At 60.8% G+C, this 111,239-nt stretch carries 111 protein-coding genes (1 of these 111 running past the window's edge); 61 read left to right on the forward strand and 50 right to left on the reverse strand.

The genetic code is table 11. From position 1 onward, the window contains the following. From GTF44_RS13135 to GTF44_RS13155, 5 genes are all read left to right on the forward strand, one after another. A protein-coding gene (locus tag GTF44_RS13135) for a carbohydrate ABC transporter permease (protein ID WP_171561746.1) crosses the window boundary here: on the forward strand, positions 1-484 show its 3' end. It extends 731 nt beyond the left edge of the window; 484 of the gene's 1,215 nt are visible here — the last part of the coding sequence; its start codon lies off the left edge, out of view; its stop codon occupies positions 482-484. A 6-nt stretch (positions 485-490) separates the two neighbouring features. Further along, positions 491-1,786, forward strand: a complete 1,296-nt coding sequence (locus GTF44_RS13140; protein ID WP_171561749.1) for a hypothetical protein — start codon at positions 491-493, stop codon at positions 1,784-1,786. Positions 1,787-1,789: 3 nt separating this feature from the next. Then, positions 1,790-2,839: an ABC transporter ATP-binding protein gene (locus tag GTF44_RS13145; RefSeq protein WP_171561752.1), complete on the forward strand. Its 1,050-nt coding sequence runs from the start codon at positions 1,790-1,792 to the stop codon at positions 2,837-2,839. A 248-nt stretch (positions 2,840-3,087) separates the two neighbouring features. After that, positions 3,088-3,495: a RidA family protein gene (locus tag GTF44_RS13150; RefSeq protein WP_171561755.1), complete on the forward strand. Its 408-nt coding sequence runs from the start codon at positions 3,088-3,090 to the stop codon at positions 3,493-3,495. A gap of 124 nt (positions 3,496-3,619) precedes the next feature. After that, entirely contained in the window at positions 3,620-4,315 is a 696-nt protein-coding gene (locus GTF44_RS13155; RefSeq protein ID WP_171561758.1) for an alpha/beta fold hydrolase, read from the forward strand. On the opposite strand, the gene GTF44_RS13160 is transcribed toward GTF44_RS13155, so the two are convergent. Together GTF44_RS13160 and phaZ are read right to left on the reverse strand one after the other, a co-directional pair. After that, positions 4,312-4,875, reverse strand: a complete 564-nt coding sequence (locus tag GTF44_RS13160) for a DUF6151 family protein (protein WP_171561761.1) — start codon at positions 4,873-4,875, stop codon at positions 4,312-4,314. The two genes, GTF44_RS13155 and GTF44_RS13160, sit on opposite strands and share 4 nt — an antisense overlap. 12 nt (positions 4,876-4,887) lie before the next feature. Beyond that, positions 4,888-6,171, reverse strand: a complete 1,284-nt coding sequence (phaZ, locus tag GTF44_RS13165; RefSeq protein WP_145216307.1) for a polyhydroxyalkanoate depolymerase — start codon at positions 6,169-6,171, stop codon at positions 4,888-4,890. A gap of 120 nt (positions 6,172-6,291) precedes the next feature. Here phaZ and phaC point away from each other — a divergent pair, with 120 nt between their 5' ends. The 3 genes from phaC to phaR all read left to right on the forward strand — a co-directional run bounded on the left by phaC (position 6,292) and on the right by phaR (position 9,398). Continuing rightward, positions 6,292-8,094, forward strand: a complete 1,803-nt coding sequence (gene phaC, locus GTF44_RS13170; RefSeq protein ID WP_171561764.1) for an alpha/beta hydrolase — start codon at positions 6,292-6,294, stop codon at positions 8,092-8,094. A 128-nt stretch (positions 8,095-8,222) separates the two neighbouring features. After that, entirely contained in the window at positions 8,223-8,666 is a 444-nt protein-coding gene (locus GTF44_RS13175; protein ID WP_145216313.1) for a phasin family protein, read from the forward strand. Between the two features lie 174 nt (positions 8,667-8,840). Continuing rightward, positions 8,841-9,398, forward strand: a complete 558-nt coding sequence (gene phaR / locus GTF44_RS13180; RefSeq protein ID WP_145216316.1) for a polyhydroxyalkanoate synthesis repressor PhaR — start codon at positions 8,841-8,843, stop codon at positions 9,396-9,398. 14 nt (positions 9,399-9,412) lie between these two features. Here phaR and GTF44_RS13185 read toward each other — a convergent pair whose 3' ends face one another. The 19 genes from GTF44_RS13185 to secG all read right to left on the reverse strand — a co-directional run bounded on the left by GTF44_RS13185 (position 9,413) and on the right by secG (position 27,322). Beyond that, positions 9,413-10,780, reverse strand: coding sequence for an aminotransferase (locus GTF44_RS13185; RefSeq protein WP_171561767.1), 1,368 nt, complete (start codon positions 10,778-10,780; stop codon positions 9,413-9,415). Between the two features lie 58 nt (positions 10,781-10,838). Beyond that, positions 10,839-11,222 carry a GFA family protein gene (locus GTF44_RS13190; RefSeq protein WP_171561770.1) on the reverse strand — a complete coding sequence of 128 codons (384 nt, stop codon included), beginning with the start codon at positions 11,220-11,222 and terminating at the stop codon, positions 10,839-10,841. 8 nt (positions 11,223-11,230) lie between these two features. Beyond that, positions 11,231-12,427: a DegT/DnrJ/EryC1/StrS aminotransferase family protein gene (locus tag GTF44_RS13195; RefSeq protein ID WP_171561900.1), complete on the reverse strand. Its 1,197-nt coding sequence runs from the start codon at positions 12,425-12,427 to the stop codon at positions 11,231-11,233. Between the two features lie 98 nt (positions 12,428-12,525). Then, positions 12,526-13,815: an FAD-binding oxidoreductase gene (locus GTF44_RS13200; RefSeq protein WP_171561773.1), complete on the reverse strand. Its 1,290-nt coding sequence runs from the start codon at positions 13,813-13,815 to the stop codon at positions 12,526-12,528. A gap of 5 nt (positions 13,816-13,820) precedes the next feature. Further along, a complete protein-coding gene (locus GTF44_RS13205; protein WP_171561776.1) occupies positions 13,821-15,176 on the reverse strand; it encodes a glutamine synthetase family protein in 1,356 nt (451 codons plus the stop codon). Next, on the reverse strand, positions 15,169-15,855 hold the full coding sequence (locus tag GTF44_RS13210) for a type 1 glutamine amidotransferase (protein WP_171561779.1): 687 nt from the start codon (positions 15,853-15,855) through the stop codon (positions 15,169-15,171). Before GTF44_RS13210 ends, GTF44_RS13205 begins: the two co-directional genes overlap by 8 nt. A 63-nt stretch (positions 15,856-15,918) precedes the next feature. Then, a complete protein-coding gene (locus tag GTF44_RS13215) occupies positions 15,919-17,244 on the reverse strand; it encodes a glutamine synthetase family protein (protein ID WP_171561781.1) in 1,326 nt (441 codons plus the stop codon). Continuing rightward, positions 17,241-18,080, reverse strand: a complete 840-nt coding sequence (locus GTF44_RS13220) for an ABC transporter permease (protein WP_171561784.1) — start codon at positions 18,078-18,080, stop codon at positions 17,241-17,243. The genes GTF44_RS13215 and GTF44_RS13220 overlap by 4 nt, the downstream gene beginning before the upstream one ends. Further along, entirely contained in the window at positions 18,077-18,958 is an 882-nt protein-coding gene (locus GTF44_RS13225; protein WP_171561787.1) for an ABC transporter permease, read from the reverse strand. The genes GTF44_RS13220 and GTF44_RS13225 overlap by 4 nt, the downstream gene beginning before the upstream one ends. 77 nt (positions 18,959-19,035) lie before the next feature. Then, positions 19,036-19,758, reverse strand: coding sequence for a transporter substrate-binding domain-containing protein (locus tag GTF44_RS13230; protein ID WP_171561790.1), 723 nt, complete (start codon positions 19,756-19,758; stop codon positions 19,036-19,038). Between the two features lie 26 nt (positions 19,759-19,784). Beyond that, entirely contained in the window at positions 19,785-20,564 is a 780-nt protein-coding gene (locus GTF44_RS13235) for an ABC transporter ATP-binding protein (RefSeq protein ID WP_290151241.1), read from the reverse strand. Positions 20,565-20,685: 121 nt separating this feature from the next. Next, positions 20,686-21,408 (reverse strand): phosphate/phosphite/phosphonate ABC transporter substrate-binding protein, encoded by a 723-nt coding sequence (locus GTF44_RS13240; protein ID WP_171561793.1) that lies wholly within the window; start codon positions 21,406-21,408, stop codon positions 20,686-20,688. Continuing rightward, entirely contained in the window at positions 21,405-21,848 is a 444-nt protein-coding gene (locus tag GTF44_RS13245; protein ID WP_171561796.1) for a TerB family tellurite resistance protein, read from the reverse strand. Before GTF44_RS13245 ends, GTF44_RS13240 begins: the two co-directional genes overlap by 4 nt. Positions 21,849-21,907: 59 nt before the next feature. After that, on the reverse strand, positions 21,908-22,792 hold the full coding sequence (locus GTF44_RS13250; protein ID WP_171561798.1) for a PhzF family phenazine biosynthesis protein: 885 nt from the start codon (positions 22,790-22,792) through the stop codon (positions 21,908-21,910). Between the two features lie 108 nt (positions 22,793-22,900). After that, positions 22,901-23,464, reverse strand: coding sequence for an outer membrane beta-barrel protein (locus GTF44_RS13255; protein ID WP_171561801.1), 564 nt, complete (start codon positions 23,462-23,464; stop codon positions 22,901-22,903). Between the two features lie 100 nt (positions 23,465-23,564). Further along, positions 23,565-24,143: a porin family protein gene (locus GTF44_RS13260; protein WP_171561806.1), complete on the reverse strand. Its 579-nt coding sequence runs from the start codon at positions 24,141-24,143 to the stop codon at positions 23,565-23,567. A 312-nt stretch (positions 24,144-24,455) separates the two neighbouring features. Then, positions 24,456-25,061, reverse strand: a complete 606-nt coding sequence (locus tag GTF44_RS13265) for a porin family protein (RefSeq protein ID WP_171561808.1) — start codon at positions 25,059-25,061, stop codon at positions 24,456-24,458. 76 nt (positions 25,062-25,137) lie between these two features. Then, the gene (locus GTF44_RS13270; protein ID WP_171561811.1) at positions 25,138-26,781 is read right to left on the reverse strand and encodes a CTP synthase; all 1,644 of its coding nucleotides are present in this window, start codon (positions 26,779-26,781) and stop codon (positions 25,138-25,140) included. A 154-nt stretch (positions 26,782-26,935) separates the two neighbouring features. Then, entirely contained in the window at positions 26,936-27,322 is a 387-nt protein-coding gene (gene secG / locus GTF44_RS13275; RefSeq protein ID WP_145216367.1) for a preprotein translocase subunit SecG, read from the reverse strand. Between the two features lie 243 nt (positions 27,323-27,565). Here secG and GTF44_RS13280 point away from each other — a divergent pair, with 243 nt between their 5' ends. Beyond that, the gene (locus GTF44_RS13280; RefSeq protein WP_171561814.1) at positions 27,566-28,858 is read left to right on the forward strand and encodes an adenylosuccinate synthase; all 1,293 of its coding nucleotides are present in this window, start codon (positions 27,566-27,568) and stop codon (positions 28,856-28,858) included. 11 nt (positions 28,859-28,869) lie between these two features. After that, positions 28,870-29,103: a DUF2842 domain-containing protein gene (locus GTF44_RS13285; RefSeq protein ID WP_145216373.1), complete on the forward strand. Its 234-nt coding sequence runs from the start codon at positions 28,870-28,872 to the stop codon at positions 29,101-29,103. A 71-nt stretch (positions 29,104-29,174) separates the two neighbouring features. Here GTF44_RS13285 and GTF44_RS13290 read toward each other — a convergent pair whose 3' ends face one another. After that, positions 29,175-31,841, reverse strand: a complete 2,667-nt coding sequence (locus GTF44_RS13290; RefSeq protein ID WP_171561816.1) for a hypothetical protein — start codon at positions 31,839-31,841, stop codon at positions 29,175-29,177. A 151-nt stretch (positions 31,842-31,992) separates the two neighbouring features. Here GTF44_RS13290 and GTF44_RS13295 point away from each other — a divergent pair, with 151 nt between their 5' ends. The 7 genes from GTF44_RS13295 (at position 31,993) to GTF44_RS13325 (ending at position 39,068) form a co-directional block, all read left to right on the forward strand. Continuing rightward, positions 31,993-32,643, forward strand: coding sequence for a thiamine diphosphokinase (locus tag GTF44_RS13295; protein WP_171561903.1), 651 nt, complete (start codon positions 31,993-31,995; stop codon positions 32,641-32,643). Positions 32,644-32,713: 70 nt separating this feature from the next. Continuing rightward, a complete protein-coding gene (rpiA, locus tag GTF44_RS13300; protein WP_171561820.1) occupies positions 32,714-33,502 on the forward strand; it encodes a ribose-5-phosphate isomerase RpiA in 789 nt (262 codons plus the stop codon). A 21-nt stretch (positions 33,503-33,523) separates the two neighbouring features. Continuing rightward, entirely contained in the window at positions 33,524-34,975 is a 1,452-nt protein-coding gene (locus tag GTF44_RS13305) for an FAD-dependent oxidoreductase (RefSeq protein WP_171561823.1), read from the forward strand. 96 nt (positions 34,976-35,071) lie between these two features. Beyond that, positions 35,072-36,250 carry an FtsH protease activity modulator HflK gene (gene hflK / locus GTF44_RS13310; protein ID WP_171561826.1) on the forward strand — a complete coding sequence of 393 codons (1,179 nt, stop codon included), beginning with the start codon at positions 35,072-35,074 and terminating at the stop codon, positions 36,248-36,250. Beyond that, on the forward strand, positions 36,250-37,143 hold the full coding sequence (gene hflC, locus GTF44_RS13315) for a protease modulator HflC (RefSeq protein ID WP_171561829.1): 894 nt from the start codon (positions 36,250-36,252) through the stop codon (positions 37,141-37,143). The genes hflK and hflC overlap by 1 nt, the downstream gene beginning before the upstream one ends. A gap of 10 nt (positions 37,144-37,153) precedes the next feature. Next, on the forward strand, positions 37,154-37,345 hold the full coding sequence (locus GTF44_RS13320; RefSeq protein WP_171561831.1) for a DUF2065 domain-containing protein: 192 nt from the start codon (positions 37,154-37,156) through the stop codon (positions 37,343-37,345). A 316-nt stretch (positions 37,346-37,661) separates the two neighbouring features. Then, complete coding sequence (locus tag GTF44_RS13325; protein WP_253261316.1) at positions 37,662-39,068, forward strand: Do family serine endopeptidase; 1,407 nt, start codon at positions 37,662-37,664, stop codon at positions 39,066-39,068. 63 nt (positions 39,069-39,131) lie between these two features. On the opposite strand, the gene GTF44_RS13330 is transcribed toward GTF44_RS13325, so the two are convergent. Further along, positions 39,132-39,686: a peptidoglycan-binding protein gene (locus GTF44_RS13330; protein ID WP_367383406.1), complete on the reverse strand. Its 555-nt coding sequence runs from the start codon at positions 39,684-39,686 to the stop codon at positions 39,132-39,134. A gap of 210 nt (positions 39,687-39,896) precedes the next feature. Here GTF44_RS13330 and GTF44_RS13335 point away from each other — a divergent pair, with 210 nt between their 5' ends. From GTF44_RS13335 to aspS, 3 genes are read left to right on the forward strand one after another with little or no spacing between them, the layout of a single operon-like run. Next, positions 39,897-40,220: a 2Fe-2S iron-sulfur cluster-binding protein gene (locus tag GTF44_RS13335; protein WP_171561834.1), complete on the forward strand. Its 324-nt coding sequence runs from the start codon at positions 39,897-39,899 to the stop codon at positions 40,218-40,220. Beyond that, positions 40,220-41,032, forward strand: coding sequence for a VCBS repeat-containing protein (locus tag GTF44_RS13340; RefSeq protein ID WP_253261307.1), 813 nt, complete (start codon positions 40,220-40,222; stop codon positions 41,030-41,032). The genes GTF44_RS13335 and GTF44_RS13340 overlap by 1 nt, the downstream gene beginning before the upstream one ends. A gap of 60 nt (positions 41,033-41,092) precedes the next feature. After that, entirely contained in the window at positions 41,093-42,871 is a 1,779-nt protein-coding gene (aspS, locus tag GTF44_RS13345; RefSeq protein WP_171561837.1) for an aspartate--tRNA ligase, read from the forward strand. Positions 42,872-42,941: 70 nt separating this feature from the next. Here aspS and bhcD read toward each other — a convergent pair whose 3' ends face one another. The 4 genes from bhcD to bhcA all read right to left on the reverse strand — a co-directional run bounded on the left by bhcD (position 42,942) and on the right by bhcA (position 47,390). Continuing rightward, entirely contained in the window at positions 42,942-43,931 is a 990-nt protein-coding gene (bhcD, locus tag GTF44_RS13350; RefSeq protein ID WP_253261315.1) for an iminosuccinate reductase BhcD, read from the reverse strand. A 110-nt stretch (positions 43,932-44,041) separates the two neighbouring features. After that, positions 44,042-45,205, reverse strand: a complete 1,164-nt coding sequence (bhcC, locus tag GTF44_RS13355) for a 3-hydroxy-D-aspartate aldolase BhcC (RefSeq protein WP_171561842.1) — start codon at positions 45,203-45,205, stop codon at positions 44,042-44,044. A 13-nt stretch (positions 45,206-45,218) separates the two neighbouring features. Next, positions 45,219-46,178, reverse strand: coding sequence for a beta-hydroxyaspartate dehydratase BhcB (gene bhcB / locus GTF44_RS13360; RefSeq protein WP_171561845.1), 960 nt, complete (start codon positions 46,176-46,178; stop codon positions 45,219-45,221). Between the two features lie 21 nt (positions 46,179-46,199). Then, a complete protein-coding gene (gene bhcA, locus GTF44_RS13365; protein ID WP_171561847.1) occupies positions 46,200-47,390 on the reverse strand; it encodes an L-aspartate--glyoxylate aminotransferase BhcA in 1,191 nt (396 codons plus the stop codon). 217 nt (positions 47,391-47,607) lie between these two features. Here bhcA and bhcR point away from each other — a divergent pair, with 217 nt between their 5' ends. Together bhcR and GTF44_RS13375 are read left to right on the forward strand one after the other, a co-directional pair. Next, entirely contained in the window at positions 47,608-48,429 is an 822-nt protein-coding gene (bhcR, locus tag GTF44_RS13370) for an HTH-type transcriptional regulator BhcR (RefSeq protein ID WP_171561850.1), read from the forward strand. 193 nt (positions 48,430-48,622) lie between these two features. Further along, positions 48,623-49,345 carry a GNAT family N-acetyltransferase gene (locus GTF44_RS13375; protein ID WP_171561853.1) on the forward strand — a complete coding sequence of 241 codons (723 nt, stop codon included), beginning with the start codon at positions 48,623-48,625 and terminating at the stop codon, positions 49,343-49,345. A gap of 26 nt (positions 49,346-49,371) precedes the next feature. Here the strand turns inward: GTF44_RS13375 and GTF44_RS13380 are convergent, their stop codons facing one another. Continuing rightward, positions 49,372-50,076, reverse strand: coding sequence for a response regulator (locus GTF44_RS13380; RefSeq protein ID WP_171561855.1), 705 nt, complete (start codon positions 50,074-50,076; stop codon positions 49,372-49,374). 154 nt (positions 50,077-50,230) lie between these two features. On the opposite strand from GTF44_RS13380, the gene mce reads away from it, so the two are divergent. Together mce and GTF44_RS13390 are read left to right on the forward strand one after the other, a co-directional pair. After that, a complete protein-coding gene (mce, locus tag GTF44_RS13385; RefSeq protein WP_145216423.1) occupies positions 50,231-50,635 on the forward strand; it encodes a methylmalonyl-CoA epimerase in 405 nt (134 codons plus the stop codon). Beyond that, positions 50,635-50,913 (forward strand): DUF1467 family protein, encoded by a 279-nt coding sequence (locus tag GTF44_RS13390; protein ID WP_171561859.1) that lies wholly within the window; start codon positions 50,635-50,637, stop codon positions 50,911-50,913. Before mce ends, GTF44_RS13390 begins: the two co-directional genes overlap by 1 nt. Here the strand turns inward: GTF44_RS13390 and GTF44_RS13395 are convergent. Both GTF44_RS13395 and topA read right to left on the reverse strand, forming a co-directional pair. Then, on the reverse strand, positions 50,885-51,589 hold the full coding sequence (locus tag GTF44_RS13395; protein ID WP_171561862.1) for an EI24 domain-containing protein: 705 nt from the start codon (positions 51,587-51,589) through the stop codon (positions 50,885-50,887). The two genes, GTF44_RS13390 and GTF44_RS13395, sit on opposite strands and share 29 nt — an antisense overlap. A 155-nt stretch (positions 51,590-51,744) precedes the next feature. Next, a complete protein-coding gene (gene topA, locus GTF44_RS13400) occupies positions 51,745-54,384 on the reverse strand; it encodes a type I DNA topoisomerase (RefSeq protein ID WP_171561864.1) in 2,640 nt (879 codons plus the stop codon). A 117-nt stretch (positions 54,385-54,501) separates the two neighbouring features. On the opposite strand from topA, the gene GTF44_RS13405 reads away from it, so the two are divergent. Further along, positions 54,502-54,924, forward strand: coding sequence for a hypothetical protein (locus tag GTF44_RS13405; protein WP_171561867.1), 423 nt, complete (start codon positions 54,502-54,504; stop codon positions 54,922-54,924). Positions 54,925-54,929: 5 nt separating this feature from the next. Here the strand turns inward: GTF44_RS13405 and dprA are convergent, their stop codons facing one another. Together dprA and tldD are read right to left on the reverse strand one after the other, a co-directional pair. After that, complete coding sequence (gene dprA / locus GTF44_RS13410; protein ID WP_367383407.1) at positions 54,930-56,096, reverse strand: DNA-processing protein DprA; 1,167 nt, start codon at positions 56,094-56,096, stop codon at positions 54,930-54,932. A gap of 199 nt (positions 56,097-56,295) precedes the next feature. Further along, on the reverse strand, positions 56,296-57,720 hold the full coding sequence (tldD, locus tag GTF44_RS13415; protein ID WP_171561870.1) for a metalloprotease TldD: 1,425 nt from the start codon (positions 57,718-57,720) through the stop codon (positions 56,296-56,298). A gap of 244 nt (positions 57,721-57,964) precedes the next feature. Between tldD and coxB the strand changes: the two genes are divergently transcribed. The 10 genes from coxB (at position 57,965) to GTF44_RS13465 (ending at position 66,775) form a co-directional block, all read left to right on the forward strand. Next, entirely contained in the window at positions 57,965-58,792 is an 828-nt protein-coding gene (gene coxB / locus GTF44_RS13420) for a cytochrome c oxidase subunit II (RefSeq protein WP_145217617.1), read from the forward strand. A gap of 8 nt (positions 58,793-58,800) precedes the next feature. Next, on the forward strand, positions 58,801-59,742 hold the full coding sequence (gene cyoE, locus GTF44_RS13425; RefSeq protein ID WP_171561873.1) for a heme o synthase: 942 nt from the start codon (positions 58,801-58,803) through the stop codon (positions 59,740-59,742). After that, positions 59,742-59,936 (forward strand): hypothetical protein, encoded by a 195-nt coding sequence (locus GTF44_RS13430; protein WP_145216446.1) that lies wholly within the window; start codon positions 59,742-59,744, stop codon positions 59,934-59,936. Before cyoE ends, GTF44_RS13430 begins: the two co-directional genes overlap by 1 nt. Continuing rightward, on the forward strand, positions 59,933-60,496 hold the full coding sequence (locus GTF44_RS13435; protein WP_145216449.1) for a cytochrome c oxidase assembly protein: 564 nt from the start codon (positions 59,933-59,935) through the stop codon (positions 60,494-60,496). Before GTF44_RS13430 ends, GTF44_RS13435 begins: the two co-directional genes overlap by 4 nt. 24 nt (positions 60,497-60,520) lie before the next feature. Further along, entirely contained in the window at positions 60,521-61,327 is an 807-nt protein-coding gene (locus GTF44_RS13440) for a cytochrome c oxidase subunit 3 (RefSeq protein ID WP_145216452.1), read from the forward strand. Positions 61,328-61,400: 73 nt separating this feature from the next. Beyond that, positions 61,401-62,072, forward strand: coding sequence for an SURF1 family protein (locus tag GTF44_RS13445; protein ID WP_171561871.1), 672 nt, complete (start codon positions 61,401-61,403; stop codon positions 62,070-62,072). Between the two features lie 10 nt (positions 62,073-62,082). Further along, entirely contained in the window at positions 62,083-63,471 is a 1,389-nt protein-coding gene (gene thrC / locus GTF44_RS13450) for a threonine synthase (RefSeq protein WP_171561868.1), read from the forward strand. Further along, positions 63,468-64,730, forward strand: a complete 1,263-nt coding sequence (locus tag GTF44_RS13455; RefSeq protein WP_171561866.1) for a pitrilysin family protein — start codon at positions 63,468-63,470, stop codon at positions 64,728-64,730. The genes thrC and GTF44_RS13455 overlap by 4 nt, the downstream gene beginning before the upstream one ends. Beyond that, positions 64,730-65,314 (forward strand): GNAT family N-acetyltransferase, encoded by a 585-nt coding sequence (locus GTF44_RS13460; protein WP_145216467.1) that lies wholly within the window; start codon positions 64,730-64,732, stop codon positions 65,312-65,314. Before GTF44_RS13455 ends, GTF44_RS13460 begins: the two co-directional genes overlap by 1 nt. Positions 65,315-65,380: 66 nt before the next feature. Continuing rightward, positions 65,381-66,775 (forward strand): FAD-binding oxidoreductase, encoded by a 1,395-nt coding sequence (locus GTF44_RS13465; RefSeq protein WP_253261306.1) that lies wholly within the window; start codon positions 65,381-65,383, stop codon positions 66,773-66,775. A 36-nt stretch (positions 66,776-66,811) separates the two neighbouring features. On the opposite strand, the gene metG is transcribed toward GTF44_RS13465, so the two are convergent. After that, the gene (metG, locus tag GTF44_RS13470; RefSeq protein WP_171561860.1) at positions 66,812-68,521 is read right to left on the reverse strand and encodes a methionine--tRNA ligase; all 1,710 of its coding nucleotides are present in this window, start codon (positions 68,519-68,521) and stop codon (positions 66,812-66,814) included. Positions 68,522-68,713: 192 nt separating this feature from the next. Here metG and GTF44_RS13475 point away from each other — a divergent pair, with 192 nt between their 5' ends. Both GTF44_RS13475 and GTF44_RS13480 read left to right on the forward strand, forming a co-directional pair. Further along, positions 68,714-69,388: a hypothetical protein gene (locus GTF44_RS13475; RefSeq protein WP_171561857.1), complete on the forward strand. Its 675-nt coding sequence runs from the start codon at positions 68,714-68,716 to the stop codon at positions 69,386-69,388. Between the two features lie 10 nt (positions 69,389-69,398). Continuing rightward, positions 69,399-69,656 carry a hypothetical protein gene (locus tag GTF44_RS13480; RefSeq protein ID WP_171561854.1) on the forward strand — a complete coding sequence of 86 codons (258 nt, stop codon included), beginning with the start codon at positions 69,399-69,401 and terminating at the stop codon, positions 69,654-69,656. 4 nt (positions 69,657-69,660) lie between these two features. Here GTF44_RS13480 and GTF44_RS13485 read toward each other — a convergent pair whose 3' ends face one another. After that, positions 69,661-70,230, reverse strand: coding sequence for a YceI family protein (locus GTF44_RS13485; RefSeq protein ID WP_171561851.1), 570 nt, complete (start codon positions 70,228-70,230; stop codon positions 69,661-69,663). Positions 70,231-70,296: 66 nt separating this feature from the next. After that, positions 70,297-71,511, reverse strand: a complete 1,215-nt coding sequence (locus GTF44_RS13490; protein ID WP_171561848.1) for an MFS transporter — start codon at positions 71,509-71,511, stop codon at positions 70,297-70,299. Positions 71,512-71,833: 322 nt separating this feature from the next. Between GTF44_RS13490 and GTF44_RS13495 the strand changes: the two genes are divergently transcribed. Together GTF44_RS13495 and GTF44_RS13500 are read left to right on the forward strand one after the other, a co-directional pair. Next, positions 71,834-72,880, forward strand: a complete 1,047-nt coding sequence (locus GTF44_RS13495) for an aldo/keto reductase (RefSeq protein ID WP_171561844.1) — start codon at positions 71,834-71,836, stop codon at positions 72,878-72,880. A 54-nt stretch (positions 72,881-72,934) separates the two neighbouring features. After that, entirely contained in the window at positions 72,935-74,071 is a 1,137-nt protein-coding gene (locus GTF44_RS13500; RefSeq protein ID WP_171561841.1) for a thioesterase family protein, read from the forward strand. Here GTF44_RS13500 and GTF44_RS13505 read toward each other — a convergent pair. After that, positions 74,068-74,934 carry a helix-turn-helix domain-containing protein gene (locus tag GTF44_RS13505; protein WP_171561838.1) on the reverse strand — a complete coding sequence of 289 codons (867 nt, stop codon included), beginning with the start codon at positions 74,932-74,934 and terminating at the stop codon, positions 74,068-74,070. The two genes, GTF44_RS13500 and GTF44_RS13505, sit on opposite strands and share 4 nt — an antisense overlap. Before the next feature lie 124 nt (positions 74,935-75,058). On the opposite strand from GTF44_RS13505, the gene GTF44_RS13510 reads away from it, so the two are divergent. From GTF44_RS13510 to GTF44_RS13520, 3 genes are read left to right on the forward strand one after another with little or no spacing between them, the layout of a single operon-like run. Further along, positions 75,059-75,940, forward strand: a complete 882-nt coding sequence (locus tag GTF44_RS13510) for a fatty acid desaturase (RefSeq protein ID WP_171561835.1) — start codon at positions 75,059-75,061, stop codon at positions 75,938-75,940. Positions 75,941-75,975: 35 nt separating this feature from the next. After that, on the forward strand, positions 75,976-76,887 hold the full coding sequence (locus GTF44_RS13515; RefSeq protein ID WP_171561833.1) for a DMT family transporter: 912 nt from the start codon (positions 75,976-75,978) through the stop codon (positions 76,885-76,887). Position 76,888: 1 nt separating this feature from the next. Next, complete coding sequence (locus GTF44_RS13520; RefSeq protein WP_171561830.1) at positions 76,889-77,818, forward strand: AEC family transporter; 930 nt, start codon at positions 76,889-76,891, stop codon at positions 77,816-77,818. 6 nt (positions 77,819-77,824) lie between these two features. On the opposite strand, the gene GTF44_RS13525 is transcribed toward GTF44_RS13520, so the two are convergent. Together GTF44_RS13525 and GTF44_RS13530 are read right to left on the reverse strand one after the other, a co-directional pair. After that, a complete protein-coding gene (locus GTF44_RS13525; protein ID WP_171561827.1) occupies positions 77,825-78,505 on the reverse strand; it encodes an NUDIX hydrolase in 681 nt (226 codons plus the stop codon). 31 nt (positions 78,506-78,536) lie between these two features. Next, the gene (locus tag GTF44_RS13530; protein WP_171561825.1) at positions 78,537-78,932 is read right to left on the reverse strand and encodes a DUF983 domain-containing protein; all 396 of its coding nucleotides are present in this window, start codon (positions 78,930-78,932) and stop codon (positions 78,537-78,539) included. A gap of 166 nt (positions 78,933-79,098) precedes the next feature. Between GTF44_RS13530 and GTF44_RS13535 the strand changes: the two genes are divergently transcribed. From GTF44_RS13535 to GTF44_RS13550, 4 genes are all read left to right on the forward strand, one after another. Further along, entirely contained in the window at positions 79,099-79,596 is a 498-nt protein-coding gene (locus GTF44_RS13535; RefSeq protein ID WP_171561822.1) for an EF-hand domain-containing protein, read from the forward strand. 65 nt (positions 79,597-79,661) lie between these two features. Further along, positions 79,662-80,252, forward strand: a complete 591-nt coding sequence (locus GTF44_RS13540; RefSeq protein ID WP_171561819.1) for an RNA polymerase sigma factor — start codon at positions 79,662-79,664, stop codon at positions 80,250-80,252. Further along, entirely contained in the window at positions 80,239-80,595 is a 357-nt protein-coding gene (locus GTF44_RS13545; RefSeq protein WP_145216518.1) for a hypothetical protein, read from the forward strand. Before GTF44_RS13540 ends, GTF44_RS13545 begins: the two co-directional genes overlap by 14 nt. A gap of 5 nt (positions 80,596-80,600) precedes the next feature. Beyond that, positions 80,601-81,119, forward strand: a complete 519-nt coding sequence (locus GTF44_RS13550) for a periplasmic heavy metal sensor (protein ID WP_171561817.1) — start codon at positions 80,601-80,603, stop codon at positions 81,117-81,119. Positions 81,120-81,179: 60 nt separating this feature from the next. On the opposite strand, the gene GTF44_RS13555 is transcribed toward GTF44_RS13550, so the two are convergent. Further along, on the reverse strand, positions 81,180-82,550 hold the full coding sequence (locus GTF44_RS13555) for a PleD family two-component system response regulator (RefSeq protein ID WP_171561815.1): 1,371 nt from the start codon (positions 82,548-82,550) through the stop codon (positions 81,180-81,182). A 93-nt stretch (positions 82,551-82,643) separates the two neighbouring features. Here GTF44_RS13555 and GTF44_RS13560 point away from each other — a divergent pair, with 93 nt between their 5' ends. Further along, positions 82,644-82,922 carry a DUF3572 domain-containing protein gene (locus tag GTF44_RS13560; protein ID WP_145216527.1) on the forward strand — a complete coding sequence of 93 codons (279 nt, stop codon included), beginning with the start codon at positions 82,644-82,646 and terminating at the stop codon, positions 82,920-82,922. Between the two features lie 15 nt (positions 82,923-82,937). Here the strand turns inward: GTF44_RS13560 and GTF44_RS13565 are convergent, their stop codons facing one another. Further along, positions 82,938-83,393 (reverse strand): MarR family winged helix-turn-helix transcriptional regulator, encoded by a 456-nt coding sequence (locus tag GTF44_RS13565; protein WP_171561812.1) that lies wholly within the window; start codon positions 83,391-83,393, stop codon positions 82,938-82,940. 86 nt (positions 83,394-83,479) lie between these two features. Here GTF44_RS13565 and GTF44_RS13570 point away from each other — a divergent pair, with 86 nt between their 5' ends. The 3 genes from GTF44_RS13570 (at position 83,480) to GTF44_RS13580 (ending at position 87,159) form a co-directional block, all read left to right on the forward strand. Continuing rightward, entirely contained in the window at positions 83,480-84,223 is a 744-nt protein-coding gene (locus tag GTF44_RS13570; protein WP_171561809.1) for an HAD family hydrolase, read from the forward strand. A gap of 62 nt (positions 84,224-84,285) precedes the next feature. Continuing rightward, positions 84,286-85,845 carry a trimethylamine methyltransferase family protein gene (locus GTF44_RS13575; RefSeq protein WP_171561807.1) on the forward strand — a complete coding sequence of 520 codons (1,560 nt, stop codon included), beginning with the start codon at positions 84,286-84,288 and terminating at the stop codon, positions 85,843-85,845. A gap of 75 nt (positions 85,846-85,920) precedes the next feature. Beyond that, a complete protein-coding gene (locus GTF44_RS13580; RefSeq protein WP_171561804.1) occupies positions 85,921-87,159 on the forward strand; it encodes an MFS transporter in 1,239 nt (412 codons plus the stop codon). A 115-nt stretch (positions 87,160-87,274) separates the two neighbouring features. Here the strand turns inward: GTF44_RS13580 and kynU are convergent, their stop codons facing one another. Genes kynU through GTF44_RS13605 form a run of 5 tightly spaced genes read right to left on the reverse strand, consistent with a single transcriptional unit; the run spans position 87,275 to position 93,279 of the window. Continuing rightward, complete coding sequence (kynU, locus tag GTF44_RS13585; protein WP_171561802.1) at positions 87,275-88,465, reverse strand: kynureninase; 1,191 nt, start codon at positions 88,463-88,465, stop codon at positions 87,275-87,277. Between the two features lie 3 nt (positions 88,466-88,468). Further along, complete coding sequence (locus GTF44_RS13590) at positions 88,469-89,302, reverse strand: tryptophan 2,3-dioxygenase (protein WP_171561800.1); 834 nt, start codon at positions 89,300-89,302, stop codon at positions 88,469-88,471. Positions 89,303-89,315: 13 nt separating this feature from the next. Further along, positions 89,316-90,116 carry an alpha/beta hydrolase gene (locus GTF44_RS13595; protein WP_171561797.1) on the reverse strand — a complete coding sequence of 267 codons (801 nt, stop codon included), beginning with the start codon at positions 90,114-90,116 and terminating at the stop codon, positions 89,316-89,318. Then, positions 90,113-92,071, reverse strand: a complete 1,959-nt coding sequence (locus GTF44_RS13600) for a 3-hydroxyacyl-CoA dehydrogenase NAD-binding domain-containing protein (protein ID WP_171561794.1) — start codon at positions 92,069-92,071, stop codon at positions 90,113-90,115. The genes GTF44_RS13595 and GTF44_RS13600 overlap by 4 nt, the downstream gene beginning before the upstream one ends. Beyond that, positions 92,068-93,279 (reverse strand): acyl-CoA dehydrogenase, encoded by a 1,212-nt coding sequence (locus GTF44_RS13605; RefSeq protein WP_171561913.1) that lies wholly within the window; start codon positions 93,277-93,279, stop codon positions 92,068-92,070. The genes GTF44_RS13600 and GTF44_RS13605 overlap by 4 nt, the downstream gene beginning before the upstream one ends. Positions 93,280-93,461: 182 nt before the next feature. Here GTF44_RS13605 and GTF44_RS13610 point away from each other — a divergent pair, with 182 nt between their 5' ends. From GTF44_RS13610 to GTF44_RS13660, 11 genes are all read left to right on the forward strand, one after another. Beyond that, on the forward strand, positions 93,462-95,756 hold the full coding sequence (locus tag GTF44_RS13610) for a bifunctional salicylyl-CoA 5-hydroxylase/oxidoreductase (protein WP_171561791.1): 2,295 nt from the start codon (positions 93,462-93,464) through the stop codon (positions 95,754-95,756). Beyond that, the gene (locus tag GTF44_RS13615) at positions 95,753-96,508 is read left to right on the forward strand and encodes an SDR family NAD(P)-dependent oxidoreductase (RefSeq protein WP_171561789.1); all 756 of its coding nucleotides are present in this window, start codon (positions 95,753-95,755) and stop codon (positions 96,506-96,508) included. Before GTF44_RS13610 ends, GTF44_RS13615 begins: the two co-directional genes overlap by 4 nt. Continuing rightward, entirely contained in the window at positions 96,505-96,972 is a 468-nt protein-coding gene (locus GTF44_RS13620; RefSeq protein ID WP_145216560.1) for a MarR family winged helix-turn-helix transcriptional regulator, read from the forward strand. The genes GTF44_RS13615 and GTF44_RS13620 overlap by 4 nt, the downstream gene beginning before the upstream one ends. Before the next feature lie 5 nt (positions 96,973-96,977). Then, entirely contained in the window at positions 96,978-97,781 is an 804-nt protein-coding gene (locus GTF44_RS13625) for an enoyl-CoA hydratase family protein (RefSeq protein WP_171561786.1), read from the forward strand. Beyond that, positions 97,781-98,944 (forward strand): acyl-CoA dehydrogenase family protein, encoded by a 1,164-nt coding sequence (locus GTF44_RS13630; RefSeq protein WP_171561783.1) that lies wholly within the window; start codon positions 97,781-97,783, stop codon positions 98,942-98,944. The genes GTF44_RS13625 and GTF44_RS13630 overlap by 1 nt, the downstream gene beginning before the upstream one ends. Positions 98,945-98,947: 3 nt before the next feature. Next, complete coding sequence (locus GTF44_RS13635) at positions 98,948-100,579, forward strand: AMP-binding protein (protein ID WP_171561780.1); 1,632 nt, start codon at positions 98,948-98,950, stop codon at positions 100,577-100,579. A gap of 2 nt (positions 100,580-100,581) precedes the next feature. Next, a complete protein-coding gene (locus GTF44_RS13640) occupies positions 100,582-100,983 on the forward strand; it encodes a thioesterase family protein (RefSeq protein WP_171561777.1) in 402 nt (133 codons plus the stop codon). 2 nt (positions 100,984-100,985) lie between these two features. After that, complete coding sequence (locus GTF44_RS13645; RefSeq protein WP_171561775.1) at positions 100,986-101,393, forward strand: RidA family protein; 408 nt, start codon at positions 100,986-100,988, stop codon at positions 101,391-101,393. Further along, positions 101,390-102,592 carry a 3-oxoadipyl-CoA thiolase gene (gene pcaF, locus GTF44_RS13650; protein ID WP_171561772.1) on the forward strand — a complete coding sequence of 401 codons (1,203 nt, stop codon included), beginning with the start codon at positions 101,390-101,392 and terminating at the stop codon, positions 102,590-102,592. Before GTF44_RS13645 ends, pcaF begins: the two co-directional genes overlap by 4 nt. Before the next feature lie 252 nt (positions 102,593-102,844). Beyond that, positions 102,845-104,377: a YjjI family glycine radical enzyme gene (locus tag GTF44_RS13655; RefSeq protein ID WP_171561769.1), complete on the forward strand. Its 1,533-nt coding sequence runs from the start codon at positions 102,845-102,847 to the stop codon at positions 104,375-104,377. After that, a complete protein-coding gene (locus tag GTF44_RS13660) occupies positions 104,352-105,212 on the forward strand; it encodes a YjjW family glycine radical enzyme activase (RefSeq protein ID WP_253261305.1) in 861 nt (286 codons plus the stop codon). Before GTF44_RS13655 ends, GTF44_RS13660 begins: the two co-directional genes overlap by 26 nt. 66 nt (positions 105,213-105,278) lie before the next feature. On the opposite strand, the gene GTF44_RS13665 is transcribed toward GTF44_RS13660, so the two are convergent. From GTF44_RS13665 to GTF44_RS13685, 5 genes are all read right to left on the reverse strand, one after another. Further along, positions 105,279-105,614: an Hpt domain-containing protein gene (locus tag GTF44_RS13665; protein WP_171561765.1), complete on the reverse strand. Its 336-nt coding sequence runs from the start codon at positions 105,612-105,614 to the stop codon at positions 105,279-105,281. Positions 105,615-105,645: 31 nt separating this feature from the next. Continuing rightward, positions 105,646-106,599: a PleD family two-component system response regulator gene (locus tag GTF44_RS13670; protein ID WP_145216588.1), complete on the reverse strand. Its 954-nt coding sequence runs from the start codon at positions 106,597-106,599 to the stop codon at positions 105,646-105,648. Between the two features lie 183 nt (positions 106,600-106,782). After that, a complete protein-coding gene (locus GTF44_RS13675; RefSeq protein ID WP_290151313.1) occupies positions 106,783-107,163 on the reverse strand; it encodes a response regulator in 381 nt (126 codons plus the stop codon). Positions 107,164-107,204: 41 nt separating this feature from the next. Further along, positions 107,205-108,890 (reverse strand): ATP-binding protein, encoded by a 1,686-nt coding sequence (locus tag GTF44_RS13680; RefSeq protein WP_171561763.1) that lies wholly within the window; start codon positions 108,888-108,890, stop codon positions 107,205-107,207. Between the two features lie 135 nt (positions 108,891-109,025). Further along, positions 109,026-111,059, reverse strand: a complete 2,034-nt coding sequence (locus GTF44_RS13685; RefSeq protein WP_171561760.1) for an ATP-binding protein — start codon at positions 111,057-111,059, stop codon at positions 109,026-109,028. Between the last annotated feature and the right edge of the window lie 180 nt (positions 111,060-111,239).

Consider the following 111,239-nt stretch of genomic DNA (forward strand, 5'->3'; position numbering starts at 1 on the left):
GGTGCCGATGATTGTTTTGGCGCTGCCGATCTATATCGCGTTTTCGATGACCGGCTTGCGCAACTCCATCACCGGGATCGTGATGATCTATCCGGTGACGACGATCCCGGTCGCGCTCTATATGTTGCAGGGCTATTTCCGGGGCTTGCCGGCGGAGATCGAAGAGGCCGGGCTGATGGATGGCTTGAGCCGGCTGCAGGTGATCTGGAAGATCACACTGCCGCTTTCGCTGCCTGCGCTGGCCTCGGTCTCGCTTTATGTCTTCATGATTGCGTGGAACGAGTTCCTGCTCGCCTTCATGCTCTTGGATGACCCATCGAAATTCACGCTCACACGGGGCATTGCCTCGCTCAACTCCTCCGAGATCCCCCGCCAGCATCTGATGGCTGGTGCCGTGATTGCCACGGTGCCGGTGATGGCGCTGTTCCTGGGGTTGGAGAAATTCATGACACGCGGCCTGACCGCAGGCTCAGTCAAAGGATAACCCACGATGATTGCAGAGCAAACTGCCGCGCCCACCGCCCCCTTGGACGACGAGGCCCGGCGCATTCTAAGGCTGAATGACAAAGGCGGCTATACGGTGCCAACCGCCGGGCTGTACCCCTATCAGTGGAATTGGGACAGCGCCTTTGCCGGGCTTGGCTTTTCGCGTTTCGACGTGCCGCGCGCCTGGGAAGAGCTGGAAACGCTGATGTCGGGGCAATGGGAAAACGGGATGGTGCCGCATATCCTGTTTCACCGGCCCGACCCGGGCTATTTCCCGGGCGCGGATGTTTGGGGCGCGGAGGGTGCGCCGGGCAAAGGGCCGGGTCGGGTCGCCTCGTCGGGGATCAGCCAGCCGCCGGTTGCGGCCAGTTTTGCCTGGCGGATTTATCAGCGAGATCCGGTGCTTGGAGAGGCGCGGCTTCGGGTGATGTTCCCGAAATTGATGGCGTTTCATCGGTGGTTCATCGCGGCGCGTGCCGAAAGCGGCGCAGTCGCAATCACCCATCCTTGGGAAGCGGGCCGAGACAATGCGCCGGATTGGGACGACGCGATGGCGCGGATCGATCCGCAAGGGGTGGCGCCTTACACGCGGCGCGACACCGGCCATGTGAACCCGCGTATGCGCCCGACGAAAGAGGATTACGATCGCTATATCTGGCTGGTGCAATTCGGTCGTGAGCGGGGCTGGGACGATGCGGCGATTGCTGCGGAGAGCCCGTTTCGTGTGGCGGACCCGACGCTGACCTTCACATTGATGCGGGCCTGTCGCGATCTGCGGGACGCAGCGGTGGTCTTGGGCGAAGACACTGGTGAGATTGAGGCGTGGATTGCTCATCTGGAGGCGGGGGCCGAGACGCTCTGGAATGCGCAGATCGGCGCTTATGATAGCCGCGATCTGCGCAGCGGGGCGCTCTCCGGCGTGGTCAGCAACGCGTCGTTCCTGTGTTGGTGGGGCGGGCTTGATGACCACCGCTCTATCGCCACATTGGCGCGCATTCTGGACGCGGCACCCTATAGCCTGCCCAGTTTTGACCCGGCCCATCCGAAATTCGACCCGTTGCGCTATTGGCGCGGGCCGGTTTGGGGCGTGATGAACATGATCGCCGGTCTGGGCATGGCCGAACAAGGGCTGGCCGAGCAGGCCGCGCGCGTGCGTGCCGATACGGCCCGGCTGATCTCGGAAAACGGATTTGCGGAGTATTTCAGCCCCGAGGACGGCACACCCGCCGGGGGCGCGACATTCACTTGGACGGCGGCGATCTGGCTGGCTTGGGCCTCGCCATCGGCAGCGGAGGGGTAAGATATGGGACAGATCGAACTGAAAGCGGTCGAGAAATGGTATGGCGAGGCGCAAGTTATCAAAGGCGTCGATCTGGACATTCATGACGGCGAGTTTGTCATCTTTGTCGGCCCGTCCGGCTGCGGAAAATCCACACTGCTTCGGATGATTGCCGGGTTGGAGGAGACGTCGCGCGGGCAGGTGATCATCGATGGGCGTGATGCGACGGCGGAGCCGCCCTCGAAACGCGGCCTCGCCATGGTGTTCCAGTCTTACGCGCTCTATCCGCATATGTCGGTGAAGGACAATATGGGTTTCTCGTTGAAAACGGCGGGCGCGTCCAAGGCCGAGCAGGACGAGAAAGTCGCTGAGGCCGCGCGGGCCTTGCGGTTGGAGGAGTATCTGGAGCGACGGCCCAAGGATTTGTCGGGTGGGCAGCGGCAGCGGGTGGCCATTGGCCGTTCCATCGTTCGCGACCCGACGGCGTTTTTGTTTGATGAGCCGCTCTCCAATCTCGACGCCTCGCTGCGCGTGGAGATGCGCTATGAGATCGCCAAACTGCACCAGTCGTTGGATGCCACGATGATCTATGTGACCCATGATCAGGTTGAGGCGATGACCCTGGCCGACCGGATCGTGGTGCTGAGCGCGGGGCAGATCGAGCAGGTGGGCAGCCCGAAAGAGCTCTACGACCACCCCGCGAACCTGTTTGTGGCGCAGTTCATCGGCTCACCGAAAATGAACATCCTGCCCTGCGAGGTGAAAGACGGCGCGTTTTCCCTGCCGGGCGGCGGCGGTGGTGTGGCCACCGGTGCCGAGGGCGGCACGCAACTGGGCATCCGGCCTGAGGCGATTTCCATTGGCGCGGCGGGCTCTGGCCATGTGGATGGGACGGTCGATGTCGTCGAATATCTCGGCGCTGACGCCTATCTGATCATCGATTGTGGGGCCTCGGGCAAACTGACTGTCCGCTCGGATGGAGAGACCACCTTGAAACCGGGCGATGTCGTGGGCCTAGCCTTCGAAGATCGCAAACTGCATTTCTTCACCGCCGACGGGATCGCGCTGCGCTAGGCATCACCGGCCCCGTTTGGGGCTGGTCCGGTGCGGAACGCCTGCGAGGTTTCGAACATGTAGGGCCTTGGTTGGTAGGGCTTGCGGTCACATGCGCAACGACCACCAAAGACGTGCCTGGACCCAGAACAAACTCAACCTATCATGGGCGCGGTTGTGTTCATCGTCTCCGACGTCTCGGCTATCGTGAGCGGTCGCAGAGGTTGTCGCGGGGCGACTGGGAGGCGTGCAAGAAGGAGATCAAGGATATGGCAGCGAAAGAGACCATTCACGCGATCACGCCGGACGGGTTTCAGAGCTATCTGCGAGACTGGAAGATGTCGCCGGGTCTGGTTGTGGGCGATTTGGTGTTCCTGACCGGCATGACCGGGGCGGGACCCGGCGGCAGTGTCGATCCGGACCCGAAGCGGCAGATCGAGCTTGCCTTTGAGCGGGTTCAGACCGTGCTGAACGCTGCAGGCGCGCGCATGATCGACCTGACCTCCTATCATGAGGGGTTGCAGGATCATCTCGACGTTTTTCGGGAAATCCGAAGCAGATATGTCACGGAGCCCTATCCGGCCTGGACCGCGATTGAGGTTCAGGGCTTTGTGACACCGGGGACGGTGGTCGAATTGCGGGTTGTCGGGCGGCTTTTCTCGGCTGAAGCCGAATAGGTGCGGACTGGCGGCGGTTGACGTCGAGACTGTCTATGCCAAATTGGCGCCGCCGGGTAAGAGTGCTGCGTTGCCGTCTGATGCCGCAGGCGAGAAAATTTAGGCCAGAAGAAGGGGATAGCCCGTGACCGAGCCGTTGGTCTTGTTGCCGGGAATGATGTGCGACGCGCGGCTATGGTGGCCGCAGATGGCCGCGCTGTCGAGCACGCATGCGCTGCATATGGCCCCAATCAGCGGCGGAGATTACATCGAAGAGATTGCCGCGCAGGTTTTGGCAGGCGCGCCGGAGCGGTTTGCGCTGGCGGGGCTGAGCATGGGCGGAATCGTGGCGATGGAGATCTATCGCCGCGCGCCGGATCGGGTCAGCCGGATCGCGCTTCTCGACACCAACCCATTGGCCGAGACGCCAACCGTGGCCGCCGCGCGGGAGCCGCAGATCGTGGCGGCCAAGGCCGGGCGATTGGTCGAGGTCATGCGCGATGAGATGAAGCCGAATTATCTGGCGCCAGGCCCTGGGCAAGACGAGATTTTGGGCCTGGTCCTGGAGATGGCAGAAGGCCTGGGCCCGAATGTGTTTGTGGCGCAGTCGCGTGCGTTGCAGCGGCGACAGGATCAGCAGGCGGTGCTGCGCCGCATTTCCGTGCCGGCGCTTGTTCTCTGTGGTGAATATGACGCGCTTTGCCCGGTTCGGCGGCACGAGTTCATGGCCGATCTGATCCCGCGCGCGACGCTGCAAATCATCGAAGGGGCCGGGCATTTGCCGACCCTGGAACAGCCAATCGCCACCACGCGCGCCTTGCGCACTTGGCTTGAGGGCTAGCCCGCGCGGCCCGCGTTTTTGGGCGCCAAGGTTGGGGCCGCGACCGGTTCCCGCGTCTCTGGGTCGAAGAACGGCGTGTCGCGCCAGCGACCAGAGATCAGCGCCGCCCCGGCTTTGATCATCAGGCTGATCACGGGTCGGGTGATGTTCTTATGCCGGGTTTTCCCGTCTGCGGTGGGCAAGAAGGTATGGCCGATCACGCGGCCCAGGGCCTCGGGCCTGTCGATATTGCGGGTCAGCACCGTGGCAAAGGCGAACCGGGGCGTATTGGGCGAGTTGAAAAGCGGCGTGTCGCAGCATTTCGCATACCAGCGATAGGCGCCCTTGGGCGAGAGCGTTAGGAGCGCCAGATGCTCCTTACCACTGTCGATTTTGATATGGTCCGGGGTGGTCTGAAACAGATCGACCCCGTCTTGCTGATTGGCCTCGATACCGAAATGGACCAGCGTCCGCACGCAATCGGCGCAATGGCAGACGATGTGATTGCCGCCGCGCGGGCTCGCATGTGTCACATGGCCGTTCAGCGTCCCGCAGCGGCAGGAAAAGCGGAGATCGGCCATGGCAAAGCTCCTCTATTCGGCGGCGATATCCTTGCTCTGCGCGTCTTTGACCGGCGCTTTTGGCACATCGCAATTGGCGTCGATGAAATCGAGCACCAAGGGACGGATTTTGTTGCGCCAGCTTTTGCCCGCGAAGATACCATAATGGCCCGCGTTCGGCTCGATATAATTGGCCTTTTTGCTGTCGGGCAGGCCGGTGCAGAGATCCAGCGCGGCGACACATTGGCCCGGCGCAGAAATGTCGTCTTTGCCGCCTTCGACGGTTTTCACGGCGACCGTGGTGATTTTGCCGATATCCACCTGCTTGCCCGCGACGGTGAAGCGGTTCTGCGCAATTTCAAGGCCTTTGAAGATCCGCTCGACGGTGGAGAGATAGAACTCCGCTGTCATGTCCATCACGGCGAGGTATTCGTCGTAGAACTTGTTGTGCTTGTCATGGTCCGAGGCCGCGCCTTTGGCGACCTTCATGATCTGATTGCTGAAGGCTTTGGTATGCTTTTCAGCGTTCATCGCCATGAAGCTGGCAAGCTGCTGCAGGCCGGGATAGACCATGCGCCCGGCGCCAGCATATTTGAAACCGACCCGTTGCAGAACATGGCGCTCAAGCTGCCCCATGGTGACGCGATTGCCGAAATCGGTGACATCGGTCGCCGCTGCATCGGGATCGACCGGGCCGCCGATCAAGGTCAGCGTGCGGGGCTGCGCCTTGGGGTCTTCTTCGGCCAGATAGGCCGTGGCCGCGAGCGCCAGAGGCGCGGGCTGACAAACCGCGATCACATGGGTGTCGGCGCCCATTTCGCGCAGGAAATCAACCAGGTAAAGCGTGTAGTCTTCGATGTCGAATTTGCCGACACTGACCGGAATGTCACGCGCATTGTGCCAATCCGTGATATAGACGTCACAATCGGGTAAGAGGCTGAGCACGGTAGAACGCAGAAGGGTCGCGTAATGGCCAGACATCGGTGCAACCAGCAAGACCTTGCGGCCCGTCGGCGCTCGGCCTTGCACATCGAAGCGGATCAGATCGCCGAACGGGCGTTCGACAACCGTCTCGATCGAGATCGAGTGGTCGCGCCCATCATCGCCGGGAATGGAATAGATGCCCCAGTCGGGCTTGGCGACCATCCGCGCGAAGCTGCGCTCCATGACTTCGCCCCAAGCGGCGGTCATCTGGATGGCGGGATTCGCGAGAATGCCAAGCTGCGGATAAGAGCACATCGCGCGCGCGGTCGAGCCCATCCACTGGTTCGTCACCCGCACGGATTCCATAAAATCATAGGTGAGAAGGTATCTCATACTGCTCTCCTGAGTCGCATATCCCGGCACCTTATAGCCCCGGGTCTATTCGTCGCTTTGCCCCCTCACCGCGGCAACGCTATGAATGCAAATGCAGCATTTGAGGGGTAAAAGCAAGCAATGTCCGAGACAGAAGGGGAGGAAGGGCAGTTGGGCGAGAACCTTGATCGGCTGAACGAGAACCTCAAAAAAATGGAAGAATTGAGCAAGCGCATGGTCGCCGCGATCAGTGCGCGCGAACCGGGCGATGCGGGTCTGCAAGGGCCGGGGCAAGACCTCTATTTGAAGGCTGGCGCCGCCTATATGCACGACATGCTGAACAATCCCGCCAAGCTGATGGAGCAGCAGGTGCAGTTCTGGGGTCAGACGCTGACCCATTTCATGGAAGCGCAGCAGGAACTCGCCAAAGGGCATTTGGCCGCGCCCGAAGATCACACGCCTGATGACCGCCGGTTTTCTAACCCGATGTGGAAGACCCACCCCTATTTCAACTTCATCAAACAGCAATATCTGATCTCGTCAGCCGCGATCGAAGAGGCGGTGCATGAGCTTGATGGGCTAGATGCGAAAGACAAGCAGCGGGTCGAGTTCTTCTCGAAACAGATCATCGATCTGTTCTCACCGACCAATTACTTGGCCACCAACCCCGATGCGTTGGAACGCGCGGTGGAAACCGAGGGGCAGAGCCTGGTGGATGGGCTGGAAAACCTGGTCCGCGATATCGAAAGCCACCATGGCGAGGTGCTGCCCACGCTGGCCGATCCCAATGCGTTCAAGGTTGGGGAGAATATCGGCACGGCCGAGGGATCGGTGGTGTTCCGCAATCGGATGATGGAACTGATCCAATATGCGCCGACCACCGAGAAGGTACATAAGACGCCGCTGGTGATTTTCCCGCCCTGGATCAACAAATTCTACATCATGGATTTGAAACAGCAGAACAGCCTGATCCGCTGGATCGTCGATCAGGGCTATACGCTTTTTGTGGTGAGTTGGAAGAACCCCGATGCGAGCTATGCCGATGTGGGCATGGAGACCTATGTCGAAGAGGGCTATCTCGAAGCGATCCGGGTGGCCAAAGAGATCACCGGTGAGAAGCAGGTCAACACCATCGGCTATTGCATCGCCGGGACGACCTTGAGCCTCACCCTGGCGCTGTTGAAGAAACGCGGCGATAAATCGATCAAATCCGCGACCTTCTTCACCATGCTGTCGGATTTCTCCGAGCAGGGGGAGTTCACGGTCTTCCTTGACGATGATTTTGTCGATGCGATCGAGCGGCAGGTTGCGGATGAAGGCATTTTGGACAGCTACTACATGTCCAAGACCTTCAGCTTTCTGCGCGCCAATGATCTGGTCTATGGCCCAGCTGTACGCAGCTATATGATGGGCGAGGCGCCCCCGGCGTTTGACCTGCTTTATTGGAATGGGGATTCGACCAATCTGCCAGGGCGTATGGCGGTGGAATATCTGCGCGGGCTGTGCCAGGGCAATGCGATGGCCCAAGGTGGCTATCAGATGCTGGGCGAAACCCTGGAGCTGTCGGATGTTACCGTGCCGATTTGCGCGATTGCCTGCGAGACCGATCACATTGCGGCCTGGAAAGACAGTTTCCGAGGCGTGACGCAGATGGGATCGAAGGACAAGACGTTCATCCTTTCGGAATCGGGCCATATCGCCGGGATCGTCAATCCGCCGTCGAAAAAGAAATACGGCCACTACACCAACCCCGAGGTCAAAGGCACAGCGGAGGCCTGGCAGGAGGCGGCAAGCTATAACGAAGGCTCGTGGTGGCCCCGGTGGGAGGCCTGGTTGAAGAAGCGGTCAGGCGCGCAGATTGCGGCCCGAATCCCAGGTGAGTCGGGCTATGACGTTTTGGCGGCCGCGCCCGGAACCTATGTGTTGGAACGCACAAGCGACTGATTTTCCTTACGTAACCCTCTCCGATGCTGCGGTGCAGAAAAAGCTTGCAATGCCGCGCTGCAGCATCTATATATTTTGCATCCGCAGCAAAGCGCCCCAGCCCCCGGGGATGATTAGGAGAGAGACCAATGGCCAAGACCAACGACTTCACCAAATACATGAGCGAAATGATGTCCGCATACCCGATGGACATGTCTGCCATGAACGACGCGTTCAAAACCTCTGCCGCAGTTGGCGAGAAAATGTCGAAAGTGGCTCTGGAAGCCGCTGAGAAATCCACCGAGATTTCGTCCAAATGGACCAAAGACACCATCGCCAAAATGGGCGACGTGGCCGCTGTCAAAGACGAGCCCACCGACTACACCAAATCGCTGACCGATTTCGCGTCGGCTCAGGCGGAAATGGCTGCTGAAAACATGGCCGCTTTCGCTGAAGTTGCGAAAAAAGTGCAGATGGAAACTGTCGAGCTGATGATGGCTGCTGGCAAAGAAGCTTCCGAAGAAGCAACTGCCGCTGTCAAAAAAGCCACCTCCGAGGTGACGACTGCCGCGAAAAAAGCGACCGCTAAGTAAGCGACTGCTTTAAACGCATCATGCCGATGTCCTCCCCATTGGCGTGACTTAGAAAGGGTGGGTCCGTCCGTGGCCCGCCCTTTCGCGTTTTCGTGCATGCGCCGAGAATGATTGCATTTTCGCTGCAAGCGCGTAGGCTTTCCTTTGCTGCACCGCAGGGAAGGAATTTTGGTCATGGCAAAAGACGCGGAACCGCTTTTGATCAAGCGCTATGCCAGTCGGCGCCTCTATAATACCGAGACATCGGACTATGTGACGCTGGAAGATATCGCCGGATTTATCCGTGATGGCCGCGAGGTAAAGATCGTGGATCTAAAGTCGGGCGATGAGTTGACCCGGCAGTATCTGCTTCAAATCATTGCCGAACATGAAAGCCGGGGCGAGAATGTCTTGCCGCTTGGTGTGTTGACCGATCTGGTCCGGAGCTATCAATCGCAAACCCAGAGTGTGGTGCCCGACTTTCTGGCGATGTCTTTTGAGATGTTGAAGGATGGTCAGTCGAAAATGGTCGAGAACATGGCCGCGATGAACCCAATGGCCAAGATGCCCGGGTTCGAGGCGATGCGCGCGCAGCAAGAGGCGTTTTTCAAAGCGATGACCGGCGGTTTGGGGAACCAGTGGAGCGGCCCGACCACAGATGACGACGAGGAAAGCGACGCGGCGCCCGAGGAAGAACTCGACGAGATCAAGAAGCAGTTGGCGGAACTGCAGGCGAAACTGTCTAAGCTTTGATTGCGCGCGTTGACCTAGCCCACCTCCGCAAAGACCTGGGTTAGCGCCGCATTTAGCTTCTCGAACATCTCATCCATTTGATCGTTCGTCAGGATAAACGGCGGGCAGAGCACCACCGATTGTCCAAGCGGTCGGCAGATCAGCCCATGATCGGTGCAGGTATTGGCGATGCGTTCGCTGACCGAGAGATGCCCCTCGAACGGTGTTTTGGTTGCGCGATCCCGGACGGCTTCCAGGGCCCACATATAACCGATGCCGCGCAGCTCACCGATATTGGGGTGTTTCGCGATTTCCGCCAGCCCGGCCTGCATCCGTGGCGCACCCGCGCGGACTTGCTCCATCAGGCCCTCATTCAGGATCACATCAATCGTTTTCAAGGCGACGGCACAGCCGACGGGGTGGCCCGAGGCGGTAAACCCGTGCGGGAATTCTTCGATCTCATCAATGGCCGCTTGCAGCCGGTCGGTCAGGTCTGGCCCCAAGATCACCGCGCCCATCGGGAAATACCCTGCGGTAAGGTTTTTGGAGCTGATGATCGCATCAGGCATGAAATCATAGGTCACCGAGCCCCAAGCCTCGCCCGTGCGCCCAAAGCCGCAGATCACCTCGTCGGCGATCAGCGGAATGCCATGGCGTTTCAGCACCGATTGGATCGCCTGGAAATACCCCGCTGAGGGCGGGATGACGCCGCCCGCGCCCATAACGGGTTCAGCGAAGAACCCGGCGATTGTGTCGGCCCCCTCGCGCTCAATGACCTCCTCCAACTCGGCGGCCATGCGGGCGGTGAACGCCGCCTCGCTCTCGCCCGGTTTCCCCTCCCGCCAATAATGCGGGCAGGTCAGGTGGAGGAACCCCTCAAGCGGCAGGCCAAAGACCTCGTTATAGGGTTTGCCGGTCATGGAAGACGCCGCGATTGTCACCCCGTGATAGCCATTCCAGCGGGTCAGGATCTTTCGCGCCTCTGGCCGCCCCTCGGCCCGGTTCAGAAACCACAGCATCTTGACCATGGTGTCATTCGCTTCGGACCCGGAATTGGTGTAGAACACTTTGCCCCGCGCGAAGGGCGACACGTTTACCAGGGTTTCCGACAGTTCTACGGTCTGGTCCGACATCCGGCCAAAAAACGCGTGATAGCCGGGGAAACGGTCATATTGCGCCTTGGCGGCCTCGGCCAATCCCTTGTGATCGAAGCCCGCGACCATATTCCAAAGGCCGGAATTGCTGTCGAGATAGCGTTTGCCATTGGTATCAAACACATACGGGCCTTGCCCATGGGTCAGCACCACCGTGCCGCGTTCGGCTACCGAGGGGAGATCGGTGAAGCCGTAAAGCGAGTATTGCGCGGCGCGCGCTTCCCAGGAATTCGGGGCGTGATCAGTCATCGCGAGGGGCCTTCGAGGAGTTGCAACGCTGCCACGCTATCCGGGGTGGCGCGGGCCTTCAATCCTTGCGTGGCAGATCGTCGGAAAGGGCAATCCAAGGCACGTGTTCCGACCAATGAAAATGCCAATCAGGCCGGAAATCTGAACTGTCTTCGAGCGTCGCGGCGTAGAAATGCATCTCGCCCGGGTGGCGTGTTGATCGATAGGCCATCGGGGTGCCGCATTTTGCGCAGAATAGCCGCTCCGAATGGCTGCTATGGGCGTAAGAAGACGGCGGATCGCCGGTCCAGCGCCAACCAGTATCCTCAACACCGAAGAAGGTGGTGAAAGGCGCCGCGCAGTTTCGGCGGCAACTCTCGCAATGACAATGGCCACGCCAGCGAACCTGCTCCGGGTCGATCTGAAACCGGACCGACCCGCAGAGGCAATGGCCCTGACGCATTGGGTGCCTCAGGTGCCGTAGGCGCGGCTCTCGCCCATCACATCTTCGGCGGCGCCAAGAAGCGCGTCGATGATCACATTGAGCTCCGCTTGTTTCAGCCGCGCGGGCAGCCGCACGTCGCAGGCCCGCATCAACATGGCGCGGGTCTGTGGCAGGTCGGGCGTCTCGCCGGGAATAAAGCGCCAGTTCCAGAACGCCCGCGCATTGTCGGTCGAGAGGCCGAAGACCTGAACCTTCACGCCACGCGCCGCCGCAGCCTCCGCAAAGGCCCGCGCGTCGGCATCGCTTGCGACACCCTCAAGATTGAATTGGATCGAATCTGGCGCGCGTTCTTCCTGGGGCAGGGCATCCGGCACCTGCAGCCAGGGCGAGCTGTTCAACGCGGCGGCAACATAATCGTGGTTTGATCGACCGTCCCGCACGCGCCGCGCCACTTCGGGCAATTGCGGGCGGATCACCGCGGCAGAGAGGTTCTGCATCCGCAGATTGTAGAGTGGCAGCTCGTTTTGCCAGCGCGCGAAGGCCTCTTGCAGAACGTCGTGTTTTTTCCAGTTATGCTCATAGGCGCCCGACATGATAACTGCGCGGGCGATCAGATCGGCGTCGTCGGTGATCATGATCCCACCTTCGCCAGCATTCACCAGCTTGTAGGATTGAAAGCTGAAACAGCCGACACGCCCGATCGTGCCGACCTTACGCCCATCCCAAACGGTGCCAAGCGAATGCGCGGCATCCTCGATCACCGGAATGCCTGCGGCATCGCAAAGCGCCATGATGGCGTCCATATCTGAGGTGTGGCCACGCATATGCGAGATGATGACGGCGCTGGCCTCGGGCAGTTTGGCCTCGAAATCCGCCATGTCGATGCGGTAATTCGCGCCGACTTCCACCAGAACCGGTTGGCAATTGGCATGCACGACCGAGGACGGGACAGCGGCAAAGGTGAAGGCCGGGATCAGCACTTTCGCATCGCGCGGGAGGTCCAGCGCGCAAAGCGACAGGAACAGCGCGGCAGAGCAAGAGGACACCGCCAGGGCGTATTTCGTGCCCATCAAGGCGGCAAATTCCTGCTCCAGCAGGGTCACCGGCGCATCGGAGGCGGCAGTGTAGCGGAACAGGTCACCAGATTGCAGCAATCGGTCGATCTCGGCACGGGCCGCCTCGGGGATCGGTTCGGCGTCATACACATTGGGGGCGAGGGCCATCATTTCACCTTTTTGAAAACTCTCATTTCAGAAAACTTTACATCGTAACGAGATTGAAGGCCAGAGTCCTGTGCAATCCGGAGTCAGGTTTTCGGCGATTAGATGCCCAGTTTGTCCCGCAAGGCGAACCAGCGCATCGCCGTGGCCAAAAGCGGCCATCTGAGGGCGGTGCCGCCGGGAAAGCGCGGCGATGGCACGCGCGCCATCAGGTCGAAACTGGCGCTCTCACCTTGGATCGCATCGGCAATCATTTTGCCCGCCAAGGTTGCCATGGCCACACCGTGGCCGGAATAGCCGGAAGCCGTCCAAAGGCCCGGCTCGGGCGCGGCAAAGACCGGCATGCGGTTCATCGTAATCGCCAGCGTACCGCCCCAGGCATGGGTGATTTTGACATCAGCCAGATGCGGGAAGGTCTGGGCCAGCGGCTTGCGGACCAGGGCGGCAATATCGCGCGGGAAGCGATAGCCATAGGTTTCGCCGCCGCCGAAGAGCAGGCGATTATCGGGCGTGGTGCGATAGTAATTCACCACGAATTTGCTGTCTGCGACACAGACCCGTTTGTGCAGCGCGGCCCCTTCGGGTAGCGGCTCGGTCGCGACAATGAAATTGTTGATCGGCATGACGCGGGCCGCGGTTTGCCCATGCAGCCGCCCGAGATAGCCGTTGCAGGCCAAGACCACCTGATCCGCGATCACCCGCCCTTTATCGGTGGTCACCAAGCCGGGGGCGGCGCGATGGACCCGGCTGGTTTCATGAATCGTGACACCTGTCGCTGCCGCTATCCGAGCCAGGCCCAAAGCATAGGCGAGCGGGTTCAAATGGGCCGAGCCATGGTCGAGCAGGCCGCCAGCATAGACATCTGTGTGAAGCACTTGCCCAAGCGCGTCGCGGTCGAGGGTTTCTAATTCAGTATAGCCATAGTGCTCTGCCAAATGCTCGGCATAGGCGCAGGTTTCGGCGGCCTCATCGTCCCACCAATCGGCATGCAGCGCACCCGGTTGCAGATCGCAATCGATCGCGCCTTCCGCCACTAGGTCGCGGACGATTTGAACGGATGCCAGCGCCAGCTGCCAGAGCTTCGCGGCGTCATCAGCACCGACCATCCGCTCCAGCGCGATCTGGTCCAGCCGCTGGCCGCCCAAGACTTGCCCGCCATTTCGCCCTGACGCACCAAACCCCACGCGATGGGCCTCCAACAGGACCACCTCCCGCCCGGCCCGCGCCAGATGCAGCGCGGTGGAGAGGCCGGTATAGCCACCGCCCACCACGCAGACATCCGCGCGCGTTTCGCCCTTGAGCGCCGGAAAAGGCGCAAGCGGCGGGGTCGTCGCGGCATACCAGCTTGGCGGATACTGCCCAGCGCGATCATTGGCGTAGAGCAGGTTCATGAGGCTCACACGTTCAAGAGCAGATGCTCCCGTTCCCACGGGCTGATCACTTGGAGAAACTCTTTATATTCCAGGGCTTTCACCGCGGCGTAGACGCGACAAAACTCAGGATGCAAGACGTCGGCCATCGCCGTGTTCGCCTCGAACAATTCCAGCGCCGCATGAAGGCCGCGAGGGATCGCATCATCTGCGTCATACGCATCGCCCTGACATTCCGGGCGGGGCGGTTGCCCCTCGACAAGGCCCAGATAGCCACAGGCCAGCGAGGCGGCGATGCCCAGATAGGGATTGCAATCCATGCCCGGCAGCCGGTTTTCAACCCGCCGCGCGCCTGGGTCAGACACAGGGATGCGGATGCCGGTGGTGCGGTTGTCATGGCCCCATTCCAGATTAATCGGGGCGGCGAAATCCGGCACATAGCGCCGATAGCTGTTCACATAGGGTGCAAGCAGAGCGATGACGGAGGGGAGGTGCCGCTGCATCCCGGCAATGAACTGTCCAAATGCGGGCGTTTCCGCGCCGTCACGGGCTGAGAAGATATTGGCGCCGCTCTCGGCATCCACAATCGAATGGTGGATATGCATCGCGCTGCCCGGCTCGCCCTCGATCGGTTTCGCCATGAAGGTGGCATAGCAATTGTGGCGCAGCGCGGCTTCACGGATCAGCCGTTTGAAAAAGAAAATCTCATCGGCCAGGCGGACCGGATCGCCATGGCGCAGGTTCAGCTCGATCTGCCCCGCGCCGCCCTCTTGCAGAATGCCATCGATCTCGAGTCCCTGCGCTTCGGCAAAGTCATAGATGTCGTCGATCACCGGCCCGTATTCATCGACCGCCGACATGGAATAAGCTTGCCGTGCGGCGGCGGGGCGGCCTGAGCGGCCCATGGGCGGCTTGATCGCTTGGCCCGGGTCGGTGTTGGGCGCGACCAGGAAAAACTCCATCTCGGGTGCCACAACCGGCTGCCAGCCCTTCGCGTTATAGAGCGCCACAACCCGTTTCAGCACATTGCGGGGCGCAAAGGGGACCGGCTGCCCCTCTTGGTCGTCGATGTTGTGGATGACCTGCAAAGTCCAATCGGCGGTCCACGGCGCAGGCGTGGCGGTGTCGAAGTCGGGCGTCAGCACCATGTCCGGTTCGGTATAGCCGCCCGGCACCGTATCGATCCAATCGCCTGTAATTGTTTGGAAAAAGATCGAATTGGGCAGGTAGAAATGACTTTGCTTGGCGAATTTCGCGCCAGGCATGGCCTTACCGCGCGCGACGCCGGCGAGGTCCGAGACGATGCATTCCACCTCGTCCAGCACCCGGCCTTCAAGATAGTGCTGCGCGGTCTCGGGCAGTTTTTCTAAGAAGTCACGCATCGACCCGCGCCTTGGTGAGCACCGAGACCAGCAACGCGGTGAAAGCTTGCGTATCGACCGGTTGGTCCAAGCCCGCCCGCGCGTCGTCAAGCAGTGGCTCAGGCACGATGCCTTTGCCACGGGTGGCGATCAGCCCTGCAATGGCGCCTGCGTCGAATTCCGGATGCGGCTGCACCGTCAAAATCTTATCGCCATAAGCTAAGACCGCATTGGCGCAGAAATCGGAACTGCCGCGAACTTCGGCGCCTTTTGGCAGATCGATGACCTGATCTTGATGCCAGGCGTTCAGATGCACGGTCGCGCCGTCCACCTCATAGGCCTGCCGCCCGACCGACCAGCCGCCCGCGAATTTCTCCACCGTACCGCCAAGCGCTTGCGCGATGATCTGATGGCCGAAACAGATGCCCACCATCGGTTGATCGGCGTCGCGAATGGTGCGGATCAGGTTTTCCAGCGGCGGGATGAAGGGGTGATCTTCGTAAGCGCCATGTTTCGAGCCGGTGACGAGCCAGGCATCGGCGGCTTCGGGTCCGTCGGGGAAATCCATGTCGACCACATCGAAGACCCGGAACTCGAATCCATGCCCGCTCAGAAGCCGTTGGAACATATGTTCAAAATCGCCGTGGCTGGGCTGGAGTTCGTCGGGGGCGTGGCCGGTTTGCAGAATGCCGATGATCATATGCGTGCTCTTTGCGATGGATGGCCAAAAGCTACGCGCGCGGGCGAGGCGCGGCAAGGGGCGTCACACCGTGTCGAGATAGAGCGCGGTCAGCGTTTCGGCGTCGAGATCGGCGGTTTTGTGGAGCTCTTGGCGTTTGGTGCGGGTGAAGGCGTCGATCAGTTCCGGAGCGAAGATCCGGGCGATCTCCGGGGCGCTGGCGAAACTGTCGATGGCGTCGGGCCAGTTTGTCGGCAGGTTGGGCGGCACCAGATCATAGGCGTTGCCGCTGATCGGGGCGGCAGGCGCGGCACCGTCTTCGATCCCATTGAGTGCGGCGCCGAGGATGGCCGCGAGGAATAGGTAGGGGTTGATGTCGCCACCCGCGACGCGATGTTCGATCCGCCGCGCAGCGGGGGCGCCGCCGGGGATGCGCAGCGCCGTCGTGCGGTTTTCATACCCCCAAGCGGCGGCAATCGGAGCATGGGCACCCGGTGTGAACCGGTCATAGCTCGAGTGATGCGGCGCAAAGATCAACATCGCGCCCGCCATTGCGGACAGGCATCCGGCAACGGCATGATGCAGCATGGGCGCGCCCTCGGCAGTGCCATCATCGAAGATGTTTCGCCCGGCGGCGTCGAGGATCGAAAAGTGACTATGCAGCCCATTGCCGGAGTAATCGGGATAGGGCTTGGCCATGAAACTGGCGGCGAAACCGTGTTTCCGCGCCAGGCCCTGCGCCAGAAGCTTGAAGAGCCAGGTGTCGTCGGCGGCTTTCAACGCGTCCGCCTGATGCATCAGATTGATCTCGAACTGTCCCGGCCCGGCCTCTGAGATCGCGGTGTCGGCGGGGATGCCCATCGCGGCGCATCCGGCATAAAGGTCGGTGAAAAACCCGTCGAACGCATCAAGCTCACGGACCGATAAGACATCGGCTTGATGCCGCCGTTTCCCCGACCGGGGACTCTCCGGCGCGCGGAGGGTCGGGCCGCTGTCATCGACCAAATAGAACTCCAATTCGGTGGCAACCACGGGGGTCAGGCCACGCGCGGCGTAGCGCTCCAGCACTTGCGCCAAGGCCTGGCGCGGATCGCCTAAATACGGCGCGCCGCTGTCGTCAAACATCCAAATCGGGATCAAGGCGGTCGGTGTGTCGAGCCAGGGCATCGGCACCGGGCCGCGCCCGGTTGGCAGGAGGAGCCCATCGGGATCGCCCGCCTCGAAGACCAAGGGGCTACCCTCGATATCTTCGCCCCAAATATCGAGATTGAGGATCGAGAAGGGAAAGCGCGTGCCCGTCTGATCTAGCTTCTCAGCCGCCGAAACCGGCATGCGTTTGCCGCGCGCCTGACCGTTTAGATCGGCGGCGGCCACGCGCAGGGACTGGGCTCCGTCGGGCAGGGCGCTCATCGGATCAAATTGGGGCGGAACCGTATCCGCGCGCGGTTTTCCACCGGCAGATGACGGTTCAGACGCCGGTTGATCGCCCCGAAGAGCAAGATGATGCACAGCGTCAGGATCACGAAATACCCCGCCACAATCGGGTAGGGGATGAAGGGGTTGAACGTCCGATCCGCAAAATACTGCGCGTAGTAAAGCGCGTCGCCCTTTTGCTGGAAGGCAGGGAAGCCGGAGAAATAGACCAGTGTCGTGGCGTGGAAGAGGAAGATCGCCTCATTGGTGTAAGACGGCCACGCCAGGCGCATCGTCGTCGGAAACACCACCCGGCGGAAGCGTTTCCAGCCGGTCAGGCCATATGCATCCGCGGCCTCCAGATCGCCCTTGGGCACCGAGCGGAGCGCGCCATAGAAAATCTCGGCGGCATAGGCGGAGGTGTTGAGAAAGAGGACGATCAGCGCGCCAAGCCACGCGCGGGCGAGCCAGCGGGTCTCGGCCTCGACCACCACGCCGAACAGCTCGAACTCGACGCCAACCCGCGGCAAGAGCACGAAGGTTTCATAGGCCAAGAAGAATTGAATGAAGAGCGGTGAGCCCCGGAAGACGAAGATGAACCATTCCGCCGGTTTGCGGATCAACCTTGGGCGGCTATTCTTGGCCACGGCGAGGGCGACGGCCAGAAAGAACCCCGAGGCCAGGGCCAAGGCGCCGAAATAGACATTCCAGATCATGCCAGAGGCGATCAGGGTGAATTGCTCGCAGAGCGTGATGTCACCCCGGGGCAGGAGTCGCTCGCCATAGCCGAGGCTGCGCAACCCGTAATCCTGAATGGTCTGCCAACAACTCATGCCGCGACCTTCCGCTGATCTTCGCCAGCCATCGTGGCCTGGCCGCGCGACAGGCGCGTCGTGAGACGCCCAAGTGCAATCTCGGAGACGCGGGTCATGGCGAGGTAGAACACCAAAAGCCCGAGGAAATACCACAGCCGCCAGTCGCCATGCGGGTATTGAAAGGCAGAGGTGCGAGACCCGCCCAATTCACGGGCCCAATAGACGATGTCTTCGACACCGAGCAGGAACAAGAGCGGCGTGGCCTTGATCAGGATCATCCAGAGATTGGAGAGGCCCGGCAGCGCGTAAATCCACATTTGCGGTACCAGAATGCGCCAGAAGGTCTGCCGCCGCGACATGCCATAGGCTTCGGCTGTCTCGAGTTGCGCTTTCGGGACGGCGCGCATGGCGCCAAAGAGCACATTCGCGGCGAAGGCCCCGAACACGATGGAAAATGTGAAGACCGCAATCGCGAAGTTATAGGCCTCATGAACCCATTGCGGCGAGGCGTTTTGCGGGATTTTTGCGGCATCGCAAACCAGGAAATTCGCACCCTGGCGGATCGGATCGGTCCAGTCGGGGCAGACCGCCTGATGCTTCAACCATTCCAAGCCTTGGTCGAGCGCGATCACGAAGAACAGGAAGAAGGCGATATCCGGCACGCCGCGCACCATGGCCGTGTAGATTTTGCCCAGCCATCTGAGCGGCGGGATATGAGACCGGGAGGCCATCGCACCCAGAAACCCGAAGGACAGGGCCACAGGCGCCGTCACGGCGAGCAGAAACAGAACCGTCAGAAAGCTTTGGTAGAACCGAAAATGCACCCCATTGGTGAGGTAGCAGGAAAACCAGCGGAAGGTCTCCAATGTGCTGGGGTCTTCGCAGAATTCGAACATTGCGCCTCGGCGTCAGGGCGAAACCCGCCCGGAGGATGCAAAACGGGCGTCCCCGAACAGGGACGCCCGATCTGTGATTAGAAGGTTTCGGCGTCTTCGCCGAACCATTCGATGATCAACGCGTTCAGCGAACCATCGTCTTTCATCGACTGAATCGCCACGTTGAGGGTCTCCCGCAATTCGGTGTCGGTTTCGCGTAGGCCCAGGCCAATGCCACCGCCCAATTGCACCGGATCGCCGATGATCATCAGGTCCGCATCTTCGGCAGCGATCGGCAGCAGGAAGTCACCATCGGCGAAAACCGCATCGGCCTCGCCATTGCGGACGGCGGCGACGGTTTCATCCGGGGTCGCGAATTCCAGCAAGGTCGCGCCGCTTTCCGCGATGTAGCCGGCTTGGATCGTGTTGGTCTGCGCCGCGACCACGACGGAGGTCAGATCGACATCTTCGTCCATCCCCATGAAGAGTGACGAGGCGGGCGGGAAGTAGTTCTGCGTGAAGTCGATCACTTCATCCCGCTCGGCCGTGATGCTCATCCCGGCGATGATGGTGTCGTAGTTGCCCGAGGTCAGGTTCGGGATGATCGAGTCCCATTCATTGGTGACCCATTCGCAGGTCAGTTCGGCGCGGGCGCAAAGCTCATCGCCAACAGCGCGCTCAAAGCCGTCGATCTCGCCATCATCATTGATGAAGTTATACGGAGGGTAAGCGCCCTCGGTACCCATGCGGACCACGTCTTGGGCCAGTGCGCCACCGGCGGTCACCGCCAGAATGGTTGCGGAAAGAACAAGTGTTTTCATTGGTTTACTCCCTGGTTGGTATCGCCTCAGGCGGCTTGGCCGTGGCTGAGGAATTGCTGAAGACGCGCGGATTTCGGCGCGCCGAAAAGCTGCTCGGGCGGGCCTTCTTCTTCGATTTGGCCCTCATGCAGAAAGATAACATGGTCTGAGACATCGCGGGCCAGCCGCATATCATGGGTGACCAATATCATTGTGCGACCCTCTGCGGCGAGGTCTTTGATGACTTTCACCACCTCCTGCTCAAGCTCGGGGTCGAGCGCCGAGGTCGGTTCGTCAAACAACAGCGCCCGGGGCTGCATGCAGAGGGCGCGGGCGATGGCGGCGCGTTGTTGCTGCCCGCCGGAAAGCTGCGCGGGCCAGGCGTCGCATTTTGCGCCGATCCCGACCTTGTCGAGCAACATTCGGGCGCGGGCCTCAACCTCGTCTTTGTCCTCGCCCAAAACGGTGACGGGGGCTTCCATCACGTTTTGCAAAATCGACATATGCGACCAGAGGTTGAACTGCTGAAACACCATGCTGAGATTGGTGCGGATCCGGGTGACTTGCGCGGTATCCGCCGGATGGCGATTGGGGCCAGTACCGCGCCAATGCACGGCCTCCCCCTCGAATTTGATCTCGCCCTCTTGGCTCTCTTCCAAAAGGTTCGCGCAGCGCAGAAGCGTCGATTTCCCGGATCCCGAAGAGCCGATCAGAGAGACCACATCGCCGGCATTTGCCCGCAAGTCCACGCCGCGCAAAACATGCAGCGATCCATAACTCTTATGCAGACCGGTGATTTCGATCACCGGTGGGGTGGCGGAGGTCACGTGTTGGCAGCTTCCCTGTTATTTTTTTGGATTTGTCCCCAGAATCGAGGCAATTGCAACGGATTAATGCCGGTTGACCCAAGGGTAAGGGGGGCGATTTGCCCGAAAAAGCAGCATTTGCCTAGGGCGCGGGCGGGATCGGTTGCGCCAGATACTCTGCCTTTGGAATGATCGTGAAGCCCTTGAGGTCGAGCGCGGTCCGGTCTTCTGGGCCGAGCGCGATCATGGCGTCCTCGAGGGCGGCACGGATTGGCACAGGGTCCTGATCACCTGCCGTGATCAGTGGCAGGGCGGGGGTGGGCGGCGTGCGCATGATCTCGATCAGATCGGCGGTCCAAGGCGCGGAACGGGTCAAGAGACGCCAGGTTTGCGCATCGATCGCCGCCAAATCCGCGCGACCCTCAGCCACGGCCTTGGCCGAGGCTTCATGGCCCCCGCTCATAACCGGTGTGCCCAAGGCCATGCCGGTCTCTGCGGCCCACGTGATCAAAGCGGCCCAACCCGATTGGCTCAAACCCTCATTGACCGCCGGTTTCGGGCCGGGCGTCTTGGAGCGGGCCACAATCACGCTGTTGTAATAGCCGGGGGGACAACCGGGCAGGCCAAAATCCGGGGTTGCCACCAACGTCACATGCGGCGCGAGCCGGGCGCGATAGGGCAGACCGCAGGTCTGCGCCAGGATCAGGTCTGGGCTTTGCCAAATCTCCCAAATCTCCTGATCACGGGTCAGTGCGTCAGGGGCATCCAGGCCACGCGCCCTAAGCGCATCGCGGATCGCCTCCCAAAGCCGATCCGTCGCGCCGCGGATCTCGGGCCGATCATACATCGGCAGGGCCGCGATCATCCGCGGCGGGCCTCGACCCGTTGCCGTGCCAGATTGCTGTCGCGGTCATTCACGCCCAGCATCGGCGCCACCATCCGCATCAGTGCGTTTTCGTGATCATCCCGCACGCCATCGGCCAAGACGATCTCCCACAGGCTTTCGACCACCTGCTCGCGATCCTCATAGGCCACGGCATCCTTGATCGCGCGGGTGAAGCGGACCGTGTCGGGGGCCTCGGATTCGAGGATTTCAGCGTCGCCACGCAGCTTGGCCGTCTCGAACGGCGTGAGGCCGTATCGCGTTGTCAAAAGCCGGTCGATCCGGTCGATCTCGGCTTCGGCATAATCGCCATCGGTTTTGGCCAGCCGGACCAAGAGCGCGGCCAAGGCCAGCCGGGCATCGGGGTCTGAGAGCGGCGCGGGGTCGGGCGCGGTGAGGCGTTTGAGGAAATCTCCGAACATGGGCGACAGATATAGGCCGCGGTATTGGCGACGAAAACCCCCCTTGCCGAGCGGGTCGCTTACGCCTGTCTGATTTGGCCGCTGGAGATCGGAACCGCACTGCCTGCGATGCGGATTGCTGTCATGGCATTCTCCACCACATCCACGCTTAACCCGATACTGCTGGGCCGTCCCATCTCTACCCCTTGGGCAAGGGGGATGGTGTTTGTGCCTTCGGTCAGCACGCCATTGGCCAAAAGCTGCCCCGCGAGGAGGGCACTGGCCGAGCCGGTGGCCGGGTCCTCACCGATGCCAGCGGTGGGTGAGAACATGCGCGCACGATAGCCGGGGCCTTCGGCGGTGTAGAGATAGGCGCTATCCACATGTGCCGCGTCCATCATCTCGGACCAATACGGCTCGATCGGTCGCGCGCGCGCCAAAGCCTCCAGATCGTGCAGTGGCGCATACAGAAACGCGGGGCCACCTTGCCAGATGCCAGGGGTATGGGGGCCAATCGCGGATTCTGGTAGATCAAGGGCGCGCGCCAGAAGCGCGGGATCGGCCTGACCAGGGTGGGGCACGGGCAGTTTCGGCGCGGTGAACTCCGCCGTGATCCGGTCGCCACTCCGGACAACGATAACCGGCACCAGGCCCGCGACTTCTTCCAACGTGATCTCGGTCTCGAAATCGCCGGATGGATACGCATCGGTGGCCAGGTGGATTGCACAGCCGATGGTCGGATGACCCGCAAAGGGAATTTCAGCCGTGGGGAAGAAAATCCGGACTTTGGCGGTATGGGCCGGGTCATCGGGCGTTTGCACGAAAATCGTCTCGCTGAGATTGAACTCCCGTGCGATGGTTTGCATCTGCGCCGTGCTCAACCCGTCCGCCGCTTCGACAATCGCCAGAGGATTCCCGGCGAAAGCGGTCTCGGTAAACACGTCATAGGTCGAAAACGGCAACATATCTGGCTCCAGCCTGTCTCATCGGCCAGAGAATTGGCTTTCGGCGCGGCAATGGCAAGCAAAAGGGCCCCGGTATCGGGCCGCTGGTTCAGATCGGCCTCTATCGACTCAAAAGTGGAAGGCCACGCCGATCGAAAACGTGTCAGTCTGGACATCGATATCCGTCCCAGGCCCCGTCAGATCGAGAGTGCCGCGCAGATATTCCACACGGGCGGAGACGGTTTCCGAGAGCATCGCTTCGACGCCCAGGCCAAAAACCGGGCCCTCGATGTCCAAGGTGGCCGCGGAGCCACTGGCCGTCGCATCGGCGCTTAGATAGCCGAGGCTGCCGTAAAGCAGCAGATCGTCCAATGCATATCCGACGCGGCCGCGTGCGGTGATCGCGTTCTCGATTGAGAAGGTGCCTGCCGGAATGCCGTGATCGGTGGTGCTGGCAAATCCAAGCTCGCCACCGATGACCCAGTTGCCGCCAAGCGCATGGTTATAGCCGCCGAAGACGCCAAAGCCGGTGCCGCTTGCGGGATCGACCGGTGTATCGGAATTTGGGTCGACCGTGCTGAACAGTAGGCCGCCATAAAAACCCTGCCAGGTGTCGGCGCTGTCTTGGGCAAGGGCCTGCCCGGTGAAACCGGTGATCAAGCTTGCCGCCACAATAAATGTCTTAAATGTCATTGTCTTAGTCCTTGCTGAATTGAAGATGCCAGGACGCGATATGCGGGCCCTGCGCAAAGAAGGGGTGCCATCTGGGCACCCCTCTTGCCGACCGCTCGCCTCAGAAGTGATAGGCGATGCCCATGGTCACGGCGTCAGCATTGACCTCAAGGCCGGGGGGCACACCGCCGCCCGAAAGGTCCATATTGGCGCGGTTATACTCAATGCGGGCCGAAAGGGTTTCGGTCAGCATCGCTTCGACACCCAGGCCAAAGATCGTGCCGCTCGCATCCAAGGTGAACGGCACGCCGGTGATCGAGGCGTCCGTGGTTGCATAGCCGACGGAGCCATAGAAGAGCGCGCTGCCGACCGCATAACCGCCGCGTGCCCGCACGGTCATCAGATTGTCGAGTGAGAGATCCGTCCCGGGGACAATCGTATGGCTGGAGCTGCCATTGAAGCTCAACTCACCGCCGACCACGAAATTGTCGGCAAGCGCGTGGTTATACCCGCCAAAGACGCCGATGCTTTGGCCGCTTCCGAAGCCGACTGGAGCACCTTCAAGATCAGGGCTGATCGAGTTCACCTGCGCACCGGCATAGAAGCCTTGCCATTGCAGCGCGTCTTGCGCCGATGCGGCCCCAGCCACGGCCAGGGAAATCGCGGCGGTTGCAACGAGGGTTTTCAAAGGTTTGGTCATAACAATTCTCTCCATTTCCAAGCCCGGCAGAATTGCCAGGTCTCAGATGTCGGTCGGGTGACAGGGAGAGGGGGTTCAAAGCCTCCGAAAGATCATCGTCCGGAGGGTCAAATGCGTGGTATTTTCGTCACACTCGCCGTGTGTGGTCTTTTGTCGTGCGGACGAAATCACGGAAGAGGGGGGGCGGCGCGAAGGGTTTGGCCGGGTCTGGTCGTGGGGCGGATCGCCAGCGGTTTGGGTTGAAAAATGTCAGGTCCAAAAGCAGGCGGGGCGCCCAATTGGACGCCCCGCCGTTTGGGATGATCCCCGGCCTTAGAAATGCATGGCCAGGCCCAGGGACAGCGTGTTGCCCTGGATCGAGACAGGCGAGCCTTCAAGATCCATATCCGAGCGGGTGAACTCGATCCGGGCCGAGACGCGATCTGTGATCATGGTTTCTGCGCCCAAGCCGAAGGTCATGCCGTCGCCGGAGATGTCCGGGCCGCCGCCGTTGAAATCGGCGGTCATGTAGCCCAGGCTGCCGTAAAGCAGCGTATTGCCAACGTTGTAGCCCGCGCGGCCGCGCAGGTGGACGGCGTTTTCGATGATCAGCTCGTTCGGGCCGGCTTCCATGCCGCTTTGGCGACCAAAGCTCAACTCCCCGCCGACGACCCAGTTTTGGTCGATCGCGTGGTTGTAGCCCACAAAGGCCGTGCCGCCGTGGCCGGTGCCAACCTGGGTGGGCGTGCCGTCCAGTTCGGGGCTGGTGATGTCGAATTGCAGACCGCCATAGAAGCCATTCCATTGCGTGGCGTCTTGAGCAGCGGCAGCGCCTGCCAGGCCGACAGCTAGGGTTGCGGCGGCGAGGGTGGTTTTCAGGATCGTGTTCATCTGTGTCTTCTCCAGTTCTGGCCCGGCACGATGCCAGGTCTCGGGCATCGGTCGGCTGGCCGGAGAAGATGGTTCAATCAGAGCCGCGGCGCCGGAGAGGCGCCGCAAATCCGTGGCATTTCCGTCACACCAGGCGTGAGTTATCTTTCGCCGCGCGGACGAAGTCACGGAACAAGGGGTGTGGTTCGAAAGGCTTCGATTTCAGCTCTGGATGGAACTGAACCCCAATAAACCAAGGGTGATCTTTCACCTCAACGATTTCGGGCAAGCGGCCATCAGGCGACATGCCTGAGAAGATCAGCCCCTGTGCTTCGAGCTGTTCGCGATATTTGATGTCGACCTCATAGCGATGCCGATGACGTTCTTCGATCGTCGTGCCGCCATAGGCTTCCGCGACTTTCGAGCCGTCTTTCAGCACCGCGTCATAGGCGCCGAGCCGCATGGTGCCGCCTTTGTCATCGGTGACTTTGCGTTCGACCTTGTGGTTCCCCTGAACCCATTCTTTCAGGTGATAGACCACGGGCGTGAAACGTTTCTTGCCCGCCTCATGGTCGAACTCCTCCGAACCCGCATCGTCCAGATCGGCCAGATTCCGGGCCGCTTCGATCACCGCCATCTGCATGCCCAGGCAAATGCCGAGATAGGGCACGCCGCGGGTGCGCGCGAACTCGGCAGCTTTGATTTTGCCTTCCGTCCCGCGCTCGCCAAACCCGCCGGGGACAAGAATGGCGTGGAAACCTTCGAGATAGGGGGCGGCGTCTTCGCGCTCGAAAATCTCGGCATCAATCCATTCGGCTTTCACCTTCACCCGATTGGCCATGCCGCCATGGGTGAGCGCCTCGGCGATGGATTTGTAAGCATCTTCAAGCTGGATGTATTTGCCGACAATCGCCACGCGAACTTCGCCTTCGGGATTGTGCACCCGGTCGGCGACATCTTCCCAGATGTTGAGATTGGGTTTCGGCGCCGGCGCGATACCAAATGCGTCCAACACGGCCTGATCCATACCCTCGCGATGATAGGCCAGCGGCGCTTCATAGATCGAATTGAGATCCTGCGCGGCGATCACGCTGTCGGGCCGCACATTGCAGAACAGCGCCAGCTTCTCGCGCTCTTTCTCCGGGATCGGCCCTTCGGAGCGGCAGACGAGAATGTCGGGCGCCAGACCGATGGAGCGCATCTCTTTCACGCTGTGCTGCGTCGGCTTGGTTTTCAACTCACCCGAGGCCTTGATGTAGGGCAGCAGCGTCAGATGCATGAAAATGCACTGGCCGCGCGGCTTGTCTTGGCCGAATTGCCGGATCGCTTCGAAAAACGGCAGACCTTCGATATCGCCGACCGTGCCGCCGATTTCGCAGAGCATGAAATCGACCTCATCCTCGCCAATCGAGATGAAGTCTTTGATCTCGTTGGTCACATGGGGAATCACCTGGATGGTTTTGCCCAGATAATCACCGCGGCGTTCCTTCTCGAGCACGTTGGAATAGATCCGGCCCGAGCTGACGGAATCGGTGTTGCGCGCGGCAACGCCGGTGAACCGCTCGTAATGGCCGAGGTCCAGATCGGTCTCGGCCCCGTCATCGGTGACGAAGACCTCGCCATGTTCAAACGGGCTCATCGTGCCGGGATCGACATTGAGATAGGGGTCCAGCTTGCGCAACCGCACGGTATAGCCGCGCGCTTGCAACAGCGCGCCCAAAGCCGCCGAGGCCAAGCCTTTGCCAAGCGAGGACACAACACCGCCGGTGATGAAAATAAATCGCGCCATTTGCCGCCAAAACTCCCCGTGAGGAACCTACCAACCGCCTAAATTAGGGTGGTTCCGAATCCGATTATCACGGGATTTAAGAGTAACAGGATTCGGGCGCCAAGAGCAAGGCGCACGCTAGATGATGTTGGATAACGGGCCGAACGCCCCAGATTTACTCGTCCGCACGAGGTGGCAAGGCAGGTGCATCACCTGTGCTGGGCGGCAGAAGCGCCTCACCCGCCGGCAAGTTCGAGGTCGATGCCGGAGGCAGCAGGCCGCCATCATCACCTTCACCCGCTTCAATGCCCAACCGGTCCAGAACTGAGTCAGACGCCGAATTCTGCGCTGCGATGATCGTAAGTGTGATCGAGGTGGCCAAAAACGCGATGGCAAAGGCCCAGGTCAGTTTCCCAAGCGCGGTTGCCGCCTGGCGCCCGGTCATCACACCGCCGCCGCCGCCGCCGATCCCCAAGCCGCCGCCTTCCGAGCGTTGCAGCAGCACCACCCCTATCAAGCAAATCGCAAGGATCAGGTGGATGACGAGGATGATGTTTTCCATGGGCGGGGTTCTGCCTGATTTTTGATCGATGCTTACTTATGAGATGCGACAGGCCGCCGCAAGGGCGGATCACACAACCTTAAGCTGAAAAGCCCCTGTTTGCGCAATCATTTTTTAGCGAGACTATTTCATTATCAAGATCATGCGCAGGTAGTGGCAACAAACCGGTTTCGCCCCCCGGCCAGCATCGCTATACGGGCACGGGTTTTCGCGAAACGCTTTACCGAAAAGGGGTCTGGGCACATGGCCAATGTGGTGGTTGTCGGCGCGCAATGGGGTGATGAGGGCAAAGGCAAGATTGTCGACTGGCTGAGCGAGCGGGCGGATGTGATCGCGCGCTTCCAGGGCGGTCACAACGCCGGTCATACATTGGTGATCGAGGGCGAGGTTTATAAGCTGCACGCGTTGCCCTCTGGCGTGGTGCGGGGCGGCAAGCTCTCCGTTATCGGCAATGGCGTCGTGTTGGATCCTTGGCATTTGATCAAGGAGATCGAGACGATCCGCGCCCAAGGCGTTGATATCACGCCCGAAACCTTGATGATCGCGGAAAACACGCCCCTGATCCTGCCGATCCATGGTGAGCTGGACCGCGCCCGCGAGAACCAGAACTCCGTCGCCAAAATCGGCACCACGGGGCGGGGCATTGGCCCGGCCTATGAAGATAAAGTCGGCCGTCGCTCCGTCCGGGTTGCCGATTTGGCCGACGAAGCGACATTGGAATTGCGGGTCGATCGCGCGCTGGTGCATCATGACGCCTTGCGCCGGGGGCTTGGTCTCGAACCCGTGGATCGCGAGGCCTTGTTGGCCGCACTCCGGGAAGTTGCGCCGCAGATTCTCCCCTATGCCGCCCCGGTGTGGAAAGTGCTGAACGAGGCGCGGCGGGCGGGAAAACGGATTCTCTTTGAAGGCGCGCAAGGCGCTCTGCTCGATATTGATTTCGGCACGTATCCGTTTGTCACCTCGTCCAATGTGATCGCGGGGCAGGCCGCGACTGGCGTGGGCATGGGGCCGGGCTCAATCGATTTCGTGCTCGGGATTGTCAAAGCTTATACCACTCGCGTTGGCGAAGGGCCGTTTCCAACCGAATTGGACGATGCCGATGGCCAACGTCTGGGTGAGCGCGGCCATGAGTTTGGCACGACGACGGGCCGCAAGCGCCGCTGCGGCTGGTTCGACGCGGTGCTTGTGCGCCAGACCTGCGCGACATCGGGGGTCAATGGGATCTCGCTGACCAAGTTGGATGTGCTGGACGGGTTTGACGAGTTGAAGATTTGCACCGGCTATGAATTGGACGGTGAGCGCCTCGACTACCTGCCCACCGCTGCCGAACAGCAGGCCCGCGTCACACCGATCTATGAAACGATGAAGGGGTGGTCGGACTCCACCGCCGGGGCGCGGTCCTGGGCCGATCTACCGGGAGAGGCGGTGAAATATGTCCGCCGGATCGAAGAGTTGATCCAATGCCCGGTGGCGCTACTCTCCACCTCGCCGGAACGTGACGACACGATCCTGGTGACAGACCCGTTTGCCGACTAAGGGGGCCTGAAATGGCGCTGAGCTACAAAACCCGGCGGCGGTTGTCGCTTCTGATCCTGTTGGTCGGTCTGCCGGTCTATATCGGACTGGCATGGTTCCTGGTCAGCCTTTTCGAGCGGCCATCGATCTTTCTGGAGTTGGCGATTTACGTGGTTTTGGGGATTCTTTGGGCCCTGCCGTTCAAGGCCGTGTTTAAAGGCGTGGGCCAGGCCGATCCGGATGCCTCTTCGGACGAGGATCGCTGAGCAACTGTCTCAAAACGAAAAAGGCCGCGCTCCAGGTTGGAAGCACGGCCTTTGACGTTGAGGGAGCGGGCTTAACCGCGGTAGTAGCGCGACCGGCGGGTCAGTTTAAACTCGCCGCGCGCAATCTTCTCAATGATCCCCTCGCGGAGCAGGATACCGAACGCTCTCAACCCGTCTTCACGGTCGAGATTGCCGCCATTGGCCGCTTCCAGATGGCGTAGAATATGCGGACGACTAAACACCGCGCGATCCTCTTCATGCATGGCGTAAGCCGCGGCCAGTTCCATCTGATCTTCCATCGTCTCATGGTCTTTCTGCGCCAAATAAGCGCCAAATCCGGTGGACGTGTCGATGCTGCCTTGTGCAGCGTCCGCCGCAGACGTGTCGATCTCATCCACGGCGGGTTCTGCGACCGCTTCGAGTTCAATCTCAGAACTCGCATTCAGTTCGAGTGCTTCCGCCTCGGCATCGACTGTCGGTAGGTCGGTGGCGACCGGCTGTGGCGTGTCGATCTCCGGCATCGGTTCGAACGCGGCGGATGCATCGGCCAAGGCGCTCAGTTCTTCGGTCAAATCAGCGGTCCGTTCGGTCGCGGTTTCAATCGCCCGGTCAGCGTCATCCGACTTGGCGGCATCATCGCGGCGCGATCCGGCCACACCCATCATTTGACCCGCCCGCGCGGCCAAATCGGCCAGGCCGCGCGCGACCTTGCGCGGGGCAGGGGGTGTTTCGGCCTCAATCTGATCCGCCGACCGAAAGGCTTCGGTCACAACATCGGCGCTTTCGGGCAAATCGGCACGCGCTATCGCAGGCGCATCTTGCGCGAATTCGGCGGTAGGCTCCGATACCGGGCGTTCGGTCGCGTCCAGTGGGCGTGGCGCGGCCATCTCCGTCTCAGCTTGTTCTGCCAGAGCCAAGCCACTTGACCGTACGCGGCGTGGCCGCACAGGCGCGATCGGTGCCTCATCGTTTTGAGCCGGCGTTTCGCCATCAACCCGCTGTTCGGAAACCAAAACTAATGGGGTTGGACGGGTTTCGGTGCGGTTCCTGCGGCTGACATCCACCCGCACACGACGTGGGCGCATAACGCGGGCCAGATCGTCGCGATAATCTGCCGTATCGTCGCCATCAGCATCGGCGGGGTTGCCGCCCAGTTCGTCCTCGGCGCTGCGCGCAGCAACGGCTGCCTTCAGGTGTTCGATATTGGCGCGACGGCGGCTGGTCTCGTTGGTTTCGAGACGGCTGTTTGTGGCTTCGAACAAGCGATCGATATCCGCCTCAGCTGTGTCTGCGTTGTTCGGATTGAGCAACTGATGGCTGCGAGTATCCCGTGTCGTTTGCTGCGCCTCACGCTCGGTTGCGATGGCAGCCAACTCCGCTTGCAGTTCGGCTTCCGCCTCCGCGCTCAGTTGGGCCTCTGCATCGCCAGCCGACATATCGTCATCGGCGCCATGCAAAACCATCACATCGGCGGTTGCCGGTTCGGGTTCCCCTTCGCTTTCCATCTCTGGCGTTGCAGCGTCTTCGATGTCAGCCTCAGCCTCAGCCTCAGCCTCAGCCTCAGCCTCAGCCTTGGCCTCGGCTGCTGCTTCGGCATCCGCATCGGTGTCCAACTCCGCGATTTCGGCCATTGCCGCGGCGATTGTGTCCTCGGCCGAGGCCTCTTCCACTGTCTCGACAATCGACGGCCCGTCGTCGAGCGAAGGGGCCTCTTCGAGGTGGTCTTCAGTGGCGTCCGAGTCGGGTTCGGCCAGGGTCTGCGAAAAATCCGATGTTGGATCTTCTTCGGTCTCGGCTTCGACTAGATCCGCAAGCCCCGCCTCTTCCAGAGGCATCTCGGCGTCTGCATCCATTTCTGGTTCTGCCGATGCATGTTGGTCTTCGGTGAAGGCCTCGGGCGCGTTAGCTTCGTCCTCGGCTTCTTCTTCGGCGACAACCTGACGAATGCGCGCCAGTTTCGCGGCAACGCTATCGGGGTCGAGCGCCGGCTCAGCGGCGAAGAAGTTGTCATCTTCGAGCGTGCTATGATTGTCGGCGTCGGTCTCTGCAAAGAAGGCAGCGATATCTGCACCGTCTTCGGGCTCTTCCGACAGCGTCTCGATAAGCGCTTCTTCGAAGTCTGCGTCTGTGGTCTCCGGCTCAGCCGAGACAGCCGCGATCAAGCTCTCGTCATCCTCTTCCGTCGGCTCGGTGGGAATGTCTTCGGCAGGGACGTCCTTAACCGCTTCGGCGACGGCAATGTCCTCAACGCCCTCGGCCTCGGCAGCCGGCATTTCCTGAACGCTAACATCCTGAGCAATAGCGGCTTCGGCCTGCTCAGCATCAGTTTCCGCCATGGCCTCTTCGGCGACGGCTTCAACTTCACCGTCTTTCGTGACCGCCTCGACCTCTTCAACCGCAGTCTCAGGCTCTGCGGCCACCGACGCGTCGTCTTCCTGCGCGGGCTCTTCCAGGTCAATAGAGCCGACTTCGGCGGCGTCTTCGATCTGCGGACGCATGATCATGCCGGCATCGGACACCCGCGCTTCGACGCGACGCTGGATCGCATCTTCGGTGATCCGTTGCAGCATCTCAGCATCTGGGGTGGGGGGCTCGGCACCAAAATACCGATCCTCTGCCGCCAAATCACGGAAATACTCTGCAATACCTTTCATGGCCGAGAACGGGTCTTCGAAGCCTTCGAGGGTGCAGGAGAATGTGCCGTAAGAAACGGTAAGAATCTTATTTGGATCAGCCATGGGTCATCTTCACTCTGCTCGTCCGGCGTGCCACCGGAATTTACCATCTTGCGGAAAGGTGTAACAAACTGATTCCAACGAAACGGGACGGCAATTGGGCCATTCGGTGATCTTTAGCTTCAAAGAAGGCAACAATTTGCCAAATCTCCCCATGATTGTCCGCGTTGACACATTGGTGACATTATTGGGCGGCGGGGAGCATGACCCCGCTGACCTAGCCGATGCGTTGCAACGCGCGCCGGTCTTGGTTGCGGCCGATGGCGGCGCAGATGTTGCGTTGGCGCTTGGTCACCGGCCCACCGCCGTGATCGGTGACTTGGATTCGCTCTCGCCTGAGACGCGTGACGCGTTGAACCCGAGCACTATTCACCAAATCGACGAACAAAGCAGCACCGATTTTGACAAAGCCTTGCGCAGCATCGCGGCACCGGCGGTTTTGGCTGTCGGGTTTACCGGTCGCCGGGTCGATCACGAATTGGCCGCCTATCACACTCTGATCACCCGGAGCGACAAACCCTGCATTGTCATCGGTTCTGAAGATATCGTGTTCCACGCGCCGCCGAAGATCAGCCTGGATTTGGGCGTTGGCATGCGGGTCTCGCTTTTCCCGCTGGCGAAGCTGCGCGGGACGTCTGTGGGTCTGAAATGGCCCATCGCGCCAATCGATTTTCATCCACTCGCGCAGATCGGCACATCGAACGAAGCGGTGACCAAACGGGTCGAGATGACATTCGATGGGCCGGGGATGTTGGTGATCCTGCCCCGGACCGCTCTTGATGCCGCGATTTCGGCGCTGATTTAGGTCCATTTCCTCTCGCGCCGACGCGCGGGCTTCTATAAACAGCTCCTGACACAACAAGACGGATATCTCCATGACGGCGGAGCTTTCGCCCATAGATCGCGCCAAATTCGTGGCGGCCAAGCGCGCGGTTGACTATGTTGAAGACGGGATGCGCGTGGGGCTGGGCACCGGATCGACGGCGGCCTGGATGGTGCGGTGCCTCGGTGAGGTGGTGCGCGAAGATGGCATCAAGGTCACCGGCGTTGCGACCTCGACCCGAACGGCCGAGTTGGCGCGTCAGGTCGGCGTGCCGATCAAGACTTTGGATGAGGTCAAATGGCTTGATCTGACGATTGATGGTGCGGATGAATATGACCCGAACCTGAACCTGATCAAAGGTGGTGGCGGGGCACTGTTGCAGGAAAAGATCGTGGCCACCGCGTCCGATCAGATGGTTGTGATCGCCGACCCGACGAAGCAGGTGGACGTGCTTGGCAATTTCCCTCTGCCGATCGAGGTGATCCCTTTTGGCTGGCAGACCACCAAGGCCCTGGTCGAAGAAATGCTTTCAAATGTTGATGTTTTGGGGCGCACATCCTCGTTGCGGTTGAACGTGAATGAGCCGTTCCGCACCGATGAGGGCAACTATATCCTCGACCTGCATCTGCGCCGGATCGCCAACCCGCAGCAGTTGAGCCTGATCTTGAACCAGATCCCGGGCGTGGTTGAAAACGGATTGTTCCTCGATATCTGCGACATCGTGGTGATCGGCAATACCGATGGAACGGTGGAAGTGCGCGACATCAACAATGGCACGGTGGAGCATGAGCGCATCGAAATCATCGACACGGACAACTTGTTTGTCGATACCGCCGATTAGGCGCTTAGGAAGGGTTTTTTGATGGCATTTGATTACGACCTCTTCGTCATTGGCGGCGGGTCCGGCGGGGTGCGGGCGGCACGCGTGGCCGCCGCCGAAGGCGCAAAAGTTGCGATTGCGGAGAGCAGCCGGATGGGCGGCACCTGCGTGATCCGGGGCTGCGTGCCGAAAAAGCTGATGGTCTTTGCGTCGAGCTATCGCGAGAGTTTCGAGGATGCGCGCAGCTATGGCTGGGACGTGGAGGATGGTGCGTTTGACTGGAACGCGTTCTCCGGCCATCTGAACACCGAATTAGATCGCCTTGAAGGCGTTTACCGCAGCCTTCTGGATGGCTCTAATGTCGAGATTTTCGACAGCCGCGCGCGCCTTGCCGATCCCCATACGCTTGAGCTTGCCGATGGGACGCAGAAGACGGCGAAGCATATCCTGGTGGCAACCGGCGGTCGGCCCGTGCGGCCCGATATGCCAAACGCGCATCTGGGCATCGTTTCTGACGACATTTTCCATCTGCCCGAACTGCCCAAACGTCTGCTGATCATCGGCGGTGGCTATATCGCCTGCGAATTCGCCTGCATCATGAATGGGCTTGGTGTTGAGGTGACGCAATTCTATCGCGGGGCGCAGATCCTGCGCGGCTTCGACGACGAGGCGCGTGGGTTGGTGGCCGAGATGATGCGCGAGAAGGGCATTAATCTGCACCTTGGCACCAATATCGTCGATATGGCCGAGGCGAGCGCAGATCACACCATTCCGAATACAAGCACCGGCACCGATGCAGCCATGGGCGCGCCCGTGGCGGAAACTGCGGTGCAAGATGCCAGCGGGTCTGGTGGGCCGGTCTGGGTCAAAGCAACGAACGGCACTGAGGCGGTTTATGATGCCGTCTTGTTCGCCACGGGGCGGAACCCGAATACGGCCGATATGGGTCTGGAAGAGATCGGGGTCGAGGTTGGGCGTCGCGGCGAGATCGTCGTTGATGAGTATAGTCAAACGGCGGTGCCTTCGATTTACGCAATTGGCGACGTGACGAACCGGGTGCAACTGACGCCGGTGGCGATCCGCGAAGGCATGGCCTTTGTCGAGACCGTGTTCAAAGGCAACCCGACGCCGATTGATCACGACTTGATCCCGTCCGCGATCTTTACGCAGCCGGAATTGGGCACCATCGGCCTGACCGAAGAAGAAGCGCGCGAGCAGGAACCGGTGGAGATCTACTGCACCTCATTCCGACCGATGCAATCGGCTTTTGCCGGGCGCACGGATCGGGTTTTGATGAAGCTGGTTGTCGCCAAGGAAAGCCGTAAGGTCTTGGGCTGTCATATCGTCGCGCCGGGCGCGGGGGAAATGATCCAACTGGCTGGCATTGCAGTTAAAATGGGCGCGACGAAGGAAGACTTCGACCGGACGGTTGCGGTCCACCCAACAATGTCCGAAGAGCTTGTGACGATGAAAACACCCATGCGGGTGGCTTGAAATCGATTGGAAAACGCACAGGTTGCCCGTGCATATCGGGGTAAGAGGCCCCATATAGACAGGCAACAGACGCGATGATGAGGGGAATAGGCATCAATGGCTGGCAATAATGGCGGTCCCTGGGGCGGCGGAGGCGGCTCTGGCGGCGGTGGTGGAAACCGCGGCGGTGACGATGGCAACCGAGGTGGCGGGCGTAGACCCGGCCAAGGCGGTGACGGCCAGCAGATCCCAGAAATCGACGAGATCGTCCGCAAAGGCCAAGAGCAATTGCGCGTCCTGATGGGCGGACGCGGTGGCAAAGGCCGCGGCAATGGGACCGGTGGCGGCGATGGGCCGCGCCTGACCCCCGGCTCGGCAGCGATTGGTGTTTTGGCTCTTATCGGTCTCTGGCTCTATGCCTCGTTCTACACGGTCCGGCCCGAAGAACAGTCGGTCGAGCTTTTCCTGGGCGAGTTCTCCTCCATTGGTGAATCCGGCCTGAACTTCGCGCCCTGGCCGCTGGTGACAGCCGAAGTGATCGCGGTCACGTCAGAACGCTCCGAGCCGATTGGCACCGCCCGGTCCGGCACGTCGGATGCGGGTTTGATGCTGACCACGGATGAAAACATCGTCGATATCGATTTCGAAGTGGTGTGGAACATCAATGATCCAGCCCTGTTCCTCTTTAACCTCCGCGATCCAGATGCAACCGTGCGCGCGGTGTCGGAATCGGCGATGCGCGAAGTGATCGCCGCGTCGCAACTGGCGCCCATTCTTAACCGGGATCGAGAAATCATTGCCGATACCGTGCGCGAACTGATCCAGAGTACGCTCGACAGCTATGAATCTGGCATCAATATTGTGCGTCTTAACCTCGACCGGGCTGACCCGCCCAACGAAGTGATCGACGCCTTCCGTGACGTTCAGGCCGCTGAACAAGAGCGGGACCAGTTGGAACGCCGCGCCGATGCTTACGCCAACCAAGTACTCGCCGGCGCCCGGGGTGAAGCCGCGCAGGTGCTGGAACAGGCCGAAGGCTATCGCGCGCAGGTCGTGAACGAAGCCGAAGGTGAAGCCAGCCGTTTCCTCGCGGTTCTCAACGAATACCGTGAGGCCCCGGACGTGACCCGCCGCAGGCTCTATCTTGAAACGATGGAGCGGGTTCTCGGCGACGTGGATCTGGTGATCCTCGACAGCCAAGGCGAGGGCGGTGGCAATGGCGTCGTGCCATATCTGCCTTTGAACGAACTCCGCCGCGCCCCTGGCACGGCCAGCACCACGGGGAGCAGCAACTGATGAACCGTATGATCTATATCCTGCCCGTCATCATCGTTGCTGTGGTGGGTCTGCTCAGCTCGATTTTCATCGTGGATGAACGTCAGCGGGCCCTGGTTCTGCAGTTCGGTCAAATCCGCCAGGTGATTGAAGAGCCGGGTCTGAACTTCAAGATCCCGTTCATTCAAGAGGTGGTCTATTACGATGACCGTATCCTCTCGATCGACACAGCGGAGATCGAGGTAACGCCGTCGGATGACCGGCGTCTGGTGGTTGATGCTTTCGCTCGGTACCGCATCACTGATGTGGTGCAGTTCCGCCAAGCGGCGGGGACCGGTGGTATGCGGACGGCCGAGGATCGGTTGGAAGCCATTCTTAACCCGCAAATTCGGGCGGTTCTGGGTTCGGATGGTGTGACCTCGAACACGATCCTGTCCGCGGATCGGGCCGAACTGATGGCGCGGATCACGACGCAAGCTCGCGCTCGGGCGATCCCGCTTGGTCTGGAAGTGCTCGACGTGCGTTTGAAGCAAACCGCGCTGCCGCAGCAGAACTTGCAAGCGACCTTCTCTCGGATGGAGGCCGAACGGCAGCGGGAAGCAACCGATGAACGCGCCCGCGGCGAAGAGGCCGCACAGCGGGTTCGGGCGCAAGCCGACCGGACAGTGGTTGAGCTGGTCTCCGACGCCAATCGGGAAGCGGAGATTATCCGCGGTGAGGCCGATGCCGAACGGAACCGGATCTTTGCCGAGGCCTTCGGGCAAGACGCTGAGTTCTTCGAATTCTATCGCTCAATGACCGCCTATGAGCGGGCGCTGCGGCAGCAGAACTCGACCATGGTGATCAGCCCCGATAGCGAATTCTTCGAATATCTGGGTGGCTCCGCCGGAACGATCGCACCGGCTGCGCAATAAAGAGGGTCCGATGCTGACAACGATCCTATTGGGGGTCGGCATGGTTCTCGTGATTGAGGGGCTGGTGTTCGCACTGGCCCCTTCGCGTCTGGAGGATCTGCTGCGCGTCTTGACGCAAATCCCGGTGGAAACGCGCCGGATGATCGGCTTTGCCGCCATCGTTTTTGGGGCCGTGTTGATCTCTTGGGCTGCGAGCCTCTGACCCCAATTGGAGCCCCAGGTCAGGAAAACCGCCGTTGCCCGGCCGCGCGACCGGTGGCAAGCTCCCGTCACGCCTATGTTACAGGTTGCTGACGGTTATCTGATCGCTTTGCGGCGCATGCGCGGTTGATAATGCGCCGAATCGGCCAAATATTATACGCCAAGATGCGGGTGACGCCCGCAACACGCTGACAGGAGGACGATCCGTGAACATCCCGCAGGCTCATCAACGCCCAAAGGCCCGTGCCCTGGCCCTTCGCGCCCACCAGGACCGGAGCCTGGTCTATCGCGTGTCGATGATGGCGATGATTTTGGCGATGGCCATTCTGGCAGTCATGGCCAGCATCGCGCCCGCCAATGCTCAGGCCAACCGCCCGGCCACCTTCGCCGATTTGGTGGATCAAGTTGGCGACGCGGTCGTGAATATCACAACCTCCTCCGTGGTTGCAGGCCGGACAGGGCCGCAGCCGATGGTGCCGGAAGGTTCGCCGCTGGAGGATTTCTTCAACGATTTCATGGATCGGAACAACCGGTCCGATGAAGCCCCGCGCCGGAGCCAAGCGCTTGGCTCCGGTTTCGTGATTTCCGAAGACGGTTATATCGTCACCAATAACCACGTGATCGAAGGCGCGGACGAGATTTTGATCGAGTTTCGTGGCGGGTTCGAACTGCCGGCAGAGGTCGTCGGGACAGACCCCAACACCGATATCGCGGTTTTGAAGGTGGACCCCGATGAGCCGCTTCTGTTCGTGCCCTTTGGGGATAGCGATGTCATGCGCGTCGGCGATTGGGTGATGGCGATGGGCAACCCGCTTGGTCAGGGTTTCTCAGTATCTGTCGGCATCGTGTCGGCGCGCGAACGCGCGTTGTCCGGCAGTTACGACGACTTCATTCAGACCGATGCTGCCATCAACCGCGGTAACTCAGGCGGCCCGTTGTTCAACCTCGACGGTGAAGTCATCGGCGTGAACACAGCGATCCTGTCGCCCAATGGTGGCTCAATCGGGATTGGGTTTGCCATGTCTTCGGCTGTGGTCACCCGCGTCGTGGATCAGTTGCAGGAGTTTGGCGAGACCCGTCGCGGTTGGCTGGGCGTGCGGATTCAGGACGTGTCCCCAGATATCGCAGAGGGCCTGGGCCTTGATGAGCCGCGCGGCGCGCTGGTCACCGATGTGCCGGATGGCCCGGCGATGGAAGCCGGTGTCGAAGTGGGCGATGTGATCCTCGCGTTTGATGGGGTCGATGTCCAAGATACCCGCGAGTTGGTGCGCAATGTGGGCAACGCGCCCGTGGGCGAGACCGTGCGTATGTTGGTGTTCCGCGATGGCGCAACGCAAACCTTGCGGGTGACGCTTGGCCGCCGGGAAACTGCGGAAGGGGCCAACCCGACGACCCCTGGGCAACCGCCGACAGCGCCGTCTGGTGGGGATGTTCTGGGCATGTCGCTGATGCCTCTGACCGATGAGCGCCGTGAGGAGCTAAATGCGCAGAATGTCCAAGGTGGCTTGGTGATTGAACGCGTCGATCCCGAAAGTGACGCGGCCACCAAAGGCTTGATGCCGGGCGATGTGATCACCGAAGTGGGCCAACAGCCGGTCAGCGAGGTGAGTGATTTCGAAACCCGGGTCAGCGAGGCCGAAGATGCCGGGCAGAAAAGCATCCTGCTGCTGATCCGTCGCGACGGGAACCCACGTTTCGTGGCGTTGAGCCTCGAAGACGGCTAGCCGTCTCGCACGAGCCTCGTATCCAGACACACCCCTTCGTGGAGCGATCCTTGAAGGGGTTTTCTATCCGCCGGTCGCGCCGCCAGCGGCAGCCACCGGATCCCAGACCACCAGACCTAATTGCCGGGCGGCGGCCATGGACAGGATTGGGCTGTTCAGCCCCTGCGGCTCTTGAAAGGCACGAATGGCGCGCCGGGTGCGTGCGTCCATGACGCCGTTTGCCGGACCCCGATAGAGATCGCGCGCCGCCAACGCCCGCTGCAAGCTGGCGATGAAATCCGGGTCGCCGATCTCGGCTTGGCAGGGGGTCTCAAACCATAACTCGCGCCGCTCCTGCACGATCTGCTGTCGGGTCTCGGTCATGAACACGGCGGGTTGCAAGACCTGACCGGCGCTGTTGATCTCTGGCGGTTGCAGCATCACCTGATCGGTGACCGTTTCGATCACGGCGGGGGTTGTTTCGCGGCCATAGCAGGCATTGGGGTCTGCGCCGGGTGGACCCATGCCGCGGCTGACCTCCACCGTATTGGGCGCGATCAACCCGGTGATATCGGGTGCCTCCACAGCGCCGCAGGCAGCCACAGCCAAAAGGCCCAGAAGGGAGAAACGGGGTGTCACGGCTCGATTTTTCCTGCCCGGTTGATCCGGTTTTGCGGCAATTTACTTGGTTTTGGCGTGCCGCGAAAGCACCTCGCGTTGCGGCGGCCTGCAACTGCGTCTGCTATGCCGCAGTTCCGCTAGTCCTGGCCCATGTGGATTGTGACTGGAAAGGCCGCTTGAACGTCGCTACCTAAGGCGAAACAAAGCTTCTAGCGACAAAGGCAAGACATGGCGAAGATCACCTATATCGAACATAACGGCACCGAGCACGTCGTGGAGGTGGCCAACGGGCTGACCGTGATGGAAGGCGCGCGCGACAACAACGTGCCGGGGATTGAGGCCGATTGCGGCGGTGCCTGCGCCTGTTCGACGTGCCACGTCTATGTGCATCCCGATTGGGTCGCGAAATTGCCGGCCGTCGACCCGATGGAAGAAGATATGCTGGAGTTTGCCTTTGAGCCGAACCCCGAGCGCTCGCGCCTGACCTGCCAGGTAAAGGTGACCGACGAGTTGGATGGGCTAGTCGTGCAAATGCCCGAGAAGCAAATCTGATGCTGCGGGGCGCACTCCTGGGCCTCGGGCTGGCGCTTGCGCCAGCCGTGTCGCTGGCCTGTACCGTCGCGCCCCATACGATGACCGAGATGCCCGAGAGTGTCGTCGAACATGACGGCACCGGGATTTACCGCGCGTGGTTTGACGGTCCGACAACACGCTATGCCCATGGGGTGCTCGGCGATGAGATCGAGGCAAGCGAGCTTTGGGTCTCATCCCCGACAGCCGCCAATAGCTGCGCGGTGCTCACCGTCCGGCTAGATGACGCCCATGTTTTTGAAGATCTTGCGCCCCGTCTGCGCGACCTGGATGGCGATGGGGCGGCCGAGGTGATCGTGGTGCGCAGCCACCGCGATCAGGGCGCACAATTGGCGATCTATGGCGATGCGGGCGACGGGGAGTCTTTGACGCTCATCGCATCGACGCCTTATATCGGGCGGCGCAATCGCTGGCTGGCCCCGATTGGCGTGGCGGATCTGAACGGCGACGGGCTGCAAGATATCGCCTATATCGACCGGCCGCATCTGGCGCGCACTTTGCGGATTTGGACCTATCGCCCGGACGGGCAGGGGGGCGGCGACCTAACTGAGATCGCGGCGGCCAGCGGCGTAACCAATCACCGTATCGGCGAAGATTTCATCACCGGCGGCATCCGCCATTGCGGCGACGGCCCCGAGATCGTCACCGCCAATGCCGATTGGACCCAAGTGATCATAACGGTGCTTGCCGCAGATGGCGATTTGAGTGCCCGGGCCGTCGCCCCGTTTTCCGCCGACGCCATTCGTAATGTGCTTGGCTGTCGCCGGGGTTGACTTCGCCGCCTGCGCAAGGTGTATCGGCGCGACGCTCAACGCACCCGAAGGACGCCCCAGATGCACGCCTATCGCAGCCATTCCTGCGCCGAATTGAACGCCGCCCATGTGGGTGAGACTGTCCGCCTCTCGGGTTGGGTCCATCGGCGGCGAGATCACGGCGGCGTGGTTTTTATCGACCTGCGCGACCATTACGGGATCACGCAGGTGCTCTGCGACCCGGACAGCCCGGTGTTCGCCGAGGTCGAGAAACTGCGCTCGGAATACTGCGTACGTATTGACGGCACGGTGAAGGCCCGTGACGCGAGCCTGATCAACACAAAGCTGCCAACCGGTGAGATCGAGGTTTTCATCCGCGATATGGAAGTCCTCGGCGGCATCGAGGGCGATCTGCCGCTGCAGGTGTTTGGCGATCAGGAGTACCCGGAGGAAACCCGCCTGCAATACCGCTATCTCGACCTGCGGCGCGAGAAGATGCAGGAGAGCATGAAGCTCCGCTCTGATGTGGTGGCCTCCATGCGCCGCCGGATGTGGGAGATCGACTTCCGCGAGTTCCAGACGCCGATCATCACCGCGTCCAGCCCCGAAGGCGCGCGCGACTTCCTGGTGCCCTCGCGCCTGCACCCCGGCAAATTCTACGCGCTGCCCCAGGCGCCGCAGCAGTTCAAACAGCTTCTGATGGTTTCGGGCTTCGACAAGTATTTCCAGATCGCGCCCTGCTTCCGCGACGAAGACCCGCGTGCCGACCGTGCGCCGACCGATTTCTATCAGCTCGACATGGAAATGAGCTTTGTTGAACAGCAGGATGTGTTCGACACGATCCAGCCCGTGATCGCAGGCGTTTTCGGAGAGTTCGGCAACGGGGCCAAGGTCGATCAGGAGTGGCCGCAGATTTCCTTCAAGGATGCGGCGCTTTGGTATGGCACTGACAAACCCGACTTGCGCAACCCGATCAAGATGCAGGTGGTCAGCGACCATTTCCGCGGCTCCGGTTTCGCGATTTTCGCTAAACTGTTGGAGCAAGAGGGCACCGAGGTCCGTGCAATCCCGGCGCCGACGGGCGGCAGCCGGAAATTCTGCGACCGGATGAACAAATTCGCCCAGGAGCAGGGCTTGCCGGGCATGGGCTATATCTTCTGGCGCGACCAGGGCGACGGCATGGAAGCCGCGGGCCCATTGGCCAAAAACATCGGCCCGGAACGCACCGAAGCGATCCGGCAGCAGCTTGGACTCGGTGTGGGCGATGCGGCCTTCTTCCTCGCCGGTAAACCGTCGCAATTCGAGGGTGTCGCCGGTCGAGCGCGCGTGGTGATCGGGGATGAGCTTGGCCTGACCGAGCAGAACCGTTTCGCCTTTGCCTGGATCGTCGATTTCCCGCTCTATGAGGCCGATGAGGAGACCGGCAAGGTCGATTTCTCGCATAACCCGTTCTCGATGCCGCAAGGCGGCGCGGCGGCGCTGGATGGCGACCCGCTGGAGGTGCTGGGGTATCAATATGACCTGGCCTGCAACGGCTATGAGCTGGTCTCGGGCGCGATCCGGAACCACAAGCCCGAGATCATGTTCAAGGCGTTTGAACTCGCCGGGTATGGCGAAGACGAGGTGCGCAACCGCTTTGGCGGCCTGGTCAACGCGTTCCAATATGGCGCGCCGCCGCATGGCGGTTGCGCCGCCGGGATCGACCGGATCGTGATGCTTCTGGCCGATACCGCGAATATCCGGGAGGTCATCCTCTTCCCGATGAACCAGCGTGCCGAAGACCTGATGATGCAGGCGCCGTCGGACCCGACCAGCGACCAGTTGATGGAGCTGGGCCTGCGCGTGCTGCCGCAGGACTAGGCCACCTGACTAGAAAGACAAAAGGCGCGCCGATCCTGGCGCGCCTTTTTCTTTGAAACGGGCGTCGTGCCTAGAGCGCCACGCGCGTCGCGGTTCCTGCCTTGGCTGCCAGATCGGCGGCGACGGAGGCAACCGCGAGGTCTTGCAACCCGACGCCTGTGCCATCGAAGAGCGTGATTTCATCGGCGCTGGACCGTCCCGGATGCGCACTGTTGATCACATTGCCAATGGGTGTGATGTCCGCTTCGGCGATCAGGCCTCGCGCGATGGCATGCTGCGCCTCGCCCAGGCTGATGGACTGCGCAACTTCGTCGGTGAAGACCGTGGCTGCCGCCAGAAGCGCCGGATCGACCTCTTGCTTGCCGACCGTATCGGTGCCCATGCAGGCGATATGCGTGCCGGGTTTGATTTGGGGCGCCATCATGAGCGGTTCGAAGGCCGAGGTGATGGTGATGATCACATCGGCTTCGGCCCCCAACTGATCCCGGTCGACGGCCTCGAACTCCAGACCGATCTGGGTCGCAACTTCGCCCAATCTCGGCAACATCTCAGGATGCGGGTTCCAGGCCACGACCTTCTCAAAATCACGCTGCTCGGCGGCGGCGCGGAGTTGGAAGGCCGACTGGTGACCGGCGCCGACCATGCCCAGAACTTTGGCGTCTTTTCGCGCAAGATGGGCAATCGAGACTGAGGATGCAGCCGCCGTTCTGAGCGCGGTCAGATAATTGCCGCCCACCAGCGCCTTTAGCTTGCCTGTATCGGGGTCGAACAGAAACACCGTCGATTGGTGGTTGGTCAGGCCTTTATCGGCATTGCCGGGCCAATAACCGCCGGATTTCAGCCCCAAGGCCAGCCCGGCGCGATCAAACCCGGATTTGAAGCCGTAAAGCGCATCCGCATGGCCAATCGCCTCGCGGATCACCGGGAAGTTATAGGCGTCGCCCTTGGCCATGGCGCCAAAGACGGCCTCCACTGCATCGAAGGCATCTTGGCGTCCGATGACCTGCTGACAGATCTCTTCGGATACGATGATCAGCCCATCGGTTTGGGCCTGGGTCATGTCGTTCATTGTCTTGCTCCTGTCACAGGCAGTGTGTGCGGCTGGCGCGGATCATGAACGCGCCAGCCGACAGAGGGGCGGGGAGAGAGCGTCGCCCCTCGAGGGTCGTCTCAATAGGCTTTGCCGCGCGCCGAGACCGGCCAGAGCGTTTCCACTTTGCCGCCACGCACGCCGACATACCAATCATGGACGTTGCAGGTCGGGTCGCAATGGCCAGGCACGAGGCGCAGTTTTTCATTGATGTCGAGGACGCCTTGCGGATCGGCAACAACGCCGTGTTCATCGGAACACTTCACGTATTCGACATCGGTGCGCCCAAAGACGAAGGGCAGTCCGCTATCGACCGATTGCGCCTTGAGACCGGCATCGACGATGGCTTTGTCGGCTTTGGCATGGCTCATCACCGAGGTCAGCAGGAACAGTGCGTTCTCCCACTCACCTTGGTCAATGCGCTTGCCCTCTTGGTCTAAGATACGCCCGTAATCGGCATCCATGAACGCGTAGCTGCCACATTGCAGTTCGTTGTAAACGCCCGAATTGCTTTCGAAATAGTAAGATCCGGTGCCGCCGCCGCCAACGATATCGCATTCGATGCCATCGGCTTTCAGCGTATCAACCGCGTCTTTCACCATCGCCACCGCGATATCGATCTTGGCTTTGCGGTCGTCATAGCTGTCCATGTGCTGCATGGCGCCCTGATAGGCTTGGATGCCCGCGAATTTCAGGCCGTCGGCCGCGTCGATCGCCTTGGCGATCTCGACCACCTCGGGCGTTGTCGTCACACCGCAGCGGCCCGCGCCGCAGTCGATCTCGACCAGGCATTCGATTTCGGTCCCGTGCTTGACGGCCGCCGCCGACAAATCCGCAACATTGGCCAGATCGTCAACGCAGCAGATCGTGCGGGCGCCGAGTTTGGGCAGCCGGGCCAGACGGTCGATCTTGGCGGGGTCGCGCACTTGGTTGGAGACCAGAACATCCTTGATGCCGCCCCGGGCGAAAACCTCCGCCTCCGACACTTTCTGACAGCAGACGCCGCAGGCACCACCCAGGTCGACCTGCAACTGCGCCACATCGACGGATTTGTGCATTTTGCCATGCACCCGGTGCCGCATTCCATGCGCCTTGGCGTAATCGCCCATCTTTTTGATGTTGCGCTCCAGCGCATCCAGATCGAGCACAAGGCTTGGCGTTTGAATATCCGCTTCGTCCATGCCGATTGCGGCAGGGATGTCGTAGCCGACTTCAAGTTCTTCGATTTTCACATTGGTATTCATGATCTTACCCTCCTCAGCCCAACATCCAGGGCAACTTGTCCATATCCACATTCCCGCCGGTGATGATCACACCGACACGCTTACCCCGGAACACCTCCGGGTTCTTCAGAATCGTCGCGAGCGGCACTGCGCAGCTCGGCTCCATGACGATCTTCATCCGCTGCCAAGTCAGCTTCATGGCGTCGATGATCTCTTGCTCGGAAGCTGTTAGAATGTCCGTCACGTGATTGCTGACAAAGTGCCAGGTGTTCTCTTTCAGCGGCACTTTCAGCCCATCGGCAATCGTGGCCGGGGCGTCATCGGCGATGATATGCCCGGCTTTGAAACTCCGATATGCGTCGTCGGCTTGCTCTGGCTCGGCTGCGTAAATCTCGATCGTCGGCGCGATATTCGAGAGTGTCAGGCAGCAGCCCGAAATCATCCCGCCACCGCCAATCGGCGCGATAACCGCGTCCAGATCAGTGACCTGCTCAACCAGTTCCCGCGAGCAGGTGCCTTGCCCGGCAATGACCCGCGGATCATTGTAAGGGTGCACGAAATCGGCGCCGGTTTCGGCGTGGACCTTGGCGAACACCTCTTCGCGGCTGCTGGTCGAGGGTTCGCATTCGGTGATGATGCCGCCATAGCCGCGCACGGCGGCCTTTTTCGCCTCAGGGGCGGTGCGTGGCATCACCACATGGCAGGGAATCCCGCGGCGACCGGCGGCATAGCTGAGCGACAGCGCATGATTGCCGGAACTATGCGTGGCGACGCCTTTCGCGGCTTGGTCCTCATCCAACCCAAACACGGCATTTGACGCGCCGCGTACCTTGAACGCTCCGGCCTTTTGGAAGTTCTCGCATTTGAAGAACAGTTCGGCACCAGTGAGTTCGTTGAAATAGCTTGAGGTGAGGACGGGCGTGCGATGGATATATGGCGCGATGCGTTTATGCGCGGCAACCACATCTTCGAAACGGGGCAGTTGATCAGTCATCTCTACGGTCTCCTCGTCCTCTCACGCGGCGGATTTCAGCGCGGTGTCCCACGATTGCCGGAAATACTCCTGTGCCGCCGACACCCCGTCGCCCAACTCGATGGGATAGTTCAGATCAGCCATCGCCATCTCGATCGTGGCCAGGCCGGACAAGACCATCACATCGGTCAGGGCGCCGAGATGCCCGATACGGAAGGCTTTGCCATTCATCTGCCCAAGGCCGACGCCGAAGCTGACCCCATAGGCGTTGAACGCATGATCGGTCAGGACGTTGCTGTCGAACCCGTCAGGCACATAGATCGCGCTGACCGTGTCGGAATAGAGCTCGGGCGATTGCGCGACCAGGTCCAACCCCCAGGCGCGGGCGGCTTGGCGCACGCCTTCGGCAAGGCGGTGGTGGCGGGCATAAACATTGCCCAGGCCCTCTTCGAACAGCATCGACAGGCTTTCGCGCATGCCATGGATCAGTTGCAGCGGAGGCGTATAGGGAAATCCGCCGGTACTGTTGGCCTGCAACATGTCGCGGAAATCAAAGAAGGTCCGTGGCAGCGTTGCGTCATCCATCGCCGCCAGGGCTTTCTGGCTGACCGCTAAGATCGCCATACCGGTGGCCAGCATGAAGCCCTTTTGGCTGCCAGCAACGGCGATATCGACCCGCCAGGCGTCCATCTCAAACGGCATCGAGGCAAGCGAGCTGACACAATCGACCAAGAGCAGCGCAGTGTGAGAGGCGCTGTCCATTGCGGCGCGGACGGCGGCGATGTCGGATTTCACGCCCGTGGCCGTCTCGTTATGGGTGACAAGCACGGCTTTGATCGCATGAATGCTATCGGCTTTGAGGGCCTCCTCGAACTTGTCGGCGGGTGCGCCTGATCCCCAGTCACATTCGATGATCCGCACATCCAACCCATGGCGTTGGCACATGTCGATCCAGCGATGGCTAAACATGCCATACCGCGCGATCAGGACCGTGTCGCCGGGGCTGAGCGTGTTGGTGATCGCGGCCTCCCAGCCACCTGTGCCCGATGCGGGGAAAGTGATCACGCGGCCCTCGGTGGTGCCGAAGACGGTCTTGCAGCCATCCAAGACCGGCATCAACGTCTCGACAAAATCTGGCGCGCGATGATCACGGGTCTGCACTTGCATCGCGTGGCGCAAACGGTCCGGCATGTTGGTCGGGCCGGGGATGAACAGTGGGTTTTGATCGGACATGGTGCGGGTCTCCTCCGTCGTCGTGAGGAGATTTGTAGCAGGTTGATGTGCATTTGCAATTTTTTCGGAAGTATTTTTCAGTTTTGAGTTTGGCGAGTATTTGATATTAATATCAGTGTGATGTATTTTTTCATATACATCGGTATACAAATGTTGAAAAATATTTTCACGATACTATTCTCCTGATGCAACAGGTCATAATTGGGAAAGTCGTGACATGGTCGAGATTCAACGCAAGCCGCGCGGGCGGCCCAAATCGCCCTTCACAGACAGCAGTGGCGGCACCATCCAGGCTCTGGATCGAGCGCTGGCGATCCTAAGTGCGCTGGCGCAACAAGATCATGCATCACTCACCGATCTGTCGGAGGATCTGGCAATTCCTACGGCGACGACGCACAGGATTCTCGCGACCTTGCAGCAGAATGGTTATGCCGAGCTGGACGAAGCCACCCAGACCTGGGCCGTTGGGGTCGAGGCCTATCGCACCGGGTCGGCTTATCTCAACCGGACCAATCTGGCGGATGTCAGCCGCCCGGCGATGCGTGCTTTGATGCAGGACACGGGCGAGACGGCGAACCTGGCGGTGCCCGACGGCGCGGCGGTTGTTTTTGTCGGGCAGATCGAGACGCAGAACCCGATCCGTGCGTTTTTTGCCGCGGGCACACGGACACCGATGCATGCCTCTGGCACCGGCAAAGCGATTTTGGCGCATCTGCCAGCCACGCGGCAGGCCCGTCTCTTATCGCAGATCGATTTGACGGTGTTTACCGACCAGACCCTCGCCACGCTTGCCGAATTGCAGGCCGATTTGGCTTCAACCCAAGCCCGCGGCTGGTCATTCGATCAAGAAGAACGCCATCTCGGCATGTCCTGCATCGGTGCGCCGATATATGATGCGAGAGGGGAGGTGGTGGCGGGCGTGTCGATCTCTGGGCCAAGCACGCGTTTTTCCGACCGACGGGTCGATGCCTTTGGCACCCGGGTGGCACAAGCCGCTGCCGAGATCACCGATGGTATCGGAGGGCGCCTGCCCGGATAGAGAAGAGTTTGGCCGTCTTTGTTCGGCCTGATATATCGAACGATGGTGCCGAGCGAACGGACGGCGCGGCGATGACCGCGGTGGTTGCGCCCACCGGCTGTTTGGTTGACGCGCGTCGTGATCGGTAACGGCTTGTCAACGCGGGCTATTTCGCCTTTCGTGTTGATATACGATCAGCAGGGCAGGATGGGCGATGTCGAATTCCGAGATATTGGGGCAAGAGGTGCGCGGGTTCCGTCCCCCACCCGTGCCAAAGGGGGCGGAGTTGTCCGGGCGGTATGCGCGCCTGTTGCGGCTTCGCGCGGATGCCCATGCCGCCAATCTGCACCGTGCAAACTCAGTCAGCGATGCGATTTGGGACTATTTGCCTTATGGCCCGTTTTCCTCGGCGGCCGCCTATCACAGATGGGTGCGCGAGGTCGAAGCGGGACCCGACCCGCTGTTTTATGCAATTGAAAACCGCGAAACCGGGCAACTCGGCGGTGTCGCAAGTTATCTTCGGATCACGCCGGAGATGGGCACTATCGAGGTTGGTCATATCAATTTCTCGCCAGCGCTTCAGCGTACCCGCGCCGCGACCGAGGCGATGTATCTGATGATGAAATGGGCCTTCGAGGCCGGGTATCGGCGCTATGAGTGGAAATGCAACGCGCTGAATCTCGGATCCCGCCGCGCGGCGGAGCGTCTGGGGTTCTCTTTTGAGGGGGTTTTTCGCCAAGCCGCCGTGATCAAGGGTCACAATCGCGACACGGCTTGGTTCGCGGCGATCGATGCGGAATGGCCAGCGTTAAAGGAGGCCTTCAACGCCTGGCTTGCGCCCAGTAACTTCGATGCAGAGGGTCAGCAGCGGGAGCGGCTGGCCGATTTGACCCGCCTTGTGCGGGTCAGTTCCGACCCTGCACTTGCGAAAGCCTAACCTGAACCCGGCATGGTTGGTCGCCGTCAGACAGCGGCCACATGTTGGATACGATCTGACAGCATCGTGCGGAGATTGGCACGCTCGGGTTGCGCCAACTGGCCGCTTGATCGCGCGATGACATCTTCCAGCCGCGCGTCATGGGCTGCGCGCGCGACACCCAACAAAAAAGGTCTCAGATAGGCCATTGGCGGGCTGTCGAGTTCCAGCAGCTCCATCGCATGGGTCAAATCCTCACGAAAGGCGAGGGTGTCGGGCTGAACCCGGTCCTCTGCGGCCGGACGCGGGCCTTTGGGGTGCAATGTCGCTGGCAGATGGCGCAGGATTTCCGCCTGAAAATAGGCCAGCGTTTCCATCGGCTTCGGGAGGAACCCATCTGCTCCAACCGCAGCCGCTGATTTCGCCGCGGCCTCACGCTCCGCACCGGAGGTCGCCAAGATCACAGGCACACGTGGTTGGACGCCATCCATTTCGGCGATCAGATCCAGGCCAGAGCCATCCGGTAAACCCAAATCGATGATCGCGACCGAGGGTCTGTAAACCGCCAAATGCCGCCGCGCGGAGGTCAGGCAATCCGCGCGGCGAATCCTGGCACCCGATCTTAGACAGAGCAATCGCAGCGCTTCGGATGCAAAGCGGCTATCCTCGACCACAAGGACGGTCAGGCCAAGCAGAGGCCGCGCCGCAGTTGGTTTCGGTCGAAAGTCGAGTTCTGAAACAAGATCATCCATGTCCATTTGCCCCCGGTTAACGCTGATTCCTTGGATGATTAGACCCAGGTAAGGTTGACAAGCTGTAAACACGACAGGCGCGGCGACGGGACGCTTGGCAAAGCCCGGTCGCACGCCATATCAACAGCCAGGATTTGTCGAAAAGGAATGCCCCATGATCGGACGCCTGAACCATGTCGCCATTGCCGTGCCCGATCTCGAGGCGGCCTCGGCGCAATATCGTGAGACGCTCGGCGCGCAAGTGGGCGCGCCGCAGGACGAACCGGAGCACGGCGTGACGGTTGTGTTCATCGAACTGCCGAATACCAAGATTGAATTGCTCTACCCGTTGGGGGAAGACAGCCCAATTGCCGGGTTCTTGGAGAAAAACCCATCCGGCGGCATCCACCATATCTGCTACGAAGTCGATGATATCCTGGCCGCGCGTGATCAACTACAGGCTTCGGGGGCGCGGGTCTTGGGCACGGGCGAGCCGAAAATCGGCGCGCATGGCAAGCCGGTTTTGTTTCTGCATCCGAAAGACTTCACCGGGACCTTGGTTGAGTTGGAGCAAGTCTGATGAATCTTGTGACCGGCATCGTCCTATACGCGATCATCTGGTTTATGACGCTGTTCGTGATCCTCCCGATCCGCCTCATCTCGCAAGGCGAGGCGGGGAATGTCGCGGAGGGCACCCATGCGTCTGCGCCTGAGAAGCCGCAACTGAAGCGGCGGTTCTTGGTGACCTCGGCGGTTGCCGCCGTGCTGTGGGGCATCGCTGCGTGGGTCATCATCAGTGGCGCGATCACAATCGCCGATATCGACCTGTTCAATCGGTTCGGGATGGGCCAGCGTTAAGCCGGTGATACAGGTGGGAGAAGGTCGCCGCGCCTAGAACCGGCACTAGAATGTTCACGACCGGGATCGTCAGCGGCACGGCCATCAATACGCCGGCAGCGAAGATGGTGAATCGGTTGCGGCTGCGAAAAGCGGCGGCACCGGTCGCGTCGTGACGGCGGAGCGCCACCATCTGCGCGTATTCCCGGCCCAAGAGGAGGCCGTTTACGATCCAGAAGAGGAAAGGGGCGAGGGGCGGGATCAGCAGATATGCGATCAGCGCAACCAGGTTAACGCCGATGATCACGCCGAGAAATCTTAGCCCATCCCCCATGCCTTCGATAATCCCGATTTGCCGGGCCGGGGGGAGATGTGGGTAGTGTTCGGCCTCCACGGCATTGGCGATCCGGTCGAGGAAAATGCCAGTGAAGGCCGACGCGACCGGGACCATCAGGAAAACTGAGAGCAGGAGCATCAAGGGAATGCCCGCCCAGGTCAGCGCATTATCGACCCACGTGATTTCGCCGATCCAGGGCAGGGTGAAACTCTCTGGAAGCAGCCAGCCGATGAGGATGACGAAGGCGGCATAAAAGGAAAAAAGCAGGCCGAGGGTCAGCCCGATCCCCAGGCAGAGAACACCAAGGAACCGGCGATCAGAGAGTTGGCCAAGGGCTTTGAGGAAATCTGAGAGGATCATCTACGCGTCAATCGGGTTGGTCAGTGAATGTTATGTCCCTTAACATTGGGGTGCGGCTCTGCCAGATCAACCCCTAACCAAGCGGCGGGAGCCAAATTCCTTTGGAAGGAATTTGTTCGGAATTTTGGAAAATTCCGGTTCCGCCCAGTTGTAGCCTAGCTTGCTTTTTTCCGCGTCGTCCGCTTCTTGCCGCCTTTGGCTTGACGCTCTGCGATCAACTGAACGGCGATGTCCATGGTTACATCCGCAGGTTCCGTGCCTTTCGGGATCGTGGCATTCACCTTCTCCCATTTCACATACGGCCCGTAGCGCCCGTCCATCACATTCACCGGTCCGCCATGTTCGGGGTGCTCGCCCAACTCATGTAGAGGCGGTTGCGCCGCACCGCGCCCGCCGCGTTTGGCGGCTTTCTCGGCGATCAGTTCGACGGCCCGGTTCATGCCGATGGACCAAACCTCGTCCACCTCCGGCAGGTTCGCATAAATCCGCCCGTGTTTCACATACGGTCCATAACGGCCAATCGCGGCCTCGACGATCTCGCCATCTTCGGGGTGCTTGCCGACTTCGCGCGGCAGGCTGAGCAGCATCATCGCCTTCTCGAAATCGATGGTCGCCGGGTCCCAGCCCTTTGGTAGCGAACTGCGTTTCGGCTTTTTCTCTTCTTCCGTCACCTCGCCCAATTGCACGTAGGGCCCAAAGCGTCCTGTTTTCAGATGCACGGGCAAGGAGGTGTCAGGGTCCACGCCCAACATCCGCTCATCGGCCTGCGCCTCATCACCCTCACCCGGCGGTGCGAAGGCGCGGGTGTAGCGGCACTCTGGATAGTTGGAGCAGCCAATGAACGCCCCGCCAGACCGGGCCGTCCGCATCGAGAGCCGCCCCTCGCCGCAATTCGGGCAAAGCCGTGGGTCGCTGCCGTCTTCTTTGACCGGAAAGAGATGCGGTTCCAGCACCTCGTTGATCTTTTCCAACACCTCGCCGATGCGGAGATCGGCGGTCTCATCAATCGCGGCTTTGAAATCGCGCCAGAATCGATCCAGCACGTCTTTATAGTCCCGGTCGCCGGCGCTCACTTCGTCGAGCTGCGTCTCCAAGCCGGCGGTGAAATCATACCCGACATAACGGCGGAAATAATTGGTCAGAAACGCCGTCACCAAGCGGCCTTTGTCTTCCGGGATCAGCCGGTTTTTGTCTTTCAGAACATAACCGCGATCCTGGATCGTCGTGACGATGGACGCGTAGGTCGAGGGTCGCCCAATGCCCAACTCTTCCATCCGTTTGACCAAAGTGGCCTCGGTATAGCGTGGCGGCGGTTGGGTGAAATGCTGCTGCCCCAAGACCGCGCCATCGGCGGAAAGCACCCCGCCGCCATTCTGACGCAAATCGCCCTGACTGTCGTCTTCGATGACCGCCTCGCCGTCGCTGGCGGCTTTGGTGAACTCCGACTCTAGCGCGGCTGCGGCCGGTTTGACCGCCTCGCCCTGCATGATCTGCGGCAGGCGTTTGTCATCTTCGTCCTGCACATCGTCGCGGCCTTCCTCATAGACCTTGAGGAAGCCGTCGAAGAGCACGACCTGCCCCGTCGCGCGCAGCACAACCTCGCCATCCGCCGAACCGATATCGACGGTGGTCCGCTCCAGCCGGGCGGCCTCCATCTGACTCGCAATCGTGCGTTTCCAGATCAGACCGTAGAGCTTTTTCTGATCGTCTTCAGACAGCCGGATATCGTCGGGCGCCTTGGCCATATCCGTCGGCCGGATACATTCATGCGCTTCTTGTGCATTCTTGGCCTTGTTCTTGTAAACACGCGCAGATTTCGGAACGTAGGCCTCGCTATATCGGTCTTTGATTGCATCGCGTGCCGCGGTGACCGCCTCTGGGGCCATGTCGATCCCGTCGGTCCGCATATAGGTGATGTGGCCAGCCTCATAGAGCCGCTGCGCCGCGCTCATCGTCTGGCGCGCGCCCATGCCGAATTTGCGGCTGGCCTCCTGCTGCAAGGTCGAGGTCATGAACGGCGCGGCGGGGTTGCGATTGGCTGGTTTCGCCTCGACCGATTGCACAGCCAGGTCGCGGGACGAGACGGCTTTGACGGCAAGAGAGGCCGCTGCCGCCGTCTCGAGATCATATTTCTCGAGCTTCTTGCCGCCGAGAACCGTCAGACGTGCCTCAAAGCTCTGCCCGCGCGGCGTGTCGAGAACGGCTTTCACCGACCAATACTCGCGGTGTTTGAACGCCTCGATTTCCATCTCGCGCTCGACGATCAGGCGTAGACAGACCGACTGCACCCGACCTGCCGATTTTGCACCCGGCAGTTTCCGCCAAAGAACCGGCGACAGGTTGAACCCCACCAAATAATCCAGCGCGCGGCGCGCCAGATAGGCCTCGACCAGTTCCATATCGACTTCGCGCGGGTTCTGCATCGCGTCGGTCACGGCGGCTTTGGTGATCGCGTTAAAGACCACCCGGCTGACCGGGGTGTCCTTCTTGATCGCTCTGCGTTTACGGAGCGCCTCTTCCAGATGCCAGCTGATCGCTTCACCTTCGCGGTCCGGGTCGGTCGCGAGGATCAGATTGTTGTCGTCTTTCAACGCATCGGCGATGGCTTTGACGTGTTTTTTTGAGTCGCTGCCGACCTCCCACAGCATCTCGAATCCGGCTTCCGTGTCGACCGAACCGTCCTTTGGAGGCAGGTCGCGCACATGGCCATAAGAGGCGAGCACTGTATAATCATCGCCCAAATATTTGTTTATTGTCTTGGCCTTAGCAGGAGATTCGACAACGACAACGGGCATGAAAAAGACCTTCAATCAAAGAGATGGTGTGGCGGCGGAACATGTGGTGGCTTCACCGGACTTGTCAATCCGTGATCGGCTGCGACACACTCGCCGCGTACCGTTTGCGAGGGTTTTATGATGCGGTTCTTCTTGGTTCTCATGGCGATGATTTGTGTTTTGCCGGCGTCGGCGGAGCCGGTGGATTTGCCACCTGGTTCGGCTTTGCGGGGGGAGTTGCTCGATACGCTCCGACCGCTTGTCGAATATGATCTTGGCGCGCCGGTTGAGTTTGTCGTGACCTCGCTGCAGGTCGATGGTGATCGCGCCTTCGCCCGCGTGGCGGCGCAGCGCCCGATGGGGGCGCCGATCGATATGGAAACCACGCCGATGGTGCTGCGCGATGGTCTTCCATTGGACACAATCGATGGCCCGCGGATCGAGGCATTCTTCCACCAGAGCCCGGCGCGGTGGGAGGTCGTTGAGTTTGTGATCGGCGCAACAGATGTGTGGTGGTGGGCATATGATTGTAAGCATTACGGCGGGCTTCTGAGCGAGTGAGGCTGCTAACTTGCCCGCGTCAACAAGCCACCAGGGCGACGTTCGATATTGCCAGCCAACTCCATCTGGGCCAGCGCCCGGGTGATGTCTGATGCCGGCAAACCAAGATCGCGGATCAACTGATCTTCGGCGGTGGGGGAGGGGCCGAGCTGCGTCAAGATACGGTTGGTCAGGTCGTCGTGGCCTATCGCCTTGCCGGGCACGGTCATCGTTTCAGGTGCCGGGGTGGGCGCAGGATCCGCAAGCGGCGGAGCGGCTTGCGGATCGGGCGCGCCGATCTGCTCCAACACATCTTCGACACTGCGCACAAGGGTCGCGCCGTCGCGGATCAGGAGGTTGCACCCTGCTGCGCGCGTGTCCATCGGATGGCCAGGCACCGCCAGTACCTCGCGGCCCTGCTCCAGCGCCAAGCGCGCCGTGATCAGCGAGCCGGAGCGGGTCGCGGCTTCGACGACGACAACCGCTTGTGCTAGACCGGAGACGATCCGGTTCCGGCGCGGGAAATGGCGGGCTTGCGGGTCGAGGCCGAAGGGCTGTTCACTCAGCCGCAAGCCGGTTTTGGCCATATCCTGGGCCAGTTTGGCGTTCTCCGCCGGGTAAATCACATCTAGGCCACCGGCATGGACCCCGATTGTGCCCGTCTCCACTGTTGCGGCATGCGCCAAGGCATCGATCCCGCGCGCTAGGCCGGAGACCACCACATAGCCCGCCGCGCCCAGATCTGCCGCCAAGCGCCGCGCCATCCGGGCGCCAAGAGAGGAGGCGTTGCGCGTGCCAACAACCGCAATAATGGGCCGTTGCAACAGCGTCGTGTCGCCAAGCGCCCAGAGAACCGGCGGCGCATCGGACAGGCTGGCCAGACGGGCCGGGTATGCGTCATCGCCTAAACAGAGCATCGATGCGCCAGCACGTTTGGCCGCTTTCATCTCGGCCAGCGCCACACTCTCGGGACAGATGGCGTATGTAGCGACACCTGCGGACAACGCGATTTCGGGCAAAGCCTCAAGGGCGGCTGCTGCAGAGCCGTGATCGGCGAGCAGCCGTTGGAATGTGACCGGGCCGACCCGGCGGGAGCGCATCAGTTGTAGCCGTGCCAGCCGGTCCCGGCTGTCTTGGCTGGGCGCGGGGGTGAACCCCACCGGCGGCTCGGCAAAGCCCGGGTCTAGCTCCATATGCATGCTCGGCACGCTAGCTGAAAATTGGTTAAGGGAGCGTTACGAGGGGAGGGGGCGCTCCCGCCCCGCTCGGCCTTTGGCCTGCGCGCGTTGGGCATGGCGCGCTGCGCGCGCGGTTCGTACGTCGGTGCGGGTCATGCAGACCACCGCGACGCCTGGATTTGCGGTCGGCTTGGTTAGATGCGTGCGGGTCGTCTTAGGCTGCTGAACCGCCGACAGTTAGCCCGCCGATCAACAGCGTGGGCTGCCCGACACCTACTGGCACCCATTGGCCATTCTTGCCGCAATTGCCCATGCCGGGATCAAGTTTCATGTCGTTACCGATGGCTCGGATCTGCTTCAGTGCTGTGGCCCCATCGCCGATCAACGTCGCGCCTTTGACCGGCGCGCCAACCTTGCCGTTTTCGACCCGATAGGCCTCGGTGCAGCTGAACACGAATTTGCCATTGGTGATGTCGACCTGCCCACCGCCGAAGCCAACCGCGTATATCCCGTCTTTCACATCGGCCACGATGTCGCCGGGGTCGGCCTCGCCACCCAACATATACGTGTTGGTCATCCGCGGCATGGGGATATGGGCAAAGCTTTCTCGCCGCCCATTGCCGGTCGCCTCCACGCCCATCAGCCGGGCGTTTTGCCGATCCTGCATATAGCCGACCAACACGCCATCCTCGATCAGGACATTCTTACCGGACGGCGTGCCCTCATCATCCACGGTGATCGATCCGCGCCGGTCGGGGATCGTGCCATCATCCAGAACGGTGACGCCTTTGGCGGCGACCTGCTCCCCCATCAACCCCGCAAAGGCGGAGGTCTTCTTGCGATTGAAATCACCCTCCAGCCCGTGGCCCACGGCTTCATGCAGCAAAATACCGGGCCAACCGGGCCCAAGCGCCACGTCCATCACACCCGCCGGGGCCGGAACGGCCGAGAGGTTCACCACCGCGATCCGCAACGCTTCGCGGGCCACATCTTCCCAGTGATCCCGCCCCAGAAGCCCGGCAAGGCCAATGCGCCCGCCGCCACCCGCCGACCCGGATTCGCGGCGACCGTTTTCTTCGACGATGATGCTGACATTCAGGCGCACCATGGGCCGGATATCGGCCACCCGTGTGCCTTCTGGACGCAGAATTTCGACCTCTTGAAGGCTTGCGCCCATCGACGCGGAAACCTGCACAACCCGAGGATCAAGGGCGCGGGCGAAGGCGTCAATTTCCTGCAAGGTGTCGAGCTTCACCGAAAACTCCGCCCCACTCATCGGGTCGTCATCGGTGTAGAGCTTGCGGTTGGTGCCTTTCGGCGCGTCGGCCAAGACCCCGCCGCCATCGCCGACAGCCAGCCGCGCGGTTTCCGACGCACGGGTGAGTGCGGCCTCGGAAATCTCGGTCGAATGGGCATAGCCCGCAACCTCGCCATTCACGGCGCGCAGGCCAAATCCTTCGCCGGCGTCATAACTCGCGGTTTTCACGCGCCCGTCGTCAAACACCAACATCTCCGAGCGCCGCCGCTCCAAAAACAACTCGCCATCTTCGGCGCCCGCGGTGGCCGCGCGCAAAATGCGCAGCGCGGCGGCCTCATCGAGCAAGGTTTCAAAGGGGCGAAACGGTGTGGCTTGGGTCATGATGCCTCCTCAAATGGGCCGGTCGGGAGGGCAAAAGCCTCGCCCGCGGACCAAAAACAATCTGCATAGGTGAGACATTTTTCACCACTGCCTTGAATCCTATCGCTCTATATGGTTCACCGAACTTGGAACGCAACGGGATGCAATCTGGCCCTGATCAGGTGGCCTCGCGAATACAGGACAATTCGGAATGGCACTTCGGACGAAGATGAACGGTCTCTGGGCCGGATTTGGTGCAACACTTATGGCCACAGCCGCCAGCGCGCAAAGCGTGGGCGAAGGCCTAGAGATTCGCGGCGCGCCGGTGCCCGGCGGCGTGAATTTTCAACCACCTGCGACCGAATTGGCGCGTGAACTGCAAGCGCTCGACAACTTCCTCCTGGTGATCATCACAGCGATTGTGCTGTTCGTCGTAGCGCTTTTGGCGTGGACCATCCTGCGCCACAATGAGCGCGCCAACCCGGAACCGGCGACCTTTACCCATAACACAAAGATCGAGATCACCTGGACGGTTGTGCCATTGGTAATCCTCTTCGTGATCGGTGGGTTTTCCTTGCCCGTGCTGTTCAAGCAGCAGACCATCCCGGAAGCCGATGTCTTGATCAAAGCGACGGGCTATCAGTGGTACTGGGGCTATGAGTATCCCGAAGAGGGCCTTGAGTTCGAAAGCTTCATGCTGGCCCAAGACGAGTTGGAAGAATTCGGCTATAGCCAAGACGAGTACCTTCTGGCCACCGATACCGCCGTCGTCGTTCCGACGGGGCAGACCATTGTCATGCAGGTGACCGCCGCCGATGTGATCCATTCCTGGACCATTCCCGCCTTTGGCGTGAAGCAAGATGGCGTGCCGGGCCGCTTGGCCGAATTGTGGTTCGAAGTCGATCCGGGCCAGGAAGGCATCTATTTCGGTCAGTGTTCCGAGCTTTGCGGCGTGAACCACGCCTATATGCCGATCACTGTTTTTGCCGTGACGCCTGAGGAATATGACGCCTGGCTGGCCGGCGAGGCGCAGCAATTTGCCTCCACCGGGACCCGTGCGCCCGCCTATATCGAACTCGCAGCGGTCGAATAGGCGCTCTGATGAGTGATGCCACTGCAAATACGGTCGCCGCCCAGACTGGGGAAGCCCAGTTTGGCGACTACGTTGCGCTTCTGAAACCGCGCGTGATGTCTTTGGTCGTGTTCACGGGGCTGGTCGGCCTTTTGGTCGCGCCGGGATCGGTGCCGCCGATGATCGGTTTTGCCGCGATCTTGTTTCTTGCCATTGGGGCCGGTGCCTCGGGCGCGCTGAACATGTGGTATGATGCTGATATCGACCGGGTGATGAAACGCACCGCCGGGCGGCCGATTCCGTCGGGCAAGGTTGCGCCGGGTGAGGCTCTGGGCCTCGGTATCGCGCTCTCGGTCATGTCGGTGGCGATGTTGGGCCTGGCGACCAACTGGGTCGCAGCCGGTATTCTCGCCTTCACGATCTTTTTCTACGCGGTGATTTACACCATGTGGCTCAAACGCTCGACGCCGCAGAATATCGTCATTGGCGGCGCGGCGGGGGCCTTCCCGCCGATGATCGGTTGGGCCGTGGTGACCGGTGGGGTGTCGATTGAATCGCTCTTGATGTTCGGCCTTATCTTCATGTGGACGCCGCCACATTTCTGGGCCTTGGCGTTGTTCATGAAATCCGACTACCACAAGGCCAATGTGCCCATGCTGACAGTTACCCATGGCCGCGCCGAAACGCGACGGCAGATTTTCTTCTACACGCTGCCGCTGGTCCCTGTGGCGCTTGGTGTGGCCTTTACGTCGATTGGCGGGCCGGTCTATCTGGCGACCGCTTTGGTGCTAAACGTTCTCTTCCTGAAAGGCGCGTGGACGATTTGGAATCGCCCGGAGACTGTCGCCGAGGCGGATGAATATGCGGTCGAGAAACGGTTTTTCCGCTTCACGCTCTATTACCTCTTCCTGCATTTTGTCGCTCTTTTGGTCGAGGCCGCGTTGCGCGCCACTGGTTTTGGGTTCTGGTGATGCCGATTACCGAAACCCATGAGTTGCACAAACGCCGGTTTGGCCGCAATCTGGGCGTAGCGCTGTGCCTGGTCGGATTCATGGCGATCGTGTTTGGCTTGACCGTCGCGAAGATCCGGCAGGGGGCGAGCATGGAAGCCTTTGACCATCAACCCCGTGTATCGATTACCCCACCAGTGGAGGGCAACCAGTGACCTTGGATCGGAATCATAAAACCGTTTTGCAGCTTGTCGGCGTCGCTGTCTTCATGGGAGCATTGGCCTGGGCCTCCGTTCCGCTTTACGACTGGTTCTGTCGGGTCACGGGCTATGGCGGCACTACCAGTGTTTCTGAGACAGAGAGCGATACGATCCTGGATCAGACGATTCTGGTGCGGTTCGATGCAAGCCTGGCCCGCGATATGCCTTGGGAGTTCCGCCCGATGACCCAGTCGATGGAGATTCGCCTGGGCGAGACTGGGCTGGTCTTCTACGAAGCGTATAATCCGACGGACGAGCCGATTGCCGGCACCGCCAGCTATAATGTCGCGCCTTTTGACGCCGGTCTCTATTTCTCGAAGATCGAATGCTTCTGTTTCCAGCAGCAGATCTTGGAGCCTGGTCAACGGGTCGAGATGCCGGTGACGTTCTATGTCGACCCGGCCTTGATCGACGATCCCGAGGCCAATGGCACCCCCGCGATTACGCTATCCTACACGTTCCATGTCACCGACATACCAGAAGAATACGCCGCGTTGAGCGGCGCCACGAACTAACCAAGAAGCCAAAGGACCAAACCCATGGCCCATGTGAAAAACCACGACTACCATATCCTTCCGCCATCAATTTATCCGTTGATTGCGTCCATTGGGGCCTTTGTGATGCTCGCCGGTGCTGTCTTGTGGATGCATGGCTCGGGACCATGGATGTTCCTGATCGGCTTTGTCGCGGTGCTTTATGTGATGTTCGGCTGGTGGTCGGATGTGGTCGCTGAAAGCAATGCGGGCGATCACACGCCGGTCGTGCGGCTCGGCCTGAAATACGGCTTCATCATGTTCATCATGTCCGAGGTGATGTTCTTCGCCGCGTGGTTCTGGGCCTTCTTCAAACACGCGATTTACCCGATGAACATCTATGAGGCATCGGAATATGTGCCAGCGGAGTTTTATCAGGTCGATGCCTTCCACCTGCCGCTGATCAATACGCTGGTCTTGTTGCTGTCCGGCTGTGCCGTGACCTGGGCGCACCATGCTTTGGTCCACAACGAAAGCCGCAAGGATGTCGAGCACGGGCTGCTGATCGGCATTATCCTCGGCATCGCTTTCACCGGCTTGCAGGCGTATGAATATGTCGAGTTGCTGGTTCACAAAGATTGGACCTTTGGCGGCGACAAGTTCTTCTCGACCTTCTTCATGGCGACCGGCTTCCACGGGCTCCATGTGATCATCGGGACAATCTTCCTCTTTGTTTGCTACCTCCGGGTGCGGGCAGGGCAATTCACCGCCGAGAAACATATCGGGTTCGAAGCCGCGGCTTGGTATTGGCACTTCGTTGATGTGGTCTGGTTGTTCCTCTTTGCCGCGGTCTATGTTTGGGGCATTGGCTGACCTCTGACCGACGACGTTTGTGGGTTCGGAGAGGCCTGCCTTCGGGCAGGCCTTTCTCATTGGAGACGGATACGTGACACGACTGATCTGGCCTTTGCTTTTCGGATTTGGCGGCGCGGCCATTCTGATCTCGCTCGGTGTCTGGCAGATGCAGCGCCTGGCCTGGAAAGAGGCGGTGCTGGCCGATATCGACGCGCGGATCACCGCGGCCCCCGTGGCGATCCCCGCCAATCCTGACCCAGAAGCGGATCGCTATCTGCCGGTCGCCGCCGAAGGGGTCGTCAGCGATGTGTTCATCCGCGTCCTAGTCAGTCAGCGGCGCATCGGCGCCGGGTATCGCGTTATCTCGCCCTTCGAAACCGACGGTCGGGTGGTTTTGCTCGACCGAGGGTTCATCCGCGTGGCCGAGGAGATACCGGTCGCCCCCACCGGTTCGGTAACGATCGCTGGCAACCTGCATTGGCCAGACGAGGTTACCGGCTCAACGCCTGTGCCCGATCTGGACGTCAATATCTGGTTCGCGCGCGACGTGCCCGCCCTGGCCGAGGCGCTTGGGACCGAGCCGATCCTGATGATTGCCCGCGAGATGTCGCAATCAGAGGGCGCTTTGACGCCCTTGCCCGTCGACACGAGTGGCATCCCGAACGATCACCTAAGCTATGCGGTCACCTGGTTTTCACTGGCGCTGATCTGGTTGGGGATGACACTCTATCTTCTCTGGCGTATCAGGCGTCGGACGATCTAAAGGCAAAGTCATGCGCTATGTATCCACGCGGGGGGCGGCCCCTGAACTGACATTTGAAGAGGCGATGCTGACCGGGCTCGCCCGCGACGGGGGGCTCTATGTGCCTGCCGAGGTTCCGGTGATGTCTCAGGGTGATATCGCGGCGCTGGCAGGGCTGTCTTATGAAGAGGTCGCTTTCCGCGTCATGCGGCCTTTCATCGGGGACTGTTTCACCGATGAGGCGTTCGCCGATTGCATCGCCCGGGCCTATGCCGGGTTTGGCCATGCCGCCCGCGCGCCGCTGGTGCAGTTGCAACCCAACCATTTCCTTCTGGAACTGTTCCACGGCCCGACGCTCGCCTTCAAAGACTTCGCGATGCAGCTCATCGGCCAGTTGTTCCAGACCGCGCTGACTCGGCGCGGCGAACGGGTGACGATTGTGGGGGCGACCTCTGGCGATACCGGCTCCGCCGCGATGGAGGCGTTCCGAGGCCTGGAAGCGGTCGAGGTCTTCATCCTCTACCCCCATGGCCGCGTCTCCGACGTGCAGCGCCGCCAGATGACGACGGTGAGCGAAGCCAACACCCATGCGCTCGCGCTCACCGGCGATTTCGATGATTGCCAGGCGCGGCTGAAGGACATGTTCAATGATTTCGAGTTCCGTGACGGGGTGAAACTCGCCGGTGTGAACTCGATCAACTGGGCCCGTGTGCTGGCGCAGGTTGTCTATTACTTCACCTCTGCCGTCTCGCTCGGCGCGCCGCATCGCAAGGTGAGTTTCACCGTCCCCACCGGCAATTTCGGGGATATCTTTGCGGGTTACATCGCCAAGAAGATGGGGTTGCCGATCGAGAAGCTGGTTGTGGCCACCAACCAGAATGACATCCTGCATCGGGCGCTGTCGTCCGGGGCGTATGTGACGGAGGGCGTGACGCCGTCGATCAGCCCCTCGATGGATATTCAGGTCAGCTCCAATTTCGAGCGCGCGCTCTTTGATGCCTATGACCGGGATGGCGGTGCCGTGGCGCAGCTGATGGATGAGTTGAAATCTGGCGGCGGCTTCCACATCTCGCAAGGCGCGCTTGGCCAACTCCGCGATCTTTTCGCCTCGGGCCGGGTGTCGGAGGCGGAGACCTCCGCGATGATCACCGAGGCCAACAGCGATCTGGGAGAGTTGCTCTGCCCGCATTCCGCCATTGGGGTGAAGGTCGCGCAAGATCATCTCGGCGCAACCCCGATGATCACGCTGGCCACCGCCCACCCGGCGAAGTTCCCCGATGCGGTCAAGGCCGCCACTGGCATCCATCCGCCGCTGCCCGCACGGATGGCCGATCTCTTCGACCGGCCCGAGCGGGTGACGCGCGTGGAAAACGATCTGGCCGCGTTGGAAGACTTGATCCGCGGCGAGGTCATGGCATGAGTGTTCAACTGCACACGCTTGCGAACGGTCTGCGCATCGTCACCGAGCATATGCCGGGCCTGCAATCTGCGGCCCTGGGCATCTGGGTCAATGCGGGCGGGCGTCATGAACGGGTCGAGCAAAACGGGATTGCCCATTTCCTGGAACATATGGCGTTCAAAGGCACAGCCCGGCGCAGCGCCTTGCAGATCGCTGAAGAGATCGAAGATGTGGGTGGCTATATCAACGCCTATACCAGCCGCGAGACCACGGCTTATTACGCGCGGGTCTTGAAAGACGATGTGCCGCTTGCGCTCGATCTGATTGCCGACATCGTGCTCAACCCGGCCTTTGATCCGCATGAGATTGAGGTTGAGCGCGGTGTGATCCTGCAAGAGATCGGCCAGGCAGCAGATACGCCTGACGACATCATCTTCGATTGGCTGCAAGAGGTGGCCTATCCAGAGCAGGCGCTTGGTCGCACCATTCTTGGCCCGACCGACCGGGTGCGCGGCTTCGGCCAAACCGATCTGACAGGGTTTGTGGCCGAACATTACGGGCCGGGGCAGTTGATCCTTTCGGCCGCAGGCGCGGTGGATCACGACCAGATCGTCCGCTTGGCCGAAGGCATCTTTGGCCATCTGCCGCCTTGCGGGCAGAAACATCCCGAGCCGGGGCAGTTCGCGGGCGGCGAGCGGCGCGAAGTGAAAACCCTGGAACAGGCACATTTCACCCTGGCGCTTGAGGCCCCGGGCTATCGCTCTGACGATATCTATACCGCGCAAATCTATGCGACGGCGCTTGGCGGCGGCATGTCGTCCCGCCTGTTCCAAGAAATCCGCGAAAAGCGTGGGCTCTGCTACACGATCTATGCCCAGGTCGGCAGCTATGACGACACCGGGATGACCACGATTTATGCTGGCACGGGCGCCGAAGACCTGCCCGAACTGGCGCATCTGACCATGGATGAGATCAAACGCGCCGCTGACGATATGAGTCAGGCCGAGCTTGACCGGGCACGGGCGCAGATGAAGGCAGGCATGTTGATGGGTCTCGAAAGCCCGTCTGCGCGGGCCGAGCGGCTGGCGCGTCTGGTGGCGATCTGGAACCGTGTGCCGCCGCTTGAAGAAACCATTGCCCGGATCGATGGCGTCGATTTGGCCGGTTTGCGGTCGTATGGCGCCGATCTGGCGACTGCCCGCCAAGCCGCGATGGCGCTTTATGGCCCGGTGGAACGCGCCCCTGATCTGACCCAACTGACGGAGCGCCTGGCCGCCTGATGCTCGCCCGCAAACGCAGACCGAAGATCGAGACGGAGCGGATGACCCTGCGCCTTCCGCAGCATTCCGATTTCCGGGCCTGGACCTGGCTGCGGCAGGGCTCGGCGCAGTTCTTGCAGCCTTGGGAGCCGTCTTGGGCCAACGATCACCTGACCCGGAAAAGCTTCACCAACCGGGTCTATTGGGCGCAGCGGGCGATCGGCCAAGGCTCGGCAATGCCGCTTTTTATGGTCCGGCGGTCTGATGATACGCTTTTGGGTGCAATCACGCTCGACAATATCCGTCGCGGGCCAGCCCAAGCGGGCACGCTCGGCTATTGGATCGGGCAGGCCCATGCGCGCCAGGGCTATATGCAAGAGGCGATCCTGGCCGTTGTACATTATGCGTTCCGCTCGCTCGATCTGAGCCGGGTCGAGGCCGCCTGTCTGCCCGAAAACATCGCCTCGCGCGGCGTTTTGGAGAAATCCGGCTTCAAATATGAAGGCGTCGCGCAGAGCTATTTGCAGATCAACGGGAGGTGGCGGAACCATGTGCTCTATGCCAATCTCCGCAATGATCGGCGCGGACGAACGGATGTCGGGTAGCCGAATTCTTGCAAGAATTCGGGCCGGAATCTTTCAAAATTCCGGGTCGCTATGCCGGAGAGGGTGATGTCAGAGATCGAGACCATCTTGCGCCAATCGCTCCCTGCGGCTGTCTTCCGGGCCGCGGAACCGCGCTATCTGGAAGAGCCACGTGGTCGATATATCGGACAGGCCCTGGCAGTCTTGGCACCCGGATCAACCGAAGAGGTGGCGACGATCATCCGCACTTGCGCCGAGAGCGGCACGCCGGTGGTGCCTTATGGTGGCGGAACCGGCCTGGTCGGCGGACAACTTGCCGGTGATGGCCCGGCACCAATTGTCCTGTCGCTGGAACGGATGCGGGCGGTCCGCGCCTTGGACCCGGTCGGCGCGACAATGACCGTCGAAGCGGGGGCCATTTTGGCCGATATACATGATGCGGCCGGGGCGGAGGGGCTGATCTTCCCGCTGACACTGGCCAGCCAAGGCTCGGCGCGGATCGGCGGGCTGTTGTCGACCAATGCGGGCGGCGTGAATGTCATCCGCTATGGCAATGCGCGTGATCTGTGTTTGGGGCTTGAGGCGGTTTTGCCCGATGGCACGATCTTGCACGGGCTATCGCCCTTGCGGAAAGACAACACCGGTTATGATCTGCGCCATCTGTTGATCGGGGCCGAAGGCACGCTTGGCGTGATCACCGCAGCCACGCTTCGGCTCTTTCCGGAACCGGCGCAGACCGGGGCGGCGATGATGGTGGTGCCAAATCCGGACGCGGCATTACAGCTTTTGCGAATGACCCAGGCTCGGATCGGCGATGGCGTGTCCGGGTTCGAGTTGATCGGGCGGATGGGGCTCACATTTCTCGATGAGGTTGGACCCGATCTGCGCCAGCCATTTGTGGAGCGGCCTGATTGGATGTGCCTGATCGATCTGGGCCTTGGCGCCGATCAAAACCCGGCAGAAGCCTTGGAAACGCTGTTTGCGGAGGCGTTTGAAGCGGGTGTCGTCACCGATGGCGTTATCGCGCAATCAGAGGCGCAGCGGCAGGAGTTCTGGACCCTCCGGGAAAGCATTCCCATCGCGAACCGGCGGATTGGGTCGATCTCTAGCCATGACATTTCGGTGCCCGTTGCGGCGATCCCCGGATTCATTGCCGAAGCGCCGGGGCGGTTGGCGCAGATCGGGCGCTATCGGATCAACTGCTTTGGCCATCTGGGCGATGGCAACCTACATTACAACGTGTTTCCGGAGCAGGGCCGCAGCCGTGAGGACCACGAGGCCGAGCGCGGCGCGATCAAGACCTGCGTGCATGATCTGGTCCATGAAATGGGCGGCTCGGTCAGCGCCGAACATGGGATCGGGCGGCTGAAAGTCGAGGATCTGGAGCGCTATGGCGATCCTGCGAAATTGGCCGCAATGCGGGCGATCAAGGAGGCGCTGGACCCCAAGGGCATCATGAACCCCGGCGCGGTGCTGCGCTGAGGTTAGCGGTGGTCGCCGCTATCCACGCCGGCCCTGCTAGCTTCGCACACCGGCGAAGCGCGTCTGCCACTCTTCGCGCGCGTCATCGGCGATTTTAGAGAAGAGCACATCGGGGACGGTGAATGCGTGGCCGGCGGGTAAGGCGGCGAGCGCTGATACAGCATCTTCGGGCCAGTCGGCGTCCGCATTCATCGCGGTCAGCATCGTTTGGGCCGCATCGGGGATGAACGGTGCCGAGAGCGTCGCGTAAAACGGGATCAGGTTCAGCGCCAGCCGAGTGATCGCGGCGGCACGCTCTGGGTCGGTTTTGAACGCGGTCCAGGGGGCTGCGGATTGCAGATATTCGTTGCCAAGGGTCCAGATCGCCCGGAGCTCGGCGGCGGCTTTGCGGATGTCGATCGCGTCCATATGGGTTTGATAGGCGGTCAGGCGGCTTTGCAGGTCGGCGATCAACGCCTCTTCCTGCGGGCCATACGACCCGCCTTCTGGCACCGCCTCGCCGAATTTCGAGCGGCAGAATTTGGTGATCCGGCTGACGAAGTTGCCCAACACATCGGCCAGGTCTTTGTTCACATCCTGTTGGAACGCCTCCCAGGTGAACTCACTATCAGAGGTCTCGGGGGCATGGCTCAAAAGCCACCAGCGCCAGTAGTCGGAGGGCAAAATCTCCAAAGCCTGATCCATGAACACGCCGCGCCCCTGCGAGGTGCTGAACTGCCCGCCATCATAGTTCAAGTAATTGAAAGATTTGATGTAATCGACCAGCTTCCACGGCTCGCCCGAGCCAATAATCGTGGCGGGAAAGCTCAGCGTGTGGAACGGCACATTGTCCTTGCCCATGAACTGCACATACCGCACATCATCGGCGCCTTTGTCGGTCCGCCACCAGCGTTCCCAATTGCTGCCTTTGCCCGCATCGACCCATTCCGTGCCGCAAGCGATGTATTCGATGGGCGCGTCGAACCAGACATAGAACACCTTGTCTTCCATGCCGGGCCAGGGCTCTTCGCCGCGCTTCACTGGCACGCCCCAGTCGAGGTCGCGCGTGATGCCGCGGTCCTGCAACCCGTCGCCATCGTTCAGCCACTTCTTGGCAATCGATGTGGTCAGGATCGGCCAGTCGGCTTTGCTATCGATCCAGTCGCTCAACTGCCCGCGAAGTGCGGATTGGCGGAGATACAGGTGCTTGGTCTCGCGCACTTCCAAGTCGGTCGAGCCAGAAATCGCCGAACGCGGCTCGATCAGATCGGTCGGATCAAGCTGCTTGGTGCAGTTTTCGCACTGATCGCCTCGGGCTTTGTCATAGCCGCAATTGGGGCAAGTGCCTTCGATATAGCGATCTGGCAAGAACCGGCCATCGGCGTTGGAATAGACCTGCTTCTCAGACACCTCTTCGATCAGCCCAGCCTCGGCCAAACGGCCTGCGAAATGCTGCGTCAGCTTGTGGTTCTGCGGGCTGGACGAGCGCCCGAAATGGTCGAAAGACAGCCCGAAACCCTCGGCCAGACGCGCCTGAACCTCCCACATTTCGGCGCAATACTCTGCAACCGGTTTGCCCGCCTTGGCTGCGGCGAGTTCCGCAGGCGTGCCGTGTTCGTCGGTTGCGCAGAGGAACAAAACCTCTTGGCCCCGCGCGCGTAGATAGCGGGCGTAGAGATCGGCGGGCAATTGGCTGCCGATCAGATTGCCCAAATGTTTGATCCCGTTGATGTAAGGGATTGCCGAGGTGATGAGCGTGCGCGCCATGGGAGGCCCCGTCTGGTCTGATCCGTCGTTTTGCCTGCTCTAGCCCAACTGCCGGGCGAGGGCCAGCATATCCCCCGCCGGATGTCTTTTATCCGGCAATTATGGTATCTTTCGCCTCAGCCAGAGCCGGTGTTTTTGCCCTGGTCTGTCCGATTTTACCGAACAGTTATTTGGCAAATAAGGAGATTTCCAATGGCGTATCGTCATGTTGTGGGTCTTGGCTCGGTTTGGGAGGATGACAGCCCGGGGGATCATGATGCCTGTGGCATTTTCAGGTGGGAGCTTGAGGTCAAACAGACCGGCAACCGGCTCTGGATTGATTTCGACCCAATCGCGGGGGATGGCGACAGTTGGTATGACGGCTGGCATCATCTGACCTCCTCGGTGAAGCACAGCACAATGGATTGGCCTTGCGACGAGGCGGGCGAAACCATTGGGAAACGGGTCTTGGTGGCCTGCGTGACAACGGCGAAGGGCAAAGACGCGAGTTTCTCGCTATCGGGTTCTGGGTCGGGGTCGGGTTTTCCGGCCAGCCCGAGCGCGGGCAGCGGCTTGTCGATCTCCTATTCGCCTGGATATGCGGGCCAGAAACTTGAATGGGTCGCCAAATTTCAGATTTGCCCCGGTGGTGAAGGTTGCCCGGATGTGCGTGTGATCGCCAATCGCGCCTCGGTCTCGGAGGGCGAGTATTTCTGGGGTGATGAGGTGAGACGTCCGCCAAGTCGCGAGTCCGGTCGTGTGTCGCGCCACATGCCGCAAGTGGCCATCGGCGCCTGCGACGCGGATCTGCACCAGCTCAGGCGCGAGCGGCTCTTGCCGATCGACACGGATCCAAATGTCGAAACGCTGAGCCAGGCGACAGGCTAGGGAGGGTGCGATGAAACAGATAGGATTGGACGATCGGGCGTTTGGCGTGCTTCTGGAAAAGCTCCAGCGTCTCAGGCCCGATGACAACTGTGGGCCAGAACCGGAAGACCCGCACGCCGTCGCTGCGGCTCTCGTTGATCACGCCCATGCGCTTCTGCCCCGCCGTGCCCGCGCGAAGGGCAGCCCGTATCGGCCCGGAAGTCTGAGCGCGCAACTGGGAGAGATGATCAGATTGGCCGATAGCATGGTGCCGCGCCGGGCGCGGTGATGGGCTAGGAGTCTGATCGGCGGATGCGGGCGAGGATGCGCAGATCGACCTGATCGCCCACCTCGGACGCATAGCCCGTCGCGCCAAAGGCCGCGCGGCTGACCGAGCCGGTCAGAAAGATCGACAGGCGACGACGATCCCCGGCCTCGGTGCCGCGCTGGCGATAGAATTGCGCCATGAGCGTGGTGGGCCGGGTGACGCCCCGGATGGTCATCTCGCCTTCGATCCGCGCGCCTGCGCCTTCGGGCACGACCCGGGTGGATCGGAACCGGATCGTCGGATGGCGGCGGGCATCCAGCACTTGCGGGCTCTGCAAAGCCTGTGTTGCCAGGAAAAATCCGGTTCGGGCGGCGTTGACATCGACGGTCACGTCAACTTGCGATCGGGCCGGGCGGTCGAGATCGATCAACAGATCGGCGGCGCTCACCGGCATCGTACCGTTATCCGTACTGTCGCCAAACCGATAGGTGAACCCGACATTGGACCTGTCCACCTCCAGCTCATAGCGCACCGGTTGGGCGCCGAGGCCGAGGGGGAGGAGGCAAAGGGTAAGGGCGAGGATGAGGCGCAGCATATGGCACGAGCTCCGATGGTGGTTTCGGCAGCTTAGCACGGGTTGCCGCGCAAGACGCGTCACAGCTCAGCGAGGTCGGCGGAAGATACGGCCCACTTGGAACGAGGTGCGCGGAATCCAGACATAAGGGCTGCGCTTTTCGGCGGCGGCGCGCCGGCCCATCCGGTAGAGCCCGTAGAGGAGCAAGAGCACATGGCTTGCACCGATGAAGACAAAGAGCGCGGGCGGTCCGAAGAGGGTGATCAACGCCGAACTGGCATAAGGCGCGATGATCGCCCCGAGGGCGAAAAAGAACATCAGCGCCGCGGAGAGTTCGACCCGCTGGCTGTCATCGGCCCAGTCATGGGCATGGGCAGCCGAGATCGAATAGATCGGGAAGGTCAGGGCGCCGAAAAGGAGCGCGCCGCTGAAGACCGCGAGGGTGCCGAGGCCTGCAAGGGCGGCGGTGGTGGCGCTGGCGAAAATCGCGGCAGCGGAAAAGCCGATCAAGACCCAACGGCGATCATATCGGTCGGCCAACCAGCCCGCAGGGATCTGCATCAGTGCGCCGCCGAGCACGAAGGCGGCCAGGAAAAAGCCGATTTGATCGGGGCGAAGGCCGACCTCTTGGCCATAAAGCGGGCCGACCATCCGGAAGGCTGCGCTGCCGAGACCTGCGACCACCACGCCGGCCACCGCCAAGGGCGAAAGACGCCAGGCGAGGATGGGCCGAAGCCGCGGGGCGGCGGGGGTTTCAGGCTGCGAGGTGCGGGTCAGCGTCAGCGGGAGAAGGGCGGCGCAGCAGAGGATGGCGAGGATGTTGTACGAGACATAGGAGGCGGGCGCGAGCACACCAATCAGGAGCTGCGCGCACAGCGATCCGCCGGTGTCGACCATGCGATAGGTGCCCATGGCGCGGCCGCGCGTGGCATTGGTGACCTTGGATTGCAGCCAGGCCTCGATCACCGTGTAGCAGCCCGCAACGCACATGCCCGAAGCGATCCGCATCGCGGCCCAGGCATAAGCATCGATCACCAGCATATGCGCGAGAAGCCCGATGGCGCCAGTCGCGGTAAAGGCGGCGAAGGCGCGGGAATGGCCGACCGACCCCATCAGGCGGGGCGCCCACCAGCAGCCGATGAAAAAACCCAGGAAATGGGCCGAACCGAGAAGGCCGATCTGGCCATTGGTGAAGCCAAGCGCGGTACCGGAGAGAACATCGAGCGGGCCGACGCCGCCGGAGCTGAGTTGGAGAAGGATGACCGAGAGAAAAAGGGCGGTGAAAGAAAGGATAAGGCGCATGGGACAGGTCTGTGATTTGGGGGAAGACTGGCATGGGTGCTTTGGCGGGTCTGGCGGGTTTGCGTCTTTCGGGATGTCGCAAACGGGGCGGCGGGACCGCCCGCCGCGCGCCCCCTGCCGGGAGCCCTTAGCGGGCGGTTGGGCGCGCGTGGCGACCGGACGGGCGGGTCGGGCGGACGGCGTGGGCTGCAGAACAGGCTACAAAAAACCGCCAAGGGCGCGGTCTTTGTAACCTATTGCAGCGCGGCCCGGGTTTCGACTTGTCTCTTGCGCCCGCATGGCTACCTCTGGGGCCGGACAGGCAGAGCGAGGACCAACAGCGATGAAGATGATCCCCCTTGGGCAGAGCACGACCCAGATCACCAACTACTGCCTGGGTACGATGACCTGGGGCAGTCAGACCCCTGAGGCCGACGCGTTTCGGCAGATGGATATGGCCCTGGAGGCGGGGATCAACATCGTCGATACCGCCGAGATGTATCCGGTAAACCCGGTCCGGGCGGAAACCGTTGGCCATACCGAAGCGATTCTCGGCCGTTGGATCGCGGCCAATCCGGCGCGCCGCGCGGATTTCGTGCTGGCCACGAAAGTCGCCGGGCGAAATGAGGGGTTTGTGCGCCCCGGGCAGGACATCACCGGCGCGACGTTTTTGGAGGCGTTTGAAGGCTCATTGAAACGGTTGAACACCGACCGGATCGATCTTTACCAAATGCACTGGCCCAATCGGGGCTCCTACCATTTTCGGCAGATCTGGGATTATGACCCGTCGGGGCAAGACAAGGCTGCGACGCTGGCGCATATGGGCGATGTGCTGGACGCGGCGGAGAGTTTGGTCAAAGCGGGCAAATTGGGGCATCTCGCGCTCTCGAATGACAGCGCATGGGGCACAGCGCAGTGGTTGCGCCTGAGCGAGGCGCGCGGGTTGCCACGCATTGCGTCGATCCAGAACGAGTATTCCCTGCTTTGCCGACAGTTTGACAGCGATTTGGCAGAGCTGGCCGTCAATGAACATGTCACGCTTTTGGCCTTCTCACCGCTTGCGGCGGGGCTTCTGACCGGCAAATACCAAGGCGGTGCGGTGCCCGAGGGCTCGCGGATGTCGCTGAACGAGACACTGAGTGGCCGCAAAACCGACCGGGCCGATCAAGCGGTGGCCGCGTATCATGAGATCGCCGCCCGCCATGGGCTTGACCCGATCCACATGGCGCTGGCCTTCACGGTGCAGCGGCCCTTCCCGGTCTGCGCGATCCTCGGGGCGACGACCTCTGACCAACTGGCCCATATTTTGAGCGGGTTGGAGGTGACGCTATCGGACGAAGTGTTGGCCGAAATCAACACCACGCATCGTGCGATTCCGATGCCCTATTGAGCCGCAGGACCAAGCGCCGCTACGCTTGCCGAACGTCAGGCCAAGGGGGATCGCATGACGGGTCAGATGGCCGTTTTGGGTGCTGGTAAGACCGGTGTTGGTTGGGCCGCGCGCTTTGCATTGATGGGGTGGCATGTGCGGGTCTTCGACCCTGCACCAAAGGCCAAAACGCGTTTGAGCGGGGCGATTCTCGCGGCACGCGCATGTCTGCCCGCGCTTTATGACGTGGCTTTGCCCCCGGCCGGTGCCATCACCTATCACGACAGCTTAGCCGAGGCCGTGAGTGGCGTCGATTGGGTGCAAGATGGATTGCCCGACCGTTTGGCGCTGAAGCGGAAAATGTACCAAGCGATCCAAGCCAGTTTGGCCGCAGATGCCATCATCGCGGCGCGGTCTGAGAGCGCGGATGCGGATGAACTGCAGGACTGCGCAACGCGGCCAGAGCAGATCGTGACCGTAACCGCCGAGGGGCCGATCTGGTTGTCGCCGAATGTGGTCTTGCAGGCGGGTCGGAAGACGCCGGAGCCGGTGTTGGCCAAGGCCCGGTCGATCTTGCAAAGCATTGGAATGCGCGTCTTGGTGGCGCCGGACACGGCACCCATTCTTACCGGGCTGCCGCCGGAAACGGCGGTTGCGGTTTTGCGCACCTTGAAGGCGCGGAACGCGGATGGGATTGGGGCCGTGCTGGCGGCCCATGAGGCGGAGCTTGCGCCCGCGATACCGGATATGAGCGCGCCGCCCGTAACGCTGGACCGGCAGGTGCCACCGGATTGGGTGGATTATAATGGGCATATGAACGAGACCCACTATCTAACCGCGTTTTCCAATGCGACGGATCGTTTGTTGCTTTGGGCTGGGATGGACGCGGACTGCATCGCGGCGGGGCAGAGCGTGTTTTCGGTCGAGACGCATTTGCGTCATCTGGGCGAGGTCGATATCGGCGATCAGATCACCGTGACCACGCGGGTGTTGGACGGCGGTGGCAAGCGGCTGCACCTTTGGCATGAGATGCGGCGTGGTGCGGACCTGGTGGCCACGGGCGAGCAGATGCTGCTGCATGTGGATCTGGCGACCCGGCGTCCCGCCGCACCACCGGAGGAGGTTGGGCAGTTTCTGGCGACCGCATCGGGGGCACATGCCGATCTACCGCCACCTGACGGGTTGGGCCGGGCCGTGGGGCAGCCGCGCTAATCCTCGATGCGGTTGCGGAGCGCGCTGAGAATCTTGGGGATCTGCCGGGCAGAGGCCAGGCTTTCGCGGATCAACCAGTCGAAATGCTGGCTCACCCCCTGCACCCTGTCGCGATCCCGGAAGGCCACATAATGCCGGCCCATATAGATCACCGCCATTTTCGGGCCAAAGACGGTGATCGGGGCGGAAAACACCCGGTGGGCATCGAAAATAAACAGTCGGAGCGTCGGGTAAAGCTGGTCATAGACGTCAATGATCCAGTCGATCTGTTCACGGCGCAGCGCCGCGCTGAGCCCGGTGTAATAGCCTTGACCGAGGGCGAAACACTCCAGCTCATGGATCGGCAGCGCGATCTCGTAGTCGCTTTGACTGCTCCGCATCCAGTCGAGCCGCGCCTCGGCGGCGCCAATCGCCTGATCCGGGCGGCGGTTCATCGTGGGGGCATATTCCCACCGCATCACGCCGTGAGTTTTGAGCATATCGGGCAGGGTGGCGGGCACATGGCGGATTTTGAACCCGGCGGCCTCTTCATGCCAGGCAAAGATTTGGTCATCGATGGCGCTGGCCCGGCCGGTTTCGGTCACCGACAGGCTGGTGGCGAGGATATCGCCGGCCAATTCGGGCCGGTCCGTGAGGCCCAAAAGCCAGTCGGATGACACGCCAAGCGCCTGGGCTGTGGCAGCCACGACCTGGCCGCCGGGCATCCGCGCATCATCGGCCATCAAAAGCTGCGTCACGGTTGAGCGATCCACAGCGATGGCGCGGGCGAGCCCGGCGCGGGACAGGCCCGAACTCATCAGAGCCGCGGTCAGCCGCTCTCGGAACAGTGCGGCGCGGCGGCGTTTGTCGAGTATCTCCACCATCGTTGAATATTATCACCATCGTTGGATTTACGCTGAGAAAACCCGGACTGCCGCAAAAACGCAAGCCCTGTTAGGCAGATAAGGCACGGCTGGGGACGCTGTGCTCAACAACATGAGGTGGTGAATGCGCGTCGAATGGCCGACCGTTTCTTTGATTGTGATGACATATCTGGGCTGGATTTTGGCGTTGTTCTGGCTGCCGATGATCTGGCTGCCGCTCGCGGTTGCAGTGGCGGCGTTCACCATCGCGTTGCAGTCTTCTTTGCAACATGAGGTCACCCATGGCCACCCGTTCCCGAACCGGCGGTTGAGCGAGGCGGTGGTGTTTCCATCGCTGAACCTCTGCATTCCGTTCATCCGGTTCCGCGATATGCATCTGGATCATCACCTCGATAGCAACCTGACCGACCCCTATGATGACCCCGAAACCAACTATTTGGATCCGGCTGTCTGGGACCGGCTGCCTTGGGTCGTGCGGGCGGTGCTCGCGGCCAATAACACCCTGATCGGGCGGCTTGTTTTGGGGCCGATTGTGTCGCAAGCGGCGTTTATGGCGGGCGATTGGCGGCTGATCCGGGGCGGGGATCGGGGTATTCTCATGGCGTGGGTCTGGCACCTCGTGACGATTGTGCCTGTTGTCGCTTTGGTGGTTCTGTCGCCGCTGCCGGTCTGGGCCTATCTGTTGGCGGCCTATATCGGAGTTGCGGTTCTGAAAATCCGAACCTTCCTGGAACACCGCGCGCATGAGCGGGCCAGCGGGCGGACGGTGATCATTGAAGATCGTGGCTTTCTGGCGTTTTTGTTTCTTAACAACAATTTCCACGTGGTCCATCACATGCATCCGCGCCTGCCCTGGTATCGGATACCAACCACATATTTCGCCAATAAAGACAGCTATTTGCAGCGGAATGACGGCTATCTCTATCGTTCCTATGGCGAGATTTTCCGCCGCCATCTGTTCCGGGCAAAAGACCCGGTGCCCCATCCGCTTTGGCCGCGAAACTGACTTGTAAACCAGGGCGTTAGGCGCGAAGAGGGGGCATGCCCCTTTGGATCCCCGTCACCATCTTTGCCGCGTTTATGCAGAATCTGCGGTTTCTGTTGCAGCGGCATTTGAAGGTCACGACGCTGTCGACCGGCGGCGCGACCTGGGCTCGGTTCCTCTATTCTGCGCCACTAGTGGCTGTGATCGTCGGGGTTTATGCGACTGTCTCTGGGCAGGCGCTGCCCGTGCCGGATGGGCGGTTCTGGGCCTTCGTGGTCTCGGGCGGGATGGCGCAGATGCTGGCGACGATGTGTGTCGTGGCCCTTTTCGCTCATCGGAATTTCGCCGTGGGGATCACCCTGAAGAAGACCGAGGTGATCCTGACGGCCTTGATCGGTCTGGTGGTGTTGGGCGAGGCGGTGTCGCCGCCGATTGTCGCGGCCATCGCCGTGGGGTTCATTGGCGTCTTGCTCCTGTCGGACCCGCCGAAAACCGATGTCGTCCTGTCCTGGCGCGCGCGGGTGTTCAATGTGGCTTCGGGCTATGGCTTGGCCTCGGGCGTGCTGTTCGGCATCTCGGCGGTGGGCTATCGCGGCGCGTCCCTATCGCTGCCCGATGGCGATGTGTTCCTGCGCGCGGCCTTCACGCTTGCCGCGGCAACGGCGGTGCAAACGGTGACGCTCGGGGCTTGGCTGGCCTGGCGCGAGCGGGGCGAGATTGCCAAAGTGCTGGCCTCTTGGCGGGTGTCGGGCCTGGTCGGGCTGACTTCAATGCTGGGTTCGCTCGGCTGGTTCACCGCCTTCACCCTGCAAACGGCGGCATATGTGAAAGCCCTGGGCCAGATCGAGCTGGTCTTCACCTTCCTCTTCTCTGTCTTTTGGTTGCGCGAACGATCATCGAGCAAAGAGATCGGCGGCATTGTGTTGATCGTGGCCTCGATTGGTTTGATCTTTCTGGGGAGCTTCTGAGATGGCCATCGCCCTCGCCATCGCGCCGATTTTTGTTTTGATTATGATGGGTTACGCGCTTCGGCGTGGCGGTATCCCATCGGAAGAGTTCTGGAACCTCAACGACCGGCTGGTTTATTTCGTCCTGATGCCAGCGCTGTTTTTCGTGCGCATCTCGACCGCCGATCTGAGCGAGGCGGGGCTGGGCGGATTTGCAACCGTGCTCTATGCGGGGTTCTTCGCCGGCGTCGTTTTTGGGGTGATTGCGGCGCTGATCTTGCGGCGCGGCGGGCCCGTTGGCACGTCGATCATGCAAGGGGCGGGGCGGTTCAACACCTTCATCGCGCTCGCCGTGGCCGAGGCGCTTTATGGCGCGCCCGGCTTGCAATTGGCGGTTCTGGGGGCGGCGGTGTTGGTGCCGGTGGTGAACCTGACCGTGGTGGGTCTCTTCACCGTGATGCTGCGGCAGCCGGGTGGCGGCGCGGTCTGGGGCGCGGTGAAAAACCTCGTCACCAATCCATTGATCCTGTCGATCCTCGCGGCTTTGGCCTTCAACTTGGCGGGGATCGGCACGGTGCCCGTCTTACACGACACGCTGTCGGTTTTAGGGCAGGCGGCCCTGCCGATCATGTTGCTCTGCGTCGGCGCGAATTTGAAACTGAGGGGGTTGAGCGCGGATGCCGCGCCTTTGGTCTTGGCGGCTTTTGGCAAGATCGTGGTGTTCCCGGCGGTGATTATGCTGGCAGCCATGGCGTTCGGGCTGTCGCCGCTGAGCGCCCAGGTGGCGCTGATCTATGGCGCGCTGCCCGCAGGCGTTGCGGCCTACACGCTGGCGCGGCAATTGGGCGGCGACGCACCCTTGATGGCGGCGATGATCACCATGCAGACCTTGTTGAGTTTCGCGACCATGCCGCTCTGGCTGAGTCTGGGAGAGCGGGTTTTCGGGCTGTAGCCGGGCTTAGAGCCGTTCGAACCGGCTGGTTTCATCGGCATTGTTGAAAAATGGCACCCCGTCATACGCGGTGCCGTTCAGGCGCGCGGCAAGCTCGGCCAGGACCACCTCGGTGATGAACGGCATGTCGAAGCTGCGGGCCTCGTCAAGCGCGATCCATTGCAGATGGCTCAGCTCATCCTCGGCGCGGGAGAAATCATCAGGGTTATTGGCCAGATGTTCGGCCTCGGCCAAAAAAAACCGGGCATCGAAGCGGCGCGGGCGTCCGGGCGGCGTAATGGCGCGAAAGATGAAATCAAGCGCGGCCCCATCCGGCAGGTGTCCGGTGGCCAGATAGCCGCGCCAGCCTTTTGGGGCCTCAAAGGCATCGGTCCGCGGATCAGCATGGCCCAGAAGCAGGCCGGTTTCTTCCCAAAGCTCCCGGGTCGCCGCGGCGATCAGCGCTTCGGGCGGGGTCAACGCTTTGGCGGCGAGTTGTGTGCGGGCAGTCGGTGCGGGTGCGCGGCCCAAAGGAATGGTGGCGTCCACATCATCCACAGCGCCGCCGGGAAACACGAATTTCGAGGGCATGAAGACGGCGCTGTGGCCGCGTTGGCCCATCAAGACGCGCGGGCGCGTGGCGGCATCGCGCAAGACGATGATCGTCGCCGCATCGCGGATGGCGGTTTTGTCCGGCTGATCGGTCATGATCTGCCCTGCGAAAGGATCGGCCGCTTGGTCAGAAGCCGTGCATCCGTTTGGCCCATTGAATCCCCACAATCATGCCTTTGAACCTAGGCAAGAGGTATAGAGACATGAGGATCGCGCCAACCGAAAACACCGCCGCGAGGACGTATGGCCCAGGTTGCCAACGCTCAAAGACAAACAGCATCAGTGTGCCGAGGATTTTCGCGGTGACCAGGATTGTCAGATAAGCCGGGCCATCATCGGCACGCGCATGAGACAAGTCTTCGCCACAGGTGCCGCAAGACGGGCGCAGTTTCAGATAGCTCTTAAAAATCGTGCCCTCGCCGCAATTGGGGCAACGCTGGCGCAGGCCCCGGCGCATGGCGGGCCAAGTCGGGCGTTCGGGCGAACCGGCCTCAAAGGCAGACCTATCGGGGGCATCTGTCATCGGGAACTCGCATGTGGGGTTGTTTCCTGCTTGCTTATTTAGCACCTGGATATGCCGCCGGACAGAGAGGCGTTTCGTCGCGATGGCGGGATGCGAAAAAAAAATCGACGGAACTCTGTGGGTCCCCCGTGGAAAGGGGCAGACAGGCAAAGAAAAGGAGTTTCGCATGTCCTCTCGTAAAGCAGTGATTATGGGCGTTTTGGTATCCGTGGCATTGACCGCTGCCGTGCCGGTGGCGGCCCAAGGATTTGGAGGCCCCCGCGGCCCGCAAGTTCTTTTTGAAGAATTGGATCTGAATGGCGATGGCGAGATCAGCCAAGAGGAAATGCTCAACCATCACGAGGGCCGGTTTGACCGCGCCGATGCGGATGGCGACGGGGTGTTGACACGCGACGAGATGATCGCCGCAGGGCAGGCCCGCGTTGAGGCCGGTGTCGACCGAATGCTGGAACGGCTTGATAGCGACGAAGATGGAGCGATCAGCCAGGCCGAGATGGAGGCCGCCGCCGAAGACCGGCAAGAACGGCGTCAGGCCCGGATGTTCGACCGTTTGGATGCCGATGACAGCGGCACGATCAGCGCCGAAGAGTTCGAAGACGCGGCGGAGTGGATGCGCGAACGGCGTGGTGGCGGCCATGGGTTCTTTGGCCGCGACCGCGGGTAAGACAGGCGCGTAGGCGGCAGGGGTTTCGCCTTTGTCGCCCGCACGCGATCGCGCTAAGCAGGGGCATGGTGCAGGTGGATGCCGAGCTGGATCAGTTGGAGGATGGTGCCTTGATGGTGCTTTACGCCAATGGCGATCAAGGGGCCGCGCGTGTGTTGACGGCGCGGCTCTTGCCGCGTGTGTTTAGCCATGCCGTGCGGGTTTTGGGCGATCGGGCCGAAGCTGAGGATGTGGCGCAAGACGCGATGATGCGGCTTTGGCGTGCGGCGGCGACGTGGCGACCCGATGGCGCGGCGAAGCCGGGCACGTGGCTCTATCGCGTCACTGCCAATCTTGTCGTGGATCGGTTGCGCCGCTCGGGGCGCGCGGTCGGTCTGGACGCGGTGGAGGAGCCTGCCGACGAGGCCGAGAGTGCCGAGGCGCGCTTGATGCGGCAAGGGCGGATGGCGGCCTTGGACGCGGGTCTGGCGCGACTGCCGGAACGGCAGCGCCAAGCCGTGGTTTTACGGCATATCGAGGGCTTGTCGAACCCGGAGATTGCCGCAGTGTTGGACATCAGCACCGAAGCGGTGGAAAGTTTGACGGCGCGGGGCAAACGCGCGCTGGCGGCCAATCTGGCCGGTCAGAAGGAGGCATTGGGCTATGGTGACGGATAAGGATGATCTTTCAGCACTTCTTGCTGAGGCGCGCCAGGATGCCATCCCGAGCGTTGATCTGACGGCGCGGGTCTTGGCGGATGCGGCGGCGGTTCATGCCGTGCCGCAGGCCCGCCCATCGGCCCGAGGTGGTTGGTTCGGCCAAGTGCTGGGCGCGATTGGCGGTTGGCCCGGTGTGTCGGGTTTGGCGATGGCGGGGGTCACCGGATTGATGATTGGCGTCTATGCCACCGAGAGTGTGGATGTGTTGTTGAACGGGCAACTGACGAGCTTGACCGGTGGTGATAGCTCGGGGCTGTTCCCCGCGATTGATGGCCTGGCATTTGCGTTAGAGGAGGGCTGAACACGATGGTTGAGACCCCTAATCCACCTTCGGCCCGGCGCCCGGCAGGTCGTGGCTTGAAGATTGCGCTTGTGCTGTCGTTGGTGGCGAACGTGATGATTGTTGGCGTAATCGCGGGCGCGGTCTGGGGCAAGATCGGTGGACCGTCCGGCGATGAGAATGGGCCGATGTCGTTGAGGAACCTTGGTCTTGGCCCGATGGTTTTTGTGCTGGAGCGAGACGATCGGGCGGCATTACGGGCGCGGATGGCGGCGGATGCAGATCGGTTCCGCCCTGAACTGCGCGGTTTAGGACGGTCCGTCCATGCATTCAGTGACGCTCTTCGGACGGAGCCGTTTGACCGCGCCGCTGCCGCGGCGGCCCTTCTGCAGCAACGCGGTCATGTGCAGGGGTTGCAGACCGAAGGGCATCGGGTCTTGTTGGATCAACTGGACGTGATGAGCCCAGAGGCGCGTACCGATCTGGCCGACCGACTGCAGAGACGATTGTCGCGGAGCAGGCCTGATCGAGATGGGCGGCCATGAGCCGATTACGCTCGAGCGTGTTTCCTTCGTGATTCTGCCAAGCCACCGGTGCGGTTGTGGCTATGCGGCAGAGGCGGTGGCCATCGTGACGAGGTTGCGGCCTTCCGATTTCGAGTCATACAGGGCTTGATCCGCGCGCTTTAGGATCGCTTTGGCGGAATCCTCACTCTCTTGCGAAAGAGCGATCCCAACGCTCATCGTGACCGAAATCGGTTCCGCCCCGGTCGCGACCATAATCGGGGTGCTTCCAACGGCCAAGCGGAGCCGCTCGGCCACCTCTAGCGCGCGAGTCCTGTCTGCATCGGGAATGGCCACAAGGAACTCTTCGCCGCCAATCCGTGCCACAAGATCCATGCTGCGCAGTTGCGCCCGAAGCCGTTTTGCCACAACCGCCAGAACACTGTCGCCAGCGGCATGGCCGTAGTGATCATTCACCTCTTTGAAAAAGTCCAAATCCAGCATCATCACGGCGATGCTTGTCCCACGATGGGCGAGCATCCGGTCCAGGTGATGCAAGGCGTAGCGCCGATTGTGGAGTCCGGTCAGGCTGTCGGTTACGGCCAGTTCCAATCCAGCATCCACGGTTGAGCGCAACCGGTCCGACTGCCGTTTGCGGCGGAGTTGCGTTTTGATCCGCACCGCCAGTTCATCGGCATCCAGCGGCTCATAGAGAATATCGCCAGCGCCGAGATCAAGCGCGATTGCGGCACGCTCGGCATCGCCAGAGGGCAAAATCATCAGAGTGGCAGCATGCCGGGTCACCGGTCGGGAGCGTAAATCAGACAGGAGCCGAAGCCCGTCATTGCGACCGGCCAGATCTGCGGAAATCACAAAAACGTCGGGTGCGTCCCTTGTGCCAAACTCGGCCAGCGCATGCTCCCGCGGGACAATCTCCACTTTGCCGGCGCGTTTCCCTTCAAGGGCGTGTTTCCAGACCACAGCAGTCGGCCCATCCGGGGCGACAAGGGCGATTCGACCAGGACCCTCGAACGCTTTTGCGCCCTCGGCAAAGCCAAGTTCAGCGCAGGTCTCTTCGCGCAGGCGCAATTCACGCTGCGTATCGCGGGCGCGCAGGAGAGAGCGTACCCGGGCAAGGAGAGCGATCTCATCCACGGGTTTGGTCAGGAAATCATCGGCGCCTTTTTCCAAGCCTTTCATTTTGCTATCTTTATCCGCCATGGCAGTGATTAGAATGACCGGAATGTCGGCTGTGTCAGGGTCCGCTTTCAGCTTCTCACAGACGGTGACACCGCTCATATCGGGCATCAGCACATCCAGAAGGATCAAGTCGGGCCTTTCTGACTTGGCTTTTCTGAGCGCATCTTCCCCACAATCGGCCTGAATCACCTCGTAATAGGCGACCGATAGTTTTACCTTCATCACGATCCGGTTGGTCGCAACATCGTCGACGACTAAGATACGCCCTGTCATACTCGAAGCTCCACTCTGTCCATCATGGGCTTGACGTCAGCTATGCGCTCGAAAAGTTAACAAACTATTTAACGTAAAGGTCAACTCTTTCCCATGATGCAGGATTCCGCCGAAAATGTTGCCCTAGGGGCACTTACATGGCTTGCCACGGACCAGGCGCTTTTTGAGGTCTTTTTGGGCTCAACCGGCGCATCCGTCGACGATGTGAAGGAGCGCGCTGCTGATCCACAGTTCCTGGCGGGTGTTTTGGAGTTCATTTTGATGGACGATGACTGGGTTGTGGCATGCTGCGATACGTTGAACCTGAGTTATGAAAACCTTGGCCATGCACGGCAAGCGCTGCCGGGCGGCGATCTTCCGAACTGGACGTGAGATCGACCTTGTGGTCTAGCTGAGCGCGCTATCTTCCTCGCCGCTGCGGAGTTTGCCCAAGAGACGGTTTAACTCGGCGCGTTCACCTGCGGAGAGTTTGTCGTTGAAATGAGCGATATTCTCCGAGCAAATCGGCATCGCGTCGGTTAGCCGTTTGTGCCCTTCGTCGGTCAAGGCCACCTCGGTCGTGCGGCGATCCTGACGGCCGATGCTGCGCGCGATCAACCCCTCATCTTCGAGTTGCCGTAGCGCCCGCGATGTCGCAGTCCGGTCGATGCCAACAAAACTGGCGATCTCAGACGGGTTCTTTAGTTGATCCTCTCCGACGGCCAGCAAGATACACCAGCCGGCTCGGGTCAGCCCGAAGTTGCGCAAACCCTCTTCAACCCGCCGCTCAATCAGGCGCGCGGTTTGCGAGGTGTGAAAACTGATGCTGTCATGCAGCCCGAAGCGGGGTTTTGTGCCATCCATGGCAGATACAATGGCGTTATGGTTGCATAATGGTCAAGTCACAGTCAGTGCTTTGTCCCATGCGGCACAGAATAAAGGCATCGAGTATGATCACCGGTATTCTTTTCGACAAAGACGGTACGCTGTTTGATTTCGAGGCCAGCTGGACGGGTTGGGCCAGCGGTGTCTTGCTGGATTTGGCCGATGGCGACCCGGAGAAAGCGATTCATCTCGGGCAGTGGATTGGGTTTGATTTTGCGGCTGGCCGGTTTGAGCCGGACAGCGTCGCGATTGCCGGGACATTGGACGAGACGACATCCGCGCTTCTGCAGGGTCTGCCGCATATGACCCATGACGCCTTGATCACGGTTTTGCGCACGTCCGGCGCGACGGCCCAGATGGTCGAGGCTGTGCCGCTTGCGCCCTATCTGGCTGATCTTCGGACGCGCGGGGTGCGTCTTGGCGTGGCGACGAATGATTCTGAGGTCTTGGCGCGATCACATCTCGCGGCCTTCGATGTCGACACCTCCTTTGACTACATCGCCGGTGCCGATAGCGGGTTCGGCGCAAAGCCTGGCCCTGGCATGTGCCTGGGGTTCTCAGATCAGTTTGATCTGGCGCCGGAGACGGTGCTGATGGTCGGGGATAGCCGCCATGACCTGATGGCGGCGCAAGCGGCGGGGATGATTGGGGTCGGTGTTTTGACCGGCATGGCCGGCGCAGACGACCTGTCTGATTTGGCGCAGGTGGTTCTGCCCGATATCGGTCATGTCCCGGGGTGGCTGGATGCCACCTATGGACCCGATACGCCGGGTCATCGTCAAAATACGACGCGATCGGTCGCTATCTGAACCTCCAAACCGGCCTGACCAAGGCAATCTGGTTCAGCCGAACGCCTTGGGAGAGACTTGATATGACTGCCGAACCATCGCCCCGCCGCCGTCGTTCCGGAGGCCGCAAAGGCCATGCCGACCGGGCTGGTCAGGCGACGATTGATCAAATGCCCTGGCGGTTGATCCGCAACACCGACAAGCCGACCGAGCCGCTGGACGACGAGGGTGTGCAGGCGATCCACAAGGGGGCGATGCATATCCTAAGCGAAATCGGGATCGAGTTTCTGAACGATGAGGCGCGAGAGATTCTGGCCGAGGCGGGCTGCAAGATCGACGGCGAAAACGTCTTCATGGATGAGGCGTTTGTGATGGAGATGATCGGCCATGCGCCCGATAGCTTCACCCTCACACCGCGCAATCTTGATCGGCAGCTGGTCATTGGCGGCGATTACCTCACGTTTGGCAATGTCTCTTCACCCCCCAATGCCTGGGACATGGAGCGCGGCAAACGCTCCGGCGATTTCGAGACTTACAAAGAGTTCCTGAAACTCACCCAGTATTTCAACTGCATCCATTTTGCGGGCGGTTATGCGCCGGAGCCGATTGATATTCACCCGTCGGTTCGGCATCTGGATTGCCTCTATGAAAAGCTGACCCTGACCGACAAAGTCGCGCATGCCTATTCGCTTGGGGCGGAACGGGTCGAAGACGTGATGGAAATGGTCCGGATCGCGGGCGGACTCAGCCATGAAGAGTTCGACGCCACGCCGCGAATGTACACAAACATCAACTCGGTCTCACCGCTGAAACACGACTTCCCGATGCTGGACGGTGCGATGCGTCTGGCTCGTCGGGGCCAACCGACGGTGGTCACGCCCTTCACTCTGGCCGGTGCCATGGCACCGGTGACCATGTCGGGCGCCGTCGCCCTGTCTTTGGCCGAAGGCTTGGCGGCCATTGCGCTTCTGCAATACATCAACCCGGGCTGCCCCGTGGCGATTGGCACCTTCACCTCGAATGTCGACATGAAATCCGGCGCTCCAGCGTTCGGCACCCCGGAATACATGCGCGCGACGCAGATGACCGGGCAGATGGCGCGGTTTTATGGGCTGCCAATGCGGTCTTCGGGCGTCTGCGCGGCGAATGTGCCCGATGGGCAGGCGATGTGGGAAACCTCGCAGAGCCTTTGGGCGGCCGTGCAGTCGGGAACCAACATGGTGTATCATGCCGCCGGCTGGCTTGAAGGCGGGTTAATCGCGTCACCAGAGAAATTCGTGATGGATTGCGAAATTTTGCAGCAAATTCAGCGGTATTTTGAGCCAGCGCTCTGGGCAACGGGCGATGACGAGATTGGGCTTGAGGCAATCCGGGAGGTGGGGCCAGGAGGGCACTATTTCGGCTGCGCCCATACGCAGGAACGCTATCAGACGGCGTTTTATCAGCCGTTTCTATCGGATTGGCGCAATTTCGAGGCCTGGCAACTCGATGGCAGCGTCTGGACCGCCGAACGCGCGCACCGGATGTACAAGCGCATCTTGGCTGAATTCGAGCCGCCTGCGATGGACATCGCGATCCGTGAGGAATTGCAGGCCTTCGTTGCAAAGCGTAAGGAAGAGGGCGGGGCCCCGACCGATTTCTAGGCTGCGTTCCCCGCTGCCTTACGTGTCGCCACCCGCCTGCTAGACAAACGGCGGTGCCCGACCTAGCGTCGCGTTATGGTCTCCTCCGACATGCATGACAGCCGCTATTCGTGGCTCCGCCTTGGCGTCACGCTGCTGATCGCCATGGTGGGCAATGTGGGGATGTGGGCGATCATTGTGATCTTACCCGCGATCCAGGGGGAATTTGACGTCGACCGCTCGGCCGCGTCTTTGCCCTATGCGACAACGATGATTGGTTTCGCGCTGGGCAATCTGGTGATTGGGCGGGCCGTGGATCGGTTCGGCATCACCTGGTGTTTCATCGCCTCGGCCCTCGGCTTGGGTCTGTTTTTCAGCCTGTCGGCCGCGGCCAGCTCGATCTTTGTGCTCTCGATCTTGCAGTTCATCGTAGGTTTTGGAACTGCCACCAGTTTTGGCCCCCTGATCGCGGATATCTCGCATTGGTTCTTGCGCCGCCGGGGCATTGCCGTGGCGATCGCGGCGAGCGGTAATTACCTTTCGGGCGCCATATGGCCGTTTCTTCTCAGTGGTATCTTGGCCGATCAAGGCTGGCGCGCGGCCTATCTTTTGCTTGCTGCAGTGACGGTATTGGTGATGATCCCGCTGGCGCTGATGCTGCGCCGGCAAGTGCCCGCCAGCGCGGTATCCGATGAGGTCATCGCGGTGCCCGGACGCGACAGGCGGGTCAGCTTCACGCCCGGCCAATTGCAGATGCTGCTTTTCATTGCCGGGCTCGCCTGCTGCGTCGCGATGGCGATGCCGCAGGTGCATATCGTGGCGCTGTGCGTTGATCTGGGCTATGGGCCCGCGGTCGGGGCTGAGATGTTGTCGCTGATGCTTTTAGGTGGGGTGGCCTCGCGGCTTGTCTCGGGCCTGGTGGCGGATTGGCTTGGCGGGGTGATCACCTTGCTGATCGGGTCCGTCCTGCAATGTATCGCGCTCTTCCTGTTCTTGCCTTTTGACGGGTTGGTCTCGCTTTACATCGTGAGCTTGATCTTTGGCCTGGCGCAGGGTGGCATCGTGCCGAGCTATGCGATCATCGTACGGGAATACATGCCCGCGCGGGAGGCGGGCGCGCGTGTCGGGGCGGTGATTATGGCGACGATCATTGGCATGGCGCTTGGCGGCTGGATGTCAGGCTGGATCTACGATGTGACGGGCGATTATCAGTTGGCGTTCATCAATGGCATCGCTTGGAATGGGTTGAACATTGGGATCATGGTCCTGATCTTGATGAATGCCCGGCGTGGCGCGGGACGCCAAGCCGGGGCCGGAGAGCGCTTGGCTCCATGACGCGTTTCGCGGCTTCGCAGGCACAGCGCTCTGGACCATCGAATTCTAGGGAACAGGGGGCAAGATTGCCGGGTGTGCAGCCCGATCCGTGGCGCTGTCGTCCGAAAGGGGGCGATCAGGTCACCCGGTTTGCGACCTTATAAGCCGGGTCATCCCAAAGACGGTGCTCCATGATGTCTTGTAGAATCTCCGCCGCCGCCACGATGTCGGTGTCGTCGAGATAAAGCGGCGTGAACCCAAAGCGCATGATATCTGGTGCCCGGAAATCTCCGATCACGCCGCGCGCCACCAGGGCTTGCATCGCGGCATAGCCATGCTCAAACGCGAACGACACCTGGCTGCCGCGCGCCTCTGGATCGCGCGGGCTGGCCAGGGTCAGATCGGGGCAGCGGGCTTCGACCTCTTGGATGAACTTTTCCGACAGCTGGATCGAGGCGGCCCGCACCTCGGCCATCGTCAGGCCCTCCCAAACCTTCAGGGCCTCTTCCAGCGCCGAGGTCTGGAGCACGGGCGGGGTGCCGACGCGCATCCGTTCGATATTGCCAGCCGGGCGATAGTCGAGATCGAAGGCGAAGGGCGCGTCATGGCCGAGCCAGCCGGAAAGGGCCGGGCGGACCTGCGCCATGATGTCTGGGCGGACATAGATGAACGCGGGCGCGCCGGGGCCACCATTAAGGTATTTATAGGTGCAGCCAACGGCGAACTCGCAGTTCGATGCCGCCAGATCGACCGGGATCGCGCCCGCCGAATGCGCCAGATCCCAGATCATCACCGCGCCATGTGCATGCGCAGCGTCGGTGATCGCTTTCATATCGTGCAATCGCCCGGTGCGATAATCGACCTCGGTCAACATTACGGCGGCGACGCGGTCATCAATCGCGCCCGCGACCTTTTCCGGCGCCACGATCTTCAACTCGTGACCCTGGTTCAGCGAGGTCAGCAACCCTTGCGCCATGTAAAGATCGGTGGGGAAATTGCCGCTATCGGAGAGCACGACCTTGCGGTCAGGCCGCATCTCAAGCGCCGAGGCCAGCGCCTGATAGACTTTGATAGAAAGTGTGTCGCCCATCACCACACTGCCCGCAGGCGCGCCGATCAGCCGGGCCACCTGATCACCCACGCGGGCCGGTTGCTCCATCCATTTCGCATCGTTCCAGCCACGGATCAGCTGTGCGCCCCATTCCTCGGTCACCACCTCGCCCACGCGCGCGGCAACGGATTTCGGTAAAGGCCCAAGCGAATTGCCATCAAGATAAATCACGCCTTCGGGCAGGTCGAAGAGCTGTTTTCGGGGAAGGGTCGCCATCGTTCAAAGGCCTCCGCGCAGATTCCATAGTTCGGGGAAAAGCTCCACCTCCAGCATTTTGCGGAGGTATTTCACGCCACTCGTACCGCCGGTGCCGCGTTTGAACCCGATGACACGTTCGACCGTGGTGACATGGTTGAAGCGCCAGCGGCGGAAATAGTCCTCAAGGTCCACCAGCTTCTCGGCCAACTCATAGAGGGTCCAGTGTTGGGCCGGGTCCTGATAAATCAGCGTCCAGGCCTGGGCGATCTCATCATCATGTTGATGCGGGGCCTCCATGCGGAACACCGACGGATCGAATGGGATGCCCGTCCGCTCCGAAAGCGCATTTAGCGCGACATGGTAGAGCGTCGGCTTGGCCAGTTCATCGGTCAGCATTTGGTGCAATTCGGGCCGATGTTCATGGACCTTCATCAGCGCTTTGTTCCGATTGCCAAGCGCATATTCGATCAGCCGGTATTGATGCGATTGAAAGCCGGAGGAGTTGCCAAGCGCCTCGCGGAAGGTCGTGTAGTCGCTCGGCGTCATAGTGCGCAGCACATCCCAGGCCGAATTCAGTTGATCGAAGATGCGCGCAACGCGGGTCAACATCTTGAACGCAGGTTCGAAATTGCCGGATATCATCACGTCTCGGGCGGCGGCGATCTCGTGCAGGACAAGCTTCATCCAGAGTTCAGAGGTCTGATGCTGGATGATGAACAACATCTCGTCATGGGCGGTGGAAAGAGGTGTTTGCGCGTCCAGAACCTGGTCGATCTTCAGATAATCGCCATAGCTCATATCGGTTTTGAACGACATCTTCGCGCCGTCTTGGCTCGGGTCATATCCCTGGCTCATGATCTCCTCCCTCTCAGCGGGTCAGCTCTTGCACCAGCGGGCTCTCGGCCTCGGCTAGGGTTTCGATGACCGAGAAATGGTTCTTGCCCGCCTCATAAACCTCCGTGATAGCGCTGCCCTTGCCTTGCCAAGCCTCGCCGATCAGCCGGGTCTGACGGAGCAATTCGGGGCGCTCGGCGGCGCCGACCCAGAAACAGGCCGGGATGCCGGGATAGGGAGCCTGGAGGGCGGGGCTTTCAGCCTCGGCCTCTTCGGCGTCCAGATGCAAGGTTTCGTTCATTTTGGTCAGCAACAGCGGTCGGAGGTCATGGATGCCGCTGACCGACACGATCTTTTCCAGCCGGGTGAGGATATCTGACGCGAGCGGCCCGTTTTGACACAGCACCCGCGCGGTCAGATGCCCGCCCGCCGAATGGCCGATGATGCGGATTGGGCCAGCGACGCTTTGCGCGGCGGTAGTGATCGCCGCTCCGATCTCTGCTGTGATCTGCGAAATCCGGGCTTCGGGGGCGAGGGTGTAGCTGGGTAGCGCCACGGCCCAGCCTTTGGCCAGCGGCCCGGCGGCCAGATGCGAGAAATACGCCTTTTCCAGCATGTGCCAATAGCCGCCATGGATGAAGACGATCAGGCCGCGCGGCGCGCCATTGGGCAGGAACAGGTCCACGCGATTGCGCGGGCCGTCGCCATAGGCCAGGTCGAGCTCGGCCCGCGTTGTTTCCCGAAAATGAGCCGCGGCGCTGGACCAACGCGCTGCCAATTGATCACTGCCAGGCACATAGCTGGAATTATCAAACGCGTCGGTCCAATCGATCATTCGGCGTTGCCCTTCATGAACATCGGCCCGCCACGCCAGCGCGGGAAGCCGTAGCCATTGACCATCACCACATCGATCGCCTCAGGGCTTTCAGCGATGCTTTCGGCAAGGATTTTCTCACCCTCGGCCTGCATCATCTCAAGGATGCGCGCCATGATGTCTTCGCGCGACATTGGCACGCGCGTGATGCCGCGCCGGGCCGATTCCGCTTCGATCAAGGCCGTGACCTCGGGGTCGGGGCGACCGTTTTTGTCGTCGCTGTAATCATACCAGCCTTTGCCGGTCTTGCGCCCAAACCGGCCCTGTTCGCAGAGCCGATCCGCGATCTCGACATAGCGTTCATTGGGGTCCCGGGTCGGCGCTTTGCGTTTGCGCGTCGCCCATCCGATATCCAGCCCGGCCAGATCGGCCATCTGGAACACGCCCATGGGGAAGCCAAAGGCCACCATCGCGGCGTCCACATCCTGGGGCAGGGCACCGTCCTCCAACATGTAGTCCGCCTCGCGCCGATAGGCTGACATGACCCGATTGCCGATGAACCCGTCGCAGACGCCAGAGGGCACGGTCACCTTTTTGAGCCGTTTGCCGAGGGCCAGCCCGGTGGCCAGCACATCCGGCGCGGCGGCCTCGGTCACGATCAACTCGAGCAGTTTCATGATATGGGCGGGGGAGAAGAAATGCAGACCGAAGACACGCGAGGGGTCTTTGGTGCTGGCGCCGATCTCGTTGATATCGAGATAGGAAGTGTTGGAGGCCAGGATCGCCTCGGGTTTGGTCACCCGATCCAGTTCGGCGAAGACCTGTTTTTTCACCTCCATGTCTTCGAAGACGGCTTCGATCACCAGATCCACCTCGGCCAAGGCAGCATAATCAATGCTGCCGCTCAAACCCGCTTCAGCTTTGGTTCGTGCCGCGGGTGAGAGCAGCCCGCGCTTGGCACTGCTGGCGAGCGTATCGCGGACCCGCGTGAGGCCCGCCTGAAGCGCCGCCTCATCGCGCTCGATCATCGTGACTGAGAGGCCAGCGGTGAGACAAGACACCGCAATGCCTGCGCCCATCGTGCCACCGCCGATGACCCCGATTTGGGCGAGCGGGCGCGGCGTCGCGCCCTTGGCGCGCGCGATTTTCGAGGCGCTGCGCTCGGCGAAGAAGATATGGCGGAGCGCGGTGGATTGAGTGGTGTCCCTCAGGTCGATGAAGGCTGCGCGTTCGGCGTCGAAAGCGGCCTCTGCGTCCAGGTCTAAAGACCGATCCACGGCGTCGATCGTGGCGACGGGCGAAAGCTGCCCTCTTGCTTTGGTCCGGATGCGGGTTTTCAGCGCCTCATAGGCGGCGATGTCTTCCGGCGGCTCTGCCGCGCGCTGCATCAAAGGCGTTGGCATGACCCCGTCTGCCGCTTCAGCGGCCAGCGCCCGCGCGGCCTCGAGGATGTCGCCCGCCGCCACCTTGTCGACCAGGCCGAGTTCTGCGGCTCTTGCGCCCGAGATCGGCTTACCGCTCGAAATCATCTCAAGCGCATGGTTTGCGGGCACAACACGGGGCAAGAAAACCGTGCCACCCGCGCCGGGGATGATGCCCAAATGAACTTCCGGCAGGCCCAGTTTTGCCGTGGCGGTGGCCACCCGATGGCTGCACCCAAGCGCGACCTCAAGCCCGCCGCCCAAGGCGACGCCCTGGATCGCCGCGACCCAGGGTTTCGTAACCGCATCAAGCATCCGAACGACGCTTGGCAGGTCCGGGTCCTGCATCGGTTGACCAAACTCGCGAATATCCGCACCCGCGATGAAGCTGCTGCCCGCGCCGATGAGAACGCTGGCGCGGACCTCTGGATTGGCCTCTGTCGCACGAATGGCATCGGCCAGCCCTTGACGGATCGCATGGCTCAACGCGTTGACCGGCGGGTTCGACAGGGTGACTGTCGCGATCCCGCCGTCAACTTCAACTGTGACGCTCATTGAAAGGCCTGCAACCCGGTTTGCGCCCGGCCCAGGATCAGCGCGTGAATATCGTGGGTGCCCTCATAGGTGTTGACGGCTTCCAGGTTCATCACATGACGGATCACGCCGTATTCGTCGCTGACGCCATTGCCGCCATGCATGTCGCGGGCGACACGGGCGATATCGAGCGCCTTGCCGCAATTGTTGCGCTTCATCAGGCTGATCAGTTCCGCAGGCGCGGTATGATCGTCCAGCATCCGACCGAGACGCAGCGCGCCCAGAAGGCCAAGCGAAATTTCGGTCTGCATATCGGCGAGCTTCTTCTGGATCAGCTGCGTCGCGGCCAGCGGTTTGCCGAACTGTTTGCGCTCCATCGTATAGCTGCGCGCGGCGTGCCAGCAGGCTTCCGCCGCGCCCATGGCGCCCCAGGAAATCCCATAACGTGCGCGGTTGAGACAGCCAAAGGGACCCGCCAAGCCGCTGATATTCGGCAAAAGGTTCTCTTCGGGGACAAATACCTCATCCATCTGGATCATCCCGGTGATCGAGGCGCGGAGGCTGAATTTGCCTTCGATTTTCGGTGCCACCAGGCCTTTCATGCCCTTTTCGAGCACGAAGCCGCGGATCTTGCCGTCATGCGCATCCGATTTCGCCCAGATCACGAACACATCGGCAATCGGCGAGTTGGTGATCCAGTTTTTGGCACCGGAGACCAGATAGCCGCCATCGACCGGCTTGGCGCGGGTCAACATGCCACCGGGATCGGAGCCGTGATCGGGCTCCGTCAGGCCAAAACAGCCGACCCATTCACCGGTGGCCAGTTTCGGCAGATATTTCTGCCGCTGTGCCTCAGAACCATAAGCAAAGATCGGATGCATCACGAGCGAGGATTGCACCGACATGGCCGAGCGATAGCCGCTATCGATCCGTTCCACTTCGCGGGCGACCAACCCGTAAGAGACGTAATTCGCGCCCACGCCGCCGTATTCTTCGGGGATGGTCGAGCCGAGAAGCCCAAGCGCGCCCATTTCGGTCATGATCTCGCGGTGAAAAACTTCGTGCCGGTTCGCTTCGACCACGCGGGCGGCCAGTTTGTCCTGGCAATAGGCGCGGGCGGCGTCTGAAATCATCCGCTCTTCTTCGCTGAGCTGGCTCTCGATCAGGAAGGGGTCTTCCCAGTTCATCGGAGACAATTTCGAGGCGGCAAGTTTGGCGGCGCTGTCCATTGCGTGATCTTCGGGCATCGTTTCCTCGCTACAGATGTGAGCCATGGGCTCTGGATTGGTACGCCTTGGGCGGATTAATTTCAAGCATAAAGGTTCATACTTGAAATACCTGGCAACCCGCGTAAGGTGTTTCGAAAGATGACATGGCCGGATTCGGCTCTGTTCGGGTTAGGGAGATCACGATGCGCGTCGTTTGCCTAGGGGGTGGCCCTGCCGGTTTGTATTTTGCGATTTCGATGAAGCTCCGAAATCCGGCCCATGAGGTCACAGTTCTCGAGCGAAACAAGGCGGATGACACCTTTGGCTGGGGCGTCGTTCTGTCCGATGACGCGCTGGGAAATATGACCGAGAATGATCCGATCTCGGCCGCGGCCATCCGCGAGAACTTCGCTTATTGGGATGATATCGCCGTCGTCCATGACGGTCATCGCACGGTGTCGGGCGGGCATGGGTTCGCCGGGATTGGGCGCAAGAAGATGCTCCTCCTTCTACAAGAACGCGCACGCGCTTTGGGAGTTAACTTGCAGTTCGAGACGCCCATCGGGCCGGTCGAAGACTACACCAGTGCGTATGATCTCGTGGTCGCCTGTGACGGGATCAACAGCGCGGTTCGGACCGCCTGGGCCGAGCATTTTAAGCCCGAAGTGGATGTGCGGGAGTGCAAGTTCATCTGGCTCGGCACACGTCAGAAATTCGATGACGCCTTCACCTTCATTTTCGAAAAGACCGAGCATGGCTGGGTGTGGGTCCATGCCTATCAATTCGACGACGACACCGCGACGGTGATTGTCGAATGCCAGCAGGAGACTTGGGACAAGCTTGGTTTTGAGGCGATGTCGAAGGCCGAGATCATCGAAACCTGCGAAACGCTGTTTGCGGCGCATTTGGATGGCCACAAGCTGATGTCGAATGCCGATCATCTGCGCGGCTCGGCGGTGTTTATGAATTTCCCACGTGTGCTTTGCGAGAAATGGCACCATGAGAACGTGGTGCTTTTGGGCGATGCCTCGGCGACGGCGCATTTCTCGATTGGTTCGGGCTCACGGCTGGCTTTCGACAGTGCGATTGCATTGGCGGAGTTTTTGCACACCGAGCCGAGCCTGGAACGCGCCTTTGAGCGTTATCAGGATGAGCGTCGCCTGGATGTGCTTCGGCTGCAATCGGCAGCCCGTAATTCGCTTGAATGGTTCGAGCAGGTTGAGCGCTACCTCCATATGGACCCGGTGCAGTTTAATTATTCGCTGCTCACCCGATCGCAGCGGATTTCCCATGAGAACTTGCGTCTGCGGGACCCGGATTGGCTGCTCTCGGCGGAGAAGTGGTTTCAGGATCAGGCCGGCGCGCCATCGAACGCCCCTGTACGCCCGCCGATGTTCGCGCCTTTCAAGCTGCGCGATATGACGCTTGAGAACCGCGTCGTGGTATCCCCCATGGCGCAGTATAAGGCGGTCGATGGTTGCCCCACTGATTGGCATCTGATCCATTACGGCGAGCGGGCCAAGGGCGGCGCGGGGCTGATCTATACAGAGATGACGTGCGTGTCCGAGACGGGTCGCATCACGCCGGGCTGCCCGGGGCTTTATGCGCCCGAGCATGAGGCGGCCTGGGCACGACTGATCGATTTTGTCCATGGTGAGACAGAGGCAAAAATCTGCTGTCAGATTGGACATTCGGGCCGCAAAGGCTCCACCAATATCGGTTGGGAGGGGATGGACACGCCCCTTGCCTCTGGCAATTGGGCGCTGATTTCGGCATCGGCGATCCCTTGGTCGGCAGAGAATGCCGTGCCGCGCGAGATGACCCGCGCGGATATGGATGCGGTGCGCAATCAGTTTGTAGCTGCGGCTCAGATGGCGGAGCGGGCGGGCTTCGACATGATCGAGCTACACGCGGCGCATGGCTATCTGATCTCGTCTTTCATTTCGCCGGTCTCGAATACTCGGACCGATGTATATGGCGGCAGCCTGGAAAATCGGATGCGCTATCCGCTGGAGGTGTTCCAGGCGATGCGAGCGGTTTGGCCAGAGCGCAAACCAATGTCGGTGCGGATTTCGGCCAATGACTGGATGGGCGATGAGGGCGTGACCCCGGAAGAGGCGGTTGCGATTGCGAAGATGTTCAAGATGGCCGGGGCCGACATCATCGACGTGTCCGCCGGGCAGACTACGACCGATGCCAAACCGGTTTATGGTCGGATGTTCCAAACCCCGTTTTCGGACCGCATCCGCAACGAGGCCGCTATCCACACCATGGCGGTCGGCAATATCTATGAGGCGGATCATGCCAATTCGATCCTGATGGCGGGGCGCGCGGATTTGATTGCCGTGGGCCGCCCGCATTTGGCCGATCCCTATTGGACCTTCCATGAGGCCGCCCGTATCGGCGATCGACATGCGGTCTGGCCAAAACCTTACGAAGCGGGCCGCGATCAGACCTGGCGCTTGGCCGACAGGGATGCCGAGGCGATCCGCGCATGAGCCTTGCGGGTCGTCATATCGTGATCACCGGCGGGGGCAGCGGCGTTGGGGCTGAAATTGCTACCCGTGCGGCTCAGGCCGGTGGCGAGGTGACAATCCTCGGGCGCCGATCTGAGCCGCTTCAAGCGGTTGCTGATCAAATCGGCGGGCTGGCACTGATATGCGATGTCACCGACCGGGCAGCGGTCGACGCGACGCTGCGCCAAGCCGCGGCAGAGCAGGGGCCGATCGATATCGCGGTCGCCAATGCAGGCGCGGCCGAAGGCGTGCCGTTTGCCAAAATGACAGCGGATAATCTCGCTTCTGATTTGTCGGTCAATCTGGGCGGGGTGTTCAACCTGTGGCATGCGGCTCTGCCGGATATGAAAACGCAAGGCTGGGGCCGGATGATCGCCGTTGCGTCCACGGCGGGGCTCAAAGGCTACCCCTATGTGGCGGGATATTGTGCCGCAAAACATGGCGTAATCGGCCTGACCCGGGCTTTGGCGCTGGAACTGGCCGCCACCGGGATAACGGTCAACGCAGTTTGCCCTGGCTTCATTGAGACGCCGCTTTTGGAGCGATCGATTGCCAATATCACCGAAAAAACCGGGATGACCGCGGAACAGGCAGCCAAATCACTCCGCCGATCCAATCCGCAAGATCGATTTATTCAAACGAGCGAGGTGGCAGAGGCCGTTCTGTGGCTGTGCAGCGAGGCCGCGCGTTCGGTGAATGGGCATGCGCTGAGCCTGTCTGGAGGGGAAATATGACGACTGATCCGTTGATCCAATCGCGCGAACCGGCCAGCAAGGAGCGCCTGCGCCTTTGGTTGCGCCTCTTAAAATCGACCCGCGTGGTCGAGGCGGAGCTGCGTGAAAAGCTGCGCCTGGAGTTTGCATCGACTCTGCCGCGCTTCGATGTGATGGCGGCGCTGCATCGCCACCCTAAGGGGCTGAAAATGAGCGAGTTGTCGCGGTTCCTGATGGTCTCCAACGGCAATGTGACGGGCATCGTGGACCGGCTGACCGAAGAGGGGTTCGCGCTCCGCGAACAGGTCCCAGGCGATCGGCGGGCCGCGCGGGCGAGATTGACCAAGAAAGGCATCGAAGAGTTTGCACGCCAGGCGGAGGCGCATGAGGCTTGGGTCGATCAGCTTCTGGCCGAGATCGATCCGGCGCTGGCCGCTGAGTTGGGCCAAGCCCTGACCCGCATTTCAGATCAGGTTGAGGAGTGACGCCGATGGCGCGGAGCGACACCACCCATTTCCGTTGTCACATTGCTGATCGTATCGCCACGATCTCGCTCGACCGGCCCGAGCGGAAAAACCCTCTGACTTTCGACAGTTACGCGGAGCTACGGGATTGGTTCCGGGACTTGCCCTATGCCGATGACGTGGATGTCGTGATCTTTGCGCCCAATGGCGGGAATTTCTCCTCCGGCGGCGACGTGCATGACATTATCGGGCCGCTGACCCGGATGACGATGAAAGAGCTTCTGGCCTTCACGCGCATGACAGGCGATCTGGTCAAGGCAATGGTGAATTGCGGCAAGCCGATTATCGCGGCCGTGGATGGGATTTGTGCGGGCGCAGGCGCGATTATCGCCATGGCGTCAGACCTGCGGATCGCCACGCCCGAGGCGAAAACCGCGTTTTTGTTCACCCGTGTGGGCCTTGCCGGTGCCGATATGGGGGCTTGCGCCATCCTGCCGCGGATCATCGGGCAGGGGCGGGCGGCGGAATTGCTCTATACCGGGCGCGCAATGTCCGCCGACGAAGGCGCGGCTTGGGGGTTTTACAATAGAGTCGTGCCTGCCGATCAGCTGAAGGATGCGGCGCGTGACATGGCCAGCCGCATCGCGGCAGGTCCGAATTTCGCACATATGATGACCAAAACCATGCTGGCGCAGGAATGGTCGATGTCGATTGAACAGGCCATCGAAGCGGAAGCGCAGGCGCAGGCAATTTGCATGCAGACCCAGGATTTCGAGCGGGCCTACACCGCCTTCGTTGCGAAGGAAAAACCAGTGTTTGAGGGCGATTGATGGCGGATCGAAGTTTCCTGGATTGGCCGTTTTTCGAGCCGCATCATCGCGATTTGGCTGACGCTCTGGACGCTTGGGCTGGTGATGCCGTCGCCAAGATCGACCATAGCAAAACTGATGCGGCCTGCCGCGCGCTGGTTGCGGAACTCGGTGCGGGCGGCTGGCTGTCTCATGCGACGGTTGAGCCGGGGAGCAACGCGCCGCTTGATGTGCGGACGCTCTGCCTGATCCGAGAGACGCTGGCGCGCCATGATGGGCTGGCCGATTTTGCCTTTGCGATGCAAGGCTTGGGCACGGGTGCAATCTCGTTGTTTGGAACGGATGCGCAGAAGGCCGATTGGCTTCCCAAGGTGCGGGCGGGGCAGGCGATCTCCGCCTTTGCGCTGACGGAGCCGCAATCGGGATCTGACGTGGCCAATTCAACCATGACTGCCACGCGGGATGGCGCAGATTATGTGCTGACCGGTCAGAAGACCTGGATCAGCAATGGCGGCATCGCCGATCTGTATACGGTCTTTGCTCGGACAGGTGACGGGCCCGGCGCGCGAGGGTTGTCGGCCTTCATCGTGTCTGCGGACACGCCGGGCTTGGCCATTGCGGAACGGCTCGACACCATCGCGCCGCACCCGTTGGCCACGCTTGATTTCGCCGAGTGCCGCATCCCGGCCAGCGCGATGATCGGCGAAAGCGGCGCGGGGTTCAAAATCGCCATGTCGGTCTTGGATGTGTTCCGCCCCACCGTGGCCGCCGCCGCTCTGGGCTTTGCCCGCCGGGCGCTGGATGAAGCCCTGTCGCGGGTGACGACTCGCGAGGTGCAAGGCGCGCCGCTTTTCGATTTGCAGATGGTGCAAGGCCATATCGCGGATATGGCGCTTGATGTGGATGCGGCGGCGCTGCTGATCTACCGCGCGGCTTGGACCAAGGACAGTGGCGCGCCGCGCATCACACGAGAGGCGGCGATGGCGAAGCTTTTCGCCACGGATCAAGCGCAACAGGTGATTGACAAAGCCGTGCAGCTTTTCGGTGGCGCGGGGGTGAAGTCTGGCGAGACTGTCGAGAAACTCTACCGTGAAATCAGAGCGTTACGCATCTATGAAGGCGCGTCGGATGTGCAGCGGGTGATCATTGCCCGGCAAGCGCTGGATGCGCATTTGGGAGGGTAGGCCATGTTGAGACCTTCGGCCCATACCGACACATTTACACGCGATAACCTGCCGCCTGCCGAGACCTGGCCAGACCTTCTGTTGGACGGGTTTGACTATCCGGATCGACTGAATGCAGCGGTAGAGTTGACCGATGCAATGGTCGGAAAGGGATTTGGGGATCACACAGCGCTGATCGGCAATGGGCGGCGGCGCACCTACAAGGAATTGACCGATTGGACCAACCGGCTGGCGCATGCCCTGGTCGATGATTTGGGAATTAAGCCGGGCAATCGCGTTCTGATCCGTTCGGCCAATAACCCGGCGATGGTCGCGTGTTGGTTGGCCGCGACCAAGGCGGGGGCGGTGGTGATCAACTCCATGCCGATGCTGCGGGCTGGCGAGCTTACGAAATATGTTGATCTGGCGGAGATCACCTTCGCGCTTTGTGACACGCGGCTGATGGATGAGATGACGGCCTGCGCCAAGGACAGCGCGTTTCTGAAAACGGTTGTGGGCTTTGATGGCACGTCGAACCATGATGCCGAATTGGACCGCTTGGCGTTGGAGAAACCCGTGCAGTTTGAGGCGGTTGCGACGGCGCAGGACGATGTGGCGCTGCTTGGGTTCACTTCTGGCTCCACCGGCACCCCAAAGGCCACAATGCATTTCCATCGCGATCTGTTGATCATCGCCGATGGCTACGCGCGCGAGGTTTTGGGTGTTACCGAGACGGATGTGTTCATCGGCTCGCCGCCTTTGGCCTTCACCTTCGGCCTGGGCGGGTTGGCGATTTTCCCGCTCCGCTTTGGTGCAGCGGCGACGCTTCTGGAAAATGCATCTCCACCGAATATGGTTGAAATCATTCAGAAATACCGCGCGACGGTCTGTTTCACCGCGCCGACGGCCTATCGCGCGATGATGAAAGCGATGGAGGAAGGCGCCGACCTTTCATCACTCCGCGCGGCGGTTTCGGCGGGTGAGACCTTGCCCGGCCCGGTTTATGACGAATGGATGGAAAAGACGGGCAAGCCGATGCTGGACGGGATCGGCGCGACCGAGATGCTGCATATCTTCATCACCAACCGCTTTAATGATCACCGCGCCGCCTGCACCGGCAAACCGGTTGCGGGATATGAGGCAAAGGTGATTGGGCCAGACGGAGCGGAAGTGCCACCGGGCGAAACCGGGCGTTTGGCGGTGCGTGGGCCGACGGGATGCCGGTATTTGGGCGGCGCGAAGCAAACGGTATATGTGCAGGATGGATGGAACATTTCGGGTGACGCATTCACGATGGATGCAGATGGCTATTTCCATTTCGCCGCCCGGAATGACGATATGATCCTATCGGCGGGCTACAATATCGCCGGGCCAGAGGTGGAGGCCGCGCTTCTGTCGCATGAGGCGGTGGCGGAATGCGCCGTGATCGGTGTGCCGGATGCCGAACGGGGCGCGATCGTCGAGGCGCATGTGGTGCTGTCTCCGTGCGCCCAGCCGGGCGCGCCTTTGGTGCGCGACCTGCAAGATCATGTCAAAGCCACCATTGCGCCGTTCAAATACCCGCGCTCGATTGTGTTCACCGAGGCCTTGCCGAAAACGGAAACCGGCAAGATTCAACGCTTTCGCTTGCGGTCAACGACACCGGAGGCCGGGTAAGCATGGGGTTCACCATGCGTCAGAAGGTGCTGTTCAAACACTGCGATCCAGCCGGGATCGTGTTTTATCCGCGCTATTTCGAAATGATGAACGATTGCGTCGAAGCGTTCTTTGACGAGATCGGACATCCGTTTGAAACCCTCCATCAGAGCGGGGCGGTGCCGACGGCGCAGATTGAGGCAGAGTTCACCGCACCAAGCCGACATGGCGATCAGTTGGCGATTGATCTGGGCGTGACGCGGGTCGGACGGAGCAGCCTTGGCATCGACTTCATCGCGCGAACCGAGGCAGAGACCCGGTTTGAAGCCAGCGCCGTCTTGGTGCATGTGGGCAGCGACGGCCGGCCGGTGCCTTGGCCCACAGATTTGAAAGCATCGCTTATGCGAGAGATGGAAGGACGCTGATCATGGCGCATCAGATTATTCAACCGGAGGGCTGGGCACCTGCGAAGGGCTATGCCAACGGGGTCTTGGCCCAGGACGGCACGCTTTATGTTGGCGGGCAGATCGGTTGGAATGGCGCGCAAGTGTTTGAGCACCATGATTTCATCGGTCAGATGGAACAGGCGTTGCGCAATATCGTGGCCATTGTCGAGGCCGCAGACGGGGCGGTAACAGATATCACCCGATTGACCTGGTATGTGACGGATAAGAAAGCCTATCTTGCGCAGCAGCGGGAGGTTGGCGAGGTGTATCGTCGGGTTCTCGGGCGGCATTTCCCGGCGATGACCATGGTGGTCGTGGCAGGGTTGATTGAGGATAAGGCGCTGGTCGAGATCGAGGCCACCGCAGTGATAGCAGGGGCAGATCTATGAACCGGGTTTTTGTTTGTGATTATCGCCGCACGCCGATTGGCCGTTATGGCGGGGCCCTGGCCTCTGTCCGGCCGGACGATCTGGTGGCGATCCCGATCCGCAATCTGGTCGAACGGACACCGGCCTTGGTTGAGCATCTGGATGAAGTGATCCTGGGCTGCGCGAACCAGGCCGGGGAAGACAACCGCAATGTGGCACGGATGGCGGTGCTCCTGTCGGGCCTGCCGATCACGGTGCCGGCGCATACGGTCAACCGGCTTTGTGCGTCCGGTTTGGACGCCGTGACCGCCGCCTATCGCGCGATCAAATGCGGCGAGGCGGGGCTGATCATCGCGGGCGGTGTTGAAAGCATGAGCCGCGCGCCCTTCGTCATGCCCAAGGCAGAAGCCGGATTTTCGCGCGCCAATGCAGTTTATGACACGACCATCGGCTGGCGCTTCGTGAACAAATTGATCGAGAAGCAATACGGCATCGATAGCATGCCAGAGACCGCCGAAAACGTGGCCGCCGATTACGGTGTGTCACGGGAAGACCAAGACACGGTCGCGTTTTCCAGCCAGACCCGCGCCGCACAGGCGCAGGAGAGCGGGCGTCTTGCAGAAGAGATCGTGCCGGTCACGATTCCGCAGCGCCGGGGTGATCCGGTATCCGTCGAACGGGATGAGCATCCGCGTCTAAGCCCGATGGAGAAGCTTGCGGCCCTACCGACCCCGTTCCGGGAGGCAGGCACCGTGACGGCGGGCAATGCGTCCGGCGTCAATGATGGCGCGGCGGCGTTGCTGATCGCATCGGAAGAGATGGTGGACAAATTGGGCCTGACGCCCATGGCGGAGGTCACCGGTGCGGCGGCCGCCGGTGTGGAGCCGCGGGTGATGGGCATCGGGCCGGTGCCCGCGGTTCAGAAACTCTGCGCCATGACCGGGCAGGATGTGGCCGATTTCGACGTGATCGAATTGAACGAGGCCTTCGCCGCGCAGGCGGTTGCCGTTTGTCGTGAGCTTGGCCTTGACCCGATGGCGGCGCATATCAACCCGAATGGCGGCGCGATTGCGTTGGGGCACCCCCTGGGCATGACCGGCGCGCGTTTGGTGGGAACCGCTGCGGTGGAGCTGACGCATAAGGGGCAGGGGACTGCGCTTTGTACCATGTGTGTTGGCGTCGGGCAGGGGGCGGTTTTGTCTTTGCGGTCCGTCGCTTAGTGCGCCAACCGCTCGGCGCTTGCACGATTATCCCCAAGCTGTGTTGGCACCGTTGAACTTGCGCTCAATGGTTGCCCGCGGCAGAGATTTGCCTCGCAGCACCCGGCTGCGTGGTTTTATCCCATTTATATGCCCCCGATAATTGTTTCATAATCAACCAATGGGGATATGATCTTCATCAGCATCCAGGTTTCCGACCGGAACTGATGGTATCTGCCCGGACGAGGCCGTCGAAAGCAGAGGATTTCAAACGTGACATGTGAGTCATCCGCCGCCCGCCGTATCGTGAACGATCCCACATTGAGTGCCGCGCAGAAGGCCCGCGCCCTGTCGCTTGAGGCGGAAAATGCCCTGGCCTATCCAGAGATCGACGCGGAGACGCGGGCGGCCCTGGATGCTCGGGTGATCTGCGACATGTATGAAGGCCATGCCCCCTACAAGCCGCGCTATGTGCTGCCGGACTATTCCGTGGTTCTGAAACAGGGCAGTGCGTGGCTTGAACTGCCCGCGCCGCAGAGTTTGGATGAGGCGATCCATTGCCTGATGATCGCCTATCACCATGTGCCGTCGGTTACGGGCATGCCGGTTTATATCGGTCAGCTTGACGATCTGCTTTTGCCATTCTGCGACGGCGTCTCCGACGCGGCGCTCTATCAACAGATCAAGCTGTTTTGGCGCTATATCGACCGGGTGCTGCCCGATGCATTTTTGCACGCCAATATCGGGCCAAGTGACAACCGGGTGGCGCGAACCATTCTGCGGCTCGATGCTGAGTTGCAGCAGATCGCGCCGAACCTGACCTTTCGCTATGACCCCGACGTCAGCAGTGATGCGATCCTTGAGCAAGCGATTGCGAATATCACGATCTGTTCGAAACCTCATATCGCCAATCATCCGTTGCATCAGGCGGTCTTCGATGACGATGGCTATGGAATTGTCAGTTGCTATAACGCGCTGCCCATTGGTGGAGGTGCCTCAACACTGACGCGGGTCAATCTGGCCAAGGTGGCGGAACAATCGCGCGACGCTGACGATTTCCTGACGGTGGTCTTGCCGCACTATGTTGATCTCAATTTCCGCCTAACGGAGGCGCGGGTCGACTATCTGTTCAACCAGTCTGGCTTTTTCGACAGCTTCTTGGTGACCGAAGGGTGGATTGACCCCGACCGCTTCACCGCGATGTTTGGTGTCTTCGCCATGGCCGAGGCGGTCAACTTGTTGCAGGAGAAAGCTGGAGCGGATGGCCGGTATGGGATGGATGCGGCCGCGAATGAACTGGGGCACAAGATTTCCGCCCGACTGGCCGAGCTTGTTGCGGCGCGACCGATGGCGCATGTCTGGCGCGGGCGCGCCATGCTGCATGCGCAGGCAGGCCTATCGACCGATACTGGCTTCACGCCGGGTGTACGCATTCCCTATGGTGCCGAGCCCGATCCGGTGACCCATGTGCGGGCCCTAGCGCCGCATCACCAGTATTATCCCTCCGGGATCAGTGAGATTCTGACCATGGATGAAACGGTAAAGGCTAACCCGGCGGCCGTTTTGGACCTGTGCAAGGGCGCTTTTGCCAATGGGTTCAGGGAGTTTACCGCCAATGTCGGCGGCAATGACCTTGTGCGTGTGACGGGGTATATGATCCGGCTCTCGGATCTGGCCGCGTTCAATGATGCCAAAGGTTCACGCACCAACACCACCGCCTTGGGGGCGGAGGCCGCCGACCAGACCGACATTTTGAAGCGCAAGCCGAGGGTGGTGGCCAATGAGCTCCTTGCAGGCGCGGATTAGCAACATCCTCACCTGGTCTTGCGTCGACGGGCCGGGCAATCGCATGGTCTTGTTCATGCAGGGCTGCAACTATGCCTGTGCAGCGTGTCACAACCCATACACGATCGGTCAGTGTGATCATTGCGGTGACTGTATTCCCGCATGTGAACCCGGTGCGTTGAGCCTGGTGGATGGGAAGGTACAGTTTGATCCGGGTATCTGCACCCACTGCGATGCCTGTTTGGATGCGTGCCCGATCAGCGCCAATCCGATGGCCCAGCTTTATAGCGTCGAGGACATTCTGAAGCTGCTGCGTGAGCATCAGAGCTTTCTGTCTGGCATCACGCTATCGGGCGGCGAGGCGACGCTGCAATTACCATTTATTCTGGCGCTTTTTGCGGCCATGCAAGATGATCCTGAGCTGGCGCATCTGACCCGTCTTGTGGACAGCAACGGTCATCTTGGCGCGGCAGGATGGCAGATGCTGTTGCCGCTGACCGATGGGGTGTTGCTCGATATCAAGGCGTTTGACCCCAAGCTGCATCTGACGCTGACCGGACGCAGCAATGACCGATCTCTGGCCAGCGCGAGGTTGGTCCATGCGGCGGGGAAATTGCATGAACTGCGTTTTTTGATGGTGCCGGGGAAAACGGATAGCGCCGCAGAAATCGCGCGTCTCGTCGCGTTTGTCCAAAGCTTGGGCGGGACAGTTCCCATTCGCTTAAATGGGTTTCGGACCCATGGCGTCCGAGGTGAAGCGACCGAATGGCCGATGATGCCGCGGGCCGATCTTGAAGCGACGGCAGATATGCTCACGCGTTCAGGTTTGGGGCCTGTCTCGTTGCCGGCACTTTAACGGATATATGCGTTTCAACCCGGGGCGTGATCGCATCTTTTTCGTGCAGAAGCGGACTCTTGGGTCTCACATCGCTTCGTCTAAGACGGCCTCGATCTGATCCAGAAGCTCTTCGACCATGGGACGGCACGCCGACCAACCTTCCGCGTTGATCGGTTTCCCTAGGAGCGTTTCAACCTTGAGGGCAAGATCACCCAACTCTTTGAAGCCAAGGGTTGGTGCGATGCCGGCGGTCTTATGCGCCCGCATCGCGATTTCTTTGATAAGACGTGGCTCGGGACCGCGTTCATCGACCGCCAACATCAGTGTTTCGATCTCAAGGCACCGGTCGCCGAGGCGGTCGAGAAAGCGTTCACGAACACTGTCCAGCACCGCCACGGCAGCTTTGGTTGTCGCGCTCATGAGCGATCTACCTTGGCCAATGTTGGTGTCATTACCGTGCCAGGCTTTCCGCAAAACCCGTGAAATGCCGCGCGGCCGAGCGCGCATTCAGGATGGCTTCATCTAGAATGCGGGTGGGCGATGCCATGTGCAAGGCTTTGCACCCAACAGCGGGGCCGACCGTCACCATAGGAAGATGGATATTCAGCTCATCATAGATGTGACCGAACTCCGCAATGCTCATCCGCAGTTCCTCACCCAGTTGGAAGGAATCAACCGCTTCGACTCGGGAGAGCAAGCAGACGAAATCACCCTTCCCGGCATAGCTGATCATGCGGCTATGGGTCTTGAGGCAATCCGAGATGCAGGTTGCGACATCGATCATCACTTCACTGAAGATCGAGGCACCTGCTTCATCAAACAGCTGCTGGCCATTGATCACATGAAAACCGACCGCTTTGGTCGAGAGCGCGCGGAACACGCCAAGCGTTTTCAAGTAGTTCTCCATCGCGAGATACTCGATCGTCCCGGCCACGCGCTGCATCGGGATCTGATCTGCGAACCGGTAGGACGGTTTCGCGAACACATCCGCGCCGCCATGGTTTATGGCATGCTGCGTCCGAATGCGCTCTCGCACCAAGGTATGCAAGACGCCCAAACGCGTGTTGATTTCGATCTCGTCGATTGGCTTGGTCAGATAATCCGTCGCCCCGGCTGCGAAGGCGCGATCGATATGCGCCCGGTCAGACATGATCGTGTTCATGACGATGGGAGCTTTGTCATACTCCGGCATCGACCGAATGGCTTCACAGAGCTCAATCCCATCCATACCAGGCATTTGGATATCCAGGATGAAGCAGTCAAATGGGATCTGTGCTTTGGAGATCAGATCGAGCGCCTCCGCGCCAGACTCAGCGAAGGTGACGTTGGAGTAGCCCATATTGGACAACGCATCTTCGAAGAGGACCAGGAACTCTGGATCATCATCAACTGCCAGGATTTTCATGTTTTGCCTCTGATCTCGTGCGCGGGATGCCGGGCGGCATAGTGCGCGGGGGTCTTGTGTTGCTAACTATAATTAGCGGGAGACAATGGCATAAATTGGGCGTGACTGTTCACAGATCGAGGAATTTTTGGCACCAAACCTAGCCTCAATGGCGGTCAGACTTATAGCGACCGCTTGAGTTGTTCAGAGCTTGGCCCAGGCCGCGCGGATCTGCGCGCCAAGGGTCATCGGGTCGAATGGTTTTGTGATCACAGCTAAAGCACCGGTTTCCAACAATTCTTGCGACAGCGAATCTTCGGCCTTTGCGGTCATGAAGATTGTTGGAGTCTCGGCGTAGCCGGGCAAGGCCTTTACCTTCGCCCACAGATCGGGCCCGGTCATTCCGGGCATCATCACATCTAGCAGCAACAATTGCGGGGCAACGCCCTCGATTTTTTCGAGTGCGTCAGGGCCGGAGTTGCATTGATGCAAGGTGAAGCTGTCGACCATCTCAAGCGCCATCCGGGCGATCTCAAGGATGTCTTCATCGTCATCAACATGTAGAATCGTTGTTAAATCAGACACTTGTATCTTCTCCGGTTGGAACGTTCTTTGTGGGGCGTCGTTTAAGCGACTGCGGATCTGGGGGCGTCGTCTACATCTTCTTGCGAGGCACTGTGCTTGGCCAGTTCGAAGTAGAAGATGCTGCCTTTCCCCAGCTCTGTTTCAAACGCGATTCGCCCGCCATGGCGCTGGATGATTTTCTTGCTAATGGTCAGGCCAAGGCCAGTACCGGGGCGGGACTGTTCTTGCACATCTTCGACCTGGAAGAAGCTGTCGAACAGCGTCTTGTGCGCCGACTCGGGGATACCAGGCCCATGATCTTCAACGCAGACCCGCCAAGCCCCGGCGCAGTCTTGAATATAGAGATTAACGTCAGCGCCAGCGGGGGAGAACTTGGCCGCGTTCGACATTAGGTTCGACATCACCTGCATGAGGCGTGCTGAGTCGCCGTGTACTTCAGCCGCGCTGCCCCAGTCGTTGACAACGAAATGGACCTGACATTCTTCACCATAGCCAGCGTTGGCTTCGGCGGCTTCGCGGAGCAAATCGCGCAGGTCGAGCGTGGATTGAGAGAAGTCCATTTCGCCGGAGTCGAGCTTTTCCAAAACCAAGATGTCGTTAACGATCTCGAGAAGGCGGTCGCTATTGCGATGGGCGACAGAAATCATACGGGCGATCTCAGGGCCGAGCTCCCCTAACGCACCGGACTCAATCAGACGCAGCGCACCTTTGATGGATGTTAGGGGCGTCCGCAATTCGTGGCTGACCATTGAGACCGAGTTCAATTTCAAACGTTCCGATTGCTTACGTTCCGTAATGTCGCGCACCACCGAAATGAGTGTCGGTTTGCCATCGGGTCCAGCATCGATATGGGTCAGTATCTCGATTGGCCCCTGATCATGGACAACTTCAATCGTGACTTCTTTTGCGTCGCCGTTCAGCAGGGGGGCCAGATACCGTTCGAAGAGACCTTTGTCGAACTTAGTGAAGGTGTCGAACATATGCTTACCTTCGATCTCTCCTGTCGACCATCCAAGGCGCTTTCGACCATTTTTGTTCACATAGATGATTTCAAAGGTCTCGGGGTCATAAACAATGACGCCGTCGGGAAGGCCCTCGATCACCGCATTACGCCCTTCGCTGGCCGCTTCGGCGCGAGCATGTGTCAGATCCGTGCGGATCGAAATGCTATCGGTATGCGTGCCTGATTTGTCGAAACGTGGAATGATCGTCGTGTGGACCCGAACGATCCGTCTGTCCTTTGTAATTAGGCACTGTTCACCCTGCCAGGCGCCGCCTTTGGAGACGACCTCGAAGACCTCGCGAAAGCTGGCCTCGTCTTTAAACTCTCCATAGAGCATCGACGGAAGCTTGCCGATGACTTCTCTCGCATCATAGCCGAAAGTCTTCTCGAAGTTTTCGTTGATCTCTTTGATTCGGCCATCGGCATGGGCGACGCTCACGATTGTATGTTTGTTGAGCGCCTGCTCCCGCAGGTCAATGGCCTCATCGTAAGCACCTGAAAATGCCCAGTTATAGTCTGGATCAGTCGACTTTGCGTAGGCGATGCTTACAACAGTGATCAACGCAACCAGAGCGGAGGTGACAACGAACAACAGCATGAAACGTTCCGAGCCCGACGCGGTGATGGCCGGCACCCAGCTATAGAACAACATCGTCAGCCCCAGCGAGATCGCTGTGTTGCTCAAAACCAGAGCAAATAGGGAGATTTTTCGTATCCGTTTCATAGGTCTGCCTCGGTACTTCAACCACTCGTGCAACAATTCTAGTGCGGGCACTTTCTTTGTTGAAAACTTGCGCAACAATCGGGCCTAAATAAGACATAATAGCAATGGTAAAAGGCAATTGTCGGGCAATTGTGGTCAATGTGCTGCAGCACCTCGGGTCCTGATAGGGGCTGCAAGTTCTACACGAAATACGCTTCCCTTGTCTTCGGTACTGGCAACGCTGATGGTACCACCTTGCATCTCTGCCAGGTGCTTCGCGATTGGCAACCCAAGCCCCACGCCGCCATGTCGGCGGCTGTTTGAGGCATCAAGTTGTCCAAAGCGTTCAAAGACATGCTTCAGGTCTGCCTGAGGAATGCCGCATCCGGTGTCTTCGACTTCGATCCAAGCTCGGCCTGGGGCGGATCTCGTCCGGACCGTTATCTGGCCCTCATCGGTGAACTTAATAGCATTCCCAATCAGGTTTCGAAGAATCTGGCTTAGTCTTTCGGGATCAGCTACAATTTCTTTCGCTTGGCTATCGATCTTAAACTCGATCTTCTTTTCCTTCGCCGTAGACTGGAATTGTTGCACGACCTCTCTGACAATTGGATCAAGTTCAACAGTTTCAACCGTTACTTGAAGGGTGCCTTCTTCGATCGCGGCCAGGTCCAGAATGCTTGTAATTAACCCTTTCAGGTGTTTTCCGGAAACCTCGATATGCTGTGAGAACTTTTCGATATCGCCCTTGAACTGCTTGATGTGCTCCATGGCACCCGCGACATTGTCGCTTTGGAGGTTTTGAACGGTCTTCTTGAAGCTCGGCAAAGAGTCCGGGTTTCGCAGGAAAGCATTGTACCCCAAAACAACGGTGAGTGGCGTCCGCAACTCATGACTGACAGTGTTCAAAAACTCGTTCTTTGCGGCATTTGCGGCTTCGGACTCGGCAAGAGCCTCCTTAAGCTCTGTAATGTCGACCCGGAAGCCAACCACGCTGCCCGATGGCGTTTTGCGTTCAACAATCCTCAGCCAGCGTCCATCAGCCAGATGCTGCTCCATAACCTCGCCGGGGTTGCGGTGGGCCTCTACGCGTTCGCGGATCCAGTCTTCCTCCTGACCTTCCGCTTGCGGGTACTGCCCTGTCTCGACGCCGTACCTAATAATATCTTCGAAACGGGTCCCGGGAACCATCCGTTCGGCAGACAAAGAGTAAAGGTCTTTGTATTTCTGATTGCACATCACCAAGCGATCGGAGGAATCGTAGAGGGCGAACCCATCATCAAGGGCTGCAATCGCTTCGGAGAGCTGCGTTTCCGCCGCATCCTTTTTGTCAAAGGCCCACCTGAACACCCTCATCAAGATGAGCGAGGCGAAACACAATGCCAAAATCGTCGCCCAGAGCTGAACGCGGTTTGGCGGAGTCGTGACCCAGCCGTTTTCCGGAGCCATGGATAGAGTCCAATTGATGCCTGGGGCGACGACAGACGTTGAAACTGGGTCGAGGAATAGAACACTCTCCATCCCATTTAGGATGCTACCGTCCGCCGCTTGAACGACATAGGCGAAACCGGCACCATCATTGGTGAGTCCTGCGGATCTAAAGAGGCCGTCGGCATCAATAACCAGCGATACGACGCCCCAAAAGCGATCCGCCGCATCGCTTGAGAAATATGCATCGCCTGATTCGTAGGCGTTGACAGCGGAGCGTGTGAGAAAGCCCCGCCCGCCTTGGACAAGATCAACAGGCCCGTCGATCACCGTCTCCCCGGTGTCAATGGCCCGCTGAACGGCACCCATCAGGTCTGGTCGCTGACTGATATCCAGGCCAAGAGCCGCTTGGTTCGGAGCGAATGGGTAGACATATTCAATGACCAGATCCGGGGCGGCGGCCACGTTGATCACATCATCGGTATTTCTCACCAGCTGGCCGACCACTCGTGCGAATTCCGCCGCCGACATATCGGGTTGCGCGGCGAATGCGGCCATGGCGCCCTCGGACACCAATATCTTCTCGTTTATCTCGCGCTCAAGCGCGGACTGGAATCCGTGATTGACCTCGAGCAATGCCAGCCGTTGATCGACACGGAACTGTTCCAAATTCTGCCTGTCGAGAACGACGCCAAAAACCAGCGCGATCAGAACCACCGCGATATAGCGCATATAAGGGCCTATTTGCTTCAAAAGCGTCATCGCTTTCCTAACGTTTTTCAAAGCCAGACGGCCACCGCGTTACCGCTCTTCAACTGGGCGCTTACGACCCATAGAAATCAATGGTGTCCAGAGAGGTTAACAAATCGTTAACAAAAGAGGTTTGTCACAAACCGCTGGTAGGTTCTGGCCTTGGTATGGCGCATTTGCCCCATGTATTTC

This window comes from Roseobacter sp. HKCCD6576-2 (assembly GCF_013179285.1).
Lineage (GTDB): Bacteria > Pseudomonadota > Alphaproteobacteria > Rhodobacterales > Rhodobacteraceae > Rhodophyticola > Rhodophyticola oceani.

What these genes read in the sequence shown, in the direction of transcription:
- GTF44_RS13140 (WP_171561749.1), top strand. Translation starts at nt 491, where the DNA reads ATGATTGCAGAGCAAACTGCCGCGCCCACCGCCCCCTTGGACGACGAG.
- GTF44_RS13145 (WP_171561752.1), top strand. Translation starts at nt 1,790, where the DNA reads ATGGGACAGATCGAACTGAAAGCGGTCGAGAAATGGTATGGCGAGGCG.
- GTF44_RS13150 (WP_171561755.1), top strand. Translation starts at nt 3,088, where the DNA reads ATGGCAGCGAAAGAGACCATTCACGCGATCACGCCGGACGGGTTTCAG.
- GTF44_RS13160 (WP_171561761.1), bottom strand. Translation starts at nt 4,875, where the DNA reads ATGGCCGATCTCCGCTTTTCCTGCCGCTGCGGGACGCTGAACGGCCAT.
- phaZ (WP_145216307.1), bottom strand. Translation starts at nt 6,171, where the DNA reads ATGAGATACCTTCTCACCTATGATTTTATGGAATCCGTGCGGGTGACG.
- phaC (WP_171561764.1), top strand. Translation starts at nt 6,292, where the DNA reads ATGTCCGAGACAGAAGGGGAGGAAGGGCAGTTGGGCGAGAACCTTGAT.
- GTF44_RS13175 (WP_145216313.1), top strand. Translation starts at nt 8,223, where the DNA reads ATGGCCAAGACCAACGACTTCACCAAATACATGAGCGAAATGATGTCC.
- phaR (WP_145216316.1), top strand. Translation starts at nt 8,841, where the DNA reads ATGGCAAAAGACGCGGAACCGCTTTTGATCAAGCGCTATGCCAGTCGG.
- GTF44_RS13185 (WP_171561767.1), bottom strand. Translation starts at nt 10,780, where the DNA reads ATGACTGATCACGCCCCGAATTCCTGGGAAGCGCGCGCCGCGCAATAC.
- GTF44_RS13190 (WP_171561770.1), bottom strand. Translation starts at nt 11,222, where the DNA reads ATGCGTCAGGGCCATTGCCTCTGCGGGTCGGTCCGGTTTCAGATCGAC.
- GTF44_RS13195 (WP_171561900.1), bottom strand. Translation starts at nt 12,427, where the DNA reads ATGGCCCTCGCCCCCAATGTGTATGACGCCGAACCGATCCCCGAGGCG.
- GTF44_RS13200 (WP_171561773.1), bottom strand. Translation starts at nt 13,815, where the DNA reads ATGAACCTGCTCTACGCCAATGATCGCGCTGGGCAGTATCCGCCAAGC.
- GTF44_RS13205 (WP_171561776.1), bottom strand. Translation starts at nt 15,176, where the DNA reads ATGCGTGACTTCTTAGAAAAACTGCCCGAGACCGCGCAGCACTATCTT.
- GTF44_RS13210 (WP_171561779.1), bottom strand. Translation starts at nt 15,855, where the DNA reads ATGATCATCGGCATTCTGCAAACCGGCCACGCCCCCGACGAACTCCAG.
- GTF44_RS13215 (WP_171561781.1), bottom strand. Translation starts at nt 17,244, where the DNA reads ATGAGCGCCCTGCCCGACGGAGCCCAGTCCCTGCGCGTGGCCGCCGCC.
- GTF44_RS13220 (WP_171561784.1), bottom strand. Translation starts at nt 18,080, where the DNA reads ATGAGTTGTTGGCAGACCATTCAGGATTACGGGTTGCGCAGCCTCGGC.
- GTF44_RS13225 (WP_171561787.1), bottom strand. Translation starts at nt 18,958, where the DNA reads ATGTTCGAATTCTGCGAAGACCCCAGCACATTGGAGACCTTCCGCTGG.
- GTF44_RS13230 (WP_171561790.1), bottom strand. Translation starts at nt 19,758, where the DNA reads ATGAAAACACTTGTTCTTTCCGCAACCATTCTGGCGGTGACCGCCGGT.
- GTF44_RS13240 (WP_171561793.1), bottom strand. Translation starts at nt 21,408, where the DNA reads ATGATCGCGGCCCTGCCGATGTATGATCGGCCCGAGATCCGCGGCGCG.
- GTF44_RS13245 (WP_171561796.1), bottom strand. Translation starts at nt 21,848, where the DNA reads ATGTTCGGAGATTTCCTCAAACGCCTCACCGCGCCCGACCCCGCGCCG.
- GTF44_RS13250 (WP_171561798.1), bottom strand. Translation starts at nt 22,792, where the DNA reads ATGTTGCCGTTTTCGACCTATGACGTGTTTACCGAGACCGCTTTCGCC.
- GTF44_RS13255 (WP_171561801.1), bottom strand. Translation starts at nt 23,464, where the DNA reads ATGACATTTAAGACATTTATTGTGGCGGCAAGCTTGATCACCGGTTTC.
- GTF44_RS13260 (WP_171561806.1), bottom strand. Translation starts at nt 24,143, where the DNA reads ATGACCAAACCTTTGAAAACCCTCGTTGCAACCGCCGCGATTTCCCTG.
- GTF44_RS13265 (WP_171561808.1), bottom strand. Translation starts at nt 25,061, where the DNA reads ATGCCCGAGACCTGGCATCGTGCCGGGCCAGAACTGGAGAAGACACAG.
- GTF44_RS13270 (WP_171561811.1), bottom strand. Translation starts at nt 26,781, where the DNA reads ATGGCGCGATTTATTTTCATCACCGGCGGTGTTGTGTCCTCGCTTGGC.
- secG (WP_145216367.1), bottom strand. Translation starts at nt 27,322, where the DNA reads ATGGAAAACATCATCCTCGTCATCCACCTGATCCTTGCGATTTGCTTG.
- GTF44_RS13280 (WP_171561814.1), top strand. Translation starts at nt 27,566, where the DNA reads ATGGCCAATGTGGTGGTTGTCGGCGCGCAATGGGGTGATGAGGGCAAA.
- GTF44_RS13285 (WP_145216373.1), top strand. Translation starts at nt 28,870, where the DNA reads ATGGCGCTGAGCTACAAAACCCGGCGGCGGTTGTCGCTTCTGATCCTG.
- GTF44_RS13290 (WP_171561816.1), bottom strand. Translation starts at nt 31,841, where the DNA reads ATGGCTGATCCAAATAAGATTCTTACCGTTTCTTACGGCACATTCTCC.
- GTF44_RS13295 (WP_171561903.1), top strand. Translation starts at nt 31,993, where the DNA reads ATGATTGTCCGCGTTGACACATTGGTGACATTATTGGGCGGCGGGGAG.
- rpiA (WP_171561820.1), top strand. Translation starts at nt 32,714, where the DNA reads ATGACGGCGGAGCTTTCGCCCATAGATCGCGCCAAATTCGTGGCGGCC.
- GTF44_RS13305 (WP_171561823.1), top strand. Translation starts at nt 33,524, where the DNA reads ATGGCATTTGATTACGACCTCTTCGTCATTGGCGGCGGGTCCGGCGGG.
- hflK (WP_171561826.1), top strand. Translation starts at nt 35,072, where the DNA reads ATGGCTGGCAATAATGGCGGTCCCTGGGGCGGCGGAGGCGGCTCTGGC.
- hflC (WP_171561829.1), top strand. Translation starts at nt 36,250, where the DNA reads ATGAACCGTATGATCTATATCCTGCCCGTCATCATCGTTGCTGTGGTG.
- GTF44_RS13320 (WP_171561831.1), top strand. Translation starts at nt 37,154, where the DNA reads ATGCTGACAACGATCCTATTGGGGGTCGGCATGGTTCTCGTGATTGAG.
- GTF44_RS13325 (WP_253261316.1), top strand. Translation starts at nt 37,662, where the DNA reads ATGGCCATTCTGGCAGTCATGGCCAGCATCGCGCCCGCCAATGCTCAG.
- GTF44_RS13335 (WP_171561834.1), top strand. Translation starts at nt 39,897, where the DNA reads ATGGCGAAGATCACCTATATCGAACATAACGGCACCGAGCACGTCGTG.
- GTF44_RS13340 (WP_253261307.1), top strand. Translation starts at nt 40,220, where the DNA reads ATGCTGCGGGGCGCACTCCTGGGCCTCGGGCTGGCGCTTGCGCCAGCC.
- aspS (WP_171561837.1), top strand. Translation starts at nt 41,093, where the DNA reads ATGCACGCCTATCGCAGCCATTCCTGCGCCGAATTGAACGCCGCCCAT.
- bhcD (WP_253261315.1), bottom strand. Translation starts at nt 43,931, where the DNA reads ATGACCCAGGCCCAAACCGATGGGCTGATCATCGTATCCGAAGAGATC.
- bhcC (WP_171561842.1), bottom strand. Translation starts at nt 45,205, where the DNA reads ATGAATACCAATGTGAAAATCGAAGAACTTGAAGTCGGCTACGACATC.
- bhcB (WP_171561845.1), bottom strand. Translation starts at nt 46,178, where the DNA reads ATGACTGATCAACTGCCCCGTTTCGAAGATGTGGTTGCCGCGCATAAA.
- bhcA (WP_171561847.1), bottom strand. Translation starts at nt 47,390, where the DNA reads ATGTCCGATCAAAACCCACTGTTCATCCCCGGCCCGACCAACATGCCG.
- bhcR (WP_171561850.1), top strand. Translation starts at nt 47,608, where the DNA reads ATGGTCGAGATTCAACGCAAGCCGCGCGGGCGGCCCAAATCGCCCTTC.
- GTF44_RS13375 (WP_171561853.1), top strand. Translation starts at nt 48,623, where the DNA reads ATGTCGAATTCCGAGATATTGGGGCAAGAGGTGCGCGGGTTCCGTCCC.
- GTF44_RS13380 (WP_171561855.1), bottom strand. Translation starts at nt 50,076, where the DNA reads ATGGATGATCTTGTTTCAGAACTCGACTTTCGACCGAAACCAACTGCG.
- mce (WP_145216423.1), top strand. Translation starts at nt 50,231, where the DNA reads ATGATCGGACGCCTGAACCATGTCGCCATTGCCGTGCCCGATCTCGAG.
- GTF44_RS13390 (WP_171561859.1), top strand. Translation starts at nt 50,635, where the DNA reads ATGAATCTTGTGACCGGCATCGTCCTATACGCGATCATCTGGTTTATG.
- GTF44_RS13395 (WP_171561862.1), bottom strand. Translation starts at nt 51,589, where the DNA reads ATGATCCTCTCAGATTTCCTCAAAGCCCTTGGCCAACTCTCTGATCGC.
- topA (WP_171561864.1), bottom strand. Translation starts at nt 54,384, where the DNA reads ATGCCCGTTGTCGTTGTCGAATCTCCTGCTAAGGCCAAGACAATAAAC.
- GTF44_RS13405 (WP_171561867.1), top strand. Translation starts at nt 54,502, where the DNA reads ATGATGCGGTTCTTCTTGGTTCTCATGGCGATGATTTGTGTTTTGCCG.
- dprA (WP_367383407.1), bottom strand. Translation starts at nt 56,096, where the DNA reads ATGGAGCTAGACCCGGGCTTTGCCGAGCCGCCGGTGGGGTTCACCCCC.
- tldD (WP_171561870.1), bottom strand. Translation starts at nt 57,720, where the DNA reads ATGACCCAAGCCACACCGTTTCGCCCCTTTGAAACCTTGCTCGATGAG.
- coxB (WP_145217617.1), top strand. Translation starts at nt 57,965, where the DNA reads ATGGCCACAGCCGCCAGCGCGCAAAGCGTGGGCGAAGGCCTAGAGATT.
- cyoE (WP_171561873.1), top strand. Translation starts at nt 58,801, where the DNA reads ATGAGTGATGCCACTGCAAATACGGTCGCCGCCCAGACTGGGGAAGCC.
- GTF44_RS13430 (WP_145216446.1), top strand. Translation starts at nt 59,742, where the DNA reads ATGCCGATTACCGAAACCCATGAGTTGCACAAACGCCGGTTTGGCCGC.
- GTF44_RS13440 (WP_145216452.1), top strand. Translation starts at nt 60,521, where the DNA reads ATGGCCCATGTGAAAAACCACGACTACCATATCCTTCCGCCATCAATT.
- thrC (WP_171561868.1), top strand. Translation starts at nt 62,083, where the DNA reads ATGCGCTATGTATCCACGCGGGGGGCGGCCCCTGAACTGACATTTGAA.
- GTF44_RS13455 (WP_171561866.1), top strand. Translation starts at nt 63,468, where the DNA reads ATGAGTGTTCAACTGCACACGCTTGCGAACGGTCTGCGCATCGTCACC.
- GTF44_RS13460 (WP_145216467.1), top strand. Translation starts at nt 64,730, where the DNA reads ATGCTCGCCCGCAAACGCAGACCGAAGATCGAGACGGAGCGGATGACC.
- GTF44_RS13465 (WP_253261306.1), top strand. Translation starts at nt 65,381, where the DNA reads ATGTCAGAGATCGAGACCATCTTGCGCCAATCGCTCCCTGCGGCTGTC.
- metG (WP_171561860.1), bottom strand. Translation starts at nt 68,521, where the DNA reads ATGGCGCGCACGCTCATCACCTCGGCAATCCCTTACATCAACGGGATC.
- GTF44_RS13475 (WP_171561857.1), top strand. Translation starts at nt 68,714, where the DNA reads ATGGCGTATCGTCATGTTGTGGGTCTTGGCTCGGTTTGGGAGGATGAC.
- GTF44_RS13480 (WP_171561854.1), top strand. Translation starts at nt 69,399, where the DNA reads ATGAAACAGATAGGATTGGACGATCGGGCGTTTGGCGTGCTTCTGGAA.
- GTF44_RS13485 (WP_171561851.1), bottom strand. Translation starts at nt 70,230, where the DNA reads ATGCTGCGCCTCATCCTCGCCCTTACCCTTTGCCTCCTCCCCCTCGGC.
- GTF44_RS13490 (WP_171561848.1), bottom strand. Translation starts at nt 71,511, where the DNA reads ATGCGCCTTATCCTTTCTTTCACCGCCCTTTTTCTCTCGGTCATCCTT.
- GTF44_RS13495 (WP_171561844.1), top strand. Translation starts at nt 71,834, where the DNA reads ATGAAGATGATCCCCCTTGGGCAGAGCACGACCCAGATCACCAACTAC.
- GTF44_RS13500 (WP_171561841.1), top strand. Translation starts at nt 72,935, where the DNA reads ATGACGGGTCAGATGGCCGTTTTGGGTGCTGGTAAGACCGGTGTTGGT.
- GTF44_RS13505 (WP_171561838.1), bottom strand. Translation starts at nt 74,934, where the DNA reads ATGGTGGAGATACTCGACAAACGCCGCCGCGCCGCACTGTTCCGAGAG.
- GTF44_RS13510 (WP_171561835.1), top strand. Translation starts at nt 75,059, where the DNA reads ATGCGCGTCGAATGGCCGACCGTTTCTTTGATTGTGATGACATATCTG.
- GTF44_RS13515 (WP_171561833.1), top strand. Translation starts at nt 75,976, where the DNA reads ATGCCCCTTTGGATCCCCGTCACCATCTTTGCCGCGTTTATGCAGAAT.
- GTF44_RS13520 (WP_171561830.1), top strand. Translation starts at nt 76,889, where the DNA reads ATGGCCATCGCCCTCGCCATCGCGCCGATTTTTGTTTTGATTATGATG.
- GTF44_RS13525 (WP_171561827.1), bottom strand. Translation starts at nt 78,505, where the DNA reads ATGACCGATCAGCCGGACAAAACCGCCATCCGCGATGCGGCGACGATC.
- GTF44_RS13530 (WP_171561825.1), bottom strand. Translation starts at nt 78,932, where the DNA reads ATGACAGATGCCCCCGATAGGTCTGCCTTTGAGGCCGGTTCGCCCGAA.
- GTF44_RS13535 (WP_171561822.1), top strand. Translation starts at nt 79,099, where the DNA reads ATGTCCTCTCGTAAAGCAGTGATTATGGGCGTTTTGGTATCCGTGGCA.
- GTF44_RS13540 (WP_171561819.1), top strand. Translation starts at nt 79,662, where the DNA reads ATGGTGCAGGTGGATGCCGAGCTGGATCAGTTGGAGGATGGTGCCTTG.
- GTF44_RS13545 (WP_145216518.1), top strand. Translation starts at nt 80,239, where the DNA reads ATGGTGACGGATAAGGATGATCTTTCAGCACTTCTTGCTGAGGCGCGC.
- GTF44_RS13550 (WP_171561817.1), top strand. Translation starts at nt 80,601, where the DNA reads ATGGTTGAGACCCCTAATCCACCTTCGGCCCGGCGCCCGGCAGGTCGT.
- GTF44_RS13555 (WP_171561815.1), bottom strand. Translation starts at nt 82,550, where the DNA reads ATGACAGGGCGTATCTTAGTCGTCGACGATGTTGCGACCAACCGGATC.
- GTF44_RS13560 (WP_145216527.1), top strand. Translation starts at nt 82,644, where the DNA reads ATGATGCAGGATTCCGCCGAAAATGTTGCCCTAGGGGCACTTACATGG.
- GTF44_RS13565 (WP_171561812.1), bottom strand. Translation starts at nt 83,393, where the DNA reads ATGGATGGCACAAAACCCCGCTTCGGGCTGCATGACAGCATCAGTTTT.
- GTF44_RS13570 (WP_171561809.1), top strand. Translation starts at nt 83,480, where the DNA reads ATGATCACCGGTATTCTTTTCGACAAAGACGGTACGCTGTTTGATTTC.
- GTF44_RS13575 (WP_171561807.1), top strand. Translation starts at nt 84,286, where the DNA reads ATGACTGCCGAACCATCGCCCCGCCGCCGTCGTTCCGGAGGCCGCAAA.
- GTF44_RS13580 (WP_171561804.1), top strand. Translation starts at nt 85,921, where the DNA reads ATGGTCTCCTCCGACATGCATGACAGCCGCTATTCGTGGCTCCGCCTT.
- kynU (WP_171561802.1), bottom strand. Translation starts at nt 88,465, where the DNA reads ATGGCGACCCTTCCCCGAAAACAGCTCTTCGACCTGCCCGAAGGCGTG.
- GTF44_RS13590 (WP_171561800.1), bottom strand. Translation starts at nt 89,302, where the DNA reads ATGAGCCAGGGATATGACCCGAGCCAAGACGGCGCGAAGATGTCGTTC.
- GTF44_RS13595 (WP_171561797.1), bottom strand. Translation starts at nt 90,116, where the DNA reads ATGATCGATTGGACCGACGCGTTTGATAATTCCAGCTATGTGCCTGGC.
- GTF44_RS13600 (WP_171561794.1), bottom strand. Translation starts at nt 92,071, where the DNA reads ATGAGCGTCACAGTTGAAGTTGACGGCGGGATCGCGACAGTCACCCTG.
- GTF44_RS13605 (WP_171561913.1), bottom strand. Translation starts at nt 93,279, where the DNA reads ATGGACAGCGCCGCCAAACTTGCCGCCTCGAAATTGTCTCCGATGAAC.
- GTF44_RS13610 (WP_171561791.1), top strand. Translation starts at nt 93,462, where the DNA reads ATGCGCGTCGTTTGCCTAGGGGGTGGCCCTGCCGGTTTGTATTTTGCG.
- GTF44_RS13615 (WP_171561789.1), top strand. Translation starts at nt 95,753, where the DNA reads ATGAGCCTTGCGGGTCGTCATATCGTGATCACCGGCGGGGGCAGCGGC.
- GTF44_RS13620 (WP_145216560.1), top strand. Translation starts at nt 96,505, where the DNA reads ATGACGACTGATCCGTTGATCCAATCGCGCGAACCGGCCAGCAAGGAG.
- GTF44_RS13625 (WP_171561786.1), top strand. Translation starts at nt 96,978, where the DNA reads ATGGCGCGGAGCGACACCACCCATTTCCGTTGTCACATTGCTGATCGT.
- GTF44_RS13630 (WP_171561783.1), top strand. Translation starts at nt 97,781, where the DNA reads ATGGCGGATCGAAGTTTCCTGGATTGGCCGTTTTTCGAGCCGCATCAT.
- GTF44_RS13635 (WP_171561780.1), top strand. Translation starts at nt 98,948, where the DNA reads ATGTTGAGACCTTCGGCCCATACCGACACATTTACACGCGATAACCTG.
- GTF44_RS13640 (WP_171561777.1), top strand. Translation starts at nt 100,582, where the DNA reads ATGGGGTTCACCATGCGTCAGAAGGTGCTGTTCAAACACTGCGATCCA.
- GTF44_RS13645 (WP_171561775.1), top strand. Translation starts at nt 100,986, where the DNA reads ATGGCGCATCAGATTATTCAACCGGAGGGCTGGGCACCTGCGAAGGGC.
- pcaF (WP_171561772.1), top strand. Translation starts at nt 101,390, where the DNA reads ATGAACCGGGTTTTTGTTTGTGATTATCGCCGCACGCCGATTGGCCGT.
- GTF44_RS13660 (WP_253261305.1), top strand. Translation starts at nt 104,352, where the DNA reads ATGAGCTCCTTGCAGGCGCGGATTAGCAACATCCTCACCTGGTCTTGC.
- GTF44_RS13665 (WP_171561765.1), bottom strand. Translation starts at nt 105,614, where the DNA reads ATGAGCGCGACAACCAAAGCTGCCGTGGCGGTGCTGGACAGTGTTCGT.
- GTF44_RS13670 (WP_145216588.1), bottom strand. Translation starts at nt 106,599, where the DNA reads ATGAAAATCCTGGCAGTTGATGATGATCCAGAGTTCCTGGTCCTCTTC.
- GTF44_RS13680 (WP_171561763.1), bottom strand. Translation starts at nt 108,890, where the DNA reads ATGAAACGGATACGAAAAATCTCCCTATTTGCTCTGGTTTTGAGCAAC.
- GTF44_RS13685 (WP_171561760.1), bottom strand. Translation starts at nt 111,059, where the DNA reads ATGACGCTTTTGAAGCAAATAGGCCCTTATATGCGCTATATCGCGGTG.